We start from the raw sequence: 115,343 nt of genomic DNA, 5'->3' as shown, positions 1-115,343 counted from the left end.
GTCCGACCAGCGCGTCAGCTTGCGCCGCTCCTCCCAGGGGAAGTCGAACAGGGTCGCCAGCATCTGCGTCGTCAGCTCGATCGAGACGCGCTCGACGAAATTGAAGGTCTCGTTGCGCGGCAGATTGTCCAGCACGGTCTGCGAGCGCTGCCGGATCAGCTTGGCCAGCTCGTCGAGATGCGTTGGCGTGAACATCGGCGACACCGTCTTGCGCTGTGCCGAATGTCGGGGCTGGTCCATCGCGATGAAGCTCGGCCAGTCGTAGCCTTCCGGCACGTCGCGGATCGAGATGCCGCCGAGCGTCGAGTCCGAGGAGAAGATGCCGTGGTTGGTGTCGACATGCATGATGTCGTTGTATTTCACCACCGACCAGTACGGATCGATCGGCGCGTTGGTGCAGTAATGCACCGGCTCTTCCTTGCGCAGCCGCTCGAACCAGGGCCACAGCGTGTCGTCCTGGAACAGCCGGGGCGCGCCGGGGTGGAATTGCGACAACGGCGTCGCATAGGCCTCCTCGCGCGCCTTTCGCATGCGTTCGGCCTTGTCCACCTTGACCGGCGCTTGGATGTTCATCGTCGTGGCTCCAGTTGGTTGTCTGACCTCTCCCGCTTGCGGGAGAGGTCGGCGCGTAGCGCCGGGTGAGGGTTTTCTCCTCTAGGGAATTGTCCCGTTGCGGAGATACCCTCTCCCCAACCCTCTCCCGCAAGCGGGAGAGGGGGCGTAGCATTGTCGTGGCATAGTTCGCAATTCACGCCGCAATCTTGACCGGCAGCTCTTCCAGACCCTTCACGAAGCTCGAATACACCCGCTTGGGTTCGCCGACCACGTCGATATGGTCGAACCGCCTAAGGATCTCTTCCCAGATAATCTTGAGCTGGAGTTCGGCAAGCCTGAGGCCCACACAACGGTGGATGCCGAAGCCGAAGGAGAGGTGCGTGCGCGGGCGGGCGCGGTCGATGATGAAATCGTAGGGCTTCTCGATCACCTCTTCGTCGCGGTTGCCCGAGACGTACCACATCACGACCTTGTCACCTTTCTTGATCTGCTTGCCGCGGAACTCGAAGTCGGAGAGCGCGGTGCGGCGCATATGCGCCAGCGGCGTCTGCCAGCGGATCACCTCGGGCACGAAACTGTCGAGCAGTGCGGGATTCTCGCGCAGCTTGCGATATTGCTCTGGGTGCTGGCTCAGTGCGAGAAGCGAGCCGGACATGGTGTTGCGCGTGGTGTCGTTGCCTCCGACGATCAGAAGGATGAGATTGCCGAGGAAGTTCTTCGCATCCATGTCGCGCGTCGCGGCGCCATGCGCCATCATCGACAGCAGATCGCTCTTCGGCGGTTGTTCGCTGCGCTCCTTCCACAGCCGGGAGAAGTAGGCCGCGCATTCCGTCAGCTCGGCCATCCGCTCGTCCTCGGTGGCAACGAGCCCGTCGGGGCCGGGAATCGTGGTGGCGATGTCGGACCAGCGCGTCAGCTTGCGGCGATCCTCCCAGGGAAAGTCGAACAGCACCGCCAGCATCTGGGTGGTGAGCTCGATCGAGACGCGGTCGACCCAGTCGAACACCTCGCCGCGGGGCAGATTGTCCAGGCAGTCGGCCGAGCGCTTGCGGATGTTGAGCGCGAGATTGTCCAGGTGCGTCGGCGTGAACATCGGCGCCACGGTCTTGCGCTGCGCCGCATGACGCGGCGGGTCCATCGAGATGAAGCTCTCGCGGCGCAGGTCCGGATCGATGTCGCGAATGGTGATGCCGCCGAGCGAGGAGGCCGAGGAGAACACCGAATGGTTGGTCTCGATCTCCATGATGTCGTTGTAGCGCGTCACCGACCAGTACGGCCCGAACATCGAGTCCTTGCAATAATGCACGGGGTCGTCCCGGCGCAGCCGATCGAAATACGGCCAGAACGTATCGGTCCTGAACAATTCGGGATCGCCCGGATCGAACTGCTCCAGCGGCAGTGAATTGGCGCGCTCGCGAAGTGCGTCGAGCTTGGCCGCACTCTCGATGGTCCCATGCATGACCGTTCTCCCTGGCACGAACCGCGCGTTCTCGTTGAATTCTGCGCTGCGGTATTTGATTTGCAATTACAGCCGGTTGTCAGCGCCGGAGCAAGGGAGAGTTTTGCCACATCCAGCTTTGCGGGAGGGCTACGGGACCTTCCTTAGCGTGATCCCCCGCACGCCGCCCGTCGCCATATCTTGTCAGAAATCGACTGGAATTGAGGTAAATCGAACCCGGCCGTGTTGGGGATCGACCAAACTCTGATCTATAGTTTGATTGCAACAGGCCAACATCCCGAGGTTGCCGCCGTGAACGACATGCAATGGACCCCCATCGGCTCCGAGCCTATTCCGCCGCCGCTGCCGCCCGCGTGCGTCGACTTTTCCGGCAATCGCTCCGAGTTCCGAAAAATGGTCACCAAAGGTGCCATGCTGGAGCTCGTTACCTTCGGCTTCTACCGGTTCTGGCTCGTCACCGACATTCGCCGTCATCTATGGGCACTCACCGCGATCGATGGCGATGCCGCCGAATATACCGGGCGGGCCAAGGAGCTTCTGGTCGGCTTCCTGTTCGCGCTCGCGATCCTGATGCCCATCTACCTCGCCTACTTCCTGATCGGCATCGAGTTCGAGCGCTGGCAGGGCTTTGCTTCGACGCCGCTGTTCATCGGCTTCTACGCCTTCGGTCAATTCGCGATTTTTCGCGCGCGGCGCTATCGGCTGACGCGCACGGTCTGGCGCGGCGTGCGCTTCTGGATGGACGGCTCCGGCTGGGCCTATTCGTTTCGCGCCATGGCGTGGGGCTTGCTGGTATTCCTGACGCTCGGCCTGGCGCTGCCGTGGCGCGAGGCCGCGCTCGAACGCTACAAGATGCAGCACAGCCATTACGGCGATCTGCGCGGCGATTTCGAAGGCGACGGCTGGACCTTCTTCAAGCGCGCCTGGTGGCTGTGGCTGCTCAGCCCGATCGCGCTCTTCATTTTCCCGCTCGCGCCGTTCTTCTATGCCGAGTTCAAAGCGCGCCAATGGCGCTGGTGGCTCGACGGCATCCGCATTGGCGACGTCAGCCTGTCCTCGAACCTGCCTCATGACGCCTTCTACGGTCTGTACTGGAAGGTGATCGGCTGGTGGCTGCTGCTTTCGACAGCTTTCGGCTTTTATATCGGCGGCGCCACTATGCTTGCCGTCAAGTTGGGCGGCGTTCCGGCGGAGGAGATGTTCACCCCCGGCAACACCTCGAAGAGCATCCCGATACTGGTGATGATGGTGATCGGCTATTTCGCCGTGGCACTTGCGGTCAACATCATCATGCGCATCTATCTCCAACGCGATCTCTGGGCCAAGGTGCTGGAAACTGTCGAGGTGCACAACATCGGGGCTGCGGCGGATGTGCGTGGCAGCGGCCAGCTTGCCAGCGCGCTCGGCGAAGGTTTTGCCGACGGGCTCGATGTCGCGGGATTCTGAGCTGTGAGTGATATATTTGCCGAGGCGCCGGCGCAGTCCACGAAGCCAACCATCTTCTACGACGGCACGTCGAGCCGCCGGCGGCAGGTGACGTTGGCGTTCGGTGATGCGCTCGAGATCGCCGAGGAGGGCGCAGCGCCGGTTCGCTGGGCTTATGCCGACATCCGCCGCGCCGACAGTCCGCCCGGGATCTTGCGTTTGGCTTGCACCACCGCGCCGCCATTGGCGCGGCTGGAGATCCGCGACGCGGCGCTTGCCGCAGACGTGACCGCCCGCTGCCTGCGGCTCGACGAACACCGGACCTCGCGTCGGGGCGTCGCAAAGATCGTCGGCTGGTCGGTGGCGGCGGCCGTCTCCATCGTCTGCGTCGTGATGTTCGGCGTGCCGCTCGCCGCCGACCGTCTCGCGCCACTGGTGCCGAAGCCTGTCGAACGGCGCATCGGCGACGCCGCCGAAGTGCAGATGAAAACCATCTTCGGCCGCAATGGGTGCGAAGATCCCGCGGGCAAGGCCGCCTTCACCAAGCTCGTCAACCGCCTGCGCGATGCCGCCGGCCTCGACGACGATTCCATGACGGCGGGCGTGCTGCCGACCCCGGTGCCGAATGCGTTCGCGCTGCCCGGCGGCAAGGTCTACGTGCTCAAGGGGCTGCTCGACAAGGCCGACAGCCCCGACGAGCTTGCCGGCATCCTCTCCCACGAGCTCGGCCATCTCAAGCATTACGACAACATGCGCGGCCTGATCTACAACGGCGGCACCTCGTTCCTGATCGGCCTCTTGTTCGGCGACGTCACCGGCTCGAGCGCGGTGATCTTCGCCTCGCGCAGTCTGGTCGAAGCCTCCTATTCGCGCGAGGCGGAGACCGCCGCCGATACGTTCGCGATCGAGATCATGCACAAGCTCGGACGCTCGCCGAAGCCCGCGGCCGAATTGATGTTCCGCATCACCGGCAAGGAAGGCGGCTCCACGCTCACGACGATCCTCGCCAGCCACCCGCTGACCGAGGACCGCCTCGCCCGCATGACCAGAGAAGATCGCCCCGCCTCCGGCCCGCCGCTGCTGACGGACAAGGAGTGGCAGTCATTGAAGCTGATCTGCGGCAGCGGGAAGGTGTGAGTCTTTGCTATCTCGTTCCGTATGCGCGGTCGCCGGCATCGCCAAGGCCTGGCAGGATGAAGCCGTTCTCGTCGAGGCCTTCGTCGACCGCAGCCGTCCAGATCGGCACGTCAGGATGAAATCCGCGCAGCCGTTCTAACCCTTCCGGGGCTGCGATCAGGCAGGCGAGGCGGATGTCCCTGGCGCCGCGCTCCTTCAGGCGGTCGATGGCTGCGACGGCCGTGTTGGCGGTGGCGACCACCGGCGTCACCACGATGGCGAGGCGCTCGCTGAGATCGGACGGCGATTTGAAGAAGTACTCGACCGCGGCAAAGCTGTGAGGCTCGCGGTAGAGCCCGATATGTGCGACGCGCGCGGTCGGCACCAGGTCCATCATGCCGTCGACGAAGGTCGTGCCGGCCCGCAGCATCGGCACGAACACCAGCTTCTTGCCGGCGATCTTGGCCGAATGCATCGTCGCCAGCGGCGTCTCAATGACGGTATCGGCGAGCGGCAAATCGCGCGTGACCTCGTAGCACAAGAGCATGCCGATCTCCTTGATCAGCTCCCTGAATGATTTTGTAGAGATGGATTTGTCCCGCACCAGGGTCAGCTTGTGCTGCACCAGCGGATGATCGACGATCGTGACGCCTTCCATGATTCAAATCTCCCGAAATTTAAATTTATCGAGTCGTCATTGCGAGCGGAGCGAAGCAATCCAGAATCTTTCCATGGAGGGGCTCTGGATTGCTTCGCTGCGCTCGCAATGACGCGCGTGATCGCAAGTCTCTGTCCATGCTCTAGAAAACCGTACCGTCGCTGATCACCTTGAGCGGCGGTGAACCGTCTGGGCGCCGCGCAAAGGCAATGGCGCGGCCGGCGGCCCAGGTGCCGCCTTCCAAGATGCTGGCGAGCGGCAAGGTCTCAGGCGTGCGGCCGAGCTTGGCACGAACCCGTTCGGCAAGCAGGTCCAGCAGTGCCACCGTCAGCGCGCGCCATTCCACGACGAGCAGCGAATCCACCGCATGTGCGCGCTCGGCGTCCGCGGGATCGCGCAGGCGCAGCACCTCGTGATCGACGAACAGGCCGCCATTGCGGTATTCGGCCAGCCCGGTCAGGCCGTCGATGTCGGTGACTTCGAGCCCGGCGCGCTGCAGCGGCTCGATCAGCGAATAGCTCAGCCATTGCGATAGCTTGTGCAGCGGCACGAGGCCCGCGGTCGCGTCGTCCGTCTTGAGCGCCGGGTGACGCCAGCAATCGCCGAGCGGAATGCCGGCAAGCTCGAGCCGCGACGGCCAGATCGGTCCGAGCTGGTTCAGAACGGCCGACAGGATCGCGGGCGCAGCAACGGCGCCGCCGTTCGCCTGCGCCGCGATGTGATCGAACAGGCCGCCAGGTCGTGGCGTGTCGCGCAGGCCGAACACCGCCGCGCGCTCCGCGACCAGCCGGCCGAGACGCTGGAGCAGATCGGTGCGTCCCTCGAGGCCGAGCAGCTGATTGGCTTCGCTCACCTGAAAGGCGGAGGTGAGGGAGGCGAGCGGCAGCTTTGCCAGCACGTCCGCATCGGCCCTGAACGGCGTGCGCGCGTCGCCCGAGAACAGGCCGCCCGCGAACATGTCGAGGCTCGCGATCGCCAGCCCCTCGGACCTGCCGATGCTTTCGCCGCTGGCCCCGTCGCGATATCGCCACGCCGCACCCGCGCCGGCATCGAGCAATACGCTGACGATGGCAAGGTCGAACTCCGCCCGCGCCCGTGCCGCGCGATCCGGCCACGAGGCCGCCTTCGCAAGGTCCGTCCAGCGGTCGACGCCGCCGATCACGAAATGCCGCCAGCGCGCATGGAAGGGAATCTCCAGCGTCGGATAGGCTTGTCGCGTGACCGCGAGCACGGCCTCCGCGACGCCATCCATGCGGTCGAGATCAATCGTGAAGTGGCTCAAGCCGCCGGCAAGGCCGATCTCGAGCATCCGCCCGGCCCGTGCGCGCACCGCCTGTGCGGTGAGCAGCGAGCGGGCCTGTCGTTCCAAAGCCTCGGCCATCGCGGGATCAGTATTTTTCCAGCGAGCGGCCGACGACGCCATCGACGTCCTTCTCGGGCGCGATGTCGGTCGAGTAATAGCCGGCCGCCTTCTTCGCGGCGATCTCGACATAGGCGTCGGCCGGGATCAGCTCCGGCGGGATCGGAACGCGCTCGACGATGTCGATTCCCTGAGAGGTCAGCGCGTCGTATTTCATGTCGCTCATCGACAGGAAACGGTCGATGCGCTTCAGACCGAGCCAGTGGATCGTATCCGGCATGAGCTGCTGGAAGCGCGCGTCCTGCACGCCGGCGACGCATTCGGTGCGCTCGAAATAGGCGGCGGCCGCATCGCCGTCCTCCTGGCGCTTGCGTGCGTTGTAGACCAGGAATTTGGTGACCTCGCCGAGCGCGCGGCCTTCTTTCCGGTTGTAGACGACGAGCCCGAGCCCGCCCTCCTGCGCGCCGCGCGCGGATTCCTCGATGCCGTGGATCAGATAGGGACGGCAGGTGCAGATATCGGAGCCGAACACGTCGGAACCGTTGCATTCGTCATGCACGCGGCAGGTGATCTTGGTGCGATGGTCCGGCAGTTTCGTCACATCGCCGAACATGTAGACGGTGGTGCCGCCGATCGGCGGCAGGAACACCTTCATGTCCGGCCGCGTCACGAGCTCCGGGAACATGCCGGCAGTCTGCTCGAACAGCGTGCGCCGCAGCTCGGTCTCGCCGGTGCCGAAGCGTATCGCAAGGCCGGGCAGGTACCAGACCGGATCGATCGCGATCTTCACCACGGAAACGCTGCCATTGGCGTGCACGACCTCGCCGTCGGCGCGCAGCCGTTTTGCGGCGAGCGCTTCGCGGATCTCCGGCAGGTCCAGCCGCGCCCGCGTCACCGCGATGCTCGGGCGGATGTCGGCGCCCTCGGCGATCTCCTGGCGAAAGTTCTCGGCAACGAGATGCCCCCAGGGATCGAGCGCGACGATCTTGGTGGGATCGCTCCATTGCGGGAACGGGCCGATGGTCGCCGCCGGAAACGTGTTGGTGAGGTCGGGCCTGCGGATCGGATCGAGCGCGCCGGCGGACACCGCGAGCGCACGGTACATCGCGTAGGAGCCGCCATGGCTGCCGATCACGTTGCGATCCCCGGCGCGCGACACCGTGCCGATGACCGGCCCGCGGGCGCGCGCCTCGGTGGCGCCCCAGTGGATCGGAAAGGCGGAGGTCCGGCCCGGCTCCGGATGCGAGGTGAGGCGGATGTGGTCGGTGCGGTTGGCGCGGCTCATGTCCAGGCTCCCAAAAAGCCAACGGCCCGCCGCTCGGACGGGCCTGGCTCGCTTGCGGCACCGCTTCGGAACACAGGCGACGCAAACTCAATCCAACATATTGTAGCGCCCGTCAGCGACAGACAAGTTAATCGTGCCAGGCGGGGCGGAGGCGCGCTTGCGCCCTCGTCCGATCAGCGAACGGCGCTGCAGTGCACTATATATCTATGGAATCGCTCGTATTTTTTAAAGGGGCGGGCGCCGCACCACGGTCCGAACAGGTGACTGGATAAAACCTGCCTATTCGGACATATGACCGGATCGGCTCTGCCCCGGAGACCCCCATGCCCGCCAGCTACATCGACCCCCGCAACGGACAGCTCTACCCGCTCGACCAGCCGCGCTGGTGCTCGGATGAGCGCACGCCGCTGTTGGTGACGCCGGGGGCGGGGATCTCGCGTGACGATATCGACAGAAGCAGGCGCTCGCTCTGGCGCTACCGGGCGGCGCTGCCGGTCAGAATCGCAAACCCGATCACGCTCGGCGAAGGCTGCACGCCGCTGATCCAGCAGAATTGGGGCGAGCTGCGCCCGCTGTTCAAGCTCGAATGGTTCAACCCGACCGGCAGCTTCAAGGATCGCGGCTCCGCCGTGATGCTGTCCTTCCTGCGCCAGATCGGCATCTCGGCCATTCTCGAAGATTCCTCCGGCAATGGCGGCTCGTCGATGGCGGGGCTCGGTGCTGCCGGCGGCATGCGCGTGAGGATTCTCGCGCCGGCCTCGACCTCGCCGGCCAAGATCGCGCAGGTGCGCGCCTATGGCGCGGCGGTGCAGCTTGTCGAGGGCCCGCGCGAGGAATCCGAGGCCGAGGCCATCCGCCAGTCGAGCCAGACGTTCTATGCCAGCCACAATTGGCAGCCGTTCTTCCTCGAAGGCACCAAGTCGCTCGCCTACGAGATCTGGGAGGACCTCGGCTTCCGCGCGCCCGACAACGTCATCGTTCCCGTCGGCGCCGGCAGCAGCCTGCTCGGCTGCGCCTTCGGCTTCCGCGAGCTCAAGAAGGCCGGCCAGATCGCAAAGCTGCCGCGGCTGTTCGCGGCGCAGCCACTCAATTGCTCGCCGATCGATGCGAGTTTTCAGGCCGGCGTCGACACGCCTGTCGCCCGCGAGGTGAGCAAGACCGTCGCCGAGGGCACCGCCATCAAGCATCCGCTGCGCCTGCGCGAGATCATCGGCGCGTTGCGCGAAAGCGGCGGCGGCACCGTCGCGCTGACCGAGGAGGAGATCGTCGCCGCGCTCCGCCGTCTCGCGCGCCAGGGCCTGTTCGCCGAACCGACCAGCGCCAGCGCGGCCGCGGCACTGGACAAGCTTTCCGCGACCGGTGCGATCAAGGCAAACGAGACCACGGTCGCCATCCTCACCGGTACGGGGTTGAAGGCCGCGACGATTGTAGCCGATCTGGTGGGGTAGGGCCGGCGGTTGAAGCAACGTGCGTAAATATATCACCGTCACCCTGAGGCGCCCCATCGCTCGCACCTCGGGATGACGGAACACCTCACTCCTTCAAATCATTCACCTGCTTCACCCACGCCCGCACATCCGCGAGCACTTGCGGCAGCACCGCCTTGACCTCGGCGACGGTCATGCCTGCCTTGATGCGGGGATCGTACAGCAGATTGAGGATGTACTGGTCGTAGACGTCGAAATAGCCCATCGAGACGTTGTCGTTGAACATGGTCCAGGGCACGCTCGTGGTGTCGTTGATGGGCCCAAGCGATTGCAAGAGCTCCTCATAGGCGCAGTCGAGGAAGACGAAATCGCCGTTGTCGACGGTGAGGATGACGTCGGAATGCTCGATCTCGAAATTGTCGTTCTTGCGGAAGCCGGACAGGCATTGCGGGTCGAGCGAGGTGCGGATCTCGCGCGCCTTCTCCGCGCCGTAGAAGCCCGAGATGGTGCGGAACAGATCGCGGTCGCGCACCAGCTTCACCCGCACATTCGCCGCTTCGTTGGTGTCGGTCATGGCGATGTCGAGGTGCTGCACGCGCTTGCCGATGTCGGCCACGACCTTTGCCAGCTGCACCTTGCGATCGGCGCGGTCGCTCTCGGCGTAGACGCGCACCGGTCCGTCGAACTTGCGGATGCGGTCGACGCGGCCGGCGAGGTGGTATTCGGCGCCGAACGCCGTCTTCAGGAAGCCGTCGACGATCTCGCCGTCGGTAAAGCTCTTCTTCTCGGCGCGCTGGCGCGAGGCGATCGCGGGCAATTCGCCCGCAATGGCCGAGGGCGCGATGTCGGGCGCGCAGGTGAGCGCCGCGAACGCCAGCAGGGCGGAGCGAAGGGCAGCCGAGGACGGATTCAATGCGCTCATCGTCGTGCGACGCTGCCGTATTCACGTCGCGCGCACAAGAGCGCAAGATCACGCGTCCCGCGGTTCCCGGCGTTGTCTGTAGCAAGAGAGTGACAGACTAAGCCGCGGGGCTCGCTCACCTCTCCCGCAAGCGGGAGAGGGAGCGCACCTTTCTCGTGGAGGCAATTGCGCCCTAATTGTTCAGCACCACCACCGTGGTACCGACGCCGACGCGGCCATAGAGATCGCTGACGTCGTCGTTGGTCATGCGGAAGCAGCCCGAGGAGACCGCCTGGCCGATCGTCTCCGGCTCGTTGGAGCCGTGGATGCGATACAGCGTCGAGCCCAGATACATCGCGCGCGCGCCGAGCGGGTTTTCGATGCCGCCCTTCATGTGGCGCGGCAGGTCGGGGCGGCGGGCCAGCATTTGCGAGGGCGGCGTCCAGTCCGGCCATTCCTTCTTGGCGGTGATCTTGTGCACCCCGCCCCAGCGGAAGCCGTCGCGGCCGACGCCGATGCCGTAACGCAGCGCCTGGCCATTCTGGAGCACCAGATACAGCCGCCGCTCGCTGGTGTTCACCACGATCGTGCCGGGGGCGTAGTTGCCGTTATACATGACGGTGGTGCGCGGGATCGGATTGGCGCCGGAGCGGAAGAAGTTCGGGCCGCCGCCCATGATGTCGCGCGTGTCGAACTCTTCGGCGAGCGCCCCGCCCGTCGTGGCCGACAGCAGTGCGATGGCGGCAATCGGCGCGGCAAAAAACCGGATCATTGTCTCCCCCAGCAAAAAATCGATTCAACAAAGGCCACAGGCCATATTTGCGGGCTTTTCGCAAGCCACGGCCCCGTGAGATCGTCATCTCCACCGATCGGTGTTACCAAATCGGCAACCACAATTTGCCGAAAATCATTAGCCAAACCGGCGCATCGCAGCGCGGGGCAGGGCCGCGATGCCGGCTATTGCTTTGACGGGGCCTGCGAACAATGATTGATCGGATGGATCACCCTGAAAAGACCGGTTGCGGAGCAAAAAGAATGAACGGTGCGGAAAGCCTGGTGCGGACGATGGTCAAGGGTGGGGTGGACGTCTGCTTCACCAACCCAGGCACCTCCGAGATGCATTTCGTCGCAGCGCTCGACCGCGTGCCCGGCATGCGCTGCGTGCTCGGCCTGTTCGAGGGCGTGGTGACTGGTGCGGCCGACGGCTATTTCCGCATGAAGGGCACGCCGGCCTCGACCCTGCTGCATCTCGGTCCCGGCCTCGCCAATGGCCTTGCCAATCTGCACAACGCCAAGAAGGCCAATTCCGGCATCGTCAACATCGTCGGCCAGCACGCGGTCTACCACATCGGTTACAACGCGCCGCTGACCTCGGACATCGAGGGCCTGGCCCGGCCGATGTCGTCCTGGGTCCGCACCTCCCCGGATGCCAAATCGGTCGCCGCTGACGGCGCCGCGGCGATCGCCGCCGCCAAGAGCGCGCCGCCGCAGATCGCGACCCTGATCCTGCCCGCCGACACCGCCTGGAACGAGGCCGACGGCATCGCCGAGGTCCCGGCCGAGCAGCAGCGCGCCAGCTATTCGCCGCAGGCGGTCGAGCAGGCCGCAAAGATCCTGCATGGCGACGGGGAGGGCACGCTGCTGCTGATGACCGGCAGCGCCCTCAGCGAGCAGGGCCTGGCGCTCGCCGAGCGCATCGCCGGCAAGACCGGCTGCACCGTGATGGGCCCGACCTTCCGCCCGAAGATGGCGCGCGGCCACGGCCGCTATTCGATCGACCGCATCCACTACGTGATCGAGAACGCGCTGCCGATGCTGGCCAAGTTCCGGCATATCGTGCTGGTCGAATCCGACGATCCCGTGGCGTTCTTCGCCTATCCGAACAAGCCGAGCATGCTCAAGCCCGAGGGCTGCGAGGTTCATCGCATGACCTCGTGGGGCGAGAACTCGGTCGCCGCGCTCGAAGCGCTCGCCGGCGCGGTGAAGGCCAGCGCCAAGGACGTCAAGCCGCAGGCTCTGCAGGAACTGGTCAAGCCGACCGGCGCGCTGACTTTCGCCTCGATCGCGCAGGCGATTGCATGCGCGATCCCCGAGAACGCCATCATGGTCGACGAGTCCCTGACCACCGGCCGCGGCTTCTTCCCGCCGACCGCGGCGGCGGCTCCCCATGATTGGCTGCAGAACATGGGCGGCTCGATCGGTTTCTCGACGCCGCTGTCGATCGGCGCCGCCATCGCCTGCCCGGACCGCAAGGTCATCACCATGGTCGGTGACGGCAGCGCGATGTACACGATCCAGTCGCTGTGGACCCAGGCGCGCGAGAACCTTGACATCGTCACCATCGTGTTCGCCAACCGCATCTACCAGATCCTGCGCGGCGAGTTCGACAATGTCGGCGCCGGCGAGCCCGGCCAGCGCGCCAACGACATGCTCAGGCTCGACCGGCCGACGCTGGATTTCGTGGCGCTGGCCAAGGGCATGGGCGTGCCCGGCCGCGCCGTCACCAATGCCGACGAGTTCAACAAGGCGCTGGCCGAGGCGGTCGCCGAGCCCGGACCGCGGCTGATCGAAGTTCAGATGTAGGACGTAGGCAACGCGGAGCGCCGAGAGCCCGGAGGCACGATGCAGACCGAGCTGAACAAGGTGATTGCGGGGCTCCGGGACTTCTACGCCCACGAAGGCTTCCTGTTCGAGAAGGACATCGGCGAGCGTGCCGTCACGCACCGCTTCGCCGTGCATCTGGAGAAGCAGTTTTCAGGCTGGTCGGTCGACTGCAACTACGACCGTCTCGGCGAGCGCACGCTGCATCTGCCGCACGGCAGCATCATCTCGACCGACGATCATCTGGGAAAGTCGATCTATCCCGATGTCGTGGTGCATCAGCGCGAGATCCCGAACAATCTGCTCGCGGTGGAGATCCGCAAGGCGAGCAATCACACGCCGCTGGAGCACGACCAGCACAAGCTCAGGGCGCTGACCGATGTCCACGTCTGGTTTCCCTACTGGATCGGCGTGCTGCTGGTGCTGGACAAGGACCGGGTGACGATGTCGGAGGTCTATGTCAGCGGCGCTGTCGACGACACGCTGTCGCGCTGGCTCGCGACGCGGCTCGAGGAGGCTGGCCTCGGGGTCGCGCGGTAGCACGTGCATCATGCCAGTCGGGTCAGCGCAGGGGAGGAGAAAGCGAGAGCTTGATGTGACGAGCGCCGCTCTTTCCTCCTCGCTGGCTCAGTGCAGATCGTTCAGGAGGCCGGCCACCGATACGATCAACAGGATCAACGTCCAGGCCACCGGATTATTCAGCAACGGCGACACCTGAACCTCCGAGCTCGGCGGGAAAATCCTTCAGCTTCGGCAGGCCGTCCCTCATCGGCAACACCGTCTCCGCGTAGTTGACATGTACGCCTGGAGCGAAGTCGAGGCCAGCGAGCGTCGCAGCATAGACATCGACCAGTCCGAGCGGCGGATGCTCTGTCATGAGATGGCCGCCGCATGAGTTGCAGTACTGGCGATGGCTGAGGTCGGTCTTGGCAAAGCTTGCGATCCGTTCCGCCCCCTTTGTGACCCGCACATTCTGCGGCTTCCACAAGGTGAATGCGTTGACCGGCGCTGCCGACCAGGAGCGGCATGAGGCACAGTGGCAATAGCCCATGGCCTCCGGTTCGCCCGTCGTCTCGATTTCGACTGCGCCGCAGAAACAGGCGCCTTTGTAGGTGGTCATGATGTCAGTCTCCGTGATGGGTTGAAGTCGCAGGCCGGCATTGCGGACCGCGGTGGTCCGCTATGCCGGTGAAAGAGACGCAGTGCTTATTTCGAGAACCTCGTCCTGATCTCAGCGAGGCCCGCCTCGTAGACGCCGTTGAGGGCCTCGTCGGCGGCCTTCTCCTTTCCCTCATCGGGCCGGTAGGACCCGCTCCAGGTGATCACCGACGATCCGTCTGTCTTGGCGGTGACCTTGATGGTCGCCGTGTAGTTCGAGACGGGCAGCGGGCTGGCGAGGAACTTGTAGGAATAGCTGTGCTCGGCGTCGTTGCGTGCAGTCTGTGCCTCCACAAAGGCTGCCTTGCCGTCCTTGGTCACCAGGATGCGCGTCGGCGGAGCCTTGCCGTCCTCGATGCATTGGCCGACCGGCGGCAACCAGTTCTTGATTGCGCAGAACGGCCCGATCACCGACCACACGTCTGCTACCGGAGCCTTCACCTCGAGGCTGCGCGAGATCGTCGCCGCGAATGCCGGTGCCGTGCCAAGCAGGACCAGGGCAAGCGTCGCGGCGCGCGTCGCCATCTGGCTCGGAGAAAACTGGGTCGTCGTCATTTGTCATTGCCTCGTTACAGGGGATGGGACATCTCGTGCGGCCGCCGCCAGGCGGATGGGGCGAGAGCGGTTCAGGGCCGCATGTCAGCGAGGTAGCCGGAGGACATGCGACATCGCCAGTTCAGGAACTGAATCTGCCCGGTACAGAAATTGAACTAGCTGCAGGTGCGCCTCGGCGGTACGCTGTCACGACCGACAGATGGAGTGAGGCATGGCCGCGGGCAGCTACAAGCAATTCTGTCCAGTGGCGATGGCCGCCGAGATCCTGTGCACGCGATGGACCGTGGTTCTGCTGCGCGAACTCATCGCCGGCTCGACGCGCTTCAACGATCTCAGGCGCGGCGTGCCGCGCATGTCGCCGGCGCTGCTGTCGCAGCGGCTGAAGGAGCTCGAAGCCGCAGGGATCGTCGCGCGAGAGGCATCGGCTACGGAGTCCGGCGTGTTCGAATATCGGCTGACCCCGTCCGGACAGGAACTGGGTCCGATCGTCGAAGGCTTCGGTAAATGGGGCCAGCGCCGGATCTCCGCGGCGCTATCGCTGGAGCATCTCGATGTGCAGCTCCTGATGTGGGACATGCGTCGAAACCTCAACCCGACGCCGATGCCGCGGCGAAGGAGTGTGATTCAATTCGTTTATCCGGAGCTACCTGCGACGCAAAGACATTGGTGGCTGATCGTCGATCCAGGGGAGGGCGTCGATCTCTGCTCGGTCGATCCCGGGTTCGAGATCGACCTCTACGTATCCGTCGATCTGCGTACCATGACCGCGATTTGGATGGGGCTCGACACGGTCCGGGCGGCGCTAAGCAGCCGCCGAATGATGCTGACCGGCGATCGGCAGATTGCATCCTCGATTCAGAGATGGCTCGGGCTAAGTCCATTCGCGAAGGAAAAGAAACTTGCGAGCTGAAGGCGGTTCACCTTTCCCGTAAATAGCGGGCGGCGCGCATCGGAAGATGCGATCCGGATAAGTCTGTTCTTACTGGGCGGTGGCGGCGCGCGCGATCGTCGCACACGCCGCCTTCTCGTCAGTAATGATAGGGCTGCGAATACGCGTAGCGCGGGTTGATGCCGCAATAGGACGACGTGCCGGAGGCGGTCGCCGCACATTGCTGGTAGCTGGCGAACTGGCAGTTGCCGGGATAGCCCCAGCTGCGGCCTTGCAGGCAGTATCTGTCGTTTCCGGCCTGGGCCGAGGCGGGCGACAACGACGCGGCGATCAAGGTTGCGAACGATGCAAGCGTGAGGATGGTGCGACGCATTTCAGTCTCCTTCGATGATGGGGAGGAACGGCCGAGCCTGGCGTTCCCGTGGCCTGTCGGAGGCACGGTCATGCTGTGTTTGTCTCCGCAACGCCCGGATGCGTTCGAAACGAGGAACCGAAACGAGGAACATCGTGGTGCAGCCGGCGGCGAGCAATGTGATCTCGGCCACAATTCTCGTTTGGGACGAGACCTTAATGTTGACGGACTTGCACGCGTCGATGCCGCAGGCCCGGGTTTGGCCTCGGATCAGGCAATTTTGGAGGTTCTGATGCAAAAGTCATACTTGATGGCCGCGACAGCGGCACTGGCGCTCGTCGTGCAAAGCGCGCTTGCGCTGGCCCAGACCGCGCCGGCTGCCGGCGGAACCGCCACGCCTGCGGCGACAACCAGTGCGCCGGCAACGACGACGGCTGCGACCACCGACAGCTCCAGCCAGCCGACCGGCTCCAAGAAGAGTGCATCGAAGAAGCCGGCGAAGAAGAAGATGACACGGCAGCAGGAAATCGATCATTCCATCGACACCGGCACCGTGCCCGCACGCTATCGCAGCTCCGTGCCCAAACGGTACCGGCAATATATTCCGTTCGATAAGCAGTGACGGATCGCACGGCGGCGCGGGATGCTGGGCTTCGCGCCGCTGGTGCCTTCGAAGAACGGGCTTTCGAACAGCCCTTCGTCGAGCGCTGCGACGAACCGCCTCTGCGAGGCGTCTTCCGGTCACATCCCCGGTAGCGGTCTGCCAGCGCAATGCTAGAGTAGGCCGAATCCCGGGGGGAATGATGAGTGACGACGTGAAGGATGCTGGCCTCGTGGCCATGATCAGCAGCATCCTCGGAGGCAACAAGCGCGCAGATAGTGTTGCACCGCCGCCGCTCACCGAGGGGCCGCCGACGGTGCCCTCGAACGGAGTGGAAGCGGTTTCGGCGCCCATCGCTGAGGCGACGTCGATTGGCCAAGAGGATGCGTCCCACGCTGCGCCGGCCACCCCCGAGCCGGTCGAGCAGCCTGCAAAAAAAGTCACGACGCGGGATGGCAAGCAGCTGCTGCCTGCCGAAGCGATTGCCGATCTCGTGCTGGGCCAATTGCGCAAGCTGGAGGATTTTCCGGCCACCGGCGTCTCGGTCACGGTCTATGGCTACCGGCATTGGAACGCGATGATCACCTTCGCGCCGTTCTCGACCAATTTCCAGAATGCAACGCGGTTCCGCCAGGCTTTGCCGGATATCGTCTTCAAGCTCCGTCGTTTCGTCGAACTTGAGATATAGTCCGGGAAAAGCGGCGGCGTCTGGCGTCGCCCCCGGAACAGTTCGACAGGATTCTTGCATTGAGCGTCGCCTTTACCAAGGAAGAAAGCGCCGAGACCGCGTCAGAGACGCTGCTGCCGGATCGCCCGATCTCGCCGCATCCCAACCTCGTGACGGAAGCCGGCTTGCAGGCGTTGCAGACGCAGCTTCGAGAAGCCCGCGAGGCCTATGAAGCCGCGCAAGCCATCGAGGACGTCAACGAGAAGCGCCGGCAATCGGCCGTGCCCCTCCGTGACGCCCGCTATCTGACGGAGCGCTTACGCACCGCGCAGGTCGTTCCCGATCCGGTGTCGAACGATATCGTCGCCTTCGGCAGCACGGTGACATTCAGCCGCACTGATGGCCGCGTGCAGACCTATCGCATCGTCGGCGAGGACGAAGCCGACCCGAAGGCGGGGACGATCTCGTTCGTCGCGCCGGTGGCGAAGTCGCTGATGGGGAAAGCGGTCGGCGATGTCGTCGGGGCAGGCGCCCAGGAGATCGAGATCTTGTCGATCGCGTAGCGAAGCGCAGGGCCGCATCGAAGATTGCGTGGCAAAGCGCGCCATCGACAGGAGCAATCTCATTCGCCTAAAGCGTGGTCCGGAACAGCGTGAGGCCGTCGTCTCCGCCGAACAGAGCTGGATGGTTGGATGAGACGGTTTTGGTCGGGAGCATTGCCGTTCTACGCGCTGGCGGGACTGGCCATGTGCATGTATCTCGTTCTGTACAGGACGAGCCTGTTCGATCTGAACGCGATCGTCCATGGCGCGACCGGGTCGGCATGGTTTCCGGCCTTCATGTTCGTCTGCGTGCTGCTGGAAGCGGTGTTCCCGTATTTCGGCTATTTTCCCGGCACCGCCCTGATCCTGATGTCGGTGGCGCTCAATCCCAAGGCCGTGGACGGCTCCGTCTTCACCGTGGCGTGGCTCGCCATCATCCTGGGCGCCGTTCTCAGCTACGGACAGGCTCGTTTCTTCAGGCCCTTCCTGCAGCGGGTGGCCTCAAGAGGCGCGCTGAGCCGATGTGAGTCGCTGTTCGACGCCTACGGCCGTTACGCGCGCATTGCCTTGTTCGTTCATCCCAACGCCTCTGCGATGTATTTCACGGCACTCGGACTGCTCGGCCGCAATTTGACGCGAGAGCTCGCTTATCTTTGCGTGGGGGCAGCGGCGGCCGTGGGCATTCTGTTCGTCATCGTGAGCAGGATCGTGTCATCTGTCGGCCCCACCGACGATGGCGAATTGCAGGTCCTGCTGGCAGCCGCGCTGGCCGCCATCGGGACCCTGGTCGGTCTCTACACGGCGTGGCGGCCACAGAGGGCGGTGTGAAGCCTGATCCGTTATTGTGCCCTACACCTCCGGCAGCTCGACTCCCGTCAGCTTGCCTAATTTACCGATGAGCGCGTCCTGAAATCTCGGATCGGTCGCTTCACTGGCCGGCTGCTGCTGCGCGAGGTGATGCCAGTAGCGCCCCGTCACCAAAGCTGCAGCATCCTTGCTCACCGCCAGCCAGGTTTGGGTCCGTTGACCGGTGTCGATATCGACCGGCGCGCCCGCGCCACCCATCTTCGTGCGCACCCAGCCGGGATCGACGGCGTTGCAGAGGACCTTGGGCCAGCGCCGCGCCAGCGCGAAGGCCAGCGCAACCACGTGCAACTTGCTCTCGGCGTAGGCTTGGGCGGAATCCCAGGCCCGCTTGGTCCAATCGAGGTCATCGAGCGAGCCCTCTCCACCCCTGTGCAATCCGCTGCTGAGATACACGAGCCGACCGGGCCGCTGGATCAGGGCCGTCAGCATGTACGGCGCAAGCGTGTTGATGGCCAGCGTCTCGGCATGGCCTTCCGGCGTCGCGCCGCGACCGGGACGCGTGTAGACGCCGGCGTTGTGGATGACCGCGTCCATGCGTCCGATCGCGTTGACCTGCTCGGCGATAGCCTTCGTCTCGGCCGCGCTTTTGAGATCGCCGACCACGATCCCTTGGGCACGTGACTTCAGCTCGCCAAGGGCATCGGCACGATCGGCCGAGCGCGCATGCAGCACCACACGGTGTCCTTGACCGAGCAGCGATTGCGCCGCCGCCCGGCCGAGGCCATCGGTGCTGCCGGTGATGAAGATGGTCGACATGCGATTCTCCCGTAGATCACATCCAAACACCCGAAAATCGTTAAGATCAGGCCGATTGCATGACGTATGAGATTCGTGGGGGACGCTTATGAAGAAGTTCCTGTTGTCCGTCGCAGCATTCGGAATGGCTTTGGCTATGCCTGGAACAATGTCCTGCTGTACGTGAAAGGCGGCGGCGCGGCCGTCGCCGACAAATACCGGACCAACGACGTCGTCACCGGCGCGGAGTTCGATCGAGCCAGCGAAACGCGTTGGGGTGGCATCGTCGGTGGCGGCCTTGAATTCGGCTTTGCCCCGAACTGGTCGCTGGGTGTGGAATACGACCACATCTTCCTCGGCCATCGCGACGTCAGTTTCACCGGCGCCGGTGGTTTTGGCGGCGTGGCGGCCGGCGCCTTCACGCGCAGGGAGCGGATCGGCCAGGACGTGGACATCGGGCTCGTGCGGTTGAACTATCGCTGGGGCGGCCCCGTCATCGCCAAATACTAGGGGTGGCGGGCGCGCCACTGATCGTCTGCGATCAACAGATCGCTGCGCCGATCGACCCATATTTAATAATTTTAATAATGCGCCTCTGCCCGCCAAGCTTAGCGCAATACGCGAGCGGCTTCTGCTCGCCGGACTTTCTCTCTTAGGCCCTCAAGATCCTCTATTGCCTTAAGCAATCTCACCAAATCGGAAATCATGTGTTCCAGATTAGGCTTTTGCGGTTTTGAGGTCCGAGATTTCTGTTTCATCGCGAAACGACTCCCTGCCGGGACCGGTTAAGATGGGCCGGAATTGGCAAGGACCGTGCCAGCGAAGCGCAACCGGCATTTCAGAGCAGAGAGCGCGCAGGAGGCAAGTGAAAGGGTTATCTGGCTGGCGCCCCTTTCCCTCCATACCACTGGCGTTCGATCCGGCCAGTGATGTCAGTGTCCTTTTCGTCAGAGAGGCGCCAGGCCGCCACTCCGAAGCAGACGGTTAGAACCACGGCTGTTGTTAGCAGCAGCATCGATAGAAACTGGCTCACACCTACACCCCCGAATGCCACGCATGAGCGAGCGACCATGGAACGTCGATTCGGAAAATGCAGATGCGTTGACCTATTGGCAGAATATCCCCAAGCCACGCGCGAAAGCGCAATTATCCTTGGTTGCAGCTGTTATCCGTTCCAGCCGTGAGGCAGTATCAGGCTCTGATCGAACAGCGGAGTGCCGATCCATGGGTCGGAAAGCAGCCGCTCAAGAACGCATGCTCGAACCGGTCCGCGGCCCGGGCAAAGTGCAGGTGGGAACGTTTGTTGCTGGCGCGAACCGCGTTGAGAACGTTGCGGACTTGGCATCCCGCGTTGCCGAAAGAGCGGCCGAAATAAACGATGAAGATCCAATCGTTGCTAGCGCAACGAGCACAACCCCGAAAATTAGGCTACGCATTTAAAACCTCCCTCACTCATCTCAGCATCGGACCGCGTTGTTTCAGCATTGCTTCGTTTGGCCGCCAAAATGGCTTCGTGCACGCGACCGTGAAGTGTGGATTGCTGTTGCGCTCTGGCGTCCCACGGGCTCCCTGAGCCGGAGCAGAGCCCAGCCGGCCTCAGCCGCCTAGACTGCTTAGAAAACCGCGCTCGATCTCAGTCAGGCCCGCGGGAGCTCTTCGAGGGCAATTCGACGAGCAGTCGGTGCTTCCGCATCAGGAAGGGACAAACCCATCAGGACAGGTGAGCTGAACGAATGGCCGGAAATGCAGCGGCCCCCGCACCCGTTCTCCGAGGCCGCTTTTATTTGCTCGGCAAGCGGAACGACTTTCCCAATTCCGAGTCGAATCCAGGCTCCCGACAAGTCCCCAAATCAAAAGCCCCCGTCGGGAGCAAACCTTCCCCAAGGTTGGCGACCTCGGCGCCCAAGCCGAGGTCGTTTGTCGTAAAGGTGGAAAAAGGCGTCGGCAAGGCGAGTGCGAGTAGCGCAAATCGCAACGCTTCTTAAGGCGCAGTTTGAATGGGCCGGCTGCAGTCGGGTGAGGGCGGAATTAAAGCGGATTAAATTTCCATGACAAAATGCTTTTAAATCAGCCATCTAAAGCTAGAGCGTTGCGGCAGAGACCTCAGGCTCCAGAGCCATGATTGCCGCGGCTGGCAGGTTACAGGGCATATCAACTGTTTCTGGTAAGCTTTGGGCTTGACCGGGGCATAATGCGAGTTCCCATTTAAATCTCCAGTTCGAGATGAGTCGGGATTTGCCGTGGGTATTTACTTGCTCTCACTCGCGGCGTGCGTTGTCGGGGTTCTTCTATTCATGGCATTCCATCGATAGGGCCGACAACGGGCGCAACAGTTACATTGAATCCTCAGCGCAAGCCGAAATTAATAATTTGGGCCGGTTGTTTTTGACTGTGCACAATTGCGCGCGTTCAATTCCAAAGGTTGGAGGCGAACGTGTTTTTGAATTGGTTCCTCGTTATCCTTATCGGCGTCAGCGTTGCGGTCCTGATAGCCCACGCGATTGACGCGATGCGTTCCTGAGGTGCGCTCATGGCGATGGTATCTGTAGATCTTGGCGGCAGATAGCCGCGGCCCGCAGTGGCAACTTGTGGAACTCGCCGCTTCGGTAGATCGCGCAGGCGAATTGACGCGCAGTCGATTGAAAATCAACTAACAATACGTCTGGTCGGAAGCACCTGATGGTGGAATAATTCCCGACGCTTTCTTGATTTAATTTTGACGTCGGCCGCGAACCGGCTGGCGATGTGGATTTTCATCATGGCCGCGCTTCCTCAGGACGTGGTGGCGGATTTGCAGCAGGAGAACGCGCGGCTCTTGGCCGAATTGCGCGCCGCACAAGATCGCGAGAGCGCCACTGCGGACATTCTCAAGATCATCGCCAGTTCGCCATCGGAGGTGAAGCCGGTATTCGATGCGATTGCGAGGCAGGCCAATGCCTTGCTTGGCGGATTTTCGACCACCGTATTCCGCTTCACCGACGGCACGGCCCATCTGGCGGCATTCACGCCGACGAATTCTGCCGCCGACGAGGCCTTAAAGAACATGTTTCCGAGGCCGATTGCCGAGTTTGAGAGTTTCGCAGGAGTCCAGGCAGGTAAGGCAGTACCGACTTCCGACACTGAAACGCTGACGAACGAAATCAAGTTCATCGCTCGCGCCCGCGGCTTTCGCAGCATGTTGTTCGTTCCGCTCTCGACCGGCGGCGTGGTGATCGGCATGATCAGCGTAACGCGGACCGAGCCCGGTAATTTCGCTCCGCATCATGTGCAACTTCTGCAGACCTTCGCCGATCAGGCCGTTATCGCCATTGAGAATACGCGGCTGTTCAATGAGGTGCAGGCGCGTACTGACGACTTGCGGGAGTCGCTGCAGCAGCAGACCGCGACCGCCGATGTCTTGAAGGTCATCAGCCGTTCCGCGTTTGATTTGCAGCCGGTTCTCGACACGCTGACGGAATCGGCGGCGTGGCTGTGTGGTGCCGACATGGCGGCCATCGTCCGGCAGGACACCGACGGCGCCTACTATCATGCAACGCGGTACAATTTCTCGCCCGAGTGGGCCGAGGTCTCGGCGCGCATTCGGCTCAATGCTGGACGCGGCAGCGTCGTTGGGCGCGTCCTGCTGTCCGGCAAAGCTGTCCAGATTCAGGATGTCCTGGTCGATCCCGAATATGCCTATCCCGAGCAGCAGAGGGCCGGCGGTTATCGCACCCTCCTCGGCGTGCCCCTGCTTCGGTCCGGGGAAACGATCGGCGTGTTGTTCCTGGGCCGCAAGACCGTAAACTCGTTCACGGACAAGCAGATCGACCTGGTCTCCACTTTCGCCGATCAGGCCGTGATCGCGATCGAAAATGTCCGGCTATTCGATGAGGTCCAGGCGAAGACGCGCGATCTCGCCGAATCGCTTCAGCAGCAAACTGCCACGGCCGATGTGCTGAAGGTGATCAGCCGCTCGACCTTCGACCTGCAAACCGTGCTCGATACGCTGGTCGATTCGGCGGCGCGGCTGTGCGAAGCGGAGATGGCGTTCATCATGCGCCGCGAGGGCGATGAATATCAGGCCGGAGCAGCGGTAGGGTTCTCCGAGGAATACATCGAGTTTCTGCGGGTTCACCCGATTATCCCCGGACGGAGCACGGTCACAGGTCGGGCCGTGCTGGAACGCAGACCGGTGCAGGTTCTCGATGTTGCTGCCGATCCCGAATACAGCCTGCGCGAGTCCACGACGATGGCCGGTCAGCGCACGGCGCTTGCTGTTCCCCTCCTGCGCGAGAACGAGCCGATCGGCGCGATTGTGATCGCTCGCCGGCGCGTGCAGCCTTTCACGGAAAAGCAGATCGAACTCGTCACCACGTTTGCCGACCAGGCCGTGATCGCCATCGAGAATGTGCGGCTCCTGGAACAATTGCAAACCAGGACGCGGGATCTGTCCGAGGCGCTGATGTACCAGACCGGCAGCGCCGACATCCTGCGCGTCATCGCATCCTCGCCGACCGAGGTCGGTCCCGTGCTCAAGGCCATTGTTGAAAGCGCATGCGGACTCTGCGAGGCCTATGATGCGCTGGTCGTTCTGAGGGATGGCGATGATCTCGTTATCCAGGCGCACCATGGCCAAGTTCCCGTGGTGTGGAGCCGACGATCGATCAGTGCAGAATCGCCCACCGGCCGGGCTATTATCGATCGCCGCACAGTTCATGTGCACGACCTGCTCGGGCCCGAAGGGGAGGAATTCCCGACGGGACGAGAATATGCGCTTCGCTCCAGCGTTCGCACCGTCCTCAGCGTGCCGCTTTTGCGAGAAGGCGAGAGCATGGGGGCGATCGTGCTACGCCGTACGGAGGTGCGCCCGTTCGGCGAGAAGCAGATCAACCTGCTTCAGACCTTTGCAGATCAGGCAGTCATCGCCATCGGCAACGTGCGTCTGTTCGAGCAGCTGAACGAATCGTTGGAGCGACAGACGGCAACGTCGGAGGTGCTGGAGATCATAAGCGCTTCATCGGGCGCCTTGACCCCGGTCTTCCACAAGATGCTGGAGAATGCGACCCGCATTTGCGGCGCAGGCTTCGGCACCATGAATCTCTACGAGGACGGCGGCTTCCGCACGGTTGCGCTGCATAACGCGCCACAGGCTTATGTTGACACCCGGCTATACCAGAAAATTCGCCCGCACCCGGCAAGCGGGCTCGGCACCGTCGAGAAAACTCATCAGACGGTTCATATCGACGATATCAGGACTCAGCCGCCCTACGTCGAAGGCAACCCGAACGTTCGCGCGCTTGCCGACCTTGCCGGTGCAAGGACCCTCGTCATCGTGCCAATGCTCAAGGAAGATCAGCTGATCGGCACCATCACGATCTTCCGGCAGGAAATTAAGCCCTTCACCGACAAGCAGATCGAACTCGTATCCAATTTCGCGCACCAGGGCGTGATCGCAATCGAGAATGCACGCCTGCTGAATGAACTGCGCGAGCGCACAAGGGAATTGTCGCAGTCGCTCGAGGAACTTCGGAATGCGCAGGATCGGCTGGTCCAGACCGAGAAGCTTGCCTCGCTCGGGCAACTTACCGCCGGCATTGCACATGAAATCAAGAACCCGCTCAACTTCGTCAACAATTTCGCTGCGCTGTCCTCCGAGCTGGTCGACGAGCTCCGCGACGGGCTGCGCTCAGCCCCGTTTGGCGAGGCAGCAAGGCAGGACATCGACGCGCTGATTCACCTGCTGCAGGGTAATCTGGAAAAGATCGTGCAGCACGGAACGCGCGCCGATTCCATTGTCAAGAATATGCTTCTGCACTCTCGCGCGGGGGCAGGCGAGCGCCGCTCGGCCGATATCAACGCCATCGTCGAGGAAAGTCTCAACCTTGCTTATCACGGGGCGCGCGCTGAGAAAGCAGGCTTCGATATCACGCTTGAAAGGAATCTCGATCCATCCGCAGGGGCCCTTGAGCTGTATCCGCAGGAAATCACGCGCGTGGTCCTCAATCTCGTTTCCAATGGATTCTACGCGGCGAGCAAACAAAGGGACGCCACCGGCCACGGCTTCGAGCCAAGGCTGCGCGCGACGACCACAAATCTGGGCGGCTCCGTCGAAATCCGGATTCGCGACAATGGCGCCGGCATCCCGGCCGAGGTGAGAGAGAAGATCTTCAATCCATTCTTCACGACCAAGCCCGCAGGTGAAGGCACCGGCCTCGGCCTTTCAATTTGTCACGACATCATCGTGAAGCAGCACGGCGGCAGCATCGAGGTCGATACCGAGCCCGGCGATTATACCGAGTTCATCATTACGCTGCCACGTACGCTGGCGGCACCATCGCGGACCGGAGGCAGAAGTTGAGCGTCTACATATTGGTCGTCGACGACGAGCCGGACGTCGAGGCCTTGTTTCGCCAGCAGTTTCGCCGCGATTTGCGCGCCGGCCGCTTTCTCATGGAGTTCGCATCGTCCGCGCCCGCGGCCTTGGAGCGCACGGTCGAGATGGAGGACGCCACCCTGATTCTGATCCTGTCCGACATCAACATGCCCGGAATGAGCGGGCTGGAGATGCTGCCCATCGTGCGTTCGGTCCGCCCCGATGTGCCGGTCATCATGATCACGGCCTACGGAGACGCCGAGACCAGGCGCAAGGCGCTGGCGAACGGCGCAACCGACCTGATGACCAAACCAATCGACTTCGCGGCGCTGCGCCAGGAGATAGACACGAGGCTTGAGCAGGCCGCCTGACCATTCTCGTGGTCGATGACAATCCGGGACGTCTCGCAAGGTGGAATGATCGCAGCGCATCTGACCTCAATGTTCACCAAAACACGGGGAGGTTGAAAATGAAGACGCTCTTGGTCCCGCTTCAAAATATTCCGATGATGACATCCACGCTGAATGTCGTCGTAGGCCTCGCTCAGCGTTCCGGAGCCTATATCGAAGGCTTTCCGCTTCGGTTCGGCATCCCGCCATATGTGGCCGCAGAATTGGCCACCGGCATCCTCCTGGATTCGTATGAGGCGAAGAGCGAGGCCGAATTGAGCGACATGCGCAACTTCTTCGAAGCATTCATGCTGAAGCACGACATTCATCGAGCCACTGCGGGTTCAGGTCGGCCATGCTTCGGCTGGCTGGAGAACGCGCCCGAGGGCGAAGACTTTGTCGGAAATTATGGGCGCGCTTTCGATCTGATCGTGATGGCACGGTCTGACGTCGATGCTGCGGGCCTTCACCGTCGCGCGATCGAATCCGCGCTGTTTGAGAGCGGCAGGCCGGTCCTGCTGGCGCCGTTGAATGCACCGACAAGCGTCGCGACAAACATCATGATCCACTGGAATGGTAGTACCGAGCAAGCGCGGGCAAACGCATTTGCCATGCCGCTGCTTCGCTTGGCGAAAAGGGTATCGGTTCTAACTGTCATTGGCGGCCAGGAGGTACCAGGACCATCTGCCGATCGCATCGTCGAGCAACTGCGCTACAATGACATTGCATCCGAGGCGATAAGGGTTGAGCTGGGGAATCGCGATACCGGCGAGGCGGTCCTCGATGCCGCCAGGGCTAACGGCTGCGATCTCCTGATCAAGGGTGCTTTCACCCGCACGCGTCTGCGGCAAATGATATTCGGCGGGGCGACCAGCTACATCATGGAACACGCGGATCTGCCGGTCCTGATGGCTCATTAGAGCGGTCAGGGGGCCTCATGCCCCTGTTTTGCCGATTGAGCAACAAAAATTCGGGAAAGCCGTAACCCATTGATCCGACTGACGTCGGCTACTGTGCATGGGGTTGTTTTCGACATTTTTGATTTGGACGGCCCAGACAGCCGTCAGGGTAGGGTAATCGTCCGCAACCGGCAGGGGTTCAGGAGGATGAATGGTGGGCGCACAAGGGATCGAACCTTGGACCTCTCCCGTGTGAAGGGAACGCTCTCCCGCTGAGCTATGCGCCCGGGACCATCATGCAGGCGGCCGGACCTTGTCGGCCGGCCGGCGCATCGGAGCCCGCGATTTAGAAGTGCGGGCTTGAGGTGTCAAGTTTCCAGGTGGCTCGAAGCCGGAAAAGCTTGCGCCAATCACGCCGCGCGCGTCGGAAAGGGCGGTTTTGGGCTGCTCACGCGCCCTGCTGGCGGGCGCGGGAGGCGTGAGCCTGCAGCGCCCGGATGCGCTCGGCCAGTGTTCCGCCGCCTTCGGGCAGGCTCGGCGCGCCGTTGGTTGTGGCATCGTTGGCCGGGCGCGGCGCCGGCTTCGGCGGCTGGCCGGCCTCGGCCGCCAGCAGCGCCTCGATCGGCGAGTTCGGACCTTCGAGCTGCATCGCGAGCTTTGCCACCTCGGCGGCGATGTCGTTGATGCGCTCGCGCAAAAGCGCATTCTCCATCCGCTCGGTCGCCCAGGAGCTCTCGGCCTGCTGCTGGATCGTGTTGACGTCGCGCTGGAGCTTAGCGCGTTCGTCGCGCGCGATGCGCAGCTGCTCCTCGAGCGCCGTCTTTTCCGCGCGCAGGGTCGCGACCGCGGACGACGACTTCGCGCTGCTCAGGCCCGCGATTTCCACACGCAGCTCCTTGACGGTGCGCTCGGCAGCTTCATTGGCCTGACGGAGCTGGTTGTTCTCATAGTCGCGCTCCGCAAGCAGCTTGCCCTGCGTGGCCAGCCGTCCCTCGAGGTCGGCGACGCGGCCCGACAGCATCTCGGCTTCCTTGACCTGCCCGATCAACTGGCGATCGAGCTCGGTGACGCGCTGGCTCAGATTCTCGACCCGGCTACGGGCCTCGCCGAGTTCGCGCGAGGCGGTCTCGGATTCGGTGCGCTCCTGCGCGAGGCGCGCTTGGGTGGCGACAAATTCCTTCTCGGCGTCGCCGACGCGGTTCTTCAATTCCTCGATCTGCGCGCGCACGGCGAGCAGCTCGACCTGGCGGCTCTCCGCCATCAGCGAGCGGTCGGACAGTTCGGAATTGATTTTTGCCAGCTCGTTCTGCTTGTCGGTCAGCGCATTCTCGGCGGCGCGCAAGGCTTCGGTCTTGGCGTTGAATTCCTCTTCGGTGGCGCGGAGCTGCTCCTTCACCGCCTTCTCGCGCGCCTCGAGCGCGAAGATCGTGGCGTTCTTCTCGCCGAGCTCGATCTTCATGCGGTTGATGGCGTCGCTCTTCTTGCCGAGCTCGGCGAGCTGGCTCGTGGTCTTGTTCTTGAGCTGGTCGACGCTCAGCTCGAGCCGCCGCGCCGACATGGCGAATTCGGCGCGCAGCTGGTCCTTGTCGGCCTGGATCTCCGCCATCGACAGCGGCGTTGCGGCTTCTAGCCGGCGCGTGGTCAGGCGCACGGCGCGGTTATGCACCAGAGGCACGATCGCGAGTCCGCACAGCATCGAGAGCAGGAAACCGATCGCCAGGTACATGATCGGTTCGACCATGGGCCAGAACTCCCAAGCTTAAGGAAAAATTCACCAACGACCATGCCATGGGGCGCCGGCAAAAAGCCAGCCCCGGCCTGACGTTAACCTTGATCCGTAACCGGATGGGAGCAGAAGACCCTAGAACGGGTTCCAGGTCGCTCGCGGGGTGTATTTGAGATAGCCGATATTGGCACCCAGCCGCAGGCCGAGTCCGGAGCGGATCGGGACCAGCACGATGTTGTTGGCGGTGAGTGCCGTCATGCCGAAGCCGCCGATGATGTAGGCCGAGCCGTCGAGGCCGGCGAAGCGCTGGTAGATCGCGTTGGTGGCGGGCAGGTTGTAGACCAGCGTCATGGTGCGCGCGCCGTCGCCGCCCCAGTCGAAGCCGAGCGAGGGGCCCTGCCAGTAGACGCGCAGATCCCCGGCGTTCTTGGTGTAGAGCGTGCCTTCGCCGTAGCGCAGGCCGGCGACGAAGGCGCCGGACCCTTCCTCACCCAGGATGTAGCCGTTGGGCAGGCCCCACTGGCTGACCGCCTTCTCGATGATCGAGGCGAGCCCGCGCGAGACGTTGCCGAAGAAACGGTGCCCGGCGCCGACGAGTTCATCTGGCCCGTAAGTATTGGGCGTCGGGGTCCGCTGCGGCGGCGGCAGGTCCGGCGGCGGCGCCGTCTGGGCCGAAGCCGGCACGATCCAGCCGACCATCGCGGCAAGCGCGAGCGCAGCGAGGCGTGATGCGAAAGTCATAAAAGAACCCCTGGTATCGATTCCGGTCGCTTCCTTAACCTGACGCCAACAGACGCGGCTCTAGGTTGCGCCGGATGTCCCCTCGACTCGGATGTTATCCGCAGCAACTATGACGGCACAACGGCAGGAAGATAGCCCTTTGCGCCCCGGAATTGCCTTGATCGGCCTCCTCGTCTGCCTGCTGTCGGGCATATGGATCATCGGCTTGGGGTTGCCGGCCGAGGCTGCCACCACCGAGCGGGTCGTCGTCAACCGCTTCACCGGAATTGCCATCGAAGGCTTCGACCCCGTGGCCTACTTCGTCGACGGCCGGGCGGTGAAGGGGAACGCAGAGTTCGAGGCGAATCTCTGGGGCGCGGTCTGGCGCTTCCGCAACGAGGGCAACCGCGCCTCCTTCCTCGCCCATCCCGAAATCTATGGGCCGCAATTCGGCGGCTACGATCCCGCCGATATCGCCCGCGGCGTCACCATCGCCGGCAATCCCCGTTTCTTCACGATCGCGGCGCAGCGGCTCTATCTGTTCAGCCGGGAAGCCAATCGTGACGCCTTCGCCGCCAATCCCGAACGATTTCTCTATGAGGTGGGCAAGCGCTGGCCGGCCATTCAGGAACAGCTCAGTCAGTAGCGGCCTGCCGCGTACGGATCGCCCCAGGCGATGAACTCCGGGATGATGAAGCCGCTCGCGTGCCGCTCGCCGAAGCGGAGCTCGCCGCCCTTGCCGTCGGTCACCCTGCCACCGGCCGCGGTCACGACCGCGGAGCCAGCCCCGACGTCCCATTCGCAGGTGGGCCCGAAGCGGGGGTAGATGTCGGCGCTGCCTTCTGCGATCCGGCCGAATTTCACGGCCGAGCCGCAGGTCGTTCTCACGGCGTTGGGCCTGGCATCGATGAACGCCTCGCTCCTGGGATCGCCATGCGAGCGGCTCACCGCCGCGATCCAGGGCTCATCCCGCGCCGGCAGCTTGCGGGTGTGGATCGGCTCGGCCGCGCCGATGGTAGCGCCGTCAAACCTCACCCGCTCGGCGCCGCGGCCGACGATGCCGCGCCAGAGCAGGCCGAGCGCGGGCGCGCTGACGATGCCCAGCAGCGGCACACCCGACGTCACGAGGGCGAGGTTGACGGTGAACTCGTCGCGCCCGGCGACGAACTCCTTGGTGCCGTCGAGCGGATCGATCAGGAAGAAGCTGCCCTCAAACGGCGGAGCGGCGAGCTGGGTCCGTTCTTCCGAGAGGGTCGGGATGTCGCCTGCGAGCTCTGCCAGGCCCTCCGCGATGATACGGTCGGCGGCAAGGTCGGCCTCGGTTACCGGCGAGCCATCCTGCTTGCCGTCGATCCGCATCGCCGCGCGGTTGACGGAAAGGATCGCCTCGCCCGCCTTCACCACCAGCGCCGTCAAGGGCTCCATCAGGCCGGATGCGGCCGCGCCGTCGATGATCCGCTTCACCTGGATGCCTCAATCATCGGCAATTCGTTCCTTCTCGACTGATTCGCCCCCGAACGATTCGATTGGGCTTTATGACCGCCTCGACGTGATCGCAAGCTAGCTGCCGCGGGCTGGCGAATGTTAGAACCCGCAGCATCCGTCAAGCATGCGTGATTCGCGGCGTCCAGCGCCGTGCAATTCCAGGAACCCTCCAGGACCCCTTTATATGTCTGACGCCTCGTCGCCCGCGACCGCTACTGCTCCCGATATGCTCGAACTCGCCGCGCTCTTGTGCTCGCGGGTCTGCCACGATCTCATCAGCCCTGTCGGCGCCATCGTCAACGGGCTCGAAGTGCTCGACGACGATCCCAAGCCGGAAGACCGCGAATTCGCGCTCGACCTGATCCGCAAGAGCGCCAAGACCGCCTCCGCCCGGCTGCAGTTCTGCCGTCTCGCCTTCGGCGCGGCCGGCTCCTCCGGCGCGCAGATCGATCTCGGCGATGCCCAGACCATGGCGAAAGGCCACATCGAGGACGGCAAGTGTTCGATCACCTGGAATCTCCCGCGGCTCCTGTTGCCGAAGAACCGCGTCAAGCTGCTGCTCAACATGCTGGTCGTCGCCCAGCACACGATCCCGCGCGGCGGCATGCTGACGATCGACCCGATCGGCGAGGGCGAGACGATGAGCTTTCGCATCACCGCGACCGGCCATAACGCGCGCCTGCCGCAGAACATCTCCGAGCTGCTGAGTGGGGAGCGCGGGCCCGCCGCGGATGCGCATGCGATCCAGCCTTATTATACGCGGCTGCTGGCGCAGGCCTGCGGGCTTACCGTGAAGCTTGCGCCGGAAGGCGAAGCCATCACCATTACCGCTTCGTAAACGGCGCGTCGCGCTCGACCTCTTAAGCGAATCTTTACGAGGCGCTTCGGCTTGTCCGGAGCGCCTTATCTCTTTGTTGGTTCCGTTCTTTTGCACATACTCAACCAATATTAAACGCTTTGCGGTGAAGCTGGCCCCATTCCGAAATGGCGCATCACGCCTCGTGCGCGCCCTTCCTGTATGAAGGCCTGTTTTCATGGATGATCTGTTGCGGGAGTTTCTGACGGAGACCAGCGAGAGCCTGGACACCGTGGACAATCAATTGGTGAAGTTCGAGCAGGAGCCGAACAACGCCAAGATCCTGGATAACATCTTCCGCCTGGTCCACACCATCAAGGGCACGTGCGGCTTCCTCGGCCTGCCCAGGCTTGAAGCGCTGGCGCATGCCGGCGAGACGCTGATGGGCAAATTCCGTGACGGCATGCCGGTGACGGCCGAAGCGGTGACGGTGATCCTGTCCTCGATCGACCGCATCAAGGAGATTCTGGCCGGCCTGGAAGCGACCGAGGCCGAGCCCGAGGGCACCGACCGCGACCTCATCGACAAGCTGGAAGCGATGGTCGAGCAGGGCATGGCGGCAATGTCAGCGTCGGCCTCGCCGATCGCGTCAGGCTCGGCGCAGCCGATGCCGGCGGCAGGTTCTGCTCCCGTTACTGACGCCCCGCCTCTGGCGCCGGAAGCCCCGGCTGCCGCACCCGCCAAGGAGATGACCTCGGGCTCGCTGATCGACCAGACCCTGGAGCGCCCGTTGCGTCCCGGCGAAGTCTCGCTCGACGAGCTCGAGCGTGCCTTCCGCGAGACCGCGATCGAAGCGCCGGTGCCTGCGCCCGTTGCCAAGGTTGAGGCTGTACCCGCGCCGGCCGCCGAAGCCCCTGTTGCGAAGGAAGCCGCAAAACCCGCCGCCAAGGAGAAGGTCGCGCCGAAGAAGTCGATGGCCGACGAGGTGGCGAGCGAGGGCGACCGCGTCGCCAACCAGTCGATCCGCGTCAACGTGGATACGCTGGAGCATCTGATGACCATGGTCTCCGAGCTGGTCCTGACCCGCAACCAGCTGCTGGAGATCTCCCGCCGCAACGAGGACACCGAGTTCAAGGTGCCGTTGCAGCGCCTGTCCAACGTCACCGCCGAGCTGCAGGAAGGCGTCATGAAGACGCGCATGCAGCCGATCGGCAATGCCTGGCAGAAGCTGCCCCGCATCGTCCGCGACCTCTCGAGCGAACTCGGCAAGCAGATCGAGCTGGAGATGCACGGCGCCGACACCGAGCTCGACCGCCAGGTGCTCGATCTGATCAAGGATCCGCTCACCCACATGGTGCGCAACTCCGCCGATCATGGCCTTGAGACCCCCGCCGAGCGTCTCGCGAGCGGCAAGGGCGAGCAGGGCACCATCCGCCTGTCCGCCTATCACGAGGGCGGCCACATCATCATCTGCATCGCCGACAACGGCAGAGGCCTCAACACCGAGAAGATCAAGGCCAAGGCGATCTCGTCCGGCCTCGTCACCGAGGCCGAGCTCGAGAAGATGAGCGAAGCCCAGATCCACAAGTTCATCTTCGCGCCGGGCTTCTCGACCGCGGCCGCCATCACCTCGGTCTCCGGCCGCGGCGTCGGCATGGACGTGGTGCGCACCAATATCGATCAGATCGGCGGCACCATCGACATCAAGTCGGTGGCCGGCGAAGGATCTTCGGTCACCATCAAGATCCCGCTGACGCTGGCCATCGTCTCCGCGCTGATCGTGGAAGCTGCCGGCGACCGCTTCGCGATCCCGCAGCTCTCGGTGGTCGAGCTGGTGCGGGCCCGCGCCAATTCCGAGCACCGCATCGAGCGCATCAAGGATACCGCGGTGCTCAGGCTGCGCAACAAGCTGCTGCCGCTGATCCATCTGAAGAAGCTCTTGAAGATCGACGACGGCGCGGCCAGCGATCCCGAGAACGGCTTCATCGTGGTCACGCAAGTGGGCAGCCAGACCTTCGGCATCGTCGTCGACGGCGTGTTCCACACCGAAGAAATCGTGGTCAAGCCGATGTCGACCAAGCTGCGTCACATCGACATGTTCTCCGGCAACACCATTTTGGGCGATGGCGCCGTCATCATGATCATCGACCCCAACGGCATTGCCAAGGCGCTCGGCGCCGCCGGCTCCTCGGCCCATGACATGGGCGACGAGAACGGCGCCCATCACATCGGCTCGGGCGAGCAGACCACCTCGCTGCTGGTGTTCCGCGCCGGCTCGTCGCAGCCCAAGGCGGTCCCGCTCGGGCTCGTCACGCGCCTCGAAGAGCTGCCGGCCGACAAGATCGAGTTCAGTAACGGCCGCTACATGGTGCAATACCGCGAGCAGCTGATGCCGCTGGTGGCCATGGAAGGCGTCACCATCGCCAGCCAAGGCGCCCAGCCGATCCTGGTGTTCGCCGACGACGGCCGCTCCATGGGCCTCGTCGTCGACGAGATCATCGACATCGTCGAGGAACGGCTCAACATCGAGGTCGGCGGCTCCTCCTCCGGCATTCTCGGCTCGGCCGTGATCAAGGGCCAGGCCACCGAGGTGATCGACGTCGGCCACTTCCTGCCGATGGCGTTCGCCGACTGGTTCACCCGCAAGGAGATGAAGCCGTCGCTGCACTCGCAGTCGGTGCTGCTGGTCGACGATAGCGCGTTCTTCCGCAACATGCTGGCGCCCGTGCTCAAGGCCGCCGGCTACCGCGTCCGCACCGCGCCGACCGCGCAGGAGGGCCTCGCCGCGCTGCGCGCCCAAACCTTCGACGTGGTGCTGACCGACATCGAGATGCCCGACATGAACGGGTTCGAGTTCGCCGAGACCATTCGCGCGGACAACAATCTCGGCTCGATGCCGATCATCGGCCTGTCGGCGCTGGTGTCGCCGGCGGCGATCGAGCGCGGCCGTCAGGCCGGCTTCCACGATTATGTCGCCAAGTTCGACCGTCCCGGTCTGATCGCGGCGCTGAAGGAGCAGACCGCGGGCGCCGCCGGCGCCTCCGAGCTGAGCCGGGCGGCGGCGTAACCCACGGGATCAGGAGACAGGCTTATGGCCAACACCAAGATGCAGTCCAGCGAAGGCGCCATGGTCGAATACGTCACCGCGATGATCGGCGGCCAGCTGTTCGGCCTGCCGATCTCCCGCGTCCAGGACGTGTTCATGCCCGAGCGCGTCACCCGCGTGCCGCTGTCCTCGCGCGAGATCGCCGGCGTGCTCAATCTGCGCGGCCGCATCGTCACCGTGGTCGACATGCGCGCCCGTCTCGGCCTGCCGCAGCCCGAGGACGGCAAGGTGCCGATGGCGGTCGGCGTCGATTTGCGCGGCGAATCCTACGGCCTCCTGATCGACCAGATCGGCGAGGTGCTGCGCCTGCCCGAGGCCGGCATGGAAGAGAATCCCGTCAACCTCGACCCCCGCATGGCCAAGCTCGCCGGCGGCGTCCACCGCCTCGACGGTCAACTCATGGTCGTCCTCGACGTCGATCGTGTCCTCGAACTCGAAACCAAAGTGCAGATGGCCGCGTGAGCCAACGAAACATCGGAGCCGGAGAACCGAAATGAAAACCTGCTTGGTGGTCGATGATTCCAGCGTGGTGCGCAAGATCGCGCGTCGGATCCTGGAGGGCCTGGAATTCGAAGTGACCGAGGCCGAGGACGGCTCGAAGGCGCTCGAGATCTGCCAGCGGCAGCTGCCCGATGCGGTGCTGCTCGACTGGAACATGCCCGTGATGGATGGTTTCGAATTCATGGGCCACATGCGCCGCCTGCCCGGCGGTGACCAGCCCAAGGTGGTGTTCTGCACCACCGAGAACAACGTCGCGCATATCGCCCAGGCGCTCAGCGGCGGCGCCAACGAGTACATCATGAAGCCCTTCGACAAAGACATTATCGCCGACAAGTTTGCTGAAGTCGGCTTGATCCCGGTCGGACAAACCATGGTCTGAGTGAGTCTGGCCCGCGCATTTTGGCCAGAGTGTTCCAGTACAGCTTCGAAGAGGCGTCAGTGACCCCGACCGAGTATGAGTACCTGCGTAAGTTCCTGAAGGACAATTCCGGCCTCGACCTGTCCGCAGACAAGCAATATCTGATCGAAAGCCGCCTGCTGCCGCTCGCCCGCAAGGCCGGCCTCTCCGGCATCGCCGAGCTCGTGCAGAAGCTGCAAGGCGGCTCGCGTCAGCTGATCACCGACGTGGTCGAAGCCATGACCACCAATGAGACCTTCTTCTTCCGCGACAAGGTTCCGTTCGATCATTTTCGCGACACCATCATGCCCGAGATCATCAAGGCGCGTGCCGGCAAACGCAGCGTGCGCATCTGGTGCGCCGCCGGCTCGACCGGGCAGGAGCCGTATTCGCTGGCGATGTGTCTGAAGGAGATGGGCGCGGCCCTCACCGGCTGGCGCATCGAGATCATCGCGACCGATCTGTCGCAGGAGGTGCTGGAGAAGGCCAAGGCCGGCGTCTACAGCCAGTTCGAGGTGCAGCGCGGCCTGCCGATTCAGATGCTGGTCAAGTATTTCAAGCAGACCGGCGAGACTTGGCAGGTCAATCCCGAATTGCGGGCGATGATCCAGCATCGCCAGCTCAACCTGCTGCACGACTTTTCCCAGCTCGGCACCTTCGACGTGATCTTCTGCCGCAACGTGCTGATCTATTTCGACCAGGATACCAAGATCAACATCTTCAACCGGCTGGCGCGCCAGATCGAGCCAGACGGCTTCCTGGTGCTGGGCGCGGCCGAAACCGTGGTCGGCCTGACCGATACGTTCCGCCCGATTGCGGAGCGGCGCGGCCTCTACAAGCCGAACGATCCGCGTGCCGCCGTCGCCAAGCCGGTTCTCGCCGGCGTGGCGCCGCGCCTCGCGGTCATGGCAGGACGGTAGACATGGCCGAGGATGGCAAGGGTACTGAACGCGTGACTTTCAGTCGGGGCTATGATGTCTGCATCATGGCCATCGACGGCACCTGGCGCCGCGACTGCAAGCTCAACGCTATCTCCGACACCGACGCCATTCTCACGGTGGAAGGCTCGATTCAGGGGTTGAACCTGAAAGAGTTCTTCCTGCTGTTGTCGTCCACGGGCCTCGCCTATCGTCGCTGCGAGCTGGTCCGCGTCAACGGCGCCGAAATGGACATCCAGTTCCTGCGCGGCAAGAACAGGAAGAAGCGCGGTGCGGCCGGCGGCCATGATGCCGCGGCGTGATCTGCCCGCGTCCGTCGCCGTCCTTTCCGATCTCTTGCTTCACACTTTCTGAAGATATCAAAGCGAATTCGCGTCAGCGGCTTTACGTGGCCGAAGCGCGACCCGTGTATCCATTGACGGTCTCAATCTCAGGATACGGAAATGCCCAGAAGTCCTCTTTCGCCCATGACGTCAAACCTGCCCGACGGCGCCGAACGGCGTGCGCTTCAGCTTCTGGTAGTCGATGACGACGCCACGCAGCGCAGCCTGATCACGGTCGCTGCCAAGCAGGCCGGCCACGAAGTCACCGTGGCACCGTCCGTGGCGGACGCGATCGAGAAGCTGCGCGCGGCCCGCTTCGATTGCGTGACGCTGGATCTCGTGCTGGAGGACGGCGACGGCATCGACGTGCTGCGCGAGATGGCGGCGGCGAAGTTCGGCGGTGCCGTGATCGTGATCAGCGGCATGGACGGCAAGCGCCGCAGCGCCGCTCGCAGCTTCGCCAGGTCCGTCGGGATCGAGCTCCAGAGCCTGCCGAAACCGCTCGACCTCGCGGCCCTGCGCATCAGTCTTGCCAATCTCGGCAAGACCGCGATGGGCCTTCCCGCGATCCACACCTGGGGCGGTGTCGCCACCGACGCGATCGTGGAACGGCACCGCGCCTAAAGCATGATCCGGAAAAGTGCGAAGCAGTTTTCCGGAAAGATCATGCGCAAACAATAACCTAAGGCGCGATGACGATTCATCCAAATCTCATCGCGCTTCCGGCTTGCGGAACCGCCATGCGATGGGACGCGGCCGGCGCGCCGCGCTGATCGCTCTATGCCGGGTCGCCGGATTCCGACAGACATCGCAGGGCGTGGCCAAGGCCCGCCCGACAGGCGTTGAGGGCGGCGCTCGCCGTCGCATAGCGCGGCGTGACGTCGTCGAGCACGAAAATATCGGCGGAACCGGCCGGATCTCCGCGCGCCGGGCCGGTTTCCGACACGCCGGCTTCCATCATAGCCGCGTCGATCAGGCGCATGCTGCTCTCGATCCGTGTGATCAGAGCGCGAAGATCGGCGGCGATCAACTGACGGCAGTCAGTTTCAGGCATCGCGACGAGCGGGGATGTGCCAGCGAAATTTAGCATGGATATTCTCCGTACCCCGCAATTAGGCACCCGGTCGCTACTTGTGCGTTAAGTCCATGTCCCGTACAAATACGGGTGGGCCGAATCCGCGCCGAACGCCATAAACGGGGCGCGGACGCGAGTCCTTCATGCCAACCGGATGTGGCACATGGCCGAACAAAGCTCTCGCGGTGAAATCTTCGTGGTCGACGACGACCCTGCCGTTCGCGACACTCTGTCGATGGTGTTGAAGGCGGCGGGTTATGAGGTGATCTGTTTTGCGGACGGCGCAGCGCTGCTCTCCGTGGCACGAAACCGCACGCCTGCTGCGATCCTGCTCGACGTGCACATTCCCGGGAAGTCGGGCCTCGACATTCTGAAGGAGCTGCAGGGCGAGGACTACCCGGCGCCGATCTTCATGATCTCCGGACAGGGCGACATCGCAATGGCGGTGGGCGCGATCAAGAGCGGCGCGCTCGACTTCATCGAAAAGCCGTTCCGCGGCAGCGAGATCGTCGGCCGGCTCGACGAGGCGATCGGCGCCTATGCGCGCCGGCAGGCGGAGAACGCCTCGCCGAAATTCGGCTCGCTGCATTTCCCCGGACGCGAGCCGCTGACACGCAGGGAGCGCGAGGTGCTCGAGCAGTTTGCTTCCGGTGCGTCCAACAAGGAAGCCGGCCGCACGCTCGGCATCAGCCCGCGCACGATCGAAGATCACCGCGCCAACATCATGAAGAAGCTCGGCGCGCGCAACGCCGCCGATCTGATCCGCATCGTGATGACCGCGGCCCAGCGCGCGTCGTAAAATGTTCTCGTGCCCCGGACGCGGTGCATCATGAAATGATGCGCCGCTGAGCCGGGGCCTATCTCTCCAACTTCACGGCTCAAAGTTCTGGGTCCCGGCTTTGCACTGCAGCGCTTACGCGCTGCAGTGCGTCTGGGACACGAAAGCGCGTCTCACCCGCTCAGCGCCTTGCGGATGATCCGCGCCAGATCCGATTTCCGATAGGGCTTGGCCAGCAGCATCACGCCGGAATCCAGCCGGCCGTGATGGATGATCGCATTCTCGGTATAGCCTGATGTGTAGACCACTTTGAGATCGGGCCGCGTCTTCATCAGCTCGTCGGCGAGCTGCCGTCCGTTCATCTTGCCGGGCATGATGACGTCGGTGAACAGAAGGTCGAACGGCTTTCCTGCGGCGACGATCGCGAGCGCCTCCGCGGCGTTCGCGGCCTGCAAGGTGACGTAACCCAGCGAATGCAGCTGCGCCAGCACGTAGTCGCGCACCAGCCTGTCGTCCTCGACCACCAGGATCGTCTCGTGCCCGCCCTCGATCGTGGCCGGCGTCACGCCCTCACCGGCCGGCGCCGGCGTCTTGCCGGGCGGCAGATACATCTTGATCGTGGTGCCGTGGCCTTCCTCGCTGTAGATCTTGATGTGGCCCGCGGACTGCTTGATGAAGCCGTAGACCATCGACAGCCCGAGTCCGGTGCCCTTGCCTGGTCCCTTCGAGGTGAAGAAGGGATCGAACACCCTGGTCAGTATGTTCGCGGGGATTCCGGTGCCGGTGTCGCTCACGGCGATCAACACGTAGTGCCCCGGCGGCACATCGTTCGCACTGGCGTAGACCTCGTCGAGATAGGCGGCGCCGGTCTCCAGGATCAGCTTGCCGCCGCCGGGCATGGCATCGCGCGCGTTGAGCGCGAGGTTGAGGATCGCGGTGGTAAGCTGGTTGGGATCGACGATCGCGACGCAATTCTCGTCCTCGAACACCGATTCGATCTGGATCTGTTCGCCCAGCGTCGGCCGCAACAGCTTCGCGGTGTCGACGACCAGCGAGTTGATGTCGATCTCGCGCGGCTGGAGCGGCTGCTTGCGCGCGAAGGCGAGCAGGTGCTGGGTCAGATCGGCGCCGCGCGCGGCCGCCTCGTCGATCATCTTCGTGATGGCCGCAAGCTGCGGCTCCTTCTCGACGGCCTCCGCAAGGATTTCGATCGTCCCGGTGATGACGGTGAGGATGTTGTTGAAATCGTGCGCCACGCCGCCGGTGAGCTGGCCGACCGCCTCCATCTTCTCGGCATGACGGATGCGTTCCTCGGCGGCGATCTTGTCGGTGAGGTCGCGGTAGAAGACGTTGAACAACAGGCCTTCGCGGCGCTTCAGCGCGGTGACGCTCAGCTCGGCCTTGAATTCCTTGCCGTCGCGGCGGCGGCAGATGAGCTCGCGGCGGCGGTTCAGCGTCCTGCCGCCCTCGTCCTTCAGGAACTGCTTCAGACCTGCCCTTACTCTCTCGCGTTCGCTCTCGGCGACGATGAGGTCGATCGTGCTCTTGCCGAGCACCTCCTCGCGGCGCCAGCCGAACAGCTGCTCGGCCTGCGAGTTCCAGTTGAGGATGCTGCCGGTTTCGTCGGTCTGGATGAAGGCGTCGAGCGAGGTTTCGACGATATTGCGGGCGAGCCGTTCGCTCTCGCGCAGCGATTCCTGCGCGAGCCGTGCTTCCGTCATGTCGCGCCCGACGAAGAAGAAGCGATGCGCCTGCTCGGACCAGCTGCCCATCCACGACAGCCAGACCTCATGTCCGTTCCGGTGCAAACAGCGCGTGTCGGCGAGCTTGACGCGCTCGCCGTGGCGCAGCGCGCGCATCTCGGCGCGGGCGTGCTCCAGATGATCGTGATGAATGAAGTCGGCGCCGCTGCGGCCGATCATCTCGTCCGGGCGGTAGCCGAGGATGGTCTCGCTGCTCGGGCTGATCTGCGCGATATGGCCCCGCGCATCCATGACCATGATAAGGTCTTGCGAGGTGTCGAATATCTGCCGGCGCTCTTCGAGCTGCTGCTGCAGCTGCCGCTCGGCCAGGCGAGCGTCGGTGAGGCTGCGCGCGCTCCCGGAGACACCGATGATCTCGCCCGACGGCCCCTTGATCGGCGACAGGCTCAGTGAGATTTCGACCGCCGTGCCGTCCTTGCGCAGGCGCACCGTCTCGAACCGTTCGATCGGCTCGCCCCGGGCGATCCGCGCCAGATAGTCCTTGCGATGCGCGCTGCGGTCGGGCGGAACGATGATTGACGTGGGCTTGCCGATCGCCTCATCCGCCGAATAGCCATAAAGACGCTCGGCGGCCGGATTCCAGCCCGTGATGATGGCATCGAGCGACTGCGTCACGATTGCGTCGTCGGATGATTCGACGGCAGCACTGAACAATTGCTCGCGCGCCGCGTGATGGCTGCGCGCGGCCTCGGTGCGGCGATGCTCCTCGATCTCGCGTTCGAGCGCCGCGGTTTTCGCCCGGGTTTCCTCGACCATCTGCGCGAAGGCCCGCGCCAACACGCCCGTCTCACCGCTGGCATCGACGGGTATATCCGCCGGACGGCCGCTGCCGATCGCCTGGACCGCCGCGGTCAAGCGGCCGATCGGACGCGTCAGCGAGCGCGCCAGCAGCACCGCAAGCGCGGCTGCGGCGAGAACGGCCAATATGCCAACCAGCAGGGACGTCCTTTGGATCGCTGCCGGTACGAGGCCGAACACGGGCGCGGGAATCGTCTCGATGATGGCGATCCATTCCTTGCCCGCGAGCAGCGCCGGCGCAATCGCCGCCCCGCTCGGCCGGCCAGACCCGTCGGTCATGAGCCGTGTGGAAACTTCCAGCGTGCCGGCCAAAGCTGCGAAATAAGGAAAATCCTTGCGCCAGTCGTTGGGACGGTCATGCAATGCGCGAAATTCGCGCGCGCGATCCGGATGAACGAGATAGTCGCCGCGCGAATTCACGACGAAAATCCCTCCACCTGAGGTCGCCGTTCCGCGGATGTGCTCGAGGGCCGGACGCATGTCGATATTGGCGATGATGATACCGAACGGCTTGCCATCCGGCGCGAACAGCGGCGTCGCGACTCGCAGCGTCGGAATGTGCAAGGCCGTGGTGCCGCCCTGGCGGGTCGCGAGCTCGACGGGCGAAACGTAGATATCGCCCGGCGCCAGCCGTATCGTGTCCTGAAAATAGGTTCGGTCGCCCTTGCGTTCCAGCTCGCTGTCGGGGACGACGCGCGCCGCGCCGTTCGGGCCAGAGCGGTCGACGCGGACCAGCTCGCGCTGGTCGTCGTCAAGGCCGATGATTCGAAACTGCCCGTAGATCGGTTTGGCCTCGATCTCGGCCGCGAGCCGCGTGGCGATGCGCTCGCGCCAGGTTTGCTCCGAGACGCCGTCGGAAGGGTCAATTCCTCCGCCGATGTGAGCGCGGATCAGACCGTTGATGGCTGCGGCGGAGCGATAGCCGATCAGATCGCCGCGGGCTCCGGCAACATAGGATTCCAGACTGGTCGCGAGCAGGCGTGACTGGGCCTCGACCCGCTCCAACACGCGCGGAATGACCGCTTGCGTGGTGTTGCGATAGCCCAGCCAGCCGACCGCGGCCACGGTGACCGCCACCAGCAGGATCATCGCGATCGCCAGCCGCGTGGCGAGCGTCATGCGGATGCTCGCAGAACTTCCCGGATGATCGCGGCCGATCTGGCCTGAAGCAGAGTAGCCCTCGTTATCGGCGGCCGGAGCTGACATCGGACCCCTCCGGCTCGCCCGCCTTCAGGCAGCCATCGACCGCGGCGAGCAGTGCGCCGGGCCGGAATGGCTTCTGCAGGCTTGCCACCGCGCCGAGCTTGGTCGCCATCTTCAGAAAATCGGGCTCCGCATAGGCATCCGGCGTGACTGAGCGGCCGGAAATGACGATGATCGGAATGGCCGGGGCTAACGCCCGGACGTGACGCATCGTCTCCAGCCCATCCATGCCAGGCATGAAGATGTCCAGAAACAGCAAATCGAACCGGCTGGCCTCGAACAGCGCAAGTCCCTTGCTGCCATCGCCGGCGACGGTGACGTGGTGACCGGCCCGCTCCAGGAGCAGCCGGATCGTGATTTGAACGGCCGGGTCGTCATCCACGATCAGGATGTTGGCCACGTCTGGATTCCTCCGCGCCGGATCGGGCATTCCCACCCCGGTCGCACATCAAACCATCAAAGATGAAATTGTTGCGCGGATTCCGCCCGGCCTGCAAGCACTTCGCGAATGTCCGGTGAACGCTCGCCTAAGCCGAAGATCCGGCAAGCTTATGCACGGTTGCGTGCATAAGCCCGCCTAGTCGGTCAGATATTCCGGGTAGTGGCTTCGGATCTTGTCGAGCTCGCTCAGCGTGCCCGACAAGTGCTTGCGCAAATGCTGCTGCGCGGCATCGGCGTCGCCGGCCTCGATCGCGCGAGCGATCAGTCTGTGGTGACGGAGGATGTTCTGGGCCTTGCCGGGCGAGGGCAGATGCAGCCGGCGTAGCCGGTCGATATGTCCGCTGCTTCTGCGCACCAGCGCCCACAGCTCCTGCTTGCCGGCCGCGGCATAAAGTTGTGCGTGAAAATCATTGTCGGCGGCGATAAAGCTCGCGAAATCGCCGACTTTGGCGAATTGCTGCTGAAGCGCGATGGCGTGGTCGAGGCGGAGGACCAGGGCCTGGTCGTGCTGCTCCGCGAGCAGCCGGACGATTTCGAGCTCGAGCGCCTGGCGCAGGAAATGCGCCTGCTCGGCGCGGCCGACATCGACCCGGCTGACCACGGTCGCGTGCTGCGGAAATACGTCGACCAGTCCCTCTTCTTCCAGCCGCATCAGGGCGTCGCGTATCGGCGTCGAGCTGACGCCGAATTGCGCCGCAAGCTCGGTGCGCGACAGCGGCGAGCCCGGGGGCAGTTCGAGCGCGAGAATGGCGTTGCGCAGCCGCTCGAACACCTGCGGCGCGGCCTGCCGGGCCCGGTCCAGCCGCGGCCCTCGGCGGGCGGTCGCGCGGGGCGCGGGATGGGCGGTTTCCATGCGAAGAGCTCCGGCGGGCTTGCCTTTGATGCACTAATGCATTAGTGCATCAGCAGGATCGCTCGTCAATGGCGGCCGGAGGAAACGAACAATTATGATCAAGCCATTTCAGCGTGGCGTTGCCGCCATTGCCCTGATCGTTGCAACCGTGCTGGCCGCTTCGCCGGCGCGAGCACAGCAGAAGTCCGAGATCGCGCTGTCACGCCAGCCCGGCATCTTCTACATGCCGAGCCACATCATGGAGAAGCTGAAGCTGATCGAGAAGCACGCAGCTTCGCTGGGCGTCGCAGGCGTCACCACCAAATGGATCACTTTCTCCGGCGGCGGCGCGCAGACCGATGCGCTGCTCGCGGGCGGGGTCGACATCCTCAACACCGGCACCGGCAATCTTCTACTGTTGTGGGACCGCACCCGCGGCGGCGTGAAGGGCATCGTCGCCACTTCGGCGCAGCCGATGACGCTGATCAGCCGCGACGCCAACATCAAGTCGATCAGGGATTTCGGGCCCAACGACAAGATCGCGGTGCCGACCGTCAAGGTCTCGACCCAGGCGATCGTGCTGCAGATCGCGGCCGCCGAGGCGTTCGGCGCCGATCAATGGTCGAAGCTCGATGCCAACACCGTGCAGCTCGGCCATCCCGACGCCTATGCGGCGCTGTCCAATCCCAAGCACGAGGTGCACAACCATTTCTCGATTCCGCCGTTCACCTTCCTGGAGCTGAAGAACGTGCCGGGCGCGCATATCGTGCTGTCATCGCCGGATGTGATGGGCGGGCCGCTCAGCCAGGCGCAGTTCTTCACCACGACGAAGTTCGCGGACGCCAATCCAAAGATCATCCAGGCCGTGCGCGATGCGACCAAGGAGGCGCAGGATCTGATCCGCAGCGATACCAAGCAGGCGGTCGAGATCTACAAGGAGATCACCGGCGACAAGACCTCGGTGGAGGAGCTGCTCGCTCTCCTCAAGGAGCCCGGCATGATGGAGTGGAATCTCGAGCCGCAGGGCACGATGAAATTCGCCGCCCATCTGTTCAAGACCGGCACGCTGAAGAGCCAGCCCAAGGCGTGGACGGACTATTATCTGCCCGTCGCGCACGATCTGAAGGGCAATTGATGGCGCTGCTCGACGTCAGTGGGGTGACACTGCGCTACAAGACCTCCAGCGCCGTCGTCACCGCCACGGAGAGGGTGAGTTTTACGGTCGACAAGTCCGACCGCTTCGTGCTGCTCGGTCCCTCCGGCTGCGGCAAGTCGACCCTGCTCAAGGCCGTCGGCGGCTATATGAGCCCGAGCGAGGGACGCATGACGATCGGCGACCGTGAGATCCACGGTCCCGGCGCCGACCGCATGATGATCTTCCAGGAGTTCGACCAGCTGCTGCCCTGGAAGAGCGTGCTCGCCAACGTCATGTTCCCGCTGCTGACCGCGCGAAAGCTGTCGCGCAGGGACGCGGAGGCGAAGGCGCGCGCCTATATCGAGAAGGTCGGCCTCACCCGCGTCGTCGACGCTTATCCGCACACGCTGTCGGGCGGCATGAAGCAGCGCGTCGCGATCGCGCGCGGCATGGCGATGGAGCCGGACATCCTCTTGATGGACGAGCCGTTCGCCGCGCTCGACGCGCTGACGCGGCGGACCTGCCAGGACGAGCTGCTCCAGCTCTGGAGCGAGACGAAATTCACCGTGCTGTTCGTGACCCATTCGATCGCGGAGGCGATCCGCATCGGCAACCGCATCCTGCTGTTGTCGCCGCATCCCGGCCGGGTCAAGGCCGAGGTAATCGACGTCGACAAGGTCTCGAACGAAGACGGCAGTGCCGGCCGGCTGGAGAAGGAGATCCACGATCTCCTGTTCGCCGGCGAAGCCACCGGGCATTGAGGAGCAGTTCATGGGCGAGGCAAGGATTCTGCTGCGTGACGCGTCGGTCGCCGCCACTGGCACGGGTGAGGTCGAGCGCAAGCTCAGCGTCGCCGAGCTGTTGTGGAACGACGGCTTCGTTCGCAAGAGCGTGATCATCCTGTTCCTGGCGGCGGTCTGGGAAGCTTACGGCGTCACTCTCGACAATCCCCTGCTGTTTCCGACGCTGCACGACACGGCGATCACGCTGTTTGACCGTGTCAAGGACGGCACCATTCCGATGCGGGCCTGGACGTCCCTGAAAGTGCTGTTCATGGGCTATTCGGCCGGCATCGTGCTGGCGGCGATCTTCACGGTGCTGGCCATCTCCACCCGGATCGGCACCGATTTCCTCGAGACGGTCACGGCGATGTTCAATCCGCTGCCGGCGATCGCGTTGTTGCCGCTCGCGCTGATCTGGTTCGGGCTCGGCAATGGCAGTCTCGTCTTCGTGCTGATTCACTCCGTGCTGTGGCCGGTGGCGCTCAACACCCATTCCGGCTTCAAGAGTGTGTCCAACACGCTGCGCATGGTCGGCCGCAATTACGGCCTGCGCGGATTGCCCTATGTCGCCAAGATTCTGATCCCCGCCGCCTTCGGGTCGATCCTCACCGGCCTGAAGATCGGCTGGGCCTTTGCCTGGCGCACGCTGATCGCGGCCGAGCTGGTGTTCGGCGTGTCCTCGGGCCAGGGCGGGCTCGGCTGGTTCATCTTCGAGAACCGCAATCTGCTCGACATACCCGCCGTGTTCGCCGGCCTCTTGACCGTGATCATCATCGGGCTCTTTGTCGAGAACCTGATCTTCCGCGCCATCGAGCGGAACACGGTCCAGAAATGGGGCACCCAATCATGACCAAGAAGAAAACACCCGATCAGCTCCGCAGCGCGCGCTGGTTCGCGCCCGACGATCTCCGCTCGTTCGGCCACCGCTCCCGCACCATGCAGATGGGCTACGCGCCGGAGGAGTGGAAGGACCGGCCGATCATCGCGATCCTCAACACCTGGTCGGATGCGCAGCCCTGCCACATGCACTTCAAGTCGCGCGTCAACGACGTCAAGCGCGGCATCCTGATGGCGGGCGGCCTGCCGCTGGAGCTGCCGGCGCTGTCGCTGTCGGAATCGCTGCTGAAGCCAACCACGATGCTCTATCGCAACCTGCTGGCGATGGACGCGGAGGAATTGCTGCGCAGCCATCCCGTCGACGGCGTGGTGCTGATGGGCGGCTGCGACAAGACCACGCCGGCGCTGCTGCTCGGCGCCACCTCGATGAACATCCCGGCGATCTATCTGCCGGCAGGCCCGATGCTGCGCGGCAATTGGAAGGGCAAGACGCTCGGCTCCGGCTCGGACGGCTGGAAGTATTGGGACGAGCGCCGGGCCGGAAAGATCTCCGACAAGGACTGGCTCGACATCGAAGCCGGCATCGCCCGCAGCTACGGCACCTGCATGACCATGGGCACGGCCTCGACCATGACCGCGATTGCCGAAGCGATCGGCATGACGCTGCCCGGCGCCTCCTCGATCCCGGCCGCCGATGCCAACCACATCCGCATGGCCTCTGAATGCGGCCGCCGCATCGTCGAAATGGTATGGGAGGATTTGACGCCGAAGACGATCCAGACCCGGCAAGCCTTCGAGAATGCGATCGCGGTCGCGATGGCGATGGGCTGCTCGACCAATGCCATCATCCACCTGATCGCGCAGGCCCGCCGCGCCGGCCAGGACATCGGGCTCGACGATTTCGAGAAGGCCAGCCGCAAAGTGCCCGTCATCGCCAACGTGCGGCCGAGCGGCGACACCTATCTGATGGAGGACTTCTTCTACGCCGGTGGCCTGCCGGCGCTGATGAGCCAGATCAAGCCGCATCTGCATCTCGATTGCATCACGGTGACCGGCAAGACGATGGCTGAGAACATCGAGGGCGCCGAAGTGCACAATGCCGACGTCATCCGCGGCATCGACAATCCCATCTACAAGGAAGGTGCGCTCGCCGTGCTCAAGGGCAATCTCGCGCCCGACGGCTGCGTCATCAAGCCGAGCGCCTGCGCGCCGCGCTTCCTCAAGCACACCGGCCCGGCGCTGGTGTTCGACGATTATCCGTCGATGAAGAAGGCTGTCGATGATCCCAACCTGGATGTTACCGAGGATCATATTCTGATCCTGCGCAATGCGGGACCGCAAGGCGGCCCGGGCATGCCGGAATGGGGGATGCTGCCGATCCCGACCAAGCTCGTGAAGCAGGGCGTGCGCGACATGGTGCGCATCTCGGATGCGCGCATGAGCGGCACCAGCTACGGCGCATGCATCCTGCACGTCGCGCCGGAATCCTATGTCGGCGGCCCGCTGGCGCTGGTGCAGAACGGCGACCGCATCACGCTCGACGTCGCCGCGCGCACCATCAATCTCGACGTTCCCGAGGCCGAGCTCGACAAGCGCCGCGCTGCCTGGAAGCAGCCCGAGCGCCGCTTCGAGCGCGGCTATGGCTGGATGTTCACGAAACACATCAAGCAGGCCAATGACGGCTGCGACTTCGACTTCCTGGAGACCGATTTCGGCGCGCCGATCGGCGAGCCGTCGATTTATTAACCCCACCTGTCATTCCGGGGCATCGCGAAGCGATGAGCCCGGAATCCATAACCGCGATCGTGAGTATGGATTCCGGGCATGCGCCTTCGGCCCATCCCGGAATGACGAAGGAGAGAGTGAGAGAATGTCCAAACTTTCCGAAGCCACCCGCACCAAGCTCAAATCCGTCTCCACGGCCACGGTCGCCACCGCCTTGTTCAAGCGAGGCCTGCGCATCCAGATGATCCAGGACGTGCATCCCGTCGGCCCCGACCAGCCGACCATGGTCGGCGAGGCCTTCACCTTGCGCTACATGCCGGCGCGTGAGGATCTCAACACCATCGAGGTCTTCAAAGACCGCTCACATCCGCAGCGCAAGGCGGTGGAAGATTGCCCGCCGGGCGCCGTGCTGGTGATGGACAGCCGCAAGGACGCCCGCGCGGCCTCCGCCGGCGCGATCCTGGTGACGCGCTCGATGAAGCGCGGCGTCGCCGGTGTCGTCACTGATGGCGGCTTTCGCGACTCGGCCGAGATCGCCAAGCTCGGCATCCCCGCCTACCACCACCGTCCCAGCGCACCGACCAATCTGACGCTGCACCAGGCCATCGAGATCAACGTCCCGATCGGCTGCGGCGACGCGCCGGTGTTTCCCGGCGACGTCATCTTGGGCGATGCCGACGGTGTCATCGTGATCCCCGCGCATCTTGCGGATGAGATCGCCAACGAGACCTTCGAGATGACCGCGTTCGAGGACTTCGTCACGGAGGAGGTCGGCAAGGGCCGCGGCATCTTCGGCCTCTATCCCGCGACCGATCCGCAGACGCTCATCGACTTCGCGGAATGGCGGAAGAAGAACGGTCGCTAACGCCAGCACGGCTCCAAGACGACAAACGAGCCGGCGCAGCAAGCGCCGGCCTTACATTGCCCTTACATTGCAAAGGGAGGACTCCAATGAATCTCACGCGACGCAATCTTCTAGCCGGCGCTGGCGCAGCTGCGGCGTCCACGCTTCTGGCCCGCGCCGCCTGCGCCCAGTCGTTTCCGTTCGCGCCGAACCAGCGCTATCCCGATCCGGCCGTCCAGATCCTCGATCCGAGCTTCGCAAAGTATCGGCTTTACTCCTCGACAGTCGAGCAGGTCGCAACCGGCATGCGCTGGGCCGAAGGCCCCGCTTATTTTCCCGAAGGCGGCTACCTGCTGTTCTCGGACATTCCCAACAACCGGATCATGAAGTTCGACGAGAAGACCGGGCAGACCAGCGTGTTCCGCGCCAATGCCAACTACGCCAACGGCAATGCGCGCGACCGCCAGGGCCGTCTCGTCAGCTGCGAGCACTCCGTCACCCGCCGCATCACCCGCACCGAGAAAGACGGCAAGATCACCGTGCTCGCCGACAAGTTCGAAGGCAAGAGGCTGAACGCGCCGAACGACATCGTGGTGAAGTCGGACGACAGCATCTGGTTCACCGATCCGCTGTTCGGCATCAACGGCGAGTGGGAAGGCAAGAAGGAGAAGCCCGAGCAGGCCACCACCAACGTCTATCGCATCGCCAAGGACGGCAAGATCAGCGCCGTCCTCACCGATCTCGTCAATCCCAATGGCCTTGCCTTCTCGCCTGACGAGAAGAAGCTCTACGTCGTCGAATGGAAGGGCACACCCAACCGCAGCATCTGGAGCTACAGTGTCGGCGACGACGGCGCGCTCAGCGGCAAGACCAAGCTGATCGACGCCGCCGACCAGGGCTCGCTCGACGGTTTTCGCGTCGATCGCGACGGCAATCTCTGGTGCGGCTGGGGCTCCAACGGCGCGCTGCAATCCGAGCCGACCGAGATCGGCGGCCGCAAGGTGTTTCAGCTCAAGGCCAAGCCGGAGGATCTCGACGGCGTGATGGTGTTCAACGCGGACGGCAAGCCGCTCGCCTTCATCAAGCTGCCCGAGCGTTGCGCCAATCTCTGCTTCGGCGGTCCCAAGAACAACCGCCTCTACATGGCGAGCAGCCATTCGGTGTATGCGCTGTATGTCGAGGCGCACGGGGCGGTGTGAGCTGAAGCGATGTCCTGTGGGGCGGTAAATCGTCCCACAACTCAGCCGTCGTCCCTGCGAACGCAGGGACCCATAACCCCAAGGAGCAGTTTGGCGAAGACTTGCAGCTAAGGTCTTCCCTGGTACTGCTCCCCGCATTCCCTCGAAGGATCACGCGGTATGGGTCCCTGCGTTCGCAGGGACGACAGCGGAGCATGTCACTACAGCTGCGGCTATCGCTACACCCCCGCCTCCGCCATCCCCGCCGCCCACAGCGCGAACGCATAGACGATCGCGACCTCGTCGAGTCGGTCGAACCGGCCCGAGGCGCCGCCGTGGCCGGCGCCCATGTTGGTGCGCAACAGGACCGGGCCGCCGCCGGTCATGGTGGCGCGCAGGCGCGCGATCCATTTGGCGGGCTCCCAATAGGTGACGCGCGGATCGGTCAAGCCGCCCATCGCCAGGATCGCCGGATAGTCTTTCGCGGCGACGTTGTCGTAGGGCGAATAGGAGAGGATCGTCCGAAAATCCTTCTCGCTCTCGATCGGGTTGCCCCATTCCGGCCATTCCGGCGGCGTCAGCGGCAGCGTGTCGTCGAGCATGGTGTTGAGCACGTCGACGAACGGCACTTCGGCGACGATGCCGGCGAACAATTCGCCGGCCCGGTTGGCGACCGCGCCCATCAGCATGCCGCCGGCCGAGCCGCCGTGGCCGACGATGCGCTTGGCGCTGGTGTATTTCGCAGCGATCAGCGCGCGGGCGCTGGCCGCGAAATCGTCGAACGAATTCGTCTTCTTCTCGCGCTTGCCGTCGAGATACCAGCCCCAGCCCTTGTCGGCGCCGCCGCGGATATGGGCGATGGCGTAGACGAAGCCGCGATCGACCAGCGACAGGCGGTTGGCACTGAACGAAGCCGGCATCGCCATGCCATAGGAGCCGTAGCCGTAGAGCAGCAGCGGCGCCGAGCCGTCGAGATTCAACCCGCGGCGATGGAGGATCGATACCGGCACCTCGGCGCCGTCATGCGCCTTCGCCATGATGCGGGTGGTGACGTAATCGGCCGCATTGTGGCCCGAGGGAATCTCCTGGCGCTTGCGCAAGACGCGTGTGCGCTTGACCATGTCGTAATCATAGACTTCCGACGGCGTCGTCATCGACGAATAGGAAAAGCGCAAATTCGTCGTCTCGAATTCGTAGGAGCCCATCGTATCCAGCGAATAGGCGGCCTCGTCGAAGGCGATGGCGTGCTCCTCGTTCGAGGCGAGATCGCGGATCACGACCGACGGCAGCGCATTGGCGCGCTCCAGCCGCACCAGATGGCCGGCATAGAGATCGAGGTCGATGATGTAGATGCCGGGACGATACGGGATCAGGTCACGCCAGTTCTTGCGTTCGGGCGAGAGAAGCGGCGCGGTGACGATCTTGAAGTCGATGGCGTCATCCGCATTGGTGAGGATGAACAGCTCGTCACCGCGATCGGCCAGCGAATATTGCACGCCTTCCTCACGCGCCGCGACCAGGCGCGGCGGCGCCTCGGGGTTGGCGAGATCGATCAGCCGCTGCTCCGAGGTCTCGTGGTCGCCGCCCGCGATCACGCAGAAGCGGCCGCTGGTGCTCTCGTGCAGATGGGTGAACCAGCCGGCATCCTGCTCTTCATAGACCAGCGTGTCGTCGGCCTGCCTGGTGCCGAGCCTGTGGCGCCACACCTGCATCGGCCGGTGGTTGTCGTCGAGCCGCACATAGAAGAAGCTCTTGCAATCCTTGGCCCAGACCACGCCGCCGTCGGTCTCCTCGACGAGATCGTCGAAATCCTTGCCGGTCGTCCAATCGCGGACGCGGATCGAAAAATATTCGGAGCCCTTGGTGTCCGCGCTCCAGGCCTGCAGCTTGTGGTCATAAGAGTGCCGGCTGCCGCCGAACTTGAAGTATTTGTGGTCCTTGGCGAGCGCGTCGCCGTCGAGCACGATATCGCCGTCGCCGCCCTCGCGCGGCATGCGGCCGAACAGCTCGTGCTGTCCGCCCTCGCGAAACCGGCGGAAATAGGCGAAGGGACCATCGGGCGAGGGCACGCTGGAATCGTCCTCCTTGATCCGCCCGCGCATCTCGCGCACCAGCGTCTTCTGCAGCGGTGCAGTATGGCCGAGCAGGCTCTCGGTGTAGCTGTTCTCTTCATCCAGATATTTGCGGATATCAGGATCCAGCACTTTGGGATCGCGCAGCACCTCCTGCCATTTCGCGTCCTTCAACCAGGCATAGTCGTCGGTCACGGTGATCCCGTGTCGCGTGAAGGAATGCGGCCGGCGCGGGGCGACGGGGGGCTTCGAAGGTGTTTTGGCCTGTGTCACTCGATCCTCGTTGTATCTCATTCGCGCGGCGTCCTTTCTTCATCTCTCCCCGCCTGCGGGAGAGGTCGGTTCGCTTTCGGCGATGCGGAGCATCGTCCGAAGCGATCCGGGTGAGGGGGTACAGGTCTCTCTACGATCTCATCCGCGGAGAGAGGCCCCTCACCCCAACCCTCTCCGTGTAAGAACGGGGAGAGGGAGAAGAGACGTCGCTCTTATATCGTCCCGATTCCACGAATTGCCAGCATGTCGCGCCAGATCGCCGGGTTGTTGATCGGCCCCGTGTATGCTTTACGGACCATATCCCCGCCGCCGGTCCAGCCTGATGCTGTTCAATTCCTACCCGTTCATCCTGCTGTTCCTGCCCCTGGTGCTAGCAGGCTATTTCTGGCTCGGGCGGCGCAGCAATCTCGCGCCGGTGGTCTGGCTGGCACTGGCCTCGCTCGCCTTCTACGCCATCGGCAACTGGCAGTTCGTGGCCCTGTTGCTGCTGTCGATCGCGTTCAACTACGGTGTCGGCCACCTCCTGATCGCGTCGAAGCTCGGGCCGTCACGGCGAAAGGCGGTGCTCGCGCTTGGCGTCACCGGCGATCTCGTCGTGCTCGGCATCTTCAAATATGCCGGTTTCCTCACCGAGAACGTCAACGCGCTGTTCGGCACGCATGTCGCAGTCCACATCCTGCTGCCGGTCGGCATCTCCTTCTATACTTTCACGCAGATCGCGTTCCTGGTCGATGCGTATCGCGGCCGGGTCGCGGCTTATGCGCTGCCGCATTACGCGCTGTTCGTGACCTATTTCCCGCATCTGATCGCCGGGCCCATTCTCCACCACAAGGACATGATCCCGCAATTCGAGCGGAAGGAGACCAAGTATCCGGATGCGCATCTGATCCTGTGCGGCGTGATCATCTTCGCCGTCGGCCTGTTCAAGAAGACCTGCCTTGCCGACGGCATCCAGCCGCTGGTCGCGCTCGCCTTCGAGGCGCGCTCGCCCAGCTTCGACCAGGCCTGGTGCGGTGCGCTCGCCTACACCTTCCAGCTCTATTTCGATTTCTCCGGCTATTCCGACATGGCGATCGGGATATCGCTGATGTTCGGCATCTTCCTGCCCGTGAACTTCAATTCGCCCTACAAGGCCACCAGCATCGTCGAGTTCTGGCGCCGCTGGCACATGACGCTGTCGCAATTTTTGCGCGACTATCTTTATATCCCGCTCGGCGGCAATCGCCATGGGCGCGTGCTGCGGTACGTCAATCTGATGATCACGATGCTGCTCGGCGGGCTCTGGCACGGCGCGGCCTGGACTTTTGTCATCTGGGGCGCGTTGCACGGCGCGTATCTCTGCGTCAATCATGCCTTCAATGCGCTTCTGCCTGATGTGCCCGCGCTGCTTGCGCGCCCTGTCCGCATTGCAGGCGCCGTGCTGACGTTCCTTGCGGTCGTCGTCGCCTGGGTGTTCTTCCGCGCCGAGAGCGTCGAATGGGCGCTGCGCGTGCTCCAGGCCATGGCCGATCCCTCGAATATCGTCTTCGACCGAGAGGAGATCGCAGCGCTGGTGATGATCGCCATCTACGCCGCGCTGGTGTGGCTGGCGCCGAACACGCAAGGCATCATGGGATACGACCACGCGGGCCGCAGGGTCGGCGAAGCCCTGCAGGCAGGGCGGATGCGGCCGCTGTTCCTCTATGCGGCGTCGCTGGTGCTCGCGTTCGGGCTCATGGGCATCCAGAGCCACAGCGAATTCATCTATTTCCGGTTCTGATGCGCGGGGCGTTCACACAATTGCGACGTCTTCTGTTCGCCAGCATCCTGTGCATGCTGGCGGCGGCGGCGCTCACCTTCGTCGTCGATCCGCTGCAACTGTTTCGGTCCTCGCGCCTCGCTCTCTATTCCGACGACACGCGGGTGCAGAATGCCGGGTTGATCCGCAGCCAGTCGTTCGACACCGTCTTCATGGGCACCTCGCTCGCGATCCATTTCCGCCAGAGCGACATCGACCGTGCGCTCAGTGTGCATTCGCTCAAGCTGGCGATGACCGGCTCCAACTCGCGCCAGCAGGCTTTCGTGCTTGAGCAGGCCATCGACCGCGGCGCCAGGCGCGTGATCTGGGCGATGGACGATTTCATCTTCGTCGATGCCGCCGACATCGAGGCCGATCCCTATCTGCCCGTCGACCTCTATCGCGGGACGGTGAAGGGCATTGCGTCCTATCTGTTCAGCGCCACGATGGCGAAGGAATCCCTGTTCGCGCTGCTGCGCTCGGTTCCGCCATTGCGGCAGCCGCTGGCTCGGGCGGCGCCGTTCCTGCCCGCCAAATTCGCGATGCCCGACGTTGACGACATCTACGCGCTGCCGCGGGATTTCGACGTCGCGCGCGACTACAATGCGAAGAAGACGCTTGCCGCCTTCAGTTATATCACTCATCCCGCGCGCAGCCGTTTCCTCGGCGAAGGCTACGATTATGAGGCCATGGTCCGGCATTTCGAGCAGGATGCCATCGGCCTGATCGCGCGACATCCCGGCGTCACCTTCGACGTCTACCTCCCGCCCTATTCGATCCTGCAATTCGTCGCGATGCGCGATGCCTCACCCGAGACGCTGAAGATCGTCACGGATCTCACCGCACGCGTTGCGCAGCGCCTGACCCAGCTGCCCAATGTGCGCCTGCACGATTTCCGCGCGATCAAAGCGGTGACGCACGATCTCAACAATTACGGTGACGTCATCCACCATTCGCCGCTGGTGGACGCGATGGTGCTGAGATGGCTGGCGAGCGGGGAGTATCGGGTTGATCCGAAAGCGCCGCTCAAGTCGCTGAATGAGCTGAAAGCGCAGGTCGAAGCGTATCGTGTGCCGCAGCCGTAGCCCAATACACCGCCGTCGTCCCTGCGAACGCAGAGACCCATAACCCCAGGGAACAGTTTGGCGAAGACTCGCAGTGAAGAGCTGTTGGCGCGGTACTACGACCACGCCCCATCGATAAATCACGCGGTATGGGTCCCTGCGTTCGCAGGGACGACAGCGGAGTTTGTGGCTTGCGCCTTACGCGGCCACCTCGTCGCCGAGATACGCGACCGCCGCTTCCAGCCCGCCCTTGCCGTGCGGAATCCTCAGCGCGTTCAGACCGATCTCGATCACGCCTAGCGTGCCGAGCAGCATCGGCGCGTTGACGTGGCCCATATGGGCGATGCGGAAAGCCTGGCCGGAGAGGTCGCCGATGCCGGTGCCGAGCACCACGCCGCACTTGTCCTTGCAATAGCGTTGCAGCACGGCCGGATCATGCCCGTTGTTCATGGTCACCGTGGTCACGGTGTTGGAGCGCTCGCTGGCCTCCGCCACGTTGAAGCCGAGCACCTGGCCTTCCGACCATGCGGCAACCGCGCGGCGCGCGGCTTCGCCGAGCAGGCTGTGACGGCGGAAGGCGTTCTCCAGCCCTTCCTCGTGCAGCATGTCGATCGCCTTGCGCAAAGCGAACAACAGATGCACCGGGGCGGTGCCGGCATATTTGCGATAATTCTCGGTGCCCTCGCGCTCGCTCCAGCTCCAATAGGGCGTCGACATATTGGCCTTCTTGTGCACCTCGAGCGCGCGCGCATTGGCGGCGACGAAGCCGAGGCCCGGCGGCGTCATCAGGCCCTTTTGTGAGCCGGACATCGCAACATCGATGCCCCATTTGTCCATCTCGAACGGCATGCAGCCGAGCGAGGCCACGGTGTCGACCATGTACAGCGCCGGATGGCCGCTCGCCTTGATCGCCTTGCCGATCGCCTCGATGTCGTTCTGCACGCCTGAGGCCGTGTCGACCTGGACCACGACGACCGCCTTGATGGTGTGCTCCTTGTCGCGGCGCAGGCGTTCCTCGACCTCGTGCGGCCGCACCGCGCGGCGCCAGTCGCCCTTGAGCACCTCGACCTCGGCGCCCATCAGCGCTGCCGCATTGCCCCAGCCGATCGCGAAACGGCCGCTCTCCAGCACCAGCACCTTGTCGCCGCGCGACAATACGTTGCTGAGCGCCGCTTCCCAGGCGCCGTGACCGTTGGCGATGTAGATGTAGGACTTGCCCTTGGTCGCAAACAGCTTCGAGATGTCGCCGAGCAGGCTCTCGGTCAGATCGAGCATCTCTTTGGAGTAGATGTCGATCGCCGGACGATGCATCGCCCGCAGCACCTCGTCGGGCATCGTGGTGGGCCCGGGGATGGCCAGAAACTCCCGGCCCGCGCGAACGGTCATTGCTGTCAGTCCTTGTTGCTTGAGAACAGGATGGTGGGTCGCTGAATCACGTTTTACGCGCGGCTTGGGTTTGAGAAAAGGACGTAAAACGCAGGTCTGGTTATCGCTTCGTCTCGCGGCAGCCGGCGGCTTCCGCCTCCTCGACCGAGCAGAACCAGCGGGTGCCCTTGCTGATCTTCATCTTGATCTGGGTGTACCAGCGGCTGGTCGGCTGGTGAAAGATGCACTCGCCGGCGCTGTTGACGTTGCCCTTGATGGTGCAATCCGGGGAGGGGGCGACCGGTCCCGAGGCCGAGGCGAGCAGCACCGCATGCGCCCCGTCGGGTGGCTTGGTCGCGCCCAGGATGGCGGTCTTCTTGTTGCGGACGCGCCAGTCCCAGGGCGCGATGAAGGCCCCCTGCCACATCCCGGCTTTTGCCTCACGCGCGGCCTTTTCGTCGGCTTCGTAATCGTGGGACATGCGGGTGTAGGCCAGCGCCCAGCCGCTGCGCACCAGCCATTTCTGGATGTCCTCGCCGCCGACCTCGCAGCGCGCCACGGTGCGGCCGCGCCGGTCGATGGATCTCGTATGGCAGACCCAATTCTTGCCGTCAGCGTATTTGGCGAGCTCGTCGCGCGCCGCGACGCCGCAGGTCCAGCGCTCGGTCTTGGTATTGAGGCAGAGCTGGTCGATCGCGGGCGCGTCGATGCCACCGAGCCGGATTCGCGTATTGCCGATCACGACGGTATCGCCGGCGCGGACCTTCGCCGTGCCGGTGATGTCGGCGGCCTGGGCCAGCGAAGGCAATGCAAGGAGAGACAGCGCAATGAGGATCTTTCGCAACATGCCGGTCCGCGTGTGTTGAATCTCGATAGACGCTGCAATTGTGGTCGGGTTTTGGCCTGTCGGCCAGCTTGTGCCTGACGGATGGGCTTTCAACTTCCTGTCATCGGTCGACGGTCTCTCGCCTCGTGTCCCGGACGCGGTGCGGCGTGCAACGCCGCTCCGCAGAGCCGGGACCCAGAAATTGACAGACACATTTCGGGGAGGCATGGGCCCCGGCTCTGCAGCGCACCGCACCGGACGATGCTTCGCATCGCCGGGGCCGCTGCGCTGCGTCCGGAGCACCGAGACCATCTCACCCCCGCGCCATCACCCGCTTCGCCACCGCAAGTCCCATCAGCACGAACGCCGAGGTCACCTCCGGCCCGCCCACCAAAATCCGCGTCGGCGTCTTCATCTTGTTCCACTCATAGGCGCGGAACGGGCCGCGGCGGCCGCCTTCGCCGACGGCACTGAGGATCACGTTCAGTGCCGGTGTGAAGGCGCGCGGGTCGGCACCGAGATGGCCGAGCGCGATCAGCGCCAGCGCCGCGTCGAACACGTTCATCTCCGCGGCCATCAGCTCGCCCTTGACGTAGGACAGCACGCGATGGCGGATGAAGTCGAAATCGCCAGCGGGATCGATCGCGGCCTGCGCCGCCAGCGGCAGCGCCAGGAAGGCCGCATAGCAGCGGCCGAAATAGGCGCTGTAGAGTTCCGGCAGGTAATAGATGTGCGAGCGCGGATTGGCGAAGGCGCCGCTCGCGGCCAGCCGCTTCTGGAAGCCGATGATGCGATGCACCGTGGCGAGCCGCGACGGTGTCTCCAAGATTTTCCAGCGCGCGAGGTTGCGAAAGCTCACCTCGAGAATGTCGAGATTGAGCGTCGGATCGAGATCGTTGCCGTAGGGACGCTCGCCTTTGAGGTTGTCGATCCAGGTCGCGACCCCGCCCTCGTAGTCGATATTGTCGTTGAGCGGCACGGTCACGCGCGGCGCGTTGATTCCGGCGCGCACCTGGTAGCCTGAATAGAAGTCGAGCAGCGGCTGGTCGATGATCGGATCGAGGCAGCCGGCCTGCGTCGCTGCCGAGATCGAGCAGGCCGTGGTGTCGCAATCCGGCACGTAGATTCCAAAGCCGAGATCCTGCTTGATCTGTGCGAAGTAGCGCGAGAAGCGCGGATGCGGCGCGGGCGCCAGCGCAGTGACGACGTTGAAGCGCGCGCCGTCGATCCCCTCGACCTCTTCGCGGCTGATGTTGACGCAGAAATTCACCATGTCGGCGATGGCACGCTCTGCCGCGACCTTGTCGGCCTGCGATGCGAGGCCGGTCTCGCCGTAGCTCAGCAGCGCTTCGATGAAGAACGCGTCGTAATAGGCCGAGCGGTGCCGGATCTGCACCGGCTCCCACATCGGCTCGGCGATCCCTCGCCAGGGCGGATTGACGACGGCCCGGGCTGGCGAGCGCGCGATGAAGACGCGGGCGAGGTTGAACAGCAGCGAGGAATTCTTGTAGCCGCGGGCGTTGAGGCCCGTGAGCGCCATGATCAGCTCGCGGCCGCGGAAATCGGGATCGCCGATCAAGTTGAAGGCGGCATAGGTCGGCAGAAAGCCGTTCTTGCGGTAGGACCCGAGCAGATGCTGCGCGCAGTCGCGGATTGCGCCGTCGATCTGCGCCTGCGGCGGCGCCGAGCGGGTGAACATCGCCGGGGGCGGCTTGGGGTGGTCGAGCGCGATGCTGTCGACGAGATCGGCGACCGGCTGGCCGACCGCCGTCCAGTCGGGTTCGGCCTCGTCGCGGGCGCGAACCAGCGCCTCGCGCAGCGCCGTCAGCCTGGCCTCGTCGCGCAGCTCGGGCAGCCCGGCCCGCCGCAGCAGCACCCGCAGCGCGGGATTGCCGAGCGCGGTCTTGTAGAACTTGGCCAGATGCGGATCGCCGCTGGCCCGGCCGGACAATACGGGATCGCACACATCGTAAAGCGAGGGGCCGTCCTTCGGCGCCAGCAGCGCCCGGCAGGCGGCGCCGGCAAAATATTGAATGCTCATGAAATACCTGGTCGCGGGGACTTTGGCGGGGTTTGGCCGGGGGCCGGCCAGTGCGCTCCCAGCCACGCGCCACCCCCTGCAAGTCGTTGAAAAAGCTACCCGGATTCGCAGGAAATACAAATGTGATGGAGGTCACGGAAAAAGCCGGCACGAAGGCTGCATGATTGAGGCTTGCAGACGGCCCGGGGAGCTAAAAACGCACAAATCGAGGCGGGAGAATTAACGAACATCGTCAGATACTTAGCTCAAATTTTGGGCAATCTATTGCCGGGCACCCTATATCCGGTTAAAGGTTTGTTTGGTGCGGCGCCGCAAATTGCGCGCAATTCGGGGGCACATCCCCGGCCAATCCCTCAAACCTAAAGACGCTATCGCGCTACTCAAACAGTGTGCGCGCGCTTGGCTGGTCTTTGGCACAGGAAACGAACCGAGATGAACGTAAAGCAGCTCGACCTTTCCCGACGCACCATCGCGGTGGCCGCGGCCTTAATCGGCACGGTCTCGCTGGTGATCGGCGCCCATGCTGCTCTCAACATGCGTGCGATCGATGCCGCCAAGGCCGTCTCGACCGACCAGATCACCGGCTCGATCGGCCAGTCCTCGCGCCTCGCGCTCGTTATCGGCAATGGACATTATCCCGACGCCAGCGCGCCGCTGACGCAGTCGATCAACGACGCCCGCGCGCTGTCCTCGTCCCTGCGCAAGAACGGCTTTGACGTCGACATGGTGGAAGACGCGACCCGCGACGACATGGTCCGCGCCGTGAATCGCCTGAAGTCCCGGATCAAGCGCGACACCGTCGTCATGCTGTTCTTCGGCGGCTACGGCGTGCAGGCCGGCCGCGAGAGCTACATGCTGCCGGTCGATGCCGTGATCTGGAAGGAAAAGGACGTCCGCCGCCAAGGCGTGTCGATCGAGGGCGTGCTCGACATGATGAAGGAGCAGGGCGCCAAGGCCAAGCTCGTCGTCGTCGACGCCTCCCGTCGGAACCCCTACGAGCGCCGCTTCCGCTCCTACAGCCACGGTCTCGCGCCGATCAGCGCGTCGGACAACGCGCTGATCCTGACCTCGGCCTCGCCCGGCAAGGTCGTCGATGACGGCAAGGGCGAGCACAGCGTGCTGGTCGGCGAGTTGCTGAACAACCTCAATGGGCAGAGCAGCGCCGAAAGCGCTTTCAACAAGACCCGCCTGGCCATCTCCCGCGCCAGCGAAGGCGACCAGGTCCCGACGGTCTCCTCCTCGCTGCTCGAAGACGTTCATTTCGGCGAAGCCGGCGGCTAGATTTTTCGCTGTCGTAGGGTGGATTAGCCCTGCGATTGCGCGGAGCGCAATCGCTCGGCGTAATCCACCACTTCTATTCGCATCTTCTATTCTCATCGCGGAAAGCAAAGCGGTGGATTACGCCTTCGGCTAATCCACCCTACGGCATGCGTGCGTGACGCACGATCGTGCTGCTTACTTCGCCGCTTCCGCGGCCATCACCGGGCGCACCGGGTCGCCTTCACGCAACAGCGCGCCGGCGCGGGCGACGACGACATCGCCTTCGTTGAGGCCCTCACGGACCTCGATATTGCCGCCCGACATCAAGCCGACTTCGACACGCTTGGTCTCGACGCGGTTGCGGCGGATCACCTGCACCACGGTGCCGGCCGAGGAATATTGCACGGCCGTTAGCGGCACCGCGACGTTGCAGCTCTGCCCGGTCTTGATCAACGCACGCCCGCTTGCCTTCAGCAGCAGCCGCTTCTGCGAGGAGATGCCGATATAGACCATGCCCTGCTGGATGTTGGGCTCGACGGTCGGGCCGATGCGGCGCACCTTGCCGTCGATGTCGCCGCTACCTGCGATCCGCACCGTCGCCGGCTGATTGACGGCGAGCTTGCGCACATCGGTGGTCGCCACGAGGCCAACGAGATCGTATTCGCTGCGCGCCACGATCGTGAACAGCGCCTCGCCCTTGGCCGAGGCGAAATTGCCGATCTGGGCGGTCGACGTCGCGATCACGCCCGCCACGGGTGCGGTGACCTGCAGCGTGCCGCCCTCGGGCAGCGCCAGCCGCGCCAGCACCTGGCCGGCGGTGGTGGTGTCGCCGGCTTCCGCCAGCACGTCCGTGACCTTCAGGCCCGGACGCTCGGGCCGCACCGAGGTTTCCTCCCGCGCGACGATCGTGCCGGTGGCCTCGACGATGTTGGAGAAGCAGGATTTTGCGACTTTCAGCACCGTGACCGCCGGCCCCTTGGGCGCCCCGTCATCGGCGGCCCTGGCCGGATATTGACCGAAGACCAGCGCGCCGGCGACGGCTGCGGGACACAGGTTTCGAACAACGGCACGGGGCAAACAACGCATCGGAAATTCCACGGATTCTATGCTTCCAATCGATAGCAGATGGCAGCTGTGCGGACTACGGCAGCATGGCTCAAAAAAGCAGGCCATGCCGCCGCGGGCCGCCGCGGCAAGTCTTTGATTAGTCGCGGGATTGGAGAACAGGTTCGCCTCTTATGGGCGGTGCCCCCGCGGCCGGGGCTACTCCCAAAGTGCCACACTCACGGTCTTCTCACAGGACAGGGCCGCCTGTAAGGAACTAGGATAGGGTGACGCGGTCTTGCCGCCGCACGACGCATGGTCGAGAGGTGGGATGCAACGGTTCGTTTGCGAGCAAAATATCGTTCATTTCGAGCGGCTGCTCCAGGAAGCGACCGATCCGACGGTCCAGAACACCGTGCGGGGACTATTGGCATCGGCGAAGCGCGAATTGGCGCTGCTGAACTCCGCGGCCTCAGGCGCCGACACAACGCCGTTTGAACAGCGCCGGCGGCAGCACGGTGACGCCGACACGATCCGGCGGCAATTCCAGGGCGAATTCGATGCCTCGCCGCATCCTTATATGCTGCTGGACCCGGGGCCGGGCCTCGTCATCGTCGACATCAACGACGCCTATGCCGCGGCGACCTTGACCGGCCGGGCCGACATCGTCGGCCGGTCGCTGTTTGAGATATTCCCTGACAATCCCAACGATCCGCTCGCCGATGGCGTCAGCAATCTCTACGGCAGCCTGAGGATCGTCAGCGAAACGGGGCAGGCGCACGCCATGGCGATCCAGCGCTACGACATCCGGGATCCCGGCGGGGTCTTCGTCGAGCGCCATTGGCAGCCGATCAACTCGCCGATCCACGACGCGGCGGGCCATCTGGTTTACCTGCTGCACCACGTCGAGGACGTTACGGCTCAGGTCGCGGTGCGGGCGTAAACGACCCGTCAGCCGCGACGCTCGCCCAGCAGCTTGCCGCTGGCCCGGTCGATCAAATGCAGCCGCGTGCAGGCCGGACAGGACACCGACTCATGCGTGCGGTCGGTCGGCTCGTCGCCGAGCCGATGCTGCACGTTCATACCGGTCTGCGGGCATTTGAAGACGATCTGGCGGTCCATGACCGATGATATGACGACAAGGTGCGCCTTCCGAAATTACGGATGTTTACGTAGGTCGTTGGGGGCGCCTCCTCACGGCAGGGTCAGGAACTCCACCCAGTTCGGCTTCTTGCCGGTGGGGTAGGATTTCAGCTTGGCCAGCGCGCCGCTGCTCTGGTCGATCGCATAGACCGTCATGCTGTCGGAGAGCTCGCCGACCGCGGCGAGGTAGCGGCCGGAGGGATCGATGTGGAAGCCGCGCGGCTGCTTCTCGGTCGGCACGCTGCCGATCGTGGTCAGCTTGCCGCTTGATCCGTCGATCTTGTAGGCGGTGAGCGTGCTGGTGGTGCGCTCGGAGGCGTAGAGGAAGCGGCCGTCCGGGGTGATGTGGATGTCGGCGGCCCACGGTTTGCCGGAAAAGCCCTCGGGCAGCGCGGTGGTGCGCTGGATCTCGTCCCATGCGCCGCTCTTGGCTTCATAGCTGAATGCCGCGACGTCGCCATTCAGCTCGTGCAGGAGATAGACGAACTTGCCGCCCGGGTGGAACACGAAGTGCCGCGGCCCCGATTTCTCCGGCACCTTGTGGGCCGGCAGATCGCTCGGCGTCAACGTGCCGGTCGTGGCATCGAACGCGAAGGCCAGCACCTGGTCGGAGCCGAGATTGGTCGCGAACACGAAGCGGTTGTCGGGCGAGGGCAGGAAAGCGTGCGCGTTCAGCCCGGTCGGGATCACCTGCTTCGGCTCGCCGGCGACGCCGTTGGCGTTCAATGGATTCAGCGCGACCTTGTTGCCGCCATAGGAGGCGCTGAACAGGAACTTGCCGCTGCGGTCGACGGCGATGTTGGCCATGCTGTCGGCCAGCGGTCCGTTGCCGATCGGGCTGAGCTGACCGTTCCGGGGATCGATCGCAAAGCTTACGGCGAAGTATGGCTGCGAGCGGACACCGGCGATCAGCACGCGATGGTCGGGCGTGATCGCGAGCGGCGTCGAGGAGCCGGGCTTGTCGACGCCCTTGAAGGCGGCCGTCTGCACCGGAATCATCTCGCCGCTCTCGGTCATCTTGAACACGCTGATGTCGTTGCTGTCGGCGTTGCCGACATAGGCGAAGGTTTCGGCCATGCCGGCTTGGACTCCAGAAACGAGAGTGAGGACAGCGAACAGGGTGGTGACGATCGCAGCGCGTGGCGTCCTGGATGCGATGCACCGGGTCGAACTCAACATAGGCTCCTCCTGAAGGCCGCGTCGCGGCATTATCGTTTTGCCCATGAGGATAGCGGGCTGCGCATCGCCGCACCAAATTCGAATTGAGATTGATCGATGCCGAAATCGTATCGGTCGCCGCAGACGGCTACCGCACCGCCGCCGTGCGCGAGGGCAGATGCGTGCCGGACGGATGCGCCGGCGGTCCGAGCACGGTCCAGACGCCGACTGCAACCAGCGCGGATGTCAGGATGGTCCAGGCAATGAGCCGTTTCCGCATCTGGTCGAATCCGCCTGCGTGATGAAAGTTCGGGCACTCCCGATCGTGCGCTGCAAACCGCGGCAATCCTATGAACTCGTTCACAGCCCGAAATTGGCCGGCGCGATGCGAACCAAAGCCGCGCCAGCGCATTGAACCGGCATGCCCCGCGAAAACGATCTCGAAGGCAAGCCCGACATGGGTGGCAAGCATGGCGGTCAGGCCGGCCTCCCCAAGTCGCCGCCGCGTCCGCGCGACGGCGAGCGCGATGAGGACGTCGTGGCAAAGCGCCACACCGGCCAAACCGATCATGCGCCCCCGCCGACCAAATCAAAATAGTTCGCAGGTCGCGCCGCAATTGGAGGCTGGCTCGTGTTTTGGATCTATTGGGACACCGCCTGGTCGCTGATCATCAGCGGCATCTGGGTCGCCACCATTGTCAGCCACCCCGATGCGGAGTTCGTCGAAGTGCAGGCCGCCAGACGGTCGATGTGAACCGCCACATCTGTCGGAGCGTTGTCTGCCCGATCGCGGCTTCGCCTCACCGGTGAAGTTCGCGGTCCGAGGTCCGGTCTGGATTCGCCTCCGTTTCCGGGCCTCGTCCTGCCCGCCGCTCCGGATCACTGCATCGCGGCCGGGCAGAAGAGCGCTGCTCGCGAGGGACGTTCGGACCTCGCTGACGCAAGTCCTGCCGACCAGCGCGTCAAGCCGCCGCCTGCGCCGCCAAGAGCTGCTTCAGCTTCGCCGCCGGGACCGCCGGGCTGAACAGCCAACCCTGCATCTGGCTGCAGCCGAGCTGGCGCAACACTTCGCGCTGAGCCTCGGTCTCGACGCCTTCGGCGGTCGTCGCCATGTGGCGGGCGGCGGCCATGTGCACCACGGCCTGCACGATCGGCGAGGAATCCTCGGGTTCGCCGATGTCGCTGATGAAGCTGCGGTCGATCTTGATCTTGTCGAATGGGAAGCGGTGCAGATAGCTCAGCGACGAATAGCCGGTGCCGAAATCGTCGAGGGCGATGCGCACCCCGAGCTCGCGCAGCTGCTGCAGGATCGTCAGCGCCTCCTCGTCGTCCCGGATCAGGACCGTCTCGGTGATCTCGAGCTCGAGCCGTCCGGGCGCGAGGCCTGATTCGGCGAGGGCCGCGGCGACCTTCAGCGCCAGCGTCCGCGAGCGGAACTGCACCGGCGAGACGTTGACTGCGATGTGAATCTGGCCGGGCCAGGAGGCGGCCTCAACGCAGGCCTGCCTCAAGACCCATTCACCGATCTCGCCGATCAGCCCGGTGTCTTCCGCCACCGGAATGAAGTCCGCCGGCGAAATCATGCCGCGCTCCGGATGGCGCCAGCGCAACAGCGCCTCGCAGCCGGTCACGACATTGGCGGCGAGATCGACCAGCGGCTGGTAGTGCACCTCGAACTCGCCGCGGAAGAGCGCCTGACGCAGGTCGAGCTCGAGCTGCCGGCGCTGCTTCGCCTTGGCGTCGTATTCGGGCGCGAAAACACGCCAGGTGCGGCGTCCCTCCGACTTCGCTGCATACATCGCAAGATCGGCGCGCTTGAGCAGGTCGTCGAGATTGTCGCCGTGGTCGGGCGCGATGGCGATGCCGATGCTGGCGTCGGTCGGGATCTCCTGGCCCTTGCAATCCACCGGCGCGCGCAACGCCTTGAGGATGTTCTCTGCCAGCGCCGTCAGCTCGGCCTGGTCGCTGGTGCCGGCCTTGATGATGGCGAATTCGTCGCCGCCCAGCCGTGCGACCATGTCGTTGCCGCTGACGCAGGCGCGCAGGCGGTTGGCGACCTGGCGGAGCAGCTCGTCACCGACCTCGTGTCCGTGTGAATCGTTGACGCCCTTGAACTCGTCGACGTCGATATAAAGGATGGCGAACGGCTTGTCCTCGCTGAGCGCGGCAATGCGCCGCTCCAGATGCCCGCGCATCAAGACGCGGTTGGGCAGGTCGGTCAAGGCGTCGTAATGCGCCATATGGGCGATGCGCTCGTCGGCGCGGATGCGGGCAGTGACATCCTCGTGGGTCGCGAGCCAGCCACCGGCGGCGGCTGGCTGGTTCTTGACCTCGATCAGACGGCCGTCCGCGGTCTCCACGATGGCGGTCTGGGTACGCCCGACATTGCTCAGGATGTCCTCGCAATAGGACGCCACGTCGCCATGGAACGAGCCGGTATCATGGCGATGCTGGATCACGTCGCGGAACGAGGCGCCGGGCTTCACCACATCAGCGGACAGGCCGTACATCTCGATGTAGCGCCGGTTGCAGACGATCAGCCGCTCGTCCTGGTCGAACATCAAGAGCCCTTGCGTCATCGTGTTCATCGCGGTGTCGAGCCGCTGCTTCTCGAGCGAGAGCTGGTACGTCACCTGGCGGAAGATCAGGAACAGCGTGAGCACCAGGAGGCTGATCGATAGCACGGCGATGGTGACGAAGAATTTCGTTTGCGTGCGCCAGGTCGCGAGCGTCGCGTCCAGCGACTTGGTCGCGACCACGACCAGCGGCTCGCCGGCGAGCAGGCGCGAGGCCACGATGCGGTCCTTGCCGTCGATCGGGCTTGCGAGCTGCGTGGAGACGAAGCTGCGCTCGAACACCGCCATCTGCTCCGGCGTGCCCTTGCGAAAGTTCTGCCCGATCATCGCATCGACACGCGGAATGCGCGCGAGCAATTGTCCGTTCTGGTGGTGCATGGCGATCGAGGATTCCTCGCCGAGCCCGCTCGAGGCGAAGAAGGATTCGAGCTGCTCGGGCGCGATCGCGCGCGAGACCAGCCCGAGGAATTCGCCGTGCGGGCCGGAGACGCGCCGCGCGAACACGATCGCCGGTCCGTTGCCGAGCCGGCCGGGCACGACCTCCACCTCCTCCTGCGCGGCCGGATCGTTCTCGAGGCGGTTGAAATAGCCGCGGTCGGCGATCGAGATGTCGGCGACCGGCCATTGCCGCGACGAGTTGATCAGCATGCCCCTGGAATCGAACACATTGGCGCCGGCGACGTCTGTCCAGCCGCTGGCTTTCGCGCGCAGCACCTCGTGCTCGGCCAGCGTGCCCATCTCACTGCGGAACATCTCGGCGGATTCGATGCCGCGGCTCTCGAGCTCGGCGATGATGCTCTTCTGGAGCACCGCAAAATCCTCGAACTCGCGGTCGAAATGCCGGGCCAGCAGGCGCACGGAGTTTTCAAGGCTGTCGCGGCCGCTCTCGATCGCATTCTGCCGGAAGCGGTCGACGGTGAGCGCGGTGCCGACGGCCGTCGCGGCCATCAGCACGAAGCCGCCGACGATCAGCCACGTCAACGGCGCCCCGCGCCAACGGCGGAGCAACGCGCGGTGTCGCGCGGTCCATCGGATCGATGCGCCCATCCAGCCCTCCCTGGGATGCAAGATGCGGCAAAACCGACAAGACCCGGTTACCAGTGAAGGTTAGGGAAAGATGAATCGGAACGGAATAAGGAGATTGGTTTCCCAACCCAAGTCGTTAGGCGGACTGACGCTTCCTCAACGTCATGGCCGGGCTTGTCCCGGCCAACCACGTCTCTCTCTCCGCGCTGCAAAGAACGTGGATGCCCGGGACAAGCCCGGGCATGACGATCTCGTGCAGGCAGTGAAATCTCACCGCCTGATCTCCCATTTTAGCGCTTCCGCGTTGCCCTTGGCGAACATCTTGGGCACGTCGAAGGTCCCGGTCTTGAGGTCGTAGCGGCACTGCCAGTTGGCGAGACCCTTCGCCGCGACATTCTTCGGATGCTTGTCCATTTCGCCCGACAGCGAGATCAGGAGATAGCGGTTGTCGGGCCAGTCGACGCCGAGCCAGCGATAGGCATCCTCGGTGCCTTGCATCAGATTGGCCGAGATGTGGTAGTCGAGCTTCATGTTCCCAGTGTCGGGGCGGCTGTGGAAATAGGCCCAGGCGAGGTCGCTGAGCGACTTCTTCGTCGCGTTCACGAAGGCGCCGTTCTCGAAATGATAGAGAAACAGATCCTGCTCGCCCGAGCCGGTCTTCTGCATCCGCACCAGCCATTGCGAGTCGCTGGTGAAGCGGAAGCCGGCGCCATAGCCTTGTTCCGGCTTCAGCTCCGTCATCTGGTCGCCGCGTCGCGCCCAGACCTGCCATTTGACGCCGAAAAGATCTTCGCTGTCCTTCATGTACTGCTCGAGCTTGGTGGCGCCGTCGGGCGAGGTGAAGGCGAGGTCGGCGTTGTCGGTGAGGACGAAGCCCGGCGGCGGGCCGGAGGCCGCCAGTGCGGGGGAAGCGGCGAGCGTCAGGGCAAGCGCCAGCCATTGGGCAGTGCGAAAAGATGGGGTCATCGGAAATCCAAAAATATCGCCGCGGCGCGGCCTCGCTGATTTGACGCCGAAGGGGCGGCGCCGGTTCATCCGCGGTGCCTTGGAACGATCGGCGATCATCCCTTCGACCGACTTGCTGCCGCAGCCAAATCGGCGCACCTTGCCGGCCTCGGTTGATTTGCCATCCAAGGTTTTTTCCGATGATCACCGCATCCAAGGCCTTCATTGCTCTTTGCCTACTGGCGCTGGTCGGTACGGCGCTGGTGATCGGCCCGACCGAGCTGCGCCGCCTGCTGCCGGACGGAACCAAGACCGCAATCGCCGCCAAGCCGGAGGCCAAAGTCGAGGCCAAGGCCGACCTCAAGGCCGACCTCAAGCCCGAGCCGAAACCCGAAGAGCCGAAACCGGACCAGCCAAAGCTGGCCGCCGGCGCGCCGCCGACGCCTGCGCCTGAACCGGCGCCGGCGGTGGTCCCGGCGCCCGAGCCCAAGCCCGAGCCCAAGGCAGCCACGCTGGCCGAGACCCAGAAGCAGGCCGCGGCGCTGCCCGAGCTCGCGCCGGTCAAGCCGCCGCCGGCAGTCGCGGACACCGGCCCCCGTTTCGACGTGGCCCGCGTCGGCGATCACGGCGAGGCGGCGGTGATCGCGGGCCAGGCCGCGCCGGGTGCCAAGGTCGAGCTGCTGCGCGACGGCAAGCCGCTCGATACGGTGATTGCGGACGCCTCGGGCCAGTTCGTGATGACCCCGCCGCAGCTTCCCGCCGGCTCCTATGAATTGACGCTGCGGGCGAAGGCGCCGGACGGCACGGTCACGCAGTCCAACCGGACCATGCCGGTGACCATCGCCGAGACGCCGCCGCCGCCCGCGCGCCCGGCCCCGGTCGCAAAGCAGGAGATCAGGCCGGAGCCGAAGCAGGCCGAGAAGGTCGATGACAAATCGGACGTCGTGGCCGCCCTGCCGTCGGCCTCGCCGCGTCTGGCGTCGGTGCCCGACAGGCAAGCCGCCCGGAAACCCAAGGTCATGGCGCGGGCACCCGCCGCCACGACCATTGCATCGGCCTCGCCGGCCGACGCGCTTCACGCCGCACCGGCGGAAGCCGGCGGCAGCCGGGTGATCTCCCGCGGCGACAGCCTGTGGGCGCTCAGCCGGCTCGCCTACGGCGACGGCGCCCGCTACGCCGTCATCTTCAACGCCAACCGCAACAAGATCCACAATCCCAATCTGATCTATCCCGGCCAGACTTTTGTGATGCCGCAAAAAGCGGAGTGAGGGGGCGGTCTTTCCGCTCCCTTTCCCCGCCTGCGCAGGACGATCTCTTACGAGTTCGTCCGCGACGCTTTGCCCTGTGTCCCCCGGGAACAATTGGTTCCCTCGCGCGTCATGTTCCTGCGACGCAGTGCGCGCTTGGGAGGAGGCCGAATTGGTCAAGTCGGCGGTCATGTCGGGACGCATGGGACTGGCGCTGACCGGCGCGACCCTGCTGATTGCGGCCGTGCTGCTGCCTGGGAGAGCCGAGGCCCAATTCGGATTGCGCGGCGGTCCGCTTGGCGTTGCGCGTTTCGCCGTCGGCCACGTGATCGGCATGTCGCGCCTGCGCCATTCCCGCATGGCGGTGCGGGGCGGCCACTACCGCTCCGCTGCCTTGAGGTCGCAAGATCCTCGTCAAGACCCGCGCGGCGCCGAGCGCGGCCAGCCTGCCAATCCTTACGTCCTACGCGCGGCGCTCACGGCGCAAGCTGCGCTTTCGGGCTGGCAGGGCGGCCGCCGTCCGCAAGGCTGGTGGCGTCATCCCGACGGCAGCTATGGCTGGGTCGGCCCGGTGTTCTGGCCGTTCGCGCATGACGATCTCACCAATGCCGTGATCTTCGGCGATGCGACCAGCCTCTCGCTCTATGGTTATGGCGATATCTATGCCGCGATCTTCGCGCCCTATGCGGCGACCGAGCTCGCGGCCTACACGGCAACGCAAGGCCGCCGCGGACGACGCGTCCCGACCGCGGAGAGCCTCTGCGAGGCCAGCGACACCGGCGGCCTGCCCGTCGACCGCATCAACGCGGCCGTCGCACCCAACGGATTGCAGCGTGCAGCGCTCGACGAGCTCGCATCCGCCTGGACCAGTGCGCGCGACACCATTCGCGCGGTCTGCCCGGCGCAGGCGCCCACCACGGCCGCCGAGCGCCTCGGCCTGATGCGCGAGCGCGTTGAGGCCATGATCAAGGCCATCGACGCGGTCGCGCCGCCGCTTTCGAAGTTCACGAGCCTGCTCGACGACGATCAGAAGGCCCGGCTCAATGCCCTCGCCAATGAGCGCCGCGCCGCGCTCGCCTCGATGCAGCGCAAGGATTCGAGCAAGGACGCGCAGGCGGCCGCCGTCTGCAGCGCCGACAGCGATCCCCGCTATGACGAAAAGCTGCAGCGTCAATACGAGCAGCTGGTGCAGCAGCAATGGCCCGCGGGCGACATCGCCACGACGCTCCGCCTCGACGAGGTCGCCCGCGCCCGCTTCGAAGTGCTTGAGGACACCACCTTGCGCACCATGCAGACGCTCAGCGCCTGCCCCGCAGAGGCCGCCGCGACGCCACAAGCGCGCCTCACCGCCGCAAAGGCGCGGCTGCAGACGATGCTTGCCGCCGTGAACGGCGTCGCTGACGCGCTCGACGATTTCGAGGCGGACTTGAGCGACGAGCAGAAGGCGGGGTTCGAGGCGATCGGGCCGAAGCGGGGGGCGTGATCACCCGCACGCCCAGTCGAACTTCATCTCCTTGACACAACCGTGGTCGCGGGCATGGTGGACCGGACGCTCCCCCTTGCAACTCATTGATCCTGCAGACCCCGTCTACTGTGCATGGGGTTGTTTTTCAGTTTTTTGCTGGGCCGCTCACCCGCGCCGACGCACGGCCGACGCATCCACCACGTTCTCCACCTCCTCGCGCCAGCTCAAGATCTCCATCGCCAGCACAGGGTGATTGAACCCCTTGAGCTGGAGATCGTCGAGCGGCTGCGCTTCCACCCATGGCTCGACCATGCCGTAGACGCGGCGGCTGACCACGATCTGGTTGGGCTTGGCCTCGCCGCACAGGCGCGAGGCGAGATTGGTGACGCTGCCGATCGCGGCATATTCCAGCCGCTGCTCGAAGCCGACCTGGCCGAGCGTGGCATAGCCGAGCGCGATGCCGATGCCGAACCCCAGACTATGCCCGCGGTTGCGCCAGCGCTCGGTCAAGGGGCCGATGGTGTCGCGCATCTCCACCGCCATCTTCACGGCGCGCCTGGTGTGGTCCTCGAACTGGATCGGCGCGTTGAACAGGATCATCACGCCGTCGCCGGCATATTTGTCGAGCGTGCCCTCGTATTTGAAGATCAGCTCGCCGAGCGCTTTGTGATATTCGCGCAGCACGTTCATCGCTTCTTCCGGCTCGGTCGCTTCCGTGAACGCGGTGAAGCCGCGCAGGTCGCAGAACACCACCGTCACCTCGCGGCGCTGGCTGGTGAGCAGTCCTTCGGAGCTGTCGGAGGAGGCGATCAGCTGTGCGACCTGCGGTGCCAGGAAGCGCTCGAGCTTGCGGATGCGCTCGATCTCGCCGAGCTGGGTCTTGACCCGCTCCTCCAGCGACTTGTTCCAGTCCTTGAGCTGCTCGGTCTGCATCCGCAGCTTGTCGGCCTGGGCGCGCACGGTCTCGTTCGCGGCCTCCAGCTCGCGGCCCTTGTGATCGACCTCGGTGAACAGGCGCGCATTGCGCATCGCCAGCACCGCCTGGTTGGCGAAGGTGCGCATCAGGCCGATGATGCTGGGAGCGAACTCGCCACCGGCGCGGCGCAGCACCACCAGCGAGCCGAGCGTGCCCTGCTGATCGACCAGCGGCACCACCAGCACCGAGTGGAAGCCGGCCGCGAGGGCGGCCTCGCGCAGCGGCTGCTCGGCGGCCTGATCGAGATCGGCAAACGCGATCGGCTCGCAGCTCTTGGCGGCATCGCTCAGGATGTTCTCGCCTTCGTCGATGGTGACATGGGCGCCGTCGGCGGATTTGCCGATGCCGCCGGCCTCGACCAGGTTGAAGCGGCGCCGTCCGGCGTCGAAGCCGTAGATCAGCACCGCATCGGCATGGGTGATCTCGATCGCGCGCGCGGCGATGGTCGGCAGCACGGCGTTGAGATCGAGCGAGGCGGCGAGCGCGCGGCCGACTTCCTCCAGCACCTTCAGCTCGTTGATCGACTGCGCCAGATCGCGGGTGCGCTCCTCGACTTTGGTCTCCAGATTCGAATAGGTCTCCTGGATCTGATCGGCCATGCGGTTGAACTGACTGGCGAGGTCTTCCAGCTCGTCCGAGGTGTGGACGTCGATGCGATGGCTGAAATCGCCCTCGCCGAGCTTGTGCGCGCCGTCGCGCAGCGCCGTGATCGGGATGATCATGCGGCGGGCGAGCAGCGTGCCGGCGAGGATCGCGACCATCAGGCCCATGCCGATCAGCAGCGCGATACGCACCAGCTGGTCGCGGATCGGCATCAGGGCCTGCGCGGCCGGCTGTTCGAACAGCACGCTCCAGCCGAGCTTCGGCACCGTGCTCGCGGCGCTCATCACCGAATGGCCGTTGAAGTCGGTGCCCGAACTATCGGTCTCGTGGCCGGGCGCGATCGCGGCCGCAACCTGCGGCAGCTTCGACAAATCCTTGCCGACCTCGGGCCCCTTCGACGACGTCGCCAGCACGCGGCCGCGCGGATCGACCACATAGGCAAACGCCGCTTTGCCGACCTGGGTGTCGGACAGGAAGTCGGAGAGAAAGCTGAGATCGATCTCGGCCACGGTGACGCCGGCATTGAAGCCGGAATGCGCCACCGAGATCGACATCAAGGGCGTGCCGTCGGCGAACCAGGCCGGCGCATAGCTGATGCCGCGGGCGACGGTCTCGGTGAAGCGTGCGTCGCGGGAGAGGTCGGCATTGCTGCCGGTCGTGGTCGACTGGCGCGAGACCCGCAGCACCTCGCGGCCGTCGCCGTTGAGCTGGAACAGCTGGTTGACGACCGCGACCTGGTGCAGCAGCGACGCATAATCGGCACGGCGCTTCTCGAGAGTGTCCTGGCTCGCCCGCGTCACCCAGCTGATCTGGCGATCGAGCTCCGAGATCGACTGCTCGATGTGTCGGGCAGCGCTTTGCGCCTTGTCCTCCAGGCCGTCGGTCAGCTGCGTCCTTGTGGCGCGGTAGGAGATCCAGGTCTCCATCGCGCCGTTGACGGCGAGCACGAACACGACGAGGCCGACGAGGGAGACGACGTATTTGGCGAACAGGCCCTCGCGCAGAAACCGTGTCTTGTCGTCCGCTCCTGCCATCCCGATCCTCTCGCGCCGCCATCGACGCCGGCGCTACGGGCCGTCAGCCCATGCGGGGCCGTTCTATCACAATTTGGGCCAAAGGACCGCCGCGCGGCCGGGGACCGGCCGGCGTGGTTACCCCCTGTGGATGCCGGGGCGGATCGAAGCATGGTGAATTGCCGCAGGCCTCATCCGTTCGGAGGAAGCCGGGGGCAGGGAGGCTGGGTTAAGGGATTGCCGTGGAGTCCAGCCCGCCAATCACCGGTTAAACAGTTGCCGCAGCACGTCGTTCATGGGCTGACTGTCCTGCTGGGCGGCCGGCGGGTCGTCCAGAGCCGGGGCCGCGGGCGAAGCCTGCGGTGCCGGTGTGGAGGATGGTGCCGGCAGGCTGCGGCTGCGGCCACTGCCTGGCGCGGTGCCAGTGCTGCTTCCCGCGCCACTGGACAAGCCCTGCTGAATCAAATTGCCGATCGCCTCCCCCAGCGGGCCGCCGAGCAGATTGTTCTGGCCCGGCTGCGGGGCTTGCGGATTGGCGTTGCCGGCCGCATTGCCGCTGCCCGGCGCATTGGCTCCGCCGAGACCAAGATTACTGCCAAGGCTGCCCAGAATATTGCCGAGCCCGGCGCCGTCAGGACCGAACAGGCCCTTGCCCATCTCGCGCAGCCTGGCATAGGCGGCGTCCGGATTGTCCAGCATGCCGGCCATATCAGGGTAGATCCGCGGCTGCGACCAGGAGCCCTGGATCATCACGGGAATGCCGAAGCCGATCGGTTCATTGGCGCGGCCCTGACCTTCGGTCGTCATCACCAGCTTCGGCTCGACGCGAAAACCCATCATCTTGGTGTCGAGCGCGATGGTGCCGGCGCCGGTGACGCGCACCAGCGGCCCGATCAGATTGAGATCGGTCGTCACGGCCTGACCCTTGTCGATGCGGAACGAGGCCGAGAGCTGCGACAGGTCCGTGCTTTGCTCCTGACCGGCACCCTGGTTGTCCTGCCAGCCGGACAGCGTGCTCGTCGTCAGCGAGCGGATCATCTGCGCGACGTTGATGCCGCGGATGGCGCCGTCCTGGAAATTGGCGAAGGCCGTGCCCTGCATGTTCGCCATCAGTGCGCGCTGGCTGGTGCCGGCGCTGCGCAGAGCGAGCTTGGCCTGCAGCCTGCCGTCGATGCGGTCGAATTCGGCAAGGCTCTGAAGCATCGGCAGCGCCCGCACGCCGACGAGATCGGAGTGCATGGCAAAGCTCGGTGCGCCGGTGGTCGCATCCAGGATCACCTCGCCCGAGACCTGGCCGCCATAGGCACCGAGATTGGCGGTGCCGGCCTTGAGCACGCCGCCCGCGAGCTTTGCATCGAGCGCCAGCGGCGTGATGCGCGCATCGCCGATCACCGCCTCGTTCGCGGAGATCCGCAACTGCGCATCGACATAATTGAGCCCGGAGACGTCGATCGGCGCATTGCTCCAGGGCTGCCCGGGTGCATCCTGCGGCGATTTCGCCAGCGGGATCGCCAGTCGCTGGAAGTCGAGATCGACCTTGACCAGTGGCTTGCTCGCGATGTCGACCGAGGCCCAGCCGTTGAACGCGCCGTCGCCGAGCTTGCCGTTGACGCCGTTGATCATCACGACGTCGCCGCTCAGCCGCATCTCGGCATGACCGGTGAGTTGCGACTTGAGGACGTCGGGCATGTCGATGGCGAAATCCACCGGGATCGTCGGCCGGTCGGCCGGCGGCGCCGGCGCGGTCGCCTTGATGTCGAACTTGGTCGGGTGGTCGCCGACGCGCGCGGTGCCGGTGACATCGACCTTGCGGTCGCGGCCAACCATCGCGTCGGCGTTGATGGCGCTGATGCGGCCCTCGACACGATCACGCATGCGGGAGAATGCGACTTCGCCGTCGGTGACCTTGACGCGGTCGATGGACGCGCCGCCCGTATCGAGCGGGAGCGGCTTCGAGGCTCCCGCATTCGGCAGGCGCTCGCGCAGCAGCGGCTGGTAGAGCACGGGGTGGGTGACGATGAGCTCGCTGATCTCGGGGCGGCCCGACCACAGGCTGGAGAGCGACATGTCGGCTTGCACGCTGTCGACCGTCAGGCGCGTGATGCCGCTGCGATCTCGGGGGTCGGCGAGCGTGAGATCGTTCAGGGTGACGTTCAGCGTCGGCCACAGGCTGATCTTCGTGGTGCCGTCGATCGACAGCCGGTAGCCGGTCGCGCTCTCGACGCGCGAGGCGATCGTCGTGGTCAGGAAACCGGATGGGATCCCGACCACCAGCAGGGTTGCGATCAGGATGATGACGGCGGCCAAAGCCACGCCGGCGAATTTCACTGCTCTCATGTCGACTTTCCAACGGCGGACAATCGGCGTCGCATCCCGCCGGCTGCCCGCCCTTCACGCCCGAGTTTATCCCCGGACAGGAAGCGGCTCCAAGCGGGTAAAAATAGTCAGGGGGTGCTGCAAAGTTATGTGACTTATGACACACTTCTCCGACGCGGTTTTACGCGATCCTGACGGTGATGGTTCCAAGCGATTTGCCGAGACAACTGACAAGACGACGACCAGGATGTTCACAAGGACATTGAAATGAGCAAGCAGGCCGAATTTGCGGTCATTCTGAAGATGAACGCAATGTTCGCGGATCTCGGTGCAGACGAGCTCCAGCGACTGTCCAATCTCTGTCACACCCAACATCTGGGGAATGGCGAGTTGCTGTTCCAAAAAGGTGATCCCGGGGACGCGCTGTTCGGCGTGCGCCGCGGCCAGGTCCGCATCGAGACCGGCGCCTCCGACGGCAGCCGGCTGACGCTGAACTTCATGGGCCCGGGCGACCTGTTCGGCGAGGTCGCGGTGCTGGACGGCCAGAATCGCACCGCGGATGCGACCGCGGGCGAGGCCAGCGAATTGTTCGTGCTGCGGCGCGAAGATTTTCTCAGCTTCCTCGAACGCGAGCCGAAGGTCGCGATCAAGATCATCGCGCTGCTGTGCCAGCGCATCCGCTGGCAGAGCGAGCGGATGGAAGAATCCATGCTGCAGCCGCTGCCGGTGCGGCTGGCGCGGCGGCTCTGCGCACTCGCCGCCGATTTCGGCTCCGAGGTGCATATCTCGCAAGAGCAGCTCGGCGTGTTCGTCGGCGCCGCCCGCGAAAGCGTCAACCGTCAGCTCCAGGCCTGGCGCAAGGAGGCGATCCTCGATCTGCAGCGCGGCCGCATCCTGCTGCGGAACATGACCAGGCTGACGGCGATCGCGCGGAACGAGTGAAGTCGCTAGCTCCGTACCTCGTAGCGAAGAACGTCTTCCGCGATGTCAGGCTCATGGGCGGCGTATCGTGCAGGCACGTCCGGCGCTTCTGGCATCGCGATTACTCCGCCGCCGGATGCACGATGGTCTTCGGCGCTGGTCCCGCTTCCGCCGGCGCAGCTCCACGATGGCGGGCGACCTCGGCGTCCTCGCTGTGCACGATCAGTCGCTTGGCGAAGCGCCAGATCAGGGCGCCGAAATCGTCCATCACCATGAACATCGCGGGCACGAACACCAGCGACAGGATGGTCGAGAAGATCAGGCCGCCGATCACCGCGAGCGCCATCGGCGAGCGGAACTCGCCGCCGGCGCCGACCGCGAGCGCGCTCGGCATCATGCCCGCGGCCATCGCGATCGTGGTCATCACGATCGGGCGGGCGCGCTTCATGCCGGCGTCGATCATGGCCTCGTCGCGCGGCTTGCCGGCGTGAATGGCTTCGATCGCGAACTCCACCAGCATGATCGCGTTCTTGGTGACGATGCCCATCAGCATCAAGATGCCGATCCACACCGGTGTGGTGAGCTGCTTGCCGGTGAGGAGCAGGGCCGCGATGGCGCCGCCGATCGAGAGCGGCAGCGAGAACAGGATGGTGATCGGCTGCAGGAAGGTGCCGAACAGCAGCACCAGCACGGCGTAGACCATCATCAGGCCGGCCGTGATCGCGGTGGCGAAGCCGTCGGACAGTTCGTTCAAGCTCTCGGCGTCGCCGGAGGGCGAGACCTTCACGCCCTTCGGCCGGCTCTTCATCACCGGCAGGTCGTAGATCTTCTTGGTGGCATCGCCCAGCGCGGCCGAACCGACGAGGTCGGCGGCGACGGTCGCCTGCCGCTCGCGGTCGTAGCGGTTGATGCTGGTCGGACCCTGGTCGAGCTTGACGTCGGCGATGACCGAGAGCGGCACGCCGCCCTTCTCGCCGTGCTCGCCGAGCGGCACGCGCAATTGTTCCAGCGTCTTCAGATTGCCGCGGGCGGCATCCTCGAGCTGCACGCGGATCGGCACCAATCGATCGCCGACGTCGAATTTGGCGAGCGCGGGCCCGACATCGCCGATGGTGGCGACGCGGATGGTCTGCGACAGGCTTTCGGTCGAGACGCCGAGCCGCGCGGCGAGATCCGCGCGCGGTTCGACGCGCAGCTCGGGCCGCTCCAGCGTGGTTTCCGAGATCACGTTGGAGATGGTCGGAATCCGCTTCATCTGCGTCGCGAGCTCACTCGCGAAATTGTTGACGATGTTGGCGTCGACGCCGGTCACGACCAGCGAGATCGCGCGCAGGCCGTTCTCGTCGAGGAACCAGAAGCGAATGTCGGGAATGTTCTCCAGTTCCTGGCTGATCGAGAACTCGAGCTCGCGCTGGGTGATGTCGCGGGCATTCTTGGGCGTGTAATTGATGATCAGGGACGCGCGCCGCACTTCCTGCGTGCCCGGCGGGACGCGCCCGCCGTCGACGAAGATGCTCTTCACCTCGGGTCGTTTGCGCAGGCGCGCAACGATGTCCTCGGTGACCTTTTCAGTGTAGGCGAGCTGGGTGCCCGGCGGCAGCTCGAGGGCGAGCAGCGAGCGCGCGCTGTCCTGCGCCGGCAGGAATCCCTGCGGCAGCAGCGTGATGCTCCAGATCGAGGCGGCGAAGATGCCGAAGCCGATCAGCACCGTGATGAAATAGTGCTTCACCGACCAGGCTACGATGCCGTGATAGGACCGCAAGATGCGTCCGGGCGGCGGCTCCTCGTGATGGCCGTGCTTGAGGAAGTAGGCGGCGAGCACCGGCGTGACGAAGCGCGCGGCGAGCAGCGAGAAGAACACCTGCACCGAGACGGTGATGCCGAATTGCTTGAAGAACTGTCCGGCGATGCCCGACATGAAGCTTGCGGGCGCGAAGATCGCGATGATGGTCAGCGAGATCGCGATCACCGCGAGGCCGATCTCGTCGGCGGCCTCGAGCGCGGCGCGATAGGGCGATTTGCCCATGTTCATGTGCCGAACGATGTTCTCGATCTCGACGATGGCGTCGTCGACCAAGATACCCGTCGACAGCGTGATGGCGAGGAAGCTGACGAGGTTGAGCGAGAAGCCGAGCAGATCCATCGCCCAGAACGCCGGGAAAATCGACAGCGGCAGCGAGATCGCGGCAATGATGGTGGCGCGCAGGTCCCGCAGGAACAGCAGCACGATGACGACGGCGAGGATGGCGCCCTCGAACAGGGTCGAGATCGCCGCGTGGTAATTGCCGTTGGTGTATTCGACCGAGGTGTCGATCACCTTCAGGTCGACGTCGGGATAGGCGGCCTTGAGCGCGTCGATGCGCTTCTGGACGGCCTCGGCCACCTTCACGTCGCTGGCGCCCTTGGAGCGCTTGATGCCGAGCGCGACGATCGGCTCGCCGTTGAAGCGGGCGAAGGTGCGGCGGTCGGCGATGGTGTCGGTGACGGTGCCGAGATCGTCGAGCCGGACCTCGCCGCCGCCGAACAGCGGGATCATGGTGCCGGCAAGGTCGCCCAGCGTCTTGGCGCCCGCGAGCGTGCGGATCGCCTGGTCGTTCTTGCCGATCTCGGCGCGGCCGCCGGCGACGTCGACATTGGTGCCGCGCAGGCTCTGGCTGACATTGACGGCGGTCAGGCCCATGGCCTGCAAACGGTCCGGGTCGAGCGAGACCAGGATCTCGCGCTCGACACCGCCGATGCGTTCGACCTGGGCAACGCCGCGCACGCCTTGCAGCGCGCGCTTGACCACGTCGTCGACGAAATAGGAGAGCTGCTCCGGCGTCTTGCCGGGCGAGATTGCGGCATAGGTGACGATCGGCAGGCCGATCACGTCGACGCGCTGGATCAGCGGCTCGGTGACGTTCTGCGGCAGGTTGGAGCGCACGCGCGTCACCGCGTCCTTGACGTCGTTCAGGGCGCGGTCGGTGTTGGTCTCCAGCGCAAACTGGATCGTGGTGACCGACACGCCGTCGGTGATTGAGGAGGTGATGTGCCGCACGCCCTCGACGCCGGAGACGGCGTCCTCGACCGTCTTGGTGACCTGGGATTCGAGCTCGGCGGGTGCCGCGCCGAATTGCGAGACCACGACCGAGATCACGGGAATGTCGGCCGACGGCAGCCGGGTCACTGCGAGCTTGGTGAAGGAGACCCAGCCGAGGATCAGCAGAATGATCGAGAAGACGACCGACGGCAGCGGATGACGGATCGACCAAGCAGAGATATTGAGAGCCATCAGCGTACCCGCGTGCGATCGAGTTCATCGGCGAACATGGTCTTGATCTGGTCGCCGTCATGGAGCGAAGAGCCGGCATCGGCGACGACGATTTCGCCGACCTCGAGCCCTTCCAGGATTTCCGTCGCGCTGTCGGACGACAGTCCGACCCGCACCTTACGCGTCTCGATCGTGTTGCCCTTGACGACCTGAATGGTGAGATGGTCGATCGCGGTCTTGGGGATCGAGACGCCGCAGCTTCGCTTGGCGTCGATCGAGGCGCGCGCGAACACGCCGACCTTCAGCGAGGGATTGTTGGTGACGCTGATGCGGACGCGGCCGAGCTGCGTGGCGCGGTCGATCTCGGGCGCGACCAGCCGGACCCGGCCGATCAAATCGGGCGCGTCATCGCGGCTGATGCGCACGGTGGCGCCGGAATTGAGCTTGGGCATGTGCACCGCCGGGACCTGAGCATCGAGCTCGATCTCGTTGTTGACCGCGATGCGGAACATCGGACCGGCCTGCGGCGAGGCCGGCGCGCCGACGATGGTGCGGACTTCGGTGACGAGGCCCGGCGCAGGTGCCTTCAGCGAAATCGGACCTTGCGGGCCCGGTCGCTGCGGCTGGCCCGGGATCTGCGGCGGCGCGGTCAGGCGCGCCAGCTCCTGGTTGTCGGCGACGACCGCGCCCTCGGCGACCAGGAGGTCGGTGACCTTGGAGCCTTCCTGGTCGGCGATGACCACGGCCTCGCGACGCGGCACGAAGAAGCCCGTCACGCGCACGAGGTCGGAGAAGCAGGCATTGGTCGACTTCGTCACGATGACGAGCGCCTCGCTTTGCGTCTCCTTCGGCTCGGGGCGCTTGCGATGCTCGAACAGATAATAGCCGACGCCAAGTGCGACCACGAACAGCACGGTTCCGGCAGGCTTGAGATATTCGGAGAGATTCATCGCCGGATCATCCTGGCCTGGCTCACGGCCGTCCGCGCGAGGCCCATGAAACGCGTTTCCCTGAAACAAAGCGGCGTCCCGCAAGGCTGCGGGACGCGCTTTAGGAGCGAGACTTTACACCACATCACGACTGGTCATTTCAAAGGATTACGTCGTGCTCACTTCGCTGCGGTGGTCTTGTTTTCCATATTGACGACCTGCACGCGGCGGTTGACCTCCGCCATCGGCTGGCTCGGATTCTTCAGCTTGCTCTTGCCGTAACCGACGGTGACGAGGTCGGTCGCGGAGATGCTGTACTTGTCGACGAGGTAGCGCTTGATCGCGTCCGCGCGACGTTCCGACAGGTCCTGATTGTAGGCTTCGCCGCCGGCGGCGTCGGTATGACCGGCAACCACGAAGGTGGAGCCCTTCAGGTCGGGGCTGGTCAGCGCCCGACCGAGCGCCTGCACGGATGGCATCGACCTGGCGCTGATATTGGCGGAATTGTAGTCGAACGTGATTTCGAGATCGATGTTCGGCTTGTCCTTGGCGACTGACGCGATCTCCTCGCGCTCGGTCGACGACAGCGAACGCGTCGAGCGGCCGCGCACCGACTGGATCAGCTTGGTCTCCGTCGCGTTCGGCGCGGGATCGGCCTGCGGGGCGATCGAGAGGCCGCGGGTCAGAGGCTTCTTCGGCGCCGGTGCCAGTGCGCGGACGATGTCGTCCTCGGTGACGTTCTTGCTGTTGCCGTCGTCGCCGGCGAATGCGGGCGAGGCCGGCAGCGACAGGACGGCGCCAAGAGTGATGATGGACAGGATCGCGGTCAGTCCCTTTGCAGCCAATCTCATAGCCAGTCCCTCCTGCGCAGTCAGCTCGCGCGCTTCCAAATTCCAGCAACGGGCCTCGGAAAAGACCTGTTGCGGCATCCGCCCATTAGTCTTCCTTGGGCTGTTCAAGGTTCGAGGCTTCGACCGCCTCAACCCAAAAAATACTAGCGCACTCCGTAGCTTGCGAATTCCTGAACGATGTTCGGATCCATCGCCTTGGCGTTGGCGATATCGAGCGCGCCTTCCTGCGTGGAGCCGTTGCGCTGCTTGGCGAGGCCGCGTCCGTAGAGCGAGGAGGTCAGGCGCGGGTTGATCTTCAGGGCCGCATCGAAATCGGCGATGGCGTTCTTGACCGCGCCCGACTTGAGGTTGACGAGCCCGCGGCTGTCCAGCGCGTCGACGAAGTTCGGCCGCAGCCGCAGCGCCTCGTTGCAATCCTTCAATGCGCCCTGGAGGTCGCCGACCACGGTGCGGGTCCAGCAACGGTTGTTCAGCGCCTCGACATCCTTGGCGTTGATCCGGAGCGTGTCGTCGAAATCCTTGATGGCGAGGTTGTAGGCGCCTTTGCTGGCATAGACCTGGCCGCGCCGGTACAGCGCATTCACGTCATCCGGATTGGCCGCAATCTTGGAGGTCAGGCTCTTGATCGTGGGATCGTCGGCCAGGGCCGCTGCACTCGGCCCGCTGTCCGTGCTCGGTGCCGGAGCGGTATCGATCGGTTTCACCGGCGCGGGCGGTGGCGGCAATGCAGCCTCGACCTGCGGCTTCGGCGTGGGGGCCGGCGCGGGCGCAGGTGGAGGCGCAGGCGCCGCGGCGGTGTCGACCGGCTTCGGCGGCGGAGGCGGTGTCGGTGGCGCGGGCGGTGCCGGAGGCGGGTTGTTGGCGACGACCGGCGGCGGCGCGGGAGGCGCAGGCGACGTCGCCGGTGCCGGACGCGATCCGCCGGCTCCCGGGCTGAACGAGAAATCTTCGGCCAATGAAGAGGATATCCACGGCACCTGCTCGCCGCGCGAAGCCCTTGTCACGCCCATCTTGGTGCGGTTCAGCGTCTCCTCGGCCATCAGGTCGGGGACGCGGATTTCCTTCAGAAGCTCCTGGACGAACAGGCTGTGATCGCCGCCGGCGTCCGAGACCACCGAGGCCAGCGCCGCTGAATACACCACCAAGGTGCCGTTCGGCGCGATGACCGGAGTCAGGCCGGCCGAGAAGCTGCGGAACCGGCGCTCGAACGGATTGCGCCTGCTCGCGTCGATCAGTGCGATCTTGACGCCGGCGCCGCGGGTGTTGAGCTCGCCGAGGACGGTCTCGAGGCTGAAACCGTCGCGGCGCACGTCGGATTCCGTCCAGATCTGCGCATCGATCGGCAGCATGTAGCTCTGGCGCGCCGACTGGATGCCGAAGCCGCTGAAGAACACCAGCGCCACCGATCCCGGCTTGATCTTGCCGTAGAGCTTGTCGAAGGCGCGGCGCATGCCGTCGCCGGTCAGGTTCTCGCCGATCTCGACCGCAAAGCCGTCGCGCTTGAGCTCGTCGGCAACGTCACGCGCATCGTTGATCGGTTCCTTCAGCGGGGCATCCGCATCCGGATATTTGGCATTGCCGATGACCAGCGCAACCCGGTCACCGGCCGCAAGCGAGGGGGCAGTCGGGACGAGCGAGAGGAGCAAGGGCAGAAGAAGAAAGAAGCGAATTTTCATAATCAGCGCGGTCCAGCCAAAAAGGCGCCGTTCCAGCTTGCGCCGCGGCGACCTTAACTTACGCGTCCCGCATTATCAAACCGGGGACGGGGGGCGTCAACCGCTTGGAGATACGGCGTTATCGCGACGATTGACCGCAACGCCTGGGCGCGCCGCAAGAGGAATAAGCAGGTTGTCATGGCTGTGCTCGACGCGATCCGGCTCGATCCTATCGGCGGTACGTTAGGGCAAATACGGCGACGAAAATGTGATGGGTCTCACATTGAAGCGCCGCCTCTGCCGCCCCGCGCGCTGTTTGACCTTTGCGGCGGACAATGGCTTGTTGCACAGGATCGTCCCGGAAGGTCCACTCAGAAAAGCAAAGCAAAAACCATGGGAAACGCCTACGAGATCTACGCCCTGCGCTATGCGACGATGTCGCCGCGTACTCCCAGCATGAACTTCCTGGCTCCCGATCCGCATGACAGCGCGGCGCAGGACCTCGACTATTTCGTCTGGTTGATTCGCGGGGGCGGCCGCGACATTCTGGTCGACACCGGCTTCAATGCCGAGGAGGCCAGCGCGCGGGCACGCAAGCTGGCGCTCAATCCGGTCGATGCGCTGGAGCGTTTTGGCGTCGCGGCGCCCGCCATTCGCGACGTCGTCGTGACGCATCTGCACTACGACCATGCCGGCAATCTCGATCGTTTCCCGAATGCGCGCTTCCATCTCCAGGAGCGCGAGATGGCCTACGCCACGGGGCGCTGCATGTGCAACGGCCTGTTGCGTCATCCGTTCTCGGTCGAACACGTCACGCAGATGGTGCGCCATGTCTATGGCGAGCGCGTCAATTTCTATTCGGGCGACGGCGAGATCGCGCCCGGCGTCACCGTGCACCGTGTCGGCGGCCATTCCGACGGCTTGCAGGTGGTCAAGGTCGAAACCGCGCGTGGCCCGGTGGTGCTGGCGTCCGATGCCGCGCATTACTACGCCAATCTGCAGCGCCGGAGCCCGTTCCCGATCGTCTACAATATCGGCGACATGGCGGCAGGTTGGGAGACGATCGAGCGCCTCGCCGGTCATCCTGACCGATTCATCCCCGGCCACGATCCGATCGTGACGGAGATCTATCCGCGTGCCAGCGACAAGGTCGACGCCTTCGCGCTGCATCTGCCGCCATCACGGTCGTTCGCGAAATAGCGTAAGCGGACCCTCATGCTGAGGAGCGCGCTCTTGCGCGCGTCTCGAAGGATGAAGGCCGGGATGTCGCACCAGGGCCTTCATGGTTCTTGCGGAGACGCGAAGCTTCGATTGCAAGACGGCGCCTGCGCACCTCTCCGGTCAACTCGGGCGCGTGCTTATAAATCCCAGATGCCGGCTTTCGAAGGGCGAGCCGACGGGGGACCGTCGTCGCCCCGACCGCCGCTTTCGACCCCTTGCGGAAGTCGGGCTACCAGAATCACTGCGGTGCACAACATCCCGATCGTCGGCGGCAGAGGTAAGGTTAGCTTCCCAAGGAGGCGTCCCATGATGAGATCGCTTTGATCTCTGTCAATAATTGCGAGCGGATTTCATGCGATGTTTTAAGCCATCTCGGGTGCGACTATGACGACTGTCCGTGATATCCTAGGAGATAAGGGCCATCGGGTATGGTCTGTCCGTCCCGGCGACAAAGTCTACGACGCAATTAGGATGATGGCCGACAAAGACGTCGGCTCGTTGGTCGTGCTGGACGGCAGCAAAATAGTCGGCATCGTCACGGAACGCCACTACGCTCGCAACGTGTTCTTGAAGGGGCGTGCGTCGCCACAGACGCGAGTCGACGACATCATGGAACGCACCGTCGTATGCGTTGGGCCCGACCAATCAATCGAGGAATGCATGGCGCTCATGACCACGAAGCGCCTGCGTCATCTGCCGGTGACCGAAAATGGCGCGCTGCTCGGCATCGTTTCGATTGGTGACCTGGTCAAGAGCATCATCAGTGATCGGGAATTCGTGATCGAGCAGTTGGAGCACTACATCAGCGGCAGTGCGCGATGATCTTCGGCTGAATCCTCAAAACTCTTCAGGGAGTGAGGATTATGCATATGTATGAAACGACGACTGGGATCCGTCGCAAAGATCCAGGCTACACGGGTTTATTCGCCATCATATGCCTGTTCGCATCGATGTGCTTGGCGTGGGCAATGATGAGAACAAGTCTTGTGAAACAAGCCTTGAAATGATGAATTCGCCACCTGTAACAACCGGAACTTCGAACGCATCGGTCAACACCGCCGCGAAGCCCTGAGCACCGAGATCGCCAGCCAAAGAGCGTCTAGCGTCAAAGCAATTCCACTGTCTGGGTGATACGTCACGGGTTGTCGCGTCGCTTGTATGGGAGTGCCAATCGTGACCCATATTCCTTCAGATTCTGCAGAATGGTTGCCTGTCTCAATGCCGCCACCTGACGGACAAGACCTCGAAGTCTGTGTGATAGACTACGATGAAATCATTGTTCCGCTACCGTACCCGTGCCGCAGACTCGGGGCCGACTTGGTCGATGTTTCCAACAGAACGCGCATCGACATTCAGCCGACCCATTGGCGCAAATGGACTGAGCATCACGCTAAGGGCGTTTGAGGCTCGTCTTGTCGGAACAGCAGACGCGCCGTGAATCGTTGCTGCCGCGCGCTGACGAAGTGATCAATAAGTCTAGTCCGAATCTGGCCCTTAGCTGAATAAAGTTGGGCCGATTTGGATGTCTGCCATTGGCAGTAGACCTGACGGGGGCCGTACTCGCTCCAGCCGCTGCTTTAGACCCAAGGTGCATTCAACGTCTGGAGTGATTTCCAGCCTCTGTCCGATCTTCGGATGCTAGCCGGGGAAGTCGCGGAACTCCTTGACGAGATTAAACGGAATTTTCCACCCGGCGCCTCCGTCGCGCATCAGCATCTTGATGTCTTCCGCCCTGTTTTCCTTTCCGGTCTTCGGATCGGTCTCCAGTGTGTGGCCGTTGCTGTCCCAAGGTTTGGTCGCGCTCTTCGAGTAGGAGCCGAGAAAATGCCCGGCTTCATGGGCAGACGTGTTAGGCCCGCGTTGCGAGCTGATAAAGGCAAGGTCCAGCGATCGAGCAAACGAGCCATTGGGGAAGGAGCCATTGGACCGAAGCTTATCGACACAGAAAATGGTTAGGTGGGCGCCCTGAACTTTGTGTTTGGCGAAGAAGCTCTTCAGTTTTTCGACATCGACCACATCGGGAAAGGTCGCAAGACTCGCATCCTTCATGCCGGTCGCGTTGGCGAGCTCCTGTTTGACGGCGGCCTGTGTGTCGTCGATGAAGAGCCAGTCGCTTGGCACCCGCTCGAAGCGGATGTTGGCCTGCGGCTTCCATATATTGTTCATCGTCAGCAGTTCATCTTGCTCGCTGCAGGGTTTCTTGGCGTGAAACGTCGGAGCGCCGCCACTCCCCGGAATCATGACGTTGCGGAACGCCACCTTGATCTTGATCTCCGGCAGCACGACGACATGGAGCTTGGCTTCGATCTTCCGGCCGGCCGACCGGGCCACCACCTCCAGACCGGGAAAGCCAATCGGCTTGATCCGGCCATTGATTTCGAAAAACCGTGCATCGCCATTGAAGGTGGCGGGAAGTGACGCCGCCCTGAGCTGCGGATCGATGTCGGGTGCGGAGAAGGTGTCTCTGGCCTGCATGACGCGTCTAAGAGTATCGGCGCCATCGATCTCCTTGATCCCGAGGGCATGGGCGCTGGGATCGACTTTGAGTTTTCTTCCGGGATCGATCAGCGCCACGATGTTGGAGCCGCCGAACGGTACCACCATGCCTGGCGGGCTGCGGCGCTCATCGATCCCGGAGCGGCGGAAAACCTCTTGGAAAGCGGCCATGTCCGGTTCTCCTGTTCCAGTTCGGACCGTCAACGCGAAATTTTGAACCTTCAGGCGGTCGCTGCGCGGCTGGCGGATGGTTTCCCCGGGCGTGCCGATCCTCGGCCATGATGCCGGCATTCATGAAGCCGACGCGGGTCGAGACATCGGCGGAGGAGGCCATCTCGTGCGTGACCAGCATCGTCATGCCTTCGGCGCTTCTGGCCCCGGTCACCCCTTGGCAGCAACGTACCCATAGAAATTCATAAGAAAGTCCCCAACGGCGAGGGGCTTGACGGCACCGGTCTTTTCCTGCGGATGCGGTATCAAATAGTCTCCATCGCCATACGAGAAGACCTTCGCTTTCACGTATCCGTTCATCACTTGTATCTTCTCGCGCAGCACGACCCAGTGCATCGTAAGCGCGGAGCCTTTATCGGACTGGTCGTCATAGTCGATCATATTGGCGCTTATGAAAAGGCATACGCGATATCCGCTGTCGAGCAGCCGGTTGGCTTCGTTTACATCGTCGATGTCTTTGTTGAATCGCGAAATGTTGGTATTCTCGCGCACGTCCCGGTATCCTGCCTTGCGAAACCATTGCTCCATTTCGCTCGGCAGGGTGACACCCGCAAGATCGCTGATCTTGCCTGTGTCGTCGAAATCGAGGAACCAGTTCTCCGAATCGCGTATGGAGGCGCATGTCAGCCAGTCGACGTGGTCCAGCGACCAGGGTGGCGTGAAGTTCCTCACATCCTTTCCCGGCTTGATCAGCAGGCGGCCAAGGTTCGCCTGCCCCTTCTGATAGAGATCGATCGCGAAGCGCGCGTAAGACCCTGGCTTGTCGGACGCGTAGCCGAACATCAGGGCGGATGGCCCGCACAGACTTCCCTGATCTTGATTGATGAGGCTCGGCTTCGCAATGCGCCTGAGAATACCTATGCCGACCCGGTGTGGGTCGAGCTTCGGAAAGAACGTCGTCCTCGTATTTTTCAGGAAATCGCAGACCATTTCCGCGGCTAGTTTTTTCTGGTCGGAATTGAGATCGTACGGTCCGATTCCCCGCTTCTCCTTGTATTCTTCTCCGATGAAGAGCGTGATGAGCTTTTTCGAGGTGGGGGAGAGCGTTCTGGAGGTGTTCGCAATGGTGGTCAGGTCGTCCAGCTCGAATGCGGTGACCATGCCGTCTGCGACGGTAGCCCGGATGATGTCAACGACTTCTGCGTAGTCCAGCTTTGAATCGTCGATGAGGCCTTTGCGAAGTGCAGCATCGACCGAAGGAGTCGCGATTGCGTCCCACTGGCCCTTTGGCGGGGCGGGCTTGGCCGCCGCCTTCGTCGACAGTTCAACGAGCCGATTGAATGTCGGGCCGGCAGGCCGAACATAGCCGTCGGGCGTGCCGGGAAAGTTCTTCTTTTGGAAGTACAGAATCGAGTTGTAAAGGCCGTCGCTGGCATGACCGGTCACGACCATCTGTGGTTTGAGCGTGTTCTCGGCGCCGCCGTCGGAAATGGCGATCTTGTTGAGCAGCGAAATGACCAGCTCCTGATCCTTTTTCCAGTTCTGGCAGCTGCGCCCTGTCGTCGCGAACCGTCCGACCTTGTCTTTCAACTGCAGCATATCGCGCCTCCCGGAACGGGAATGCTGCCTCGAACGTCCTGACATGCAGCCGGAGGCAGGCGCTGTGGCAAGTCTTCCCGCTGTAGGGTTGGTCGCCCTTGCCGTCCCTTGTGTTCACTCGCAAGGACAGCGGTCGCCCTGTGGCGGTTCACGAATGAGTTATGTCTTGCCTATCGGGGTAGACCGGAACTCGTCGGCGCACCGCTAGAATGTCGCGAATGGCCGTTAGCTGCTTCTCTGTTTCTACACCCTGACGTCGGCTTGCGGGGTGCGAACGGACCAACGTGGCCGCGGCGCCCGCATGTGGCCCATAGCGGACCAACCGCGGCAGCCTGCCTGACGGCAGCTTTTGACCCAAAGTGGTCGATGTCGAGCTTGTCCCGAGCTATTATCAGCCTAGCTGATCGACCAGTGCAGACCATAGAGCCCATGGTTCGCCTCGATGTACCGGGTCCTCAATTGCAGTGTGCACCATGACGATCTTAGAGGTCGGATCAACGCAAATATACTGGCCCTTGAATCCTAACAACGCGAACTGCCGCCTCTCACCGGGAAACAGCCACAAGAGATAACCGTAGCCAAATCTCTTCGTCGCCACGACCGGTCGCAGATAGTCATCCGAAGCTCGAACGGTGGTCGCATCGATCATCCATTGCGTCGGAACGATCTGCTTGCCATCCCATGCGCCATCATGCGCCAGCAAACGCCCTAGCCGGGCGTAATCGCGCAGAACGGCATTGAAGCCAAAGTGCCCCAGTTCGAATCCCTCTGCGTCTACCAGCCAATTGGCATCCGCTTCCGCGCCGATCGGTTCCCACACTTTCTCGCGCAGATAGTCAGACGCCGACTTGTTGACAGCACCGTGAAGCACCATGGCGAGCACGTCGGCTTCTATGCTCGCGTAGTAAAATCTCGTTCCCGCCGGGGCGACACGCTGATTGAATTGCACAATGCTCTTGACCGTGCCCAACTTTGAGTCCGGGAACGCGATCCCCATGCCGTTCCACAGGCGATTGAGGTCACGCCCTCCGTCTCTTGTTTCACCGAAATCGACGCCTGAGGACATGTGCAGCAGATCGCGAATTGGCGTCCTGCCGTACTCGCTACCCATAAAACCCGGTACATAACTTTCGGGGATATCATCGACCGACTTAATCGCCCCCTCCGAGATGGCGATCCCGATCAACAGTCCGGTTATCGTCTTGACCATCGACTGGGATACGAACCGATCTTGATCAGTTCGCGCGTACTGATAGCCCTCGAAGATAATCTGGTCGTCCTTGGCGATCAGCAGGCCAGTGGCTGGATTGCGCGACATGTAGTCGAGGGGCGAAAACTTGCTTCCCTGAAAATTGTAGTAAACGTCTGCCCTCGAGCACTTGAACTTCCAGGGCGTCACAGCTTGCCTGACGAGCCGCGTTGGATAGATGTGATCGATATGAGTGAATGCGCCGACACGATATTTTGGCTCCCAAGGGTCGCCTTGCCTCCGCGCCTCCGCAATGTCGGGAAGAGGATAACCATCTTTGGCGCCGTAAAGCTCGGCGTTTGGACCTGTTGTTGAGAAAATCGGACCGGCGCAGTCTTGCGTCTCGCCGGGGGAAACTGGTTCTGCGGTTGCGGGAATGGGACCGGCAAACGCACAAGCGACTGTAGCAGCCAGCGATGACACAGCCTTGCGACGGGAATATTGCGGCGCCGACACGACGTCCCCCCAAAGATTCCCGTAAGTAGAGATCAAATTGGGTGGAAACTTCAAGGAGTATGTCTCCTATTGGCCCTTCGCGGAGCTTGGCCTGTGCTTCGTCGATGTCCGCTTTAGAGGTGCGCGCCCTAATACGCCTGCTTCGCGTCGGCCTCTTCGCTGGTCTGGATCAGGTCGAGGCTCTGCTCGATCTTGCCGAGCAGGGTGGACAGCTGCTTGCGCTCCTGCGCGGAGAGACAGGCGAGGATCTCGTCCTCGCGCCGTAGCAATTGCGGAAACAGCTTCTCGTAGAGCGCGCGGCCCTTCGTCGTCAGTTGCAGGCGGAATTCGCGGCGGTCGGCCTGGTTCTCGACCCGCTCGATCAGATCCTCGTTGAGCAGCGTGGTCACTGCGCGGCTGATGGTGGATTTGTGCGTGCGGGTGCATTGCGCGATGTATTGCGCACTGCAGGCATCGTTGCGGAACCCGAGCGTGGCGATCACGCGCCAAGCCGGGATGTCGAGACCGTGCCGGTCCTGATATTCGATCGAGAGCGCCGAACTGACTTCGGCTGCGAGCCGGTTGAGGCGAAACGGCACGAACTTGAACAGATCGAGCCTGGCCTTTCGCCGCACTGAGGCCTCATCGGCCTCGCGCGTCTTCAGTGCGATGTCGCTGGATGTCCTTGCCACGGGGAGCGCTCCGAATTCCAGTTGACGGCCGGCCGGCTCCGGTCCAAAATAGTTGCACGTGAGACTATCTAGCAGATCAGTGCTCTCCTGACCAGAGCCGAGGTTCGAGTATGGCGCAGGCCACCACACTTCAGGTCAAGACGCATCAGGCCAAGACCCAGTTCGGCTATCGCCGCCATCCCGATCAGGATCGCGCCGGCCAAAGCCCGGCCGAGCATCCGGTCGTGGTTGTCGGGGCCGGCCCGGTCGGGCTGTCGCTTGCGATCGATCTCGCCCAACGCGGCCAGCGCGTCGTCCTTCTGGATGACGCCGACCGCATCGGCGAGGGCTCCCGCGCGATCTGCTTCTCGAAGCGCTCGCTGGAATATTGGGACCGGCTCGGCGTCGGTGACCGCATGGTCGCCAAGGGTGTGGTGTGGAGCGTCGGTCGCATCTTCCACGGCGACTCGCAGCTCTATCAGTTCAATCTCTTGCCCGAAGACGGCCACAAGCGGCCGGCCTTCATCAACCTGCAGCAATATTACGCCGAGGCCTATCTGGTCGATCGCATCCAGGATCTGCCCGAGGTCGACCTGCGCTGGCGCAACAAGGTGACGGCGCTGGAGCAGCGCAACGACGGCGTGGCGCTGACGATCGAGACGCCGGAGGGCGCCTACCGCCTGCACGCGCAATACGTCATCGCCTGCGACGGCGCGCGATCTTCGCTGCGGCAGATGGTCGGGGCGGAATTTGCCGGCCAGGTGTTCGAGGACCAGTTTCTGATCGCCGACGTCAAGATGACCGCGGAATTCCCGACCGAACGCTGGTTCTGGTTCGATCCGCCGTTCCATGCCGGCCGCTCCGCGCTGCTGCACCGGCAGCCCGACGACGTCTGGCGCATCGACCTCCAGCTCAATCGCTATGCCGATCCGGTTCTCGAGAAGAAGCCCGAGAATGTGCGGCCGCGGATCGCGCGCATGCTCGGTCACGACAAGTTCGAGTTCGAGTGGATCTCGCTCTACAAATTCCAGTGCCGGCGGATGGATCGCTTCATCCATGGCCGCGTGATCTTCGCCGGCGATTCCGCGCACCAGGTCTCCCCGTTTGGTGCCCGCGGCGCCAATTCGGGGCTCGAGGACGCCGAAAATCTGTCCTGGAAGCTCGATCGCGTGCTGCGCGGCATCTCGCCCGCGAGCCTGCTCGAAAGCTATCACGCCGAGCGCAGCATGGCGGCTGACGAGAACATCCGCGAATCCACCCGTTCGACCGATTTCATGGCGCCGAACTCGCATCAGGAAGCGCGGCTGCGCAAGGCGGTGCTGTCGCTCGCCAAGGAGACCGAGTTCGGCAAACGCATGGTCAATGGCGGGCGGCTGTCGGTGCCGTGCAGCTACGACTCGCCGTTGTCGTCGCCGGACGCGGATGCCTGGTGCGGAGGGCCGTCTCCCGGCTGCTCCATGCTCGATGCGCCGATTGCCGAGCAGGCCTACCTGACGGATGCATTCCGCGACGGTGGAACGGACTTCACCCTGCTGTCGTTCAGCAATGGCGCAGCGATCGATCCGCCCGCTGGCGTCAAGCAGGTCCGGATCGGCGGTGGGAGCGGACTTGCCGATCCCTCAAGCCTTGTCGCGAAGCGCTATGATGCCGAGCCCGGCACGGCCTATCTGCTCAGGCCCGACGGCTATGTCGCGGCGCGCTTCCGCCATCCGACGCGAGAAGCCATCGCTGCGGCGCTGTCCCGCGCCCAAGGTTTGAATTGAAGGCTTGAATTGACGGCTTGAATTGAAGGCTTGAATCGAGGTTTTGCATGCCGTTGTCCACCAGCTCCAATTTCGTGCGACCTGACGATGCCTTTCGCGCCGTCGTCGAGGCGCATCGCGGCCTCACCGCGGAGCAAAGTGCGGATCTCGATTCGGCGCTGGTGCTGATCCTCGCCAATCATATCGGCGATATCGATGTGCTGCGTGAGGCGATCGGGCTCGCCAGGCGCCGCATGATCGACGGCCAGCAGCAACAACAGCAACAACAATAACCCCAAGCACTCAAAGCAAAGCTCAAAGGACGAATTGATGGCGAAGAACTTCGCATCCACCGGCGATCTCGCCGAGAAGAAGATCACCTTCTCCGAGATCGGCACCGATCTCTACGCCTTCACCGCCGAGGGCGATCCGAACACGGCCGTGATCGTCGGCGACGACGGCTGCCTGGTGTTCGACGCGCAGGCGACGCCGGCGATGGCGAACAAGGTGATCGAGCGTGTCCGCACCGTCACCGACAAGCCGATCAAATATGTCGTGCTGTCGCACTATCACGCCGTGCGTGTGCTCGGCGCCTCGGCCTATCACGCGCAAGGCATCGTCGCCTCGCAGGAGACCTATCGGCTGATCGAAGAGCGCGGCAAGCAGGATTGGGATTCCGAATATGGCCGCTTTCCGCGCCTGTTCCAGGATGCCCAAAGCATTCCCGGCCTGACCTGGCCGACGCTGACCTTCGAAGGCGAGATGTCGATCTATCTCGGCAAGCGCGAGGTGCGGCTGATGCAGCTCGGCGCCGGCCACACCTCGGGCGACATCGTCGCCTGGGTGCCTGATGCCGAAGTCATGTTCTCCGGCGACCTCATCGAATATCACTCGGCCTGCTATTGCGGCGATGCGCATTTGCGCGAATGGCCGATGACGCTGAACGAGATTCGCAATTTCAATCCCAAGGCGATCGCGCCGGGCCGCGGCGACGCGCTAAAGGGGACGGCGACGGTGCGCGAGGCCATCGCGATGACGCGCGATTTCGTCAGCTCGCTCTATGGTGCCGCCGAAATCTCGGTCGCCAAGGGCCGGACACTGAAGGAGACGATGGCGGCGACCCGCGAGGTGATGGATCCGAAATTTTCCAGCTTCGCCATCTACGAGCATTGCCTGCCGTTCAACGTGTCGCGCGCCTATGACGAGGCGTCTGGGATCGACGATCCCGTGATCTGGACCGACAAGCGCGACCAGGAAATGTGGGCTGCCTTGCAAGGAGGAGGATAGTCATGAACATCAACACCTCGCCTGATCAGATCATCCGCAGCTCGGCCCAGATCACGCCGGGCTACATGTCCGGCTTCGGCAACAGCTTTGAGACCGAGGCGCTGCCGGGCGCGCTGCCGATCGGCCGCAACTCGCCGCAGCGCTGCGCCTATGGGCTCTATGCCGAGCAGCTCTCCGGTTCGCCCTTCACCGCGCCCCGCGGCACCAATGAGCGCTCCTGGCTCTACCGCATCCGCCCGTCGGTGAAACATTCCGGCCGCTTCGAGAAGGTCGATGCCGGCCTGTGGCGCTCGGCGCCGTGCCATGAATACGATCTGCCGATCGCGCAGATGCGCTGGGATCCGACGCCGCTCCCGAAGGAAGACGTCACCTTCGTCCAGAGCGTGCAGACCATGACGACGGCGGGGGATGTGAACACGCAAGCCGGCATGGCCGCGCACGTCTATCTCATCACCAAGTCGATGGTGGACCAGCACTTCTACAATGCCGACGGCGAGCTGATGTTCGTGCTGCAGCAGGGCAATCTTCGTCTCGTCACCGAGTTCGGCCGCATCGATGCCGAGCCCGGCGAGATCGTGGTGATCCCGCGCGGCGTCAAGTTTCGCGTCGAGATTCCGAACGGGCCGGCGCGCGGCTATCTCTGCGAAAATTACGGCGGCGCGTTCACGCTGCCGGAGCGCGGGCCGATCGGCGCCAATTGCCTCGCCAATGCGCGCGACTTCCTCACCCCGGTCGCGCATTACGAGGACAAGGACACTCCGACCGAGCTCTACGTGAAATGGGGCGGCTCGCTGTTCAAGACGCAGCTCGCCCATTCGCCGATCGACGTGGTTGCCTGGCACGGCAATTACGCACCCTACAAATACGATCTGCGCACCTTCTCGCCGATCGGTGCGATCGGCTTCGATCATCCCGATCCCTCGATCTTCACGGTGCTGACCTCGCCGTCGGAGACCGCGGGCACCGCGAATATCGATTTCGTCATCTTCCCCGAGCGCTGGATGGTGGCCGAGAACACCTTCCGTCCGCCCTGGTATCACATGAACATCATGAGCGAGTTCATGGGCCTGATCTACGGCGTCTACGATGCCAAGCCGCAAGGCTTCGTCCCCGGCGGCATGAGCCTGCACAATTGCATGCTGCCGCACGGCCCCGATCGCGACGCCTTCGAGCACGCCAGCAACGGCGAATTGAAACCGGTGAAGCTGACCGGGACCATGGCCTTCATGTTCGAGACCCGCTACCCGCAACGTGTCACCGCGCATGCCGCGAATTCCTCCACGCTGCAGGATGATTATGCCGATTGCTGGAAGGGCTTGGAGAAACGCTTCGATCCGAGCAAGCCGTAGCTTTCTCTGCCGTCATTCCGGGGCGCCGCGGAGCGGCGAGCCCGGAATCCATAACCACGATCGTGAGTATGGATTCCGGGCCTGCGCCTTACGGCGCATCCCGGAATGACGAAGGAGAAAGGTTGCCCGATTTCAGACAGGATTCACAAGTGCCCCACCCCAACGACCCCAGCCTCCGCTCCTTCATCGACGTCGATCCTTCTTCCGACTTCCCGATTCAGAACTTGCCCTACGGCGTGTTCTCGACCGCGGCCAATCCGACCCCGCGCGTCGGCGTCGCGATCGGCAGCTACGTGCTCGATCTCTGGGAGCTCGAGCAGGATTCACGGCTCGATGTCGGGCCGCTCGGCGTGTTCTCCGGAGCTTCGCTCAATCCCTTCATGGCGCTGGGGCCAACGGTTTGGGCCAAGACACGGGCTCGGATCAGCGAATTGCTGCGCCACGATCATCCGGAGCTGCGCGACAACGAGGAGCTGCGCAAGCAGGCACTGGTGCCGATGCGCGACGCAAGACTGCATCTGCCGTTCGCGGTCTCCGGCTACACCGATTTCTATTCGTCGAAAGAACACGCCACCAATGTCGGCGTGATGTTCCGCGGCAAGGACAACGCGCTGCAGCCGAACTGGCTGCATATGCCGATCGCCTATAACGGCCGCGCCTCCACCGTCGTAGTCTCCGGCACGAAGGTGAAGCGGCCGCGCGGACAGCTGAAGCCGCCGAATGTCGAGGTGCCGAGCTTTGCGCCCTGCAAGCGGCTCGATTTCGAGCTGGAGATGGGCGTCGTGATCGGTCAGCCGTCGCCGATGGGCGGCATGCTCAGCGAGCAACAGGCCGAGGAGATGATCTTCGGCTTCGTGCTGCTCAACGACTGGAGCGCGCGCGACATCCAGCAATGGGAATATGTGCCGCTCGGCCCGTTCCTGGCGAAAGCGTTCGCCACCTCGATCAGCCCGTGGGTGGTGACGCGCGAGGCGCTGGAGCCGTTCCGCCTGAAGGGGCCGGAGCAGGAGCCGGTGCCGCTCGATTATCTCAAGCAGACCAAGCCGCAGAACTACGATGTCGAGCTCGACGTCTCCTTGCGCGCCGCCGGCGCCAACGCGCCCGCCAGCATCAGCCGCACCAATTTCAGATACATGTACTGGTCCTCGGTGCAGCAGCTGATGCACCACGCCTCCTCAGGCTGCGCCATGAATGTCGGCGATCTCCTCGGCAGCGGCACCATCTCCGGTCCGGAGAAGAACCAGCGCGGCAGCCTGCTCGAGATCAGCTGGAACGGCACCGAGCCGGTCGAGCTGCCCGGCGGCGCCAGGCGCTCGTTCCTTGAGGACGGCGACAGCCTCGTCATGCGCGGCTGGTGCCAGGGCAACGGTTATCGCGTGGGGTTCGGTGAGGTCGAGGGGACGGTTTTGCCGGCGGAGTAGGGCGCGCCGCCGCCACGACCTCCGTCATTGCGAGCGCAGCGAAGCAATCCAGAATCTCTCCGCGGAGGGATTCTGGATTGCTTCGTCGCAAGGGCTCCTCCCAATGACGTGGAGAGAGCCTACCGCCTCTCTGGCGGCACGTCGCGTATCCGCGCGCAATGCGCCGCGACGTCCTCAAGGCTGTACTTCAAATGCACCCGCTTGTCCGACGGCGCTTGCTTCGCTGTGCACACGCCTGGCCGCCATTCCTGCGCGGGGCGGATCGGGCGGGGCGCAAAGCCGCCGCCGCAGTTCGGGCAGACGTTGGACAGTTTCGTCTCGACGCAGTCGGCGCAGAAGGTGCATTCGTAGGAGCAGATCCGCGCGTCCGTCGCGTTTGGGGGCAGGTCGCGGTCGCAATATTCGCAGTTCGGTCGCAGCTGGAGAGCCATGGCAAAATCTCCCGGATCCACCGGGATCATCGCAGATCGCGCCCGCGGCGCGAATGACGTAGTTCCCTCGATTTCGGCCGGGCTGATCGCCGTGAGCGGCAGAAGAGATCCTATCTCTTCCACGCCTTCGTCACCGCGGCGATCTCCGCAGGCTCCGGCTCGCGCACCGCCGATGGTGTGCGCGAGAAGCGCGGTGCGGGTCCCGGCTGCTTCACGCCGTGGCGTTCGACGAACACGTTGCGGGCGATCATGTGCGGATGCTTTGTCGCCTCCGACATGGTCAGCACCGGCGCGAAGCAGATGTCGGTGCCCTCCATGATCTTGCACCAATCCTCGCGCGTCTTGCTCTTGAACACCGCCTTGAGCTTCTCCTTCAGCGCCGGCCAGGCCTTGCGGTCCATCTGCGCGTCGAAATCGGCGTCCGTCAGGCCGGCGTGCTGGCGCAGCAGCGCGTAGAACTGCGGCTCGATCGAGCCGATCGAGATGAAATGGCCGCAGGCGCATTCATAGACACCATAGAAATGCGCGCCGCCGTCGAGGAAGTTCTGGTCGCGCCCTTCGGTCCAGCGTCCCATCGTGGTCATGTCGAAGAAGAACGACATCAGCGATGCCGCGCCGTCGCACATCGCAGCGTCGACGACCTGGCCCTTGCCGGATCTTTGCGCTTCCAGGAGCGCTGCGAGCACGCCGACGACGAGATAGAGCGCGCCGCCGCCGAAATCACCGACCAGATTGAGCGGCGGCACCGGCGCTTCCTTCGGTCCGATGGCGGCGAGCGCGCCGGTGATGGAGATGTAATTGATGTCGTGGCCGGCGGCGTTGGCGAGCGGGCCTTCCTGGCCCCAGCCGGTCATGCGGCCGTAGACCAGCTTGGGATTGCGCGCGAGCACGACGTCCGGCCCGAGGCCGAGCCGTTCCATCACGCCGGGACGAAAGCCCTCGACCAGCGCGTCGGCGCTCGCGAGCAGATCGAGCACCTCCGCGATCGCCGTCTTGTCCTTGAGGTCGAGCTCGATCACCTTGCGGCCGCGTCCCGCCACCGACTTCATGCTCTTCTTGGCACCGATCCGGTCGAGCGTGACGACGTCGGCGCCCATGTCCGCCAGCATCATGCAGGCGAACGGGCCGGGCCCGATCCCGGCGAATTCGACGATGCGGAAGCCCGACAGCGGGCCGGAGGTGCGGACGGACGAGGTGGAGGCTGATTGATCGAGCACGTTGTTGTTTCCTCGGGTCGCGGGCGGATGCCGGTGATCCGGCAACCGTCTCTGACATTTCTTTTCTGGGGCGAGTTAATCGGCCGATTAACTTTTCTCGCCTTCGCGTCGGCGAGGCAAGCGGTTTTCATGCCGCATCGGCAAAATAAAACGGCGCGCACCGAAGTGCGCGCCGCGGAAAATTTGTGTCGAGGCGCTGGCCGCGGGATCAGCCCGCAGCAGAAACCGCGCGCTGCGCCATCACCTTGATGAGATTGGCGCGATACTCCGCCGTGCCGTGGATATCGGCCAGCAATCCATTCGCCGAAATCGCCACGCCGTCGACCGCCGACGGCGACCAGTTCGATTTCAGCGCGGCTTCGATCGCGGGCACCCGCATCACGCCGCTCTGCGAGGCGCCTGTGGCGGCCACGCGAACCTCGCCCGACTTGGTCTGCGCGACGAACACCCCGGTCAGCGCGAAGCGCGAGGCCGGGTGCCGCATCTTCTCGTAGCCTGCCTTCGCCGGCACCGGGAATGATACGGCAGTGATGAGCTCGCCGTCTTCGAGCGCCGTGGAGAACAGGCCCTGGAAGAAATCCTCCGCCGCAATCGACCGCTTGTTGGTCTTGACGGTGGCGCCAAGCGCGAGCAGCGCGGCCGGGAAGTCCGCGGCCGGATCGTTGTTGGCGATCGAGCCGCCGATCGTGCCGCGATAGCGCACGGCAGGGTCGCCCAGCACCGAGGTGAGATGGGCGATCGCGGGAATCGCCTTCTTCACATCGGCATTCGTCATGATGTCGTAATAGGTCGTGGCGGCCTTGATGGTCAGCGTGTCGCCCGACAATTCGACGCCCTGCAGCTCCTTGATCTTGCCGAGGTCGATGACGTCGGAGGGGCTTGCGAGGCGCTGCTTCATCACAGGCAGCAGCGTCTGGCCGCCGGCCAGAAACTTCGCTTCGCTGCTCTTGCCGAACAGGCTGACGGCCTCGTCGACCGAGGAGGCGCGATGATAGGTGGTCTGGTACATCTTCGTTCCTCTCTCTTAAGCCGCGTGGATCGTGCGCCACACCCGGTCGGGGGTTGCGGGCATTTCCAGATTGTTCTTGCCGATCGCGTCCGTGATCGCGTTGATCACGGCCGCCGATGCCCCGATCGCGCCGGCCTCACCGCAGCCCTTGATGCCCAAGGGATTGCCTGGGCACAGCGTCGTGGTGTGGGACAGGTTGAACGACGGCACATCGTCGGCGCGCGGCATGGCGTAGTCCATGAACGAGGCCGTGACCGGCTGGCCGTTGGCATCGTAGATCGCATGCTCGAGCAGTGCCTGTCCGATGCCTTGGACAAGGCCGCCATGGACCTGGCCCTCGACGATCATCGGGTTGATCAGCCGGCCGAAATCATCGGCCGCGACGAAGTTGACGAAGGAGGTCTTGCCGGTGCCGGGATCGACCTCGACCTCGCAGATATAGGTGCCGGCCGGGAAGGTGAAGTTGGTCGGATCGTAGAAGGCGCTTTCCTTCAGACCCGGCTCCATTCCGTCAGGCAGATTGTGCGCGGTATAGGCCGCGAGCGCGACCATCGGCAGGGCGATCGCCTTGTCGGTGCCGGTCACCTTGAACTCGCCGTTCTCGATAACGATGTCGGCCTCGGAGGCTTCCAGCGCATGGGCTGCAATCTTCTTGGCCTTCGATTCCATCTTCTCCATCGCCTTCAGGATCGCGGTGAGGCCGACGGCCGCCGAGCGCGAGCCGTAGGTGCCCATGCCGAACTGCACCTTGTCGGTGTCGCCATGGACGATCGAGACCTGGCTGATGGGAACGCCGAGGCGCTCCGCGACGAGCTGACAGAATGTGGTCTCATGACCCTGGCCGTGACTGTGCGAGCCCGTGAGGATCTCGATGGTGCCGACCGGATTGACGCGCACCTCGGCCGATTCCCACAGGCCGACGCCGGCACCCAGGCTGCCGACCGCCTTCGACGGCGCGATGCCGCAGGCCTCGATGTAGCAGGACACGCCGATGCCGCGCAGCTTGCCTTGTGACTTTGCTTGCGCCTTGCGGGCGGGGAAGCCGGCATAGTCGATCGCCTTCATCGCGGCATCGAGGGAGGCGTTAAAGTCGCCGGTGTCATAGGCCATGATCACAGGCGTCTGATGCGGGAACTGGGTGATGAAGTTGGTCCGCCGCAGTTCGGCCGGATCGACCTTGAGCTGCCGCGCCGCCGTCTCCATCAACCGTTCGATCAGATAGCTCGCCTCAGGACGGCCTGCGCCACGATAGGCGTCGACCGGCGTGGTGTTGGTGTAGACCCCGATCACCTCGGCATGGATCGCCGGGATGTTGTACTGGCCCGACAGCAGCGTCGCGTAGAGATAGGTCGGCACCGAGGACGAGAACAGCGACATGTAGGCGCCGAAATTGGCGTAGGTCTTGACCTTGAAGCCGGTGATCTTGTTGTTGGCGTCGAACGCCATCTCGGCATGGGTCACATGGTCGCGGCCATGCGCGTCGGTGAGGAACGCCTCGGTGCGGTCGCCGGTCCATTTCACGGGACGGCCGACCTTCTTGGAGGCCCACAGCGCCACCATCTCCTCGGGATAGATGAAGATCTTCGAGCCGAAGCCGCCGCCGACGTCAGGAGCGATCACGCGCAGCTTGTGCTCGGGCGCGATGTTGTAGAACGCCGACAGAACGAGGCGGGCGACGTGCGGGTTCTGCGACGTCGTATAGAGCGTGAAATGCTCTTCGGCGGCGTCGTAATCGGCGATCGCCGCCCGCGGCTCCATCGCGTTGGGGGCGAGGCGGTTGTTGGTGACGTCGAGCTTCACCACATTGGCGGCCTTGGCGAAGGCGGCATCGGTGGCGCCCTCGTCGCCGATCACCCAGTCATAGACCTGGTTGTCGGGCGCTTCGGGATGAAGCTGCGGCGCGCCTGATTTGATCGCGGCATGGACGTCGGCGACCGCGGGGAGTTCTTCATAATCGACAACGACTGCTTCCGCGGCATCGCGCGCCAGATTCTTGCTCTCGGCGATCACGACCGCGACGGCTTGCCCGACGAAGCGCACCGTCTCCGGCGCCATCGCCGGCCACGCGCCCATCTTCATCGGGCTGCCGTCCTTGGAGGTGATGGCCCAGCCGCAAATGAGATTGCCGACCTTGTCGTCGACGATCTGCTGTCCGGTGAGCACTGCGACCACGCCGGGCATCTTCAGCGCGGCGGACGAATCGATCTTCTTCACCTTGGCGTGGGCGTGCGGGCTGCGGATGAAATGGGCATGGGTCATGCCCATCAGCTTGATGTCGTCGACGTAGCGGCCCTTGCCGGTGATGAAACGCTTGTCTTCCTTGCGCACGACGCGCGCGCCGATACCTTCAACACCCATGTCTGGTCCTCCCGACTGGAAATTTTATGGCTGCGCCTTCCTTCGAGAGCGGCAGCGGTGATTTGTTCTACCGAGGCGCGCCGCTTTACTCGGCCGCCTGCGAGACCTTCATGCGTCCGGCTGCATCCAGCACGGCCTTGACGATGTTGTGGTAGCCGGTGCAGCGGCAGATGTTGCCTTCCAGCTCGGCGCGGACGGTGGCCTCGTCGAGCTGACCGCCATAGCGGTGCACGATGTCGATCGCCGACATGATCATGCCCGGGGTGCAATAGCCGCACTGCAGGCCATGATTGTCGCGGAAGGCGGCCTGCATCGGGTGCAGCTCGTCGCCCTTGGCGATGCCTTCGATGGTGGTGATGCTGGCGCCATCGGCCTGACCCGCCAGCATGGTGCAGGATTTCACCGCCTTGCCATCCATATGCACCACGCAGGCGCCGCACTGGCTGGTGTCGCAGCCGACATGGGTCCCGGTGAGGTTGAGGTGATCGCGCAGAAGCTGGACCAGCAGCGTGCGGTCCTCGACGTCGACAGCAACGGCCTTGCCGTTCACCGTCAGTTTGACTGTAGACACGTGAAGTCCTCCCAAAGTGATTTTGATTGGTTCTAATTAGAGACAGCGCAACGGAACTTTGCAACTGGCATTTTGGTGACCTCGCGTCATGGAAAGGTCATCGTGGCGGCCGTTGTGGCGCGCGATTCGATCATGGTCCTCCAGGCCGTCGCCAACACGTGGCGCAGCCGCAAGGTGAGGTTTGGAAAGTTCGGCGTCGCGTCCGCAGGCAATGTCGCAGCGTCGACGCCCGTATCGCCGCCATTCGCGCGCGAGTTCAGCCTTGTCGCACGTTGCCTCCCCTGGATGTCTTGTTCCTTGGCGTGAATAGGAGCACGAGCCCGCGGCTTTGCAATCGCGATCTTGGTAGTACGCGGCGGGACGCTAAGTCATTGATTTTACTCGGGCGTCGAGCGTCGCGGCCCCGTCGCTCGCGCCCCGTCGGCCTGCCTCATACTTCCTGGCGATTGATCGACGGTGGGTGCCGCCTTATCCGCGCTGAACAAACACAATTGAGGGTGGAAGCGATGCAAATGAACGACAGCCAGCGCATCCCGGCGTCGAAAGCGAAGGTCTGGGCCGCGCTCAACGATCCCGAGATTCTGAGGCGCTGCATTCCCGGTTGCCAATCGCTCGAGATGGCGTCGCCCACGGAGATGACGGCAATTGTGGTGCTGAAGGTCGGTCCGGTGAAGGCGACGTTCAGCGGCAAGGTCACGCTGACCGATATCGATGCACCCAACGGCTACCGCATCGTCGGCGAGGGCGCCGGCGGCGTCGCCGGCTTTGCCAAGGGCGGGGCGACGGTCCGGCTGGAGGAAGAATCGCCCGACGTCACCATCCTGCACTACGAGGCCGACGCGCAGATCGGCGGCAAGCTCGCGCAGCTCGGCGCGCGGTTGATCGATTCGACGTCGCGAAAACTTGCCGCGAACTTCTTCGAGAACTTCGCGGCTGTGGTAGCGCCATCATCGTGGCCGATGCGCGATACTGCCTGAATTCGATGACGCATTTCGAGCTGCAAAATAAGGGCAAGACGCTAGGCGGGACAACGAGATGAGCGGCGAGCGTCGCCAATGATTTGCACTACTACCTTCCGCCTATACTAAGCGCGAAACGCCGATGCTGTAATTTCGAACGATGGCTCGCAGACGAACTGCGCATCACGGGCGCAACGCGCTCAGGCGTCCAACGTGGCGTGCACAACAACATCGTGGAGGGAATACATGACCTTTGGAACGAAGGGATTCTTGGCTGGCATCTCGATGATTGCGATGCTCGCCGCCGTTACGTCAGGCGTTCGCGCCAACGACTCGCTGATCAAGGCGCAATCCGATTCAAACCAGTGGGCCGTTGCCGGCCACGACTACGGCAATACGCGTTACAGCCCGCTCAAGCAGATCAATACCGAGAACGCTGGCAAGCTGACGCTCGCCTATTCGTTCTCGCTGGCGTCGTTGCGCTCGAATGAGTCCTCGCCGATCGTCGTCGGCAACACGCTGTACGTGTCGAGCTCCTGGGGGCCGAAATACGTCTACGCGCTCGATGCCGCGACCGGGGCGCGCAAGTGGACCTGGGAGCCCGAAATTCCCGAGGACGTGCTGCAACATGCCTGCTGCGACGTGAACAATCGCGGCGTCTCCTATGCGGATGGAAAGATCTTTGTCGGCCGTCTCGACGGCAAGCTGACCGCGCTCGATGCCGCAACCGGCAAGGCGCTGTGGACGACCAAGGTCGTCGATTACAAGCAAGGCTCGGTCATCACCTCGCCTCCGCTGGTCGTGCGCGACAAGGTCATCACCGGTTTCGGCGGCGGCGAGTACGGCGTGCGCGGTTCGCTCCAGGCCTTCGACATCAACACCGGCAAGCAATTGTGGCAGACCTTCACGGTTCCCAGCCCGGACGAGCCCGGCGGCGACACCTGGAAGGGCGATTCCGCCCAGCATGGCGGCGGCGCGGCCTGGCTGGTCGGCTCCTATGATCCGAAGACCGACACCGTCTATTGGGGCACCAGCAATCCCGGTCCGTGGAACACCGGCGTCCGCTCCACCGGCGACGGCAATTTCGGCAAGCTGACCAACCTCTACACCGCCTCGACGCTCGCGCTCGATCCCAACACCGGCAAGATCAAGTGGCACATCCAGACCACGCCGGCCGATGCCTGGGACTATGACGGCGTCAACGAGGCCGTGCTCGCGGATCTGAAGATCGGCGGCAACACCGTTCCGGCGCTGATGAAGGCGGATCGCAACGGCTACTTCTTCGTCGCCAATCGCGAGACCGGCAAGGTGCTCTCGGCGGAGAAATACGTCTTCTCCAACTGGGCCAAGAAGTGGGACGTCGCCACGATGCGCGCGGTCGAGGATCCCGACAAGCGTCCCGGACCGAACCATCCCGCCAAGGACATCTGCCCGAACCTGATCGGCGGCAAGAACTGGCAGCCGATGTCCTTCAATCCGCAGACCGGGCTCGTCTACATCCCCTCGAACAATGTCTGCATGGACTGGTCGGTCTCCGACGTCTCCTACAAGCGCGGCGTGTTCTATCTCGGCGCCGAATTCCCCACCAAGGAAGGCCCCGGCGGCTTCCTCGGCGAACTCGTGGCCTGGGATCCGATCGCCCAGAAGAAGGTCTGGTCGATCAAGGAAGACCTGCCGTTCAACGGCGGCACCCTGACCACCGGCGGCGGCCTCGTGTTCGCCGGCAACATTCACGGCGACTTCCGTGCCATCGATGCGAAGTCCGGCAAGGTGCTGTGGAGCAAGAATCTCGGCTCCGGCATCGGCGCGGGCCCGGTGACCTACAGTGTCGACGGCAAGCAATACGTCGCCATCGTCGTCGGCCGCACGGCAGCACTGCCCGCGTTCCTGGGCGAGGTTGGGAAGAAGATGACGGCCGCAGCCCCCGAGGGCGGTTCGCTCTTCGTGTTCTCCGTCCAGTGACGACTCGCGCGCGTATCCCGAAGGAGACGGGACACGCGCGTGCTTTGTCGACACGCGCGGCGACGGCACCGGTCTGATCCTGTGCCGCACCGCCTGGTTCACCAATTCCCAACTACCGGAGATGAGGATGCGTCCGATCAATCCAGCGAGCGGCAAGAGCCGACAACACACCATCGCGGGACGGCTCGCATGCGCCGCCGCGTCCGTGCTGATCGCGTCAGTCGCAGCCGTTCATGCCGGCGAGGCGAAGCCGTTCCGCCTGTGCGCCGATCCGACCAATCTGCCGTTCTCGAGCGATAGTCCGTCGCAACCGGGCTTCTATGTCGAAATCGGCCAGGCGCTGGCGCAGGCGCTCGGCCAGCCAATCACTTACGACTGGTACAAATCCTATTTCGGCAAGCGAACCGTGCGGGTCACGTTGCTGGGCAAGCAATGCGACGCCATGATCGGCTTGCCGCGGTCCGAGGATTTCATGGGGCCCGCCGTGATCTTCTCGAACAGCTTTGCCAAGGAGGGCTATGCCCTGGTCGCGGCGAAGGGCCAGGCGATCGGCGGCGTCGACGATCTCAGGGGCAAGCGCGTCGCCGTCCAATACGCCAGCACACCGCAAAACCTTCTGGCGACCCGTGACGACATCCAGAAGGTGACCGTGCTGTCGCCCGAGGAAGCCATGCAGGCGCTCGACCAGGGCAGGGCGGATGTCGCCTTCATCTGGGGACCCGTCGCCGGCTGGCTGAACATGACCGCCTACAACGATCGCTATCAAATCCGGCTCACAGAAGGCGAAGGCCTGTCATGGGACGCCGCGATCGGCTTCGCGAAGGGATCGACCGCGCTCCGCGATCGCGTTGATCAGATCCTGCCTGCACTTCAGAAGACGATCGCCGATCTCGCCGTGAAATACGGTTTGCCGGCCGGACAGCCGGTCCGCTTCGGTACGGCCCAGGCCGTGCCGGCGGGAACCACGACCGGAGCGGGTCCCGGGGCGGGCGGAGCGCAGGTCGCAAGTGTGGTGGCAACCGAGACCAAGGGCGATGCAACGGCGCCGAATGAGGAGATTGCTGGTGCGGGCAAGGAGATCTTCAACGGAACCTGCGCGCATTGCCACGGCCCCGACGCCATTCAGAGCGAGCGGAAAATCGACCTGCGATTGTTGCGACACCGCTACGGCGACGACATGCGCGAAACCTTCTGGAAGACCGTGCATGAGGGGCGCCCCGCCAAGGGCATGCCGTCGTGGAAGGAGGTCTTCACCGACAACCAGTTCGACAGCATCTATTCGTTCCTGCTGACGGTCCAGGCCGAATCGAACGACTGAGCGGCCTTGACCGGACGCGATCGGGAAGATGTGGTAGCATCTACCTTGCAGCTTTCCGGCGCCGGACCGGCACGGGATGGATGCGCTGCTGCCGCGGGTGCGGCGGATCCTTTGGAAGGCGCCATGGCCAGCTTCCTGATCATCGACGATCATCCGCTGTTTCGCGAAGCTTTGGGCAATGCGGTGCGGCTGGCCTTGCCGGAGGCCCGCATCCTGGAGGCGATGTCGATCGAGGACGCACTGGAGATCCTGTCGGGCGAGCAGGGCATCGACCTCGCGCTGCTCGATCTGTCGCTGCCGGATGCGACCGGCTTCTCCGGTTTCCTCCGCTTGCGCGAAACCTATCCGCGCCTGCCGGTCGCCATCGTATCGAGCGAGGAGGACCAGCATGTGGTCCGCGAAGCGCTGGCGCTCGGCGCGGCCGGGTATCTGCCGAAGTCGACGTCGAAGCGCGAGCTGGCCCAGTCGATCGAGGGCGTGCTCTCCGGATCGGTGTCGGTGCCGCGAGATTTCGTGGCGACGCCGCAGCGGCGAAAAGCCGAGACCAGCAAGGCGCTCGAGGTCAAGCTCCGCGAGCTCACGCCGCAGCAGATCAGGGTTCTGGACCTGCTTCGTCGCGGCTACCCGAATCGGCAGATTGCGCAGGAGCTGCAGCTCGCCGAATCCACGGTCAAGGCGCACATCACCGAGATCCTGCGCAAGCTCGGACTGTTCAGCCGCAACAAGGCGATCATCGAGATCGGCAAGATGGACCTGCCCGACCCCAGGAACCGCCCCTATGCGCGGGCCGACCGCGGCAGGCCGCAATGATCGGCCTTGTCATTGTTGACCTCGATCAAGCCGGCTCGCGCCGGCTGATCCATCCTGAAGGCAAGCTCGACATCCTGCAACGATTTGGAAATGGCTGACGCGTGACGCGATTTCTGATTGTCGAAGACCATCCGTTGTTCCGCGAGGCGCTGGAAGGCGCGTTGCAAATGGTGGCGCCCGGGGCTGAGATCCTGCAGGCGACGTCGATCGACGGCGCGCTCGAGCAGCTGTCCGCGGGCGCCGAGCTCGATCTCCTGCTGCTCGATCTGTCGATGCCGGGCACGACCGGCCTCTCGGGCATCGTTCGCATCCGCAAGGCCTTCCCGAAAGTCCCCGTCGTCATCGTGTCGGGACATCAGGATCCCAAAATCATCTCCGGCGCCTTGTCGCTCGGCGTCGCCGGTTACATCTTCAAATCCTCGTCCAAGCAGGGGCTCGCGGAGTCGATCGGCGAGGCGCTGCAGGGGCTCGTCTGCCTGCCCGATGCCTATCGCGCACTCCGGCCGCAGCGGGCCCCAAGCCCCGCTCATGACCTGCTGAAGCGGCTGCATGATCTGACGCCGCAGCAATTGCGGGTGCTCGAAATGCTCAAGCGCGGCCTTCAGAACAAACAGATCGCCTATGAACTGAAGATTTCCGAGACCACCGTGAAGGTCCATGTCTCCGACATCCTGCGCAAGCTGAACGTCGTGAGCCGCACCAAGGCGATCGTCGAGATGTCCAGAATCGATTTCGCGACGCTGGCAGGCGAGGGCCCCGCGCCGAGCCGCGATCATGCCCAACCGGATCGGCACTGACGCGAATTGCTCCGATCCTGTCTCACAGATCGATTGCCGCTAAGCCGGTGAATCGACAAATAGATCATGCCATTGGCGGAATGTAATATAGCACCGCTACTGTGCATGGGGTTGTTTTTCGATATTTGTGTGACCGCCCCGGCGCACCGAACTAGCTCAGCAGGAACGACAGCAGCGCGCGCATCTCGGCGGGCTTGATCGGCTTCTTCAACACTTCGAGGCCGGAGAGGCTCGCTTGCTTGGCGGCCTTCTCGGAATAGTCGGCGGTGATGATCATCGCGGGCACATCGAGCTTCAGGTGCTGGCGGATGTCGGCGATCGCCGCCAATCCGCTCTCGCCGTGATCGAGATGAAGATCGGCGATGACCGCGTCGGGCGCTCCGCCCAGCTCGTTGAGGCGCAGCAGCGCGTCCGCAGCCGATCGCGTGGTCGCGACGTCGCAACCCCACCCTTCCAGCAGGGCGGCCATGGCCTCGGAGCCGGACGGATCGTTCTCGACCAGCAGGATCTTGGCGCCTTCGAGGCCGCCATATTGACGTTCACTGAGCTTGGGCTCGTGCACCTCATCGTTGACCTCGGCGAGATCGGCCGGCTCGAGCTCCAAGACGAACGTCGATCCCTTGCCGACCTGCGACGACAGCCGCACCTCGTGTCCGAGCACCGTCGCGAAGCGGCGAACGATGGAGAGACCGAGCCCGAACCCGGCCTGGTCGGTCGCGCTGGCTTCACCGCGCTGGAATTCGCGAAAGATGGCCTCCTGTTGCGCCTGCGCAATGCCCGGTCCGGTATCGGAGACCTGGACACAGATGCGGTCGTTTCGGCGCCTGCACCCCATCACGACGCCGCCGCTGCGGGTGTAGCGGATGGCATTGGCGAGCAGATTTTGCAGGATGCGTCGAAGCATCATCGCGTCCGACGACACCGCGAGCGGCGAAGTGCGGATGCGCAAGGACAGGCCTTGCCGCGCAGCGATTGGCGCGAATTCGTTGCGAAGCTGCTCGAACAGCGGCGTCAGCGCCAGCGGACGCACGTCGGGCCTGAGCGCGCCGGCGTCGAGCTTGGCGATCTCCAGCAACGACCGCAACAAATCCTCCAGCGTCACCAGCGATCGGTCGACCTGGTCGATCAGCAGGCCCGCTTCCTGTGCCTCCATCATCTCGGCGAGCGCCGAGAGCGTCAGGCGCGCCGCGTTCAGCGGCTGCAACAGATCGTGGGTGACCGAGATCAGGACGGACGATTTGAGCGAGCTTGCGGCCTCGGCCTGCTGCTTGGCGCGATACAGACCCTCATTGGCGCGTTCGATCGAATGCAGCGCCTCGCGCAACTGGTAGGTTCGGTCCCGGACCTGGCGGTCGAGCGCGATGGCCGTCTCGAACAATGAGAAGGCGTTGAGCTGCTGGTCCATCGAGCGCTCGACGCGGGACATCAGCGCGGCATTGATCTTCTTCAGCTTCGCGGTTTCCCGCTGCAGCTGCTCGACCGTTCCAGGATCTTGCCGCAGCCCGGTCACGCGGGACGCCTGCCGATGGCGACGCCCGTGAAGGTTTGGTTCACGTGCATCGAGCCGAACTGCTCGCCATAGGTATGAAAGCCGACGACGCGATTCTGCCGGTAGAGCTCGGACATGTCGCGGGCGAGCTGGTGCTGTTCGGCGTCGAGCCGGCGCAGCAGGCATTCGAAACCGATATAGAGCGAGACTTCGCCGATCTGGTCGCGCGTTTCCGCGAAGGCCTCGCGCGTCGTGCCGACAAGGCTGCGCGACGTCGCTGCGGTCAGCACCATGCCTTCGTCGATGGCGCAAAAGAAGTGCAGCGAGCCGTCCGGTTCGACGCGCTGGATCGACCGGGCGTAGTAGGAGCCGCCGACGCGGACCAGAACGGGATGCGAGGCGAACGAGAACGGGTCGAGCTTGGCGTCCATGATCCCGACGACGCGGGAATATTCCTTCGCCGCGGGCTCGGCGTTCAGCTCCCTGACGGTTCTGTTCTCGGTGTCGGCCTCGGTGACCACCATCTTCTGGGGCCGCGGTTCGAAATTGTCACATTTGAAGACCCGGAACGGCAGCGACGTGCTCAGGAGGATCAGGAGAGCGGCGTTGGTGTGGGCCTTGCCGTCGAGAAACACAAAGGTCCGCTCGAAGCGCATGCCGTCGCCTGCAGATCCCCCGACGATGGGAATGTCGTCCAGCGAGGCATAGATCGCGGACATCACCGCTTCTTCCCGGCGGCACAGACCGTCGATCAGAACCAGGCCAAACGGATTTCCGCGCTCGACCTGGGAGGATACCCGCAGCAATTCCTGCCGGGCCTCGGCGCTGATCCTGCGGCCGTCCTCGACGCGGAAACTGCCGAGATTGAGAATCGGCCGCACCACGGCCGAGAAGTCGGCGCGACTGAAGGCGAGAGCAACGACGCTGTTCTCGTCCCAGCCGTCAGGAGCCAGCTCGCCGGCAGTGGTGCAACCGCAGACCTGGGTCCCGTCGAATTGCCGGCTGATCTCCGCGATGAATTGGTGCGGATCGTAGCTCGGGGAGACGAAGAGCAGGATGAGCGCCAGCTCGTCGGATGGGAGCTGAGCGGCGAGGTCGGCAACGGCTTGCTCGACGCCCGCGGCCTTCGACTTCGCGACGGCAACGCCAGACGCACCGCCAAACCGAAAGTCGGTTTGCCCCACTCCGTTTCTCCCTCAAGGACCCGCTCGGTCTCGTGCCGAGTGCCTGACAAGTGCCCAAAGAGTATGGCCTTTTTCGCCTGGTCGCAACATGGCGGCCGGCTCCGCGGAACGTGTGTTCGGCGACCGGCGGCCTTCTGGCACGAATTTACCGCCCCTTGACGTTTCTGCCCTAATTTTCATCTCCGGTCGGGGAGGGGCTGCCCCCGGGCCGTGCTGCACTTTGCAAGAACCGAGCTGGGGGTGGAAATGTCCGGGCGTATCGCGTCGCCGTCAAAGCGCACACTGTTTCCCACTCTGAGGTTCCGCGCCAAGATCATCCTGGGCTTTGCGGTCGTGCTCGCCATCTCCGCGGTGAGCCTCGCCTTCGCCTATTTCGGCTTCGAGCGTGTTTCGGAAGGCGTAGGATCCTACCGTAGCAGCGTTTCGGAGGCCGATGTCGCCCGCAATATCGATCGCGAGCTGCTCGGCTATCGTTCGGCCGCCCGTTATTTCGTGGTGACCGGCAAGGAAGACGACGCCAAGGCGGCGCTGGACGCTGAGGCCAGCCTGAAGAATGCGATCGATCAGGCCATCAAGAATGCCAAGAAGCCGGCACGGCTGGAGAGCCTCAACAAGCTCGCGAAGGAATTCTCCAACTTCTCGGAGACCTTCGCCAAGATTCTGCAGGCCAAGCGCGACAGCGCGCTTCTGGTCCAGAATCAGCTTCAGCGCAACGCCAACCTGCTGAAATACAAGCTCGACGACATCGGCAACAACGCCTCCGACTCCGAGGCGCAGGCGATCGAATTCGGCACCAAGCAGGTCAACACCCAATTCCAGACCGCGAGTGGGGCCGCGAGCAACTTCATCCTCAACTCGGACCAGGCCGTCGGGGCAAGTGCGCTGGCGCGGCTGAAGTTCGTCGAGAACTCGCTCGGCGCGATCTATTCCATGGACGACAAGATCGTCGATGGCCTGAAGGAGGCCAAGGCGCTGCTCGGCGCCTATCGCGATGCGCTGGAAAAGCTGATCGCGAAAGCCAAGTTGGTCGACGACCTCGTCACCGAGATGAGCGGCTCGGCCGGTGCGATCCTGCAAGGTGCCACCGCCATGAAGGCGGACCTCGTCGCCGAGCAGCAGCGGCTCGACTCGGAGTCCGAAGCGACCATCGGGCAGACCGAGCGGCTGGTTCTGATCCTCGCCATTGCCGGCACGCTGCTTGGCGCGGTTCTCGCTTTCCTGCTCGGCACCGGCATCTCGCGTCCGATGATCGCGATGTGCAAGGCGATGCGTGAGCTGGCCTCGGGCAATTTCGACGTCGTGCTGCCGGGTCTCGGCCGCAAGGACGAGATCGGCGAGATGGCCGGCGCGGTCGAGGAGTTCAAGGTTCAAGCGGTTGCCAAAGCCGAGCGCGATGCCGCCGCCAGCGAAGTCCAGAACCGGGAGCAGGCTGCAAGCCGCCGCGCCGAGCTGATCCGCTTTGCCGACGATTTCGAAAGCGCGGTCGGAGCCATCGTCTCCAACGTCTCGGCCTCCGCCGTGCAGCTGGAATCGGCGGCCTCCACGCTGACCCGCACCGCCGAGACCACCCAGAGCCTGTCGAGCCAGGTCGCCGGCGTCTCCGAGCAGGCCTCCTCCAATATGCAGTCGGTCGCGACCGCGACCGAAGAGCTCTCCGCCTCGGTCGAGGAGATCGGCCGCCAGGTCCGCGACTCCAGCCGCATTGCGGAAGCTGCCGTGGTTCAGGCCAAGGAAACCGACGGGCGCATCGGAAAACTGTCGCATGCCGCCCAGCAGATCGGCGAAGTGGTCAAGCTGATCACGGCGATTGCCGAGCAGACCAACCTTCTGGCGCTCAATGCCACCATCGAGGCGGCGCGTGCCGGCGAGGCCGGGCGCGGCTTCGCCGTGGTTGCGAGCGAAGTGAAGTCGCTGGCGAGCCAGACCGCGAAGGCGACCGACGAGATTTCCTCGCACATCGCGGGCATGCAGGGCGCCACGGCGGAATCGGTTGCCGCGATCAAGGAGATCGGGGCGACCATCGGCCAGATCTCGTCGATCTCGACCTCGATCGCCAGCGCAGTCGAGCAGCAGGGCGCGGCGACGCAGGAGATCGCACGCAGCGTCCAGACCGTCGCGCAAGGCACCCAGACCGCGGCCACCGATATCGGCCAGGTCAACCGCGGCGCCGCCGAAACCGGCTCGGCCTCGGAGGAGGTGCTGCACTCGGCCAAGACGCTGTCCTCCGAAAGCACCCGCCTCCGCGCCGAGCTCGATCGCTTCATGGGGAATATCAGAGCGGCGTAGGGCTCCGTGCGATAGGCCACTGTTGTCGCCGCATCCTCCGCCGTCGTCCCGGACAAGCGCGCCCTCAGGCGCGCGTAGATCCAGGGCCCATACTCCAGGCAGTGATTGTAGAGCGACGCTGGTCACTTCGAGTCTTCGTCAAACCACTCCCTGTGGTTATGGGTCCCGGATCTGCGCTACGCTCTGCTGCGCTTGTCCGGGACGACAGCGGAATGCGCTTCTTCCCCGCGTCACCTAACCGCCGGCCAGGGTGCCACAAATTTACCACAGCTTATCCTTTGCCCCGTAACGTGCCGGGGAGTCGGAGAGCGGGCTGCTCTCGGGCTGCGCCTGGTTTTCCGCGAATGGAATGGGGTGGGGGAATGTCGGTTACGTCCAAGTCGAACTCGTCGAAGCTGCCAACTTTGCGGTTTCGCGCAAAAATCATCCTCGGCTTCGTGGCGGTGCTAGCCATCCTCGCCGTCAGCATGGCTTTCGCCTATTTCGGCTTCGAGCGGATTGCCGGCGCCGTCGCCTCCTATCGCACCAGCGTCTCGGAAGCCGACCTCGCGCGGACGGTCGATCGCGAACTGATCGCCTATCAAGGACTGGCACGAGCCTATACCCTGACGGGGGCGGCGGATGACGAGACCGCAGCCAAGGCTGCCGAAGAAAACCTGAAAAACGCCATCGCCAAGTCGATGTCCGCCACGACCGGCGCCGCGCGCCGCGAGCAGGTCGGCAAGCTCGAGGCCGAATTCCAGCGCTTCACCAAGGTGTTCGGGGAGATCATCACCCTGACGCGCGAGAACAACAAGATCGCGGCCGATGAGCTCAACAGCGTCGGCAACAAGATCCGGTTCAAGTTCGACGATCTCGCCGATACTGCCGCGCTGGCTGGGCTGGCATCGGTCCAGACCACGGCCAAGGACATCACCTCGCAATATCTGGCGGTCTCCACCTCGGTCAGCGCCTTCGTCGCCAAGCCGGAGCCGAAGACCGCCGATGGCGTGATCGCGCGCGTCAAATTCCTGGAGACCCTGCTGGTCTCGATCTATGCCAACGACCAGAAGATCACTGACCGCGTCACCGAGATCGGCAACCTCCTGAAGCAATACCGCACCTCCTTCACGAAGCTGTCGGAGAACGTGAAGATCATCGTCAAGCTGAACGGCGAGATGACCAAGACGGCGGCGGGCATCCTCAAGCTCTCGGGCGAGCTGCGGTCGGACCTGACTGCCGATCAGCAGCGCATCGAAGCGAGCGCCAATGAGACCATCGGAGAGACTGAGCGGCTGATGCTGATGATGGCGCTCGGCGGCCTCGCCATCGGGGCTGTACTCGCCCTGATGCTCGGCAA

At 64.1% G+C, this 115,343-nt stretch carries 95 protein-coding genes, 1 tRNA gene and 2 pseudogenes (1 of these 98 only partly in view); 52 read left to right on the top strand and 46 right to left on the bottom strand.

Annotated features, from left to right (window positions below; genetic code table 11):
• Together UNPA324_RS33220 and UNPA324_RS33210 are read right to left on the bottom strand one after the other, a co-directional pair.
• On the bottom strand, positions 1–573 hold the beginning of the coding sequence (locus UNPA324_RS33220) for a cytochrome P450 (RefSeq protein ID WP_141938251.1). 702 nt of this gene lie to the left of the window's left edge; only the first 573 of its 1,275 coding nucleotides appear in the window; it begins with the start codon at positions 571–573; its stop codon lies beyond the left edge, outside the window.
• A gap of 175 nt (positions 574–748) precedes the next feature.
• The gene (locus UNPA324_RS33210; RefSeq protein ID WP_141938247.1) at positions 749–2,014 is read right to left on the bottom strand and encodes a cytochrome P450; all 1,266 of its coding nucleotides are present in this window, start codon (positions 2,012–2,014) and stop codon (positions 749–751) included.
• Positions 2,015–2,314: 300 nt separating this feature from the next.
• Here UNPA324_RS33210 and UNPA324_RS33205 point away from each other — a divergent pair, with 300 nt between their 5' ends.
• Together UNPA324_RS33205 and UNPA324_RS33200 are read left to right on the top strand one after the other, a co-directional pair.
• Entirely contained in the window at positions 2,315–3,460 is a 1,146-nt protein-coding gene (locus tag UNPA324_RS33205; protein ID WP_181769700.1) for a YjgN family protein, read from the top strand.
• Between the two features lie 3 nt (positions 3,461–3,463).
• Complete coding sequence (locus UNPA324_RS33200) at positions 3,464–4,576, top strand: M48 family metallopeptidase (RefSeq protein WP_128919951.1); 1,113 nt, start codon at positions 3,464–3,466, stop codon at positions 4,574–4,576.
• A gap of 7 nt (positions 4,577–4,583) precedes the next feature.
• On the opposite strand, the gene upp is transcribed toward UNPA324_RS33200, so the two are convergent.
• From upp to UNPA324_RS33180, 3 genes are all read right to left on the bottom strand, one after another.
• Entirely contained in the window at positions 4,584–5,213 is a 630-nt protein-coding gene (upp, locus tag UNPA324_RS33195) for a uracil phosphoribosyltransferase (protein WP_128919950.1), read from the bottom strand.
• Between the two features lie 142 nt (positions 5,214–5,355).
• Positions 5,356–6,594 carry a URC4/urg3 family protein gene (locus tag UNPA324_RS33185; protein ID WP_141938243.1) on the bottom strand — a complete coding sequence of 413 codons (1,239 nt, stop codon included), beginning with the start codon at positions 6,592–6,594 and terminating at the stop codon, positions 5,356–5,358.
• 7 nt (positions 6,595–6,601) lie between these two features.
• Positions 6,602–7,858: a GTP cyclohydrolase II gene (locus UNPA324_RS33180; RefSeq protein WP_141938241.1), complete on the bottom strand. Its 1,257-nt coding sequence runs from the start codon at positions 7,856–7,858 to the stop codon at positions 6,602–6,604.
• A gap of 323 nt (positions 7,859–8,181) precedes the next feature.
• Between UNPA324_RS33180 and UNPA324_RS33175 the strand changes: the two genes are divergently transcribed.
• A complete protein-coding gene (locus UNPA324_RS33175; protein ID WP_141938239.1) occupies positions 8,182–9,306 on the top strand; it encodes a threonine synthase in 1,125 nt (374 codons plus the stop codon).
• Positions 9,307–9,391: 85 nt separating this feature from the next.
• Here UNPA324_RS33175 and UNPA324_RS33170 read toward each other — a convergent pair whose 3' ends face one another.
• Both UNPA324_RS33170 and UNPA324_RS33165 read right to left on the bottom strand, forming a co-directional pair.
• Positions 9,392–10,207 (bottom strand): DUF2927 domain-containing protein, encoded by an 816-nt coding sequence (locus UNPA324_RS33170; RefSeq protein ID WP_128919945.1) that lies wholly within the window; start codon positions 10,205–10,207, stop codon positions 9,392–9,394.
• Between the two features lie 172 nt (positions 10,208–10,379).
• A complete protein-coding gene (locus UNPA324_RS33165) occupies positions 10,380–10,958 on the bottom strand; it encodes a L,D-transpeptidase (RefSeq protein WP_128919944.1) in 579 nt (192 codons plus the stop codon).
• 263 nt (positions 10,959–11,221) lie between these two features.
• Here UNPA324_RS33165 and UNPA324_RS33160 point away from each other — a divergent pair, with 263 nt between their 5' ends.
• Entirely contained in the window at positions 11,222–12,769 is a 1,548-nt protein-coding gene (locus UNPA324_RS33160) for an acetolactate synthase large subunit (protein ID WP_164936315.1), read from the top strand.
• A 39-nt stretch (positions 12,770–12,808) separates the two neighbouring features.
• Positions 12,809–13,327 (top strand): hypothetical protein, encoded by a 519-nt coding sequence (locus UNPA324_RS33155; protein ID WP_128919942.1) that lies wholly within the window; start codon positions 12,809–12,811, stop codon positions 13,325–13,327.
• A gap of 154 nt (positions 13,328–13,481) precedes the next feature.
• On the opposite strand, the gene UNPA324_RS33150 is transcribed toward UNPA324_RS33155, so the two are convergent.
• Together UNPA324_RS33150 and UNPA324_RS33145 are read right to left on the bottom strand one after the other, a co-directional pair.
• Complete coding sequence (locus UNPA324_RS33150) at positions 13,482–13,907, bottom strand: GFA family protein (protein WP_141938237.1); 426 nt, start codon at positions 13,905–13,907, stop codon at positions 13,482–13,484.
• Between the two features lie 86 nt (positions 13,908–13,993).
• Positions 13,994–14,500 (bottom strand): SRPBCC family protein, encoded by a 507-nt coding sequence (locus tag UNPA324_RS33145; RefSeq protein WP_128919940.1) that lies wholly within the window; start codon positions 14,498–14,500, stop codon positions 13,994–13,996.
• Between the two features lie 211 nt (positions 14,501–14,711).
• Here UNPA324_RS33145 and UNPA324_RS33140 point away from each other — a divergent pair, with 211 nt between their 5' ends.
• Positions 14,712–15,410 (top strand): winged helix-turn-helix transcriptional regulator, encoded by a 699-nt coding sequence (locus tag UNPA324_RS33140; protein ID WP_128919939.1) that lies wholly within the window; start codon positions 14,712–14,714, stop codon positions 15,408–15,410.
• Between the two features lie 118 nt (positions 15,411–15,528).
• Here the strand turns inward: UNPA324_RS33140 and UNPA324_RS33135 are convergent, their stop codons facing one another.
• Entirely contained in the window at positions 15,529–15,762 is a 234-nt protein-coding gene (locus UNPA324_RS33135; protein ID WP_128919938.1) for a DUF3551 domain-containing protein, read from the bottom strand.
• Positions 15,763–16,033: 271 nt separating this feature from the next.
• On the opposite strand from UNPA324_RS33135, the gene UNPA324_RS33130 reads away from it, so the two are divergent.
• From UNPA324_RS33130 to UNPA324_RS33115, 4 genes are all read left to right on the top strand, one after another.
• Entirely contained in the window at positions 16,034–16,363 is a 330-nt protein-coding gene (locus UNPA324_RS33130) for a hypothetical protein (RefSeq protein ID WP_141939159.1), read from the top strand.
• A gap of 181 nt (positions 16,364–16,544) precedes the next feature.
• Complete coding sequence (locus UNPA324_RS33125) at positions 16,545–17,030, top strand: hypothetical protein (protein WP_141938235.1); 486 nt, start codon at positions 16,545–16,547, stop codon at positions 17,028–17,030.
• A gap of 59 nt (positions 17,031–17,089) precedes the next feature.
• Entirely contained in the window at positions 17,090–17,572 is a 483-nt protein-coding gene (gene greA / locus UNPA324_RS33120; protein WP_128919935.1) for a transcription elongation factor GreA, read from the top strand.
• A gap of 129 nt (positions 17,573–17,701) precedes the next feature.
• Positions 17,702–18,379 carry a hypothetical protein gene (locus UNPA324_RS33115; protein WP_128919934.1) on the top strand — a complete coding sequence of 226 codons (678 nt, stop codon included), beginning with the start codon at positions 17,702–17,704 and terminating at the stop codon, positions 18,377–18,379.
• Between the two features lie 21 nt (positions 18,380–18,400).
• Here UNPA324_RS33115 and UNPA324_RS33110 read toward each other — a convergent pair whose 3' ends face one another.
• Positions 18,401–19,174 (bottom strand): SDR family NAD(P)-dependent oxidoreductase, encoded by a 774-nt coding sequence (locus UNPA324_RS33110; RefSeq protein ID WP_141938233.1) that lies wholly within the window; start codon positions 19,172–19,174, stop codon positions 18,401–18,403.
• Between the two features lie 132 nt (positions 19,175–19,306).
• On the opposite strand from UNPA324_RS33110, the pseudogene UNPA324_RS33105 reads away from it, so the two are divergent.
• The 4 genes and pseudogenes from UNPA324_RS33105 to UNPA324_RS33080 form a co-directional block, all read left to right on the top strand.
• Positions 19,307–19,663 (top strand): annotated as a pseudogene (locus tag UNPA324_RS33105) (outer membrane protein); the annotation flags it as partial.
• 2,248 nt (positions 19,664–21,911) lie between these two features.
• Entirely contained in the window at positions 21,912–25,490 is a 3,579-nt protein-coding gene (locus UNPA324_RS33090; RefSeq protein ID WP_502705474.1) for a GAF domain-containing protein, read from the top strand.
• Positions 25,487–25,876 (top strand): response regulator, encoded by a 390-nt coding sequence (locus tag UNPA324_RS33085; protein WP_128919928.1) that lies wholly within the window; start codon positions 25,487–25,489, stop codon positions 25,874–25,876. Before UNPA324_RS33090 ends, UNPA324_RS33085 begins: the two co-directional genes overlap by 4 nt.
• A gap of 98 nt (positions 25,877–25,974) precedes the next feature.
• Positions 25,975–26,814, top strand: a complete 840-nt coding sequence (locus UNPA324_RS33080) for a universal stress protein (protein WP_128919927.1) — start codon at positions 25,975–25,977, stop codon at positions 26,812–26,814.
• A 191-nt stretch (positions 26,815–27,005) separates the two neighbouring features.
• Here UNPA324_RS33080 and UNPA324_RS33075 read toward each other — a convergent pair.
• From UNPA324_RS33075 to UNPA324_RS33065, 3 genes are all read right to left on the bottom strand, one after another.
• Positions 27,006–27,080 (bottom strand) — tRNA-Val (locus UNPA324_RS33075).
• A gap of 161 nt (positions 27,081–27,241) precedes the next feature.
• Positions 27,242–28,534 (bottom strand): coiled-coil domain-containing protein, encoded by a 1,293-nt coding sequence (locus UNPA324_RS33070; protein ID WP_141938222.1) that lies wholly within the window; start codon positions 28,532–28,534, stop codon positions 27,242–27,244.
• Between the two features lie 120 nt (positions 28,535–28,654).
• Positions 28,655–29,260, bottom strand: a complete 606-nt coding sequence (locus UNPA324_RS33065) for a DUF1134 domain-containing protein (protein ID WP_128919925.1) — start codon at positions 29,258–29,260, stop codon at positions 28,655–28,657.
• 139 nt (positions 29,261–29,399) lie between these two features.
• Between UNPA324_RS33065 and UNPA324_RS33060 the strand changes: the two genes are divergently transcribed.
• Complete coding sequence (locus UNPA324_RS33060; protein WP_141938219.1) at positions 29,400–29,885, top strand: YHS domain-containing (seleno)protein; 486 nt, start codon at positions 29,400–29,402, stop codon at positions 29,883–29,885.
• Here the strand turns inward: UNPA324_RS33060 and cysQ are convergent.
• Complete coding sequence (gene cysQ / locus UNPA324_RS33055) at positions 29,879–30,703, bottom strand: 3'(2'),5'-bisphosphate nucleotidase CysQ (protein ID WP_246667270.1); 825 nt, start codon at positions 30,701–30,703, stop codon at positions 29,879–29,881. The genes UNPA324_RS33060 and cysQ overlap by 7 nt on opposite strands.
• A 205-nt stretch (positions 30,704–30,908) precedes the next feature.
• Here cysQ and chpT point away from each other — a divergent pair, with 205 nt between their 5' ends.
• From chpT to UNPA324_RS33020, 7 genes are all read left to right on the top strand, one after another.
• Entirely contained in the window at positions 30,909–31,562 is a 654-nt protein-coding gene (gene chpT, locus UNPA324_RS33050) for a histidine phosphotransferase ChpT (RefSeq protein WP_181769607.1), read from the top strand.
• 196 nt (positions 31,563–31,758) lie between these two features.
• Positions 31,759–34,587, top strand: coding sequence for a hybrid sensor histidine kinase/response regulator (locus UNPA324_RS33045; RefSeq protein WP_141938210.1), 2,829 nt, complete (start codon positions 31,759–31,761; stop codon positions 34,585–34,587).
• Positions 34,588–34,611: 24 nt separating this feature from the next.
• Positions 34,612–35,088, top strand: coding sequence for a chemotaxis protein CheW (locus UNPA324_RS33040; RefSeq protein WP_141938207.1), 477 nt, complete (start codon positions 34,612–34,614; stop codon positions 35,086–35,088).
• 31 nt (positions 35,089–35,119) lie between these two features.
• A complete protein-coding gene (locus UNPA324_RS33035; protein ID WP_128919913.1) occupies positions 35,120–35,506 on the top strand; it encodes a response regulator in 387 nt (128 codons plus the stop codon).
• A gap of 59 nt (positions 35,507–35,565) precedes the next feature.
• Entirely contained in the window at positions 35,566–36,444 is an 879-nt protein-coding gene (locus UNPA324_RS33030) for a CheR family methyltransferase (RefSeq protein ID WP_128919912.1), read from the top strand.
• A 2-nt stretch (positions 36,445–36,446) separates the two neighbouring features.
• Positions 36,447–36,764: a hypothetical protein gene (locus tag UNPA324_RS33025; RefSeq protein ID WP_027563592.1), complete on the top strand. Its 318-nt coding sequence runs from the start codon at positions 36,447–36,449 to the stop codon at positions 36,762–36,764.
• 141 nt (positions 36,765–36,905) lie between these two features.
• On the top strand, positions 36,906–37,409 hold the full coding sequence (locus UNPA324_RS33020; RefSeq protein WP_128919911.1) for a response regulator: 504 nt from the start codon (positions 36,906–36,908) through the stop codon (positions 37,407–37,409).
• Positions 37,410–37,563: 154 nt separating this feature from the next.
• Here the strand turns inward: UNPA324_RS33020 and UNPA324_RS33015 are convergent, their stop codons facing one another.
• The gene (locus tag UNPA324_RS33015; RefSeq protein ID WP_128919910.1) at positions 37,564–37,875 is read right to left on the bottom strand and encodes a hypothetical protein; all 312 of its coding nucleotides are present in this window, start codon (positions 37,873–37,875) and stop codon (positions 37,564–37,566) included.
• A 148-nt stretch (positions 37,876–38,023) separates the two neighbouring features.
• Here UNPA324_RS33015 and UNPA324_RS33010 point away from each other — a divergent pair, with 148 nt between their 5' ends.
• Complete coding sequence (locus UNPA324_RS33010; RefSeq protein ID WP_027577504.1) at positions 38,024–38,659, top strand: response regulator transcription factor; 636 nt, start codon at positions 38,024–38,026, stop codon at positions 38,657–38,659.
• Positions 38,660–38,811: 152 nt separating this feature from the next.
• On the opposite strand, the gene UNPA324_RS33005 is transcribed toward UNPA324_RS33010, so the two are convergent.
• The 3 genes from UNPA324_RS33005 to UNPA324_RS32995 form a co-directional block, all read right to left on the bottom strand.
• Positions 38,812–42,405, bottom strand: a complete 3,594-nt coding sequence (locus UNPA324_RS33005; protein ID WP_128919909.1) for a PAS domain S-box protein — start codon at positions 42,403–42,405, stop codon at positions 38,812–38,814.
• Positions 42,383–42,802, bottom strand: a complete 420-nt coding sequence (locus UNPA324_RS33000; protein WP_128919908.1) for a response regulator — start codon at positions 42,800–42,802, stop codon at positions 42,383–42,385. Before UNPA324_RS33000 ends, UNPA324_RS33005 begins: the two co-directional genes overlap by 23 nt.
• Positions 42,803–42,979: 177 nt before the next feature.
• Positions 42,980–43,696: a GntR family transcriptional regulator gene (locus UNPA324_RS32995; RefSeq protein ID WP_128919907.1), complete on the bottom strand. Its 717-nt coding sequence runs from the start codon at positions 43,694–43,696 to the stop codon at positions 42,980–42,982.
• A 94-nt stretch (positions 43,697–43,790) separates the two neighbouring features.
• Here UNPA324_RS32995 and UNPA324_RS32990 point away from each other — a divergent pair, with 94 nt between their 5' ends.
• From UNPA324_RS32990 to UNPA324_RS32965, 6 genes are all read left to right on the top strand, one after another.
• Positions 43,791–44,810 (top strand): ABC transporter substrate-binding protein, encoded by a 1,020-nt coding sequence (locus UNPA324_RS32990; RefSeq protein WP_141938204.1) that lies wholly within the window; start codon positions 43,791–43,793, stop codon positions 44,808–44,810.
• A complete protein-coding gene (locus tag UNPA324_RS32985; RefSeq protein WP_141938201.1) occupies positions 44,810–45,571 on the top strand; it encodes an ABC transporter ATP-binding protein in 762 nt (253 codons plus the stop codon). Before UNPA324_RS32990 ends, UNPA324_RS32985 begins: the two co-directional genes overlap by 1 nt.
• Positions 45,572–45,581: 10 nt before the next feature.
• Positions 45,582–46,442 carry an ABC transporter permease gene (locus UNPA324_RS32980; protein WP_141938199.1) on the top strand — a complete coding sequence of 287 codons (861 nt, stop codon included), beginning with the start codon at positions 45,582–45,584 and terminating at the stop codon, positions 46,440–46,442.
• Positions 46,439–48,175, top strand: a complete 1,737-nt coding sequence (gene araD / locus UNPA324_RS32975; protein WP_181769606.1) for an L-arabinonate dehydratase — start codon at positions 46,439–46,441, stop codon at positions 48,173–48,175. Before UNPA324_RS32980 ends, araD begins: the two co-directional genes overlap by 4 nt.
• 124 nt (positions 48,176–48,299) lie before the next feature.
• Positions 48,300–49,019, top strand: coding sequence for a ribonuclease activity regulator RraA (locus tag UNPA324_RS32970; RefSeq protein WP_141938197.1), 720 nt, complete (start codon positions 48,300–48,302; stop codon positions 49,017–49,019).
• An 86-nt stretch (positions 49,020–49,105) separates the two neighbouring features.
• On the top strand, positions 49,106–50,197 hold the full coding sequence (locus tag UNPA324_RS32965; protein ID WP_141938195.1) for an SMP-30/gluconolactonase/LRE family protein: 1,092 nt from the start codon (positions 49,106–49,108) through the stop codon (positions 50,195–50,197).
• Between the two features lie 218 nt (positions 50,198–50,415).
• Here the strand turns inward: UNPA324_RS32965 and UNPA324_RS32960 are convergent, their stop codons facing one another.
• Positions 50,416–52,521 carry a S9 family peptidase gene (locus UNPA324_RS32960; protein ID WP_141938193.1) on the bottom strand — a complete coding sequence of 702 codons (2,106 nt, stop codon included), beginning with the start codon at positions 52,519–52,521 and terminating at the stop codon, positions 50,416–50,418.
• Between the two features lie 322 nt (positions 52,522–52,843).
• Between UNPA324_RS32960 and UNPA324_RS32955 the strand changes: the two genes are divergently transcribed.
• The gene (locus UNPA324_RS32955) at positions 52,844–54,280 is read left to right on the top strand and encodes an MBOAT family O-acyltransferase (RefSeq protein WP_141938192.1); all 1,437 of its coding nucleotides are present in this window, start codon (positions 52,844–52,846) and stop codon (positions 54,278–54,280) included.
• On the top strand, positions 54,280–55,383 hold the full coding sequence (locus UNPA324_RS32950; protein ID WP_141938190.1) for a hypothetical protein: 1,104 nt from the start codon (positions 54,280–54,282) through the stop codon (positions 55,381–55,383). Before UNPA324_RS32955 ends, UNPA324_RS32950 begins: the two co-directional genes overlap by 1 nt.
• Before the next feature lie 177 nt (positions 55,384–55,560).
• Here the strand turns inward: UNPA324_RS32950 and UNPA324_RS32945 are convergent, their stop codons facing one another.
• From UNPA324_RS32945 to UNPA324_RS32935, 3 genes are all read right to left on the bottom strand, one after another.
• Entirely contained in the window at positions 55,561–56,748 is a 1,188-nt protein-coding gene (locus UNPA324_RS32945; protein ID WP_128919898.1) for a pyridoxal-phosphate-dependent aminotransferase family protein, read from the bottom strand.
• 100 nt (positions 56,749–56,848) lie between these two features.
• A complete protein-coding gene (locus UNPA324_RS32940; RefSeq protein WP_128919897.1) occupies positions 56,849–57,574 on the bottom strand; it encodes a thermonuclease family protein in 726 nt (241 codons plus the stop codon).
• 292 nt (positions 57,575–57,866) lie between these two features.
• A complete protein-coding gene (locus UNPA324_RS32935) occupies positions 57,867–59,594 on the bottom strand; it encodes a hypothetical protein (protein WP_128919896.1) in 1,728 nt (575 codons plus the stop codon).
• A 432-nt stretch (positions 59,595–60,026) separates the two neighbouring features.
• Between UNPA324_RS32935 and UNPA324_RS32930 the strand changes: the two genes are divergently transcribed.
• Positions 60,027–60,875, top strand: a complete 849-nt coding sequence (locus UNPA324_RS32930; RefSeq protein WP_128919895.1) for a caspase family protein — start codon at positions 60,027–60,029, stop codon at positions 60,873–60,875.
• A 174-nt stretch (positions 60,876–61,049) separates the two neighbouring features.
• On the opposite strand, the gene UNPA324_RS32925 is transcribed toward UNPA324_RS32930, so the two are convergent.
• Positions 61,050–61,940 carry an efflux RND transporter periplasmic adaptor subunit gene (locus UNPA324_RS32925; protein WP_181769605.1) on the bottom strand — a complete coding sequence of 297 codons (891 nt, stop codon included), beginning with the start codon at positions 61,938–61,940 and terminating at the stop codon, positions 61,050–61,052.
• A gap of 289 nt (positions 61,941–62,229) precedes the next feature.
• On the opposite strand from UNPA324_RS32925, the gene UNPA324_RS32920 reads away from it, so the two are divergent.
• The gene (locus tag UNPA324_RS32920; RefSeq protein WP_141938186.1) at positions 62,230–62,841 is read left to right on the top strand and encodes a PAS domain-containing protein; all 612 of its coding nucleotides are present in this window, start codon (positions 62,230–62,232) and stop codon (positions 62,839–62,841) included.
• A gap of 8 nt (positions 62,842–62,849) precedes the next feature.
• Here the strand turns inward: UNPA324_RS32920 and UNPA324_RS35480 are convergent, their stop codons facing one another.
• The 3 genes from UNPA324_RS35480 to UNPA324_RS36025 form a co-directional block, all read right to left on the bottom strand.
• Entirely contained in the window at positions 62,850–63,020 is a 171-nt protein-coding gene (locus UNPA324_RS35480; RefSeq protein ID WP_164936310.1) for a hypothetical protein, read from the bottom strand.
• Between the two features lie 72 nt (positions 63,021–63,092).
• Positions 63,093–64,220, bottom strand: a complete 1,128-nt coding sequence (locus UNPA324_RS32915; RefSeq protein ID WP_141938184.1) for a lactonase family protein — start codon at positions 64,218–64,220, stop codon at positions 63,093–63,095.
• Between the two features lie 127 nt (positions 64,221–64,347).
• Positions 64,348–64,479, bottom strand: a complete 132-nt coding sequence (locus tag UNPA324_RS36025) for a hypothetical protein (protein ID WP_283810290.1) — start codon at positions 64,477–64,479, stop codon at positions 64,348–64,350.
• 141 nt (positions 64,480–64,620) lie between these two features.
• On the opposite strand from UNPA324_RS36025, the gene UNPA324_RS35475 reads away from it, so the two are divergent.
• Positions 64,621–64,797, top strand: coding sequence for a hypothetical protein (locus tag UNPA324_RS35475; protein ID WP_181769706.1), 177 nt, complete (start codon positions 64,621–64,623; stop codon positions 64,795–64,797).
• A gap of 33 nt (positions 64,798–64,830) precedes the next feature.
• Entirely contained in the window at positions 64,831–64,953 is a 123-nt protein-coding gene (locus tag UNPA324_RS36020; RefSeq protein ID WP_283810289.1) for a hypothetical protein, read from the top strand.
• Between the two features lie 208 nt (positions 64,954–65,161).
• Here UNPA324_RS36020 and UNPA324_RS32905 read toward each other — a convergent pair whose 3' ends face one another.
• The gene (locus UNPA324_RS32905) at positions 65,162–67,822 is read right to left on the bottom strand and encodes a bifunctional diguanylate cyclase/phosphodiesterase (protein ID WP_141938182.1); all 2,661 of its coding nucleotides are present in this window, start codon (positions 67,820–67,822) and stop codon (positions 65,162–65,164) included.
• Between the two features lie 249 nt (positions 67,823–68,071).
• The gene (locus tag UNPA324_RS35470) at positions 68,072–68,767 is read right to left on the bottom strand and encodes a hypothetical protein (RefSeq protein ID WP_164936331.1); all 696 of its coding nucleotides are present in this window, start codon (positions 68,765–68,767) and stop codon (positions 68,072–68,074) included.
• 179 nt (positions 68,768–68,946) lie between these two features.
• On the opposite strand from UNPA324_RS35470, the gene UNPA324_RS32895 reads away from it, so the two are divergent.
• Both UNPA324_RS32895 and UNPA324_RS32890 read left to right on the top strand, forming a co-directional pair.
• Entirely contained in the window at positions 68,947–70,014 is a 1,068-nt protein-coding gene (locus UNPA324_RS32895; protein ID WP_141938180.1) for a LysM peptidoglycan-binding domain-containing protein, read from the top strand.
• Between the two features lie 169 nt (positions 70,015–70,183).
• The gene (locus UNPA324_RS32890; RefSeq protein WP_141939156.1) at positions 70,184–71,476 is read left to right on the top strand and encodes a Spy/CpxP family protein refolding chaperone; all 1,293 of its coding nucleotides are present in this window, start codon (positions 70,184–70,186) and stop codon (positions 71,474–71,476) included.
• A gap of 147 nt (positions 71,477–71,623) precedes the next feature.
• On the opposite strand, the gene UNPA324_RS32885 is transcribed toward UNPA324_RS32890, so the two are convergent.
• Both UNPA324_RS32885 and UNPA324_RS32880 read right to left on the bottom strand, forming a co-directional pair.
• The gene (locus UNPA324_RS32885; protein ID WP_141938178.1) at positions 71,624–74,071 is read right to left on the bottom strand and encodes an adenylate/guanylate cyclase domain-containing protein; all 2,448 of its coding nucleotides are present in this window, start codon (positions 74,069–74,071) and stop codon (positions 71,624–71,626) included.
• A gap of 240 nt (positions 74,072–74,311) precedes the next feature.
• Positions 74,312–76,387, bottom strand: a complete 2,076-nt coding sequence (locus UNPA324_RS32880) for an AsmA family protein (protein WP_141938176.1) — start codon at positions 76,385–76,387, stop codon at positions 74,312–74,314.
• Between the two features lie 246 nt (positions 76,388–76,633).
• Between UNPA324_RS32880 and UNPA324_RS32875 the strand changes: the two genes are divergently transcribed.
• Positions 76,634–77,308: a Crp/Fnr family transcriptional regulator gene (locus UNPA324_RS32875; RefSeq protein WP_141938174.1), complete on the top strand. Its 675-nt coding sequence runs from the start codon at positions 76,634–76,636 to the stop codon at positions 77,306–77,308.
• Between the two features lie 100 nt (positions 77,309–77,408).
• Here the strand turns inward: UNPA324_RS32875 and UNPA324_RS32870 are convergent, their stop codons facing one another.
• From UNPA324_RS32870 to UNPA324_RS32855, 4 genes are all read right to left on the bottom strand, one after another.
• Positions 77,409–80,558, bottom strand: coding sequence for an efflux RND transporter permease subunit (locus UNPA324_RS32870; protein ID WP_128919886.1), 3,150 nt, complete (start codon positions 80,556–80,558; stop codon positions 77,409–77,411).
• Positions 80,558–81,487, bottom strand: a complete 930-nt coding sequence (locus UNPA324_RS32865) for an efflux RND transporter periplasmic adaptor subunit (protein WP_128919885.1) — start codon at positions 81,485–81,487, stop codon at positions 80,558–80,560. Before UNPA324_RS32865 ends, UNPA324_RS32870 begins: the two co-directional genes overlap by 1 nt.
• A 158-nt stretch (positions 81,488–81,645) precedes the next feature.
• On the bottom strand, positions 81,646–82,317 hold the full coding sequence (locus tag UNPA324_RS32860) for an OmpA family protein (protein ID WP_128919884.1): 672 nt from the start codon (positions 82,315–82,317) through the stop codon (positions 81,646–81,648).
• Positions 82,318–82,460: 143 nt separating this feature from the next.
• The gene (locus UNPA324_RS32855) at positions 82,461–83,993 is read right to left on the bottom strand and encodes a caspase family protein (RefSeq protein WP_141938172.1); all 1,533 of its coding nucleotides are present in this window, start codon (positions 83,991–83,993) and stop codon (positions 82,461–82,463) included.
• 372 nt (positions 83,994–84,365) lie between these two features.
• Here UNPA324_RS32855 and UNPA324_RS32850 point away from each other — a divergent pair, with 372 nt between their 5' ends.
• Together UNPA324_RS32850 and UNPA324_RS32845 are read left to right on the top strand one after the other, a co-directional pair.
• Positions 84,366–85,172, top strand: coding sequence for an N-acyl homoserine lactonase family protein (locus tag UNPA324_RS32850; RefSeq protein ID WP_141938170.1), 807 nt, complete (start codon positions 84,366–84,368; stop codon positions 85,170–85,172).
• Positions 85,173–85,577: 405 nt separating this feature from the next.
• The gene (locus UNPA324_RS32845; protein WP_128917930.1) at positions 85,578–86,015 is read left to right on the top strand and encodes a CBS domain-containing protein; all 438 of its coding nucleotides are present in this window, start codon (positions 85,578–85,580) and stop codon (positions 86,013–86,015) included.
• A gap of 816 nt (positions 86,016–86,831) precedes the next feature.
• Here the strand turns inward: UNPA324_RS32845 and UNPA324_RS32835 are convergent.
• The 4 genes from UNPA324_RS32835 to UNPA324_RS32820 form a co-directional block, all read right to left on the bottom strand.
• Positions 86,832–87,860, bottom strand: coding sequence for a hypothetical protein (locus UNPA324_RS32835; RefSeq protein ID WP_141939153.1), 1,029 nt, complete (start codon positions 87,858–87,860; stop codon positions 86,832–86,834).
• Between the two features lie 210 nt (positions 87,861–88,070).
• Positions 88,071–89,459 carry a hypothetical protein gene (locus UNPA324_RS35560; RefSeq protein WP_210246774.1) on the bottom strand — a complete coding sequence of 463 codons (1,389 nt, stop codon included), beginning with the start codon at positions 89,457–89,459 and terminating at the stop codon, positions 88,071–88,073.
• A gap of 391 nt (positions 89,460–89,850) precedes the next feature.
• Positions 89,851–91,218, bottom strand: a complete 1,368-nt coding sequence (locus UNPA324_RS32825; protein ID WP_128917925.1) for a serine hydrolase domain-containing protein — start codon at positions 91,216–91,218, stop codon at positions 89,851–89,853.
• A 74-nt stretch (positions 91,219–91,292) separates the two neighbouring features.
• Positions 91,293–91,835 carry a MarR family winged helix-turn-helix transcriptional regulator gene (locus UNPA324_RS32820; RefSeq protein WP_141938166.1) on the bottom strand — a complete coding sequence of 181 codons (543 nt, stop codon included), beginning with the start codon at positions 91,833–91,835 and terminating at the stop codon, positions 91,293–91,295.
• A gap of 110 nt (positions 91,836–91,945) precedes the next feature.
• Here UNPA324_RS32820 and UNPA324_RS32815 point away from each other — a divergent pair, with 110 nt between their 5' ends.
• The 5 genes from UNPA324_RS32815 (at position 91,946) to fahA (ending at position 97,613) form a co-directional block, all read left to right on the top strand.
• Positions 91,946–93,577, top strand: a complete 1,632-nt coding sequence (locus UNPA324_RS32815; RefSeq protein ID WP_141938164.1) for an FAD-dependent oxidoreductase — start codon at positions 91,946–91,948, stop codon at positions 93,575–93,577.
• 47 nt (positions 93,578–93,624) lie between these two features.
• Entirely contained in the window at positions 93,625–93,849 is a 225-nt protein-coding gene (locus UNPA324_RS32810) for a DUF2783 domain-containing protein (RefSeq protein WP_141938161.1), read from the top strand.
• Positions 93,850–93,886: 37 nt separating this feature from the next.
• A complete protein-coding gene (locus tag UNPA324_RS32805) occupies positions 93,887–94,843 on the top strand; it encodes an MBL fold metallo-hydrolase (protein WP_128917921.1) in 957 nt (318 codons plus the stop codon).
• 2 nt (positions 94,844–94,845) lie between these two features.
• Positions 94,846–96,192 carry a homogentisate 1,2-dioxygenase gene (gene hmgA / locus UNPA324_RS32800; RefSeq protein WP_181769604.1) on the top strand — a complete coding sequence of 449 codons (1,347 nt, stop codon included), beginning with the start codon at positions 94,846–94,848 and terminating at the stop codon, positions 96,190–96,192.
• Between the two features lie 149 nt (positions 96,193–96,341).
• Positions 96,342–97,613 carry a fumarylacetoacetase gene (gene fahA, locus UNPA324_RS32795; RefSeq protein WP_141938159.1) on the top strand — a complete coding sequence of 424 codons (1,272 nt, stop codon included), beginning with the start codon at positions 96,342–96,344 and terminating at the stop codon, positions 97,611–97,613.
• A 119-nt stretch (positions 97,614–97,732) separates the two neighbouring features.
• Here fahA and UNPA324_RS32790 read toward each other — a convergent pair whose 3' ends face one another.
• The 5 genes from UNPA324_RS32790 to UNPA324_RS32770 form a co-directional block, all read right to left on the bottom strand.
• Complete coding sequence (locus UNPA324_RS32790; RefSeq protein WP_141938157.1) at positions 97,733–98,044, bottom strand: DUF1272 domain-containing protein; 312 nt, start codon at positions 98,042–98,044, stop codon at positions 97,733–97,735.
• Positions 98,045–98,154: 110 nt separating this feature from the next.
• Complete coding sequence (locus UNPA324_RS32785; RefSeq protein ID WP_128917917.1) at positions 98,155–99,261, bottom strand: CaiB/BaiF CoA transferase family protein; 1,107 nt, start codon at positions 99,259–99,261, stop codon at positions 98,155–98,157.
• A 208-nt stretch (positions 99,262–99,469) separates the two neighbouring features.
• The gene (locus UNPA324_RS32780; RefSeq protein ID WP_141938155.1) at positions 99,470–100,270 is read right to left on the bottom strand and encodes an FAD binding domain-containing protein; all 801 of its coding nucleotides are present in this window, start codon (positions 100,268–100,270) and stop codon (positions 99,470–99,472) included.
• Between the two features lie 15 nt (positions 100,271–100,285).
• Positions 100,286–102,628 carry a xanthine dehydrogenase family protein molybdopterin-binding subunit gene (locus tag UNPA324_RS32775; protein WP_141938152.1) on the bottom strand — a complete coding sequence of 781 codons (2,343 nt, stop codon included), beginning with the start codon at positions 102,626–102,628 and terminating at the stop codon, positions 100,286–100,288.
• Positions 102,629–102,713: 85 nt separating this feature from the next.
• Positions 102,714–103,199, bottom strand: coding sequence for a (2Fe-2S)-binding protein (locus tag UNPA324_RS32770; RefSeq protein ID WP_128917914.1), 486 nt, complete (start codon positions 103,197–103,199; stop codon positions 102,714–102,716).
• Positions 103,200–103,705: 506 nt separating this feature from the next.
• Here UNPA324_RS32770 and UNPA324_RS32765 point away from each other — a divergent pair.
• From UNPA324_RS32765 to UNPA324_RS32745, 5 genes are all read left to right on the top strand, one after another.
• Positions 103,706–104,176: an SRPBCC family protein gene (locus UNPA324_RS32765; protein WP_128917913.1), complete on the top strand. Its 471-nt coding sequence runs from the start codon at positions 103,706–103,708 to the stop codon at positions 104,174–104,176.
• Between the two features lie 228 nt (positions 104,177–104,404).
• Positions 104,405–106,120 carry a PQQ-dependent methanol/ethanol family dehydrogenase gene (locus UNPA324_RS32760; protein ID WP_246667269.1) on the top strand — a complete coding sequence of 572 codons (1,716 nt, stop codon included), beginning with the start codon at positions 104,405–104,407 and terminating at the stop codon, positions 106,118–106,120.
• A gap of 121 nt (positions 106,121–106,241) precedes the next feature.
• A complete protein-coding gene (locus UNPA324_RS32755) occupies positions 106,242–107,438 on the top strand; it encodes a c-type cytochrome (protein ID WP_181769603.1) in 1,197 nt (398 codons plus the stop codon).
• A 123-nt stretch (positions 107,439–107,561) separates the two neighbouring features.
• The gene (locus UNPA324_RS32750; RefSeq protein WP_128917911.1) at positions 107,562–108,248 is read left to right on the top strand and encodes a response regulator; all 687 of its coding nucleotides are present in this window, start codon (positions 107,562–107,564) and stop codon (positions 108,246–108,248) included.
• 101 nt (positions 108,249–108,349) lie between these two features.
• Positions 108,350–109,045 carry a response regulator gene (locus tag UNPA324_RS32745; RefSeq protein ID WP_141938148.1) on the top strand — a complete coding sequence of 232 codons (696 nt, stop codon included), beginning with the start codon at positions 108,350–108,352 and terminating at the stop codon, positions 109,043–109,045.
• Between the two features lie 151 nt (positions 109,046–109,196).
• Here the strand turns inward: UNPA324_RS32745 and UNPA324_RS32740 are convergent, their stop codons facing one another.
• Positions 109,197–110,555, bottom strand: coding sequence for a hybrid sensor histidine kinase/response regulator (locus UNPA324_RS32740; RefSeq protein ID WP_128917909.1), 1,359 nt, complete (start codon positions 110,553–110,555; stop codon positions 109,197–109,199).
• Positions 110,552–111,718, bottom strand: a complete 1,167-nt coding sequence (locus tag UNPA324_RS32735) for an FIST N-terminal domain-containing protein (RefSeq protein ID WP_141938146.1) — start codon at positions 111,716–111,718, stop codon at positions 110,552–110,554. Before UNPA324_RS32735 ends, UNPA324_RS32740 begins: the two co-directional genes overlap by 4 nt.
• Positions 111,719–111,964: 246 nt before the next feature.
• On the opposite strand from UNPA324_RS32735, the gene UNPA324_RS32730 reads away from it, so the two are divergent.
• Both UNPA324_RS32730 and UNPA324_RS32725 read left to right on the top strand, forming a co-directional pair.
• On the top strand, positions 111,965–114,004 hold the full coding sequence (locus UNPA324_RS32730; RefSeq protein ID WP_141938144.1) for a methyl-accepting chemotaxis protein: 2,040 nt from the start codon (positions 111,965–111,967) through the stop codon (positions 114,002–114,004).
• 362 nt (positions 114,005–114,366) lie between these two features.
• A pseudogene (locus tag UNPA324_RS32725) lies at positions 114,367–115,343 on the top strand (methyl-accepting chemotaxis protein); the annotation flags it as partial.

Source organism: Bradyrhizobium sp. UNPA324 (assembly GCF_006658635.1).
In the GTDB taxonomy this organism is placed as follows: domain Bacteria; phylum Pseudomonadota; class Alphaproteobacteria; order Rhizobiales; family Xanthobacteraceae; genus Bradyrhizobium; species Bradyrhizobium nanningense.
The sequence above is the reverse complement of the archived record's forward strand: the minus strand, read 5'-3'. Positions and strand labels throughout refer to the sequence as shown.

Excerpts from the sequence above, each read along its gene's own strand:
- UNPA324_RS33210 (WP_141938247.1), bottom strand. The coding sequence starts at position 2,014 with ATGCATGGGACCATCGAGAGTGCGGCCAAGCTCGACGCACTTCGCGAG.
- UNPA324_RS33205 (WP_181769700.1), top strand. The coding sequence starts at position 2,315 with ATGCAATGGACCCCCATCGGCTCCGAGCCTATTCCGCCGCCGCTGCCG.
- upp (WP_128919950.1), bottom strand. The coding sequence starts at position 5,213 with ATGGAAGGCGTCACGATCGTCGATCATCCGCTGGTGCAGCACAAGCTG.
- UNPA324_RS33185 (WP_141938243.1), bottom strand. The coding sequence starts at position 6,594 with ATGGCCGAGGCTTTGGAACGACAGGCCCGCTCGCTGCTCACCGCACAG.
- UNPA324_RS33180 (WP_141938241.1), bottom strand. The coding sequence starts at position 7,858 with ATGAGCCGCGCCAACCGCACCGACCACATCCGCCTCACCTCGCATCCG.
- UNPA324_RS33175 (WP_141938239.1), top strand. The coding sequence starts at position 8,182 with ATGCCCGCCAGCTACATCGACCCCCGCAACGGACAGCTCTACCCGCTC.
- UNPA324_RS33170 (WP_128919945.1), bottom strand. The coding sequence starts at position 10,207 with ATGAGCGCATTGAATCCGTCCTCGGCTGCCCTTCGCTCCGCCCTGCTG.
- UNPA324_RS33165 (WP_128919944.1), bottom strand. The coding sequence starts at position 10,958 with ATGATCCGGTTTTTTGCCGCGCCGATTGCCGCCATCGCACTGCTGTCG.
- UNPA324_RS33160 (WP_164936315.1), top strand. The coding sequence starts at position 11,222 with ATGAACGGTGCGGAAAGCCTGGTGCGGACGATGGTCAAGGGTGGGGTG.
- UNPA324_RS33155 (WP_128919942.1), top strand. The coding sequence starts at position 12,809 with ATGCAGACCGAGCTGAACAAGGTGATTGCGGGGCTCCGGGACTTCTAC.
- UNPA324_RS33150 (WP_141938237.1), bottom strand. The coding sequence starts at position 13,907 with ATGACCACCTACAAAGGCGCCTGTTTCTGCGGCGCAGTCGAAATCGAG.
- UNPA324_RS33145 (WP_128919940.1), bottom strand. The coding sequence starts at position 14,500 with ATGACGACGACCCAGTTTTCTCCGAGCCAGATGGCGACGCGCGCCGCG.
- UNPA324_RS33140 (WP_128919939.1), top strand. The coding sequence starts at position 14,712 with ATGGCCGCGGGCAGCTACAAGCAATTCTGTCCAGTGGCGATGGCCGCC.
- UNPA324_RS33135 (WP_128919938.1), bottom strand. The coding sequence starts at position 15,762 with ATGCGTCGCACCATCCTCACGCTTGCATCGTTCGCAACCTTGATCGCC.
- UNPA324_RS33130 (WP_141939159.1), top strand. The coding sequence starts at position 16,034 with ATGCAAAAGTCATACTTGATGGCCGCGACAGCGGCACTGGCGCTCGTC.
- UNPA324_RS33125 (WP_141938235.1), top strand. The coding sequence starts at position 16,545 with ATGAGTGACGACGTGAAGGATGCTGGCCTCGTGGCCATGATCAGCAGC.
- UNPA324_RS33115 (WP_128919934.1), top strand. The coding sequence starts at position 17,702 with ATGAGACGGTTTTGGTCGGGAGCATTGCCGTTCTACGCGCTGGCGGGA.
- UNPA324_RS33110 (WP_141938233.1), bottom strand. The coding sequence starts at position 19,174 with ATGTCGACCATCTTCATCACCGGCAGCACCGATGGCCTCGGCCGGGCG.
- UNPA324_RS33090 (WP_502705474.1), top strand. The coding sequence starts at position 21,912 with ATGGCCGCGCTTCCTCAGGACGTGGTGGCGGATTTGCAGCAGGAGAAC.
- UNPA324_RS33080 (WP_128919927.1), top strand. The coding sequence starts at position 25,975 with ATGAAGACGCTCTTGGTCCCGCTTCAAAATATTCCGATGATGACATCC.
- UNPA324_RS33070 (WP_141938222.1), bottom strand. The coding sequence starts at position 28,534 with ATGGTCGAACCGATCATGTACCTGGCGATCGGTTTCCTGCTCTCGATG.
- UNPA324_RS33065 (WP_128919925.1), bottom strand. The coding sequence starts at position 29,260 with ATGACTTTCGCATCACGCCTCGCTGCGCTCGCGCTTGCCGCGATGGTC.
- chpT (WP_181769607.1), top strand. The coding sequence starts at position 30,909 with ATGTCTGACGCCTCGTCGCCCGCGACCGCTACTGCTCCCGATATGCTC.
- UNPA324_RS33045 (WP_141938210.1), top strand. The coding sequence starts at position 31,759 with ATGGATGATCTGTTGCGGGAGTTTCTGACGGAGACCAGCGAGAGCCTG.
- UNPA324_RS33040 (WP_141938207.1), top strand. The coding sequence starts at position 34,612 with ATGGCCAACACCAAGATGCAGTCCAGCGAAGGCGCCATGGTCGAATAC.
- UNPA324_RS33035 (WP_128919913.1), top strand. The coding sequence starts at position 35,120 with ATGAAAACCTGCTTGGTGGTCGATGATTCCAGCGTGGTGCGCAAGATC.
- UNPA324_RS33025 (WP_027563592.1), top strand. The coding sequence starts at position 36,447 with ATGGCCGAGGATGGCAAGGGTACTGAACGCGTGACTTTCAGTCGGGGC.
- UNPA324_RS33020 (WP_128919911.1), top strand. The coding sequence starts at position 36,906 with ATGCCCAGAAGTCCTCTTTCGCCCATGACGTCAAACCTGCCCGACGGC.
- UNPA324_RS33015 (WP_128919910.1), bottom strand. The coding sequence starts at position 37,875 with ATGCTAAATTTCGCTGGCACATCCCCGCTCGTCGCGATGCCTGAAACT.
- UNPA324_RS33010 (WP_027577504.1), top strand. The coding sequence starts at position 38,024 with ATGGCCGAACAAAGCTCTCGCGGTGAAATCTTCGTGGTCGACGACGAC.
- UNPA324_RS33005 (WP_128919909.1), bottom strand. The coding sequence starts at position 42,405 with ATGTCAGCTCCGGCCGCCGATAACGAGGGCTACTCTGCTTCAGGCCAG.
- UNPA324_RS32995 (WP_128919907.1), bottom strand. The coding sequence starts at position 43,696 with ATGGAAACCGCCCATCCCGCGCCCCGCGCGACCGCCCGCCGAGGGCCG.
- UNPA324_RS32990 (WP_141938204.1), top strand. The coding sequence starts at position 43,791 with ATGATCAAGCCATTTCAGCGTGGCGTTGCCGCCATTGCCCTGATCGTT.
- UNPA324_RS32985 (WP_141938201.1), top strand. The coding sequence starts at position 44,810 with ATGGCGCTGCTCGACGTCAGTGGGGTGACACTGCGCTACAAGACCTCC.
- UNPA324_RS32980 (WP_141938199.1), top strand. The coding sequence starts at position 45,582 with ATGGGCGAGGCAAGGATTCTGCTGCGTGACGCGTCGGTCGCCGCCACT.
- araD (WP_181769606.1), top strand. The coding sequence starts at position 46,439 with ATGACCAAGAAGAAAACACCCGATCAGCTCCGCAGCGCGCGCTGGTTC.
- UNPA324_RS32970 (WP_141938197.1), top strand. The coding sequence starts at position 48,300 with ATGTCCAAACTTTCCGAAGCCACCCGCACCAAGCTCAAATCCGTCTCC.
- UNPA324_RS32965 (WP_141938195.1), top strand. The coding sequence starts at position 49,106 with ATGAATCTCACGCGACGCAATCTTCTAGCCGGCGCTGGCGCAGCTGCG.
- UNPA324_RS32955 (WP_141938192.1), top strand. The coding sequence starts at position 52,844 with ATGCTGTTCAATTCCTACCCGTTCATCCTGCTGTTCCTGCCCCTGGTG.
- UNPA324_RS32950 (WP_141938190.1), top strand. The coding sequence starts at position 54,280 with ATGCGCGGGGCGTTCACACAATTGCGACGTCTTCTGTTCGCCAGCATC.
- UNPA324_RS32945 (WP_128919898.1), bottom strand. The coding sequence starts at position 56,748 with ATGACCGTTCGCGCGGGCCGGGAGTTTCTGGCCATCCCCGGGCCCACC.
- UNPA324_RS32940 (WP_128919897.1), bottom strand. The coding sequence starts at position 57,574 with ATGTTGCGAAAGATCCTCATTGCGCTGTCTCTCCTTGCATTGCCTTCG.
- UNPA324_RS32935 (WP_128919896.1), bottom strand. The coding sequence starts at position 59,594 with ATGAGCATTCAATATTTTGCCGGCGCCGCCTGCCGGGCGCTGCTGGCG.
- UNPA324_RS32930 (WP_128919895.1), top strand. The coding sequence starts at position 60,027 with ATGAACGTAAAGCAGCTCGACCTTTCCCGACGCACCATCGCGGTGGCC.
- UNPA324_RS32925 (WP_181769605.1), bottom strand. The coding sequence starts at position 61,940 with ATGCGTTGTTTGCCCCGTGCCGTTGTTCGAAACCTGTGTCCCGCAGCC.
- UNPA324_RS32920 (WP_141938186.1), top strand. The coding sequence starts at position 62,230 with ATGCAACGGTTCGTTTGCGAGCAAAATATCGTTCATTTCGAGCGGCTG.
- UNPA324_RS35480 (WP_164936310.1), bottom strand. The coding sequence starts at position 63,020 with ATGGACCGCCAGATCGTCTTCAAATGCCCGCAGACCGGTATGAACGTG.
- UNPA324_RS32915 (WP_141938184.1), bottom strand. The coding sequence starts at position 64,220 with ATGTTGAGTTCGACCCGGTGCATCGCATCCAGGACGCCACGCGCTGCG.
- UNPA324_RS36025 (WP_283810290.1), bottom strand. The coding sequence starts at position 64,479 with ATGCGGAAACGGCTCATTGCCTGGACCATCCTGACATCCGCGCTGGTT.
- UNPA324_RS35475 (WP_181769706.1), top strand. The coding sequence starts at position 64,621 with ATGCCCCGCGAAAACGATCTCGAAGGCAAGCCCGACATGGGTGGCAAG.
- UNPA324_RS32905 (WP_141938182.1), bottom strand. The coding sequence starts at position 67,822 with ATGGGCGCATCGATCCGATGGACCGCGCGACACCGCGCGTTGCTCCGC.
- UNPA324_RS35470 (WP_164936331.1), bottom strand. The coding sequence starts at position 68,767 with ATGACCCCATCTTTTCGCACTGCCCAATGGCTGGCGCTTGCCCTGACG.
- UNPA324_RS32895 (WP_141938180.1), top strand. The coding sequence starts at position 68,947 with ATGATCACCGCATCCAAGGCCTTCATTGCTCTTTGCCTACTGGCGCTG.
- UNPA324_RS32890 (WP_141939156.1), top strand. The coding sequence starts at position 70,184 with ATGTCGGGACGCATGGGACTGGCGCTGACCGGCGCGACCCTGCTGATT.
- UNPA324_RS32885 (WP_141938178.1), bottom strand. The coding sequence starts at position 74,071 with ATGGCAGGAGCGGACGACAAGACACGGTTTCTGCGCGAGGGCCTGTTC.
- UNPA324_RS32880 (WP_141938176.1), bottom strand. The coding sequence starts at position 76,387 with ATGAGAGCAGTGAAATTCGCCGGCGTGGCTTTGGCCGCCGTCATCATC.
- UNPA324_RS32875 (WP_141938174.1), top strand. The coding sequence starts at position 76,634 with ATGAGCAAGCAGGCCGAATTTGCGGTCATTCTGAAGATGAACGCAATG.
- UNPA324_RS32870 (WP_128919886.1), bottom strand. The coding sequence starts at position 80,558 with ATGGCTCTCAATATCTCTGCTTGGTCGATCCGTCATCCGCTGCCGTCG.
- UNPA324_RS32865 (WP_128919885.1), bottom strand. The coding sequence starts at position 81,487 with ATGAATCTCTCCGAATATCTCAAGCCTGCCGGAACCGTGCTGTTCGTG.
- UNPA324_RS32860 (WP_128919884.1), bottom strand. The coding sequence starts at position 82,317 with ATGAGATTGGCTGCAAAGGGACTGACCGCGATCCTGTCCATCATCACT.
- UNPA324_RS32855 (WP_141938172.1), bottom strand. The coding sequence starts at position 83,993 with ATGAAAATTCGCTTCTTTCTTCTTCTGCCCTTGCTCCTCTCGCTCGTC.
- UNPA324_RS32850 (WP_141938170.1), top strand. The coding sequence starts at position 84,366 with ATGGGAAACGCCTACGAGATCTACGCCCTGCGCTATGCGACGATGTCG.
- UNPA324_RS32845 (WP_128917930.1), top strand. The coding sequence starts at position 85,578 with ATGACGACTGTCCGTGATATCCTAGGAGATAAGGGCCATCGGGTATGG.
- UNPA324_RS32835 (WP_141939153.1), bottom strand. The coding sequence starts at position 87,860 with ATGGCCGCTTTCCAAGAGGTTTTCCGCCGCTCCGGGATCGATGAGCGC.
- UNPA324_RS35560 (WP_210246774.1), bottom strand. The coding sequence starts at position 89,459 with ATGCTGCAGTTGAAAGACAAGGTCGGACGGTTCGCGACGACAGGGCGC.
- UNPA324_RS32815 (WP_141938164.1), top strand. The coding sequence starts at position 91,946 with ATGGCGCAGGCCACCACACTTCAGGTCAAGACGCATCAGGCCAAGACC.
- UNPA324_RS32810 (WP_141938161.1), top strand. The coding sequence starts at position 93,625 with ATGCCGTTGTCCACCAGCTCCAATTTCGTGCGACCTGACGATGCCTTT.
- UNPA324_RS32805 (WP_128917921.1), top strand. The coding sequence starts at position 93,887 with ATGGCGAAGAACTTCGCATCCACCGGCGATCTCGCCGAGAAGAAGATC.
- hmgA (WP_181769604.1), top strand. The coding sequence starts at position 94,846 with ATGAACATCAACACCTCGCCTGATCAGATCATCCGCAGCTCGGCCCAG.
- UNPA324_RS32790 (WP_141938157.1), bottom strand. The coding sequence starts at position 98,044 with ATGGCTCTCCAGCTGCGACCGAACTGCGAATATTGCGACCGCGACCTG.
- UNPA324_RS32780 (WP_141938155.1), bottom strand. The coding sequence starts at position 100,270 with ATGTACCAGACCACCTATCATCGCGCCTCCTCGGTCGACGAGGCCGTC.
- UNPA324_RS32775 (WP_141938152.1), bottom strand. The coding sequence starts at position 102,628 with ATGGGTGTTGAAGGTATCGGCGCGCGCGTCGTGCGCAAGGAAGACAAG.
- UNPA324_RS32765 (WP_128917913.1), top strand. The coding sequence starts at position 103,706 with ATGCAAATGAACGACAGCCAGCGCATCCCGGCGTCGAAAGCGAAGGTC.
- UNPA324_RS32760 (WP_246667269.1), top strand. The coding sequence starts at position 104,405 with ATGACCTTTGGAACGAAGGGATTCTTGGCTGGCATCTCGATGATTGCG.
- UNPA324_RS32755 (WP_181769603.1), top strand. The coding sequence starts at position 106,242 with ATGAGGATGCGTCCGATCAATCCAGCGAGCGGCAAGAGCCGACAACAC.
- UNPA324_RS32750 (WP_128917911.1), top strand. The coding sequence starts at position 107,562 with ATGGCCAGCTTCCTGATCATCGACGATCATCCGCTGTTTCGCGAAGCT.
- UNPA324_RS32730 (WP_141938144.1), top strand. The coding sequence starts at position 111,965 with ATGTCCGGGCGTATCGCGTCGCCGTCAAAGCGCACACTGTTTCCCACT.